The sequence below is a fragment of the Neobacillus sp. BP17 genome (assembly GCF_059579525.1).
In genome coordinates this window covers 3,463,410-3,578,752 of record NZ_CM184198.1, presented here as the reverse complement: position 1 = coordinate 3,578,752, position 115,343 = coordinate 3,463,410, and the positions used below count along the sequence as shown (strand labels likewise).

General features: G+C 39.6%; 92 protein-coding genes, 21 tRNA genes, 3 rRNA genes, 3 pseudogenes and 1 riboswitch (2 of these 120 cut by a window edge). Of the genes and pseudogenes, 104 read left to right on the top strand and 15 right to left on the bottom strand.

What is annotated here, in order from left to right:
- Window positions 1–901 carry the 5' portion of a cupin domain-containing protein gene (locus AC4QJR_RS17285; RefSeq protein WP_375376416.1) on the bottom strand. 68 nt of this gene lie to the left of the window's left edge, so only the first 901 of its 969 coding nucleotides appear in the window; its start codon is at window positions 899–901; its stop codon lies off the left edge, out of view.
- Window positions 902–1,112: 211 nt separating this feature from the next.
- Between AC4QJR_RS17285 and phaP the strand changes: the two genes are divergently transcribed.
- Window positions 1,113–1,625 (top strand): polyhydroxyalkanoic acid inclusion protein PhaP, encoded by a 513-nt coding sequence (gene phaP, locus AC4QJR_RS17280; protein WP_496523664.1) that lies wholly within the window; start codon window positions 1,113–1,115, stop codon window positions 1,623–1,625.
- Between the two features lie 257 nt (window positions 1,626–1,882).
- On the opposite strand, the gene AC4QJR_RS17275 is transcribed toward phaP, so the two are convergent.
- Window positions 1,883–2,776, bottom strand: a complete 894-nt coding sequence (locus AC4QJR_RS17275; protein ID WP_496523663.1) for a TauD/TfdA dioxygenase family protein — start codon at window positions 2,774–2,776, stop codon at window positions 1,883–1,885.
- 614 nt (window positions 2,777–3,390) lie between these two features.
- On the opposite strand from AC4QJR_RS17275, the gene AC4QJR_RS17270 reads away from it, so the two are divergent.
- From AC4QJR_RS17270 to menC, 23 genes are all read left to right on the top strand, one after another.
- Window positions 3,391–4,434, top strand: a complete 1,044-nt coding sequence (locus AC4QJR_RS17270; RefSeq protein ID WP_496523662.1) for an ABC transporter substrate-binding protein — start codon at window positions 3,391–3,393, stop codon at window positions 4,432–4,434.
- Window positions 4,435–4,446: 12 nt separating this feature from the next.
- Window positions 4,447–5,274, top strand: a complete 828-nt coding sequence (locus tag AC4QJR_RS17265; RefSeq protein ID WP_496523661.1) for an ABC transporter ATP-binding protein — start codon at window positions 4,447–4,449, stop codon at window positions 5,272–5,274.
- A gap of 34 nt (window positions 5,275–5,308) precedes the next feature.
- Entirely contained in the window at window positions 5,309–6,139 is an 831-nt protein-coding gene (locus AC4QJR_RS17260; protein WP_496523660.1) for an ABC transporter permease, read from the top strand.
- Window positions 6,140–6,158: 19 nt separating this feature from the next.
- A complete protein-coding gene (locus AC4QJR_RS17255; RefSeq protein WP_496523659.1) occupies window positions 6,159–7,523 on the top strand; it encodes an LLM class flavin-dependent oxidoreductase in 1,365 nt (454 codons plus the stop codon).
- Between the two features lie 270 nt (window positions 7,524–7,793).
- Window positions 7,794–8,558: an ABC transporter ATP-binding protein gene (locus AC4QJR_RS17250; protein WP_496523658.1), complete on the top strand. Its 765-nt coding sequence runs from the start codon at window positions 7,794–7,796 to the stop codon at window positions 8,556–8,558.
- A 63-nt stretch (window positions 8,559–8,621) separates the two neighbouring features.
- Window positions 8,622–9,413: an ABC transporter permease gene (locus tag AC4QJR_RS17245; protein WP_496526705.1), complete on the top strand. Its 792-nt coding sequence runs from the start codon at window positions 8,622–8,624 to the stop codon at window positions 9,411–9,413.
- A gap of 77 nt (window positions 9,414–9,490) precedes the next feature.
- On the top strand, window positions 9,491–10,822 hold the full coding sequence (locus AC4QJR_RS17240; protein ID WP_496526704.1) for an LLM class flavin-dependent oxidoreductase: 1,332 nt from the start codon (window positions 9,491–9,493) through the stop codon (window positions 10,820–10,822).
- 32 nt (window positions 10,823–10,854) lie between these two features.
- Window positions 10,855–11,865, top strand: coding sequence for an aliphatic sulfonate ABC transporter substrate-binding protein (locus AC4QJR_RS17235; RefSeq protein ID WP_496523657.1), 1,011 nt, complete (start codon window positions 10,855–10,857; stop codon window positions 11,863–11,865).
- A gap of 496 nt (window positions 11,866–12,361) precedes the next feature.
- Entirely contained in the window at window positions 12,362–13,345 is a 984-nt protein-coding gene (locus AC4QJR_RS17230; protein WP_496523656.1) for a sulfonate ABC transporter substrate-binding protein, read from the top strand.
- Window positions 13,346–13,362: 17 nt separating this feature from the next.
- The gene (gene ssuD / locus AC4QJR_RS17225; protein WP_496523655.1) at window positions 13,363–14,502 is read left to right on the top strand and encodes an FMNH2-dependent alkanesulfonate monooxygenase; all 1,140 of its coding nucleotides are present in this window, start codon (window positions 13,363–13,365) and stop codon (window positions 14,500–14,502) included.
- A gap of 13 nt (window positions 14,503–14,515) precedes the next feature.
- On the top strand, window positions 14,516–15,274 hold the full coding sequence (ssuC, locus tag AC4QJR_RS17220) for an aliphatic sulfonate ABC transporter permease SsuC (protein ID WP_496523654.1): 759 nt from the start codon (window positions 14,516–14,518) through the stop codon (window positions 15,272–15,274).
- A 15-nt stretch (window positions 15,275–15,289) separates the two neighbouring features.
- Complete coding sequence (locus AC4QJR_RS17215; RefSeq protein ID WP_496523653.1) at window positions 15,290–16,066, top strand: ATP-binding cassette domain-containing protein; 777 nt, start codon at window positions 15,290–15,292, stop codon at window positions 16,064–16,066.
- Window positions 16,067–16,145: 79 nt separating this feature from the next.
- Window positions 16,146–16,304 carry a YezD family protein gene (locus tag AC4QJR_RS17210; protein ID WP_496523652.1) on the top strand — a complete coding sequence of 53 codons (159 nt, stop codon included), beginning with the start codon at window positions 16,146–16,148 and terminating at the stop codon, window positions 16,302–16,304.
- Between the two features lie 59 nt (window positions 16,305–16,363).
- Entirely contained in the window at window positions 16,364–16,711 is a 348-nt protein-coding gene (locus AC4QJR_RS17205; RefSeq protein WP_496523651.1) for a hypothetical protein, read from the top strand.
- A 35-nt stretch (window positions 16,712–16,746) separates the two neighbouring features.
- Window positions 16,747–17,307 carry an NADPH-dependent FMN reductase gene (ssuE, locus tag AC4QJR_RS17200; protein ID WP_496523650.1) on the top strand — a complete coding sequence of 187 codons (561 nt, stop codon included), beginning with the start codon at window positions 16,747–16,749 and terminating at the stop codon, window positions 17,305–17,307.
- Window positions 17,308–17,524: 217 nt separating this feature from the next.
- Window positions 17,525–17,929, top strand: coding sequence for a hypothetical protein (locus AC4QJR_RS17195; protein WP_496523649.1), 405 nt, complete (start codon window positions 17,525–17,527; stop codon window positions 17,927–17,929).
- Window positions 17,930–18,268: 339 nt separating this feature from the next.
- Entirely contained in the window at window positions 18,269–19,120 is an 852-nt protein-coding gene (locus AC4QJR_RS17190) for a MurR/RpiR family transcriptional regulator (RefSeq protein WP_496523648.1), read from the top strand.
- Window positions 19,121–19,146: 26 nt separating this feature from the next.
- Window positions 19,147–20,298: an amidohydrolase gene (locus AC4QJR_RS17185; protein ID WP_496523647.1), complete on the top strand. Its 1,152-nt coding sequence runs from the start codon at window positions 19,147–19,149 to the stop codon at window positions 20,296–20,298.
- Between the two features lie 9 nt (window positions 20,299–20,307).
- Window positions 20,308–21,099: a transporter substrate-binding domain-containing protein gene (locus AC4QJR_RS17180; RefSeq protein WP_496523646.1), complete on the top strand. Its 792-nt coding sequence runs from the start codon at window positions 20,308–20,310 to the stop codon at window positions 21,097–21,099.
- 12 nt (window positions 21,100–21,111) lie between these two features.
- Window positions 21,112–21,768 carry an amino acid ABC transporter permease gene (locus tag AC4QJR_RS17175; protein ID WP_496523645.1) on the top strand — a complete coding sequence of 219 codons (657 nt, stop codon included), beginning with the start codon at window positions 21,112–21,114 and terminating at the stop codon, window positions 21,766–21,768.
- A gap of 50 nt (window positions 21,769–21,818) precedes the next feature.
- Complete coding sequence (locus AC4QJR_RS17170) at window positions 21,819–22,541, top strand: amino acid ABC transporter ATP-binding protein (RefSeq protein WP_496526703.1); 723 nt, start codon at window positions 21,819–21,821, stop codon at window positions 22,539–22,541.
- Window positions 22,542–22,568: 27 nt separating this feature from the next.
- Complete coding sequence (locus AC4QJR_RS17165; protein WP_496523644.1) at window positions 22,569–23,381, top strand: GNAT family N-acetyltransferase; 813 nt, start codon at window positions 22,569–22,571, stop codon at window positions 23,379–23,381.
- 30 nt (window positions 23,382–23,411) lie between these two features.
- The gene (gene menC / locus AC4QJR_RS17160) at window positions 23,412–24,521 is read left to right on the top strand and encodes an o-succinylbenzoate synthase (protein ID WP_496523643.1); all 1,110 of its coding nucleotides are present in this window, start codon (window positions 23,412–23,414) and stop codon (window positions 24,519–24,521) included.
- An 82-nt stretch (window positions 24,522–24,603) separates the two neighbouring features.
- On the opposite strand, the gene guaC is transcribed toward menC, so the two are convergent.
- From guaC to AC4QJR_RS17140, 4 genes are all read right to left on the bottom strand, one after another.
- On the bottom strand, window positions 24,604–25,587 hold the full coding sequence (gene guaC / locus AC4QJR_RS17155) for a GMP reductase (protein WP_375376371.1): 984 nt from the start codon (window positions 25,585–25,587) through the stop codon (window positions 24,604–24,606).
- A gap of 187 nt (window positions 25,588–25,774) precedes the next feature.
- A complete protein-coding gene (locus AC4QJR_RS17150; RefSeq protein WP_496523642.1) occupies window positions 25,775–26,866 on the bottom strand; it encodes a DUF1648 domain-containing protein in 1,092 nt (363 codons plus the stop codon).
- A gap of 17 nt (window positions 26,867–26,883) precedes the next feature.
- Entirely contained in the window at window positions 26,884–27,276 is a 393-nt protein-coding gene (locus AC4QJR_RS17145) for a GntR family transcriptional regulator (RefSeq protein ID WP_496523641.1), read from the bottom strand.
- Window positions 27,277–27,599: 323 nt separating this feature from the next.
- Window positions 27,600–27,839 (bottom strand): spore germination protein, encoded by a 240-nt coding sequence (locus AC4QJR_RS17140; protein ID WP_098573310.1) that lies wholly within the window; start codon window positions 27,837–27,839, stop codon window positions 27,600–27,602.
- Between the two features lie 478 nt (window positions 27,840–28,317).
- Between AC4QJR_RS17140 and AC4QJR_RS17135 the strand changes: the two genes are divergently transcribed.
- From AC4QJR_RS17135 to AC4QJR_RS17015, 25 genes are all read left to right on the top strand, one after another.
- Window positions 28,318–29,855, top strand: a 16S ribosomal RNA gene (locus AC4QJR_RS17135).
- Between the two features lie 318 nt (window positions 29,856–30,173).
- Window positions 30,174–33,110: ribosomal RNA gene (locus tag AC4QJR_RS17130) — 23S ribosomal RNA — on the top strand.
- A gap of 78 nt (window positions 33,111–33,188) precedes the next feature.
- A 5S ribosomal RNA gene (gene rrf, locus AC4QJR_RS17125) occupies window positions 33,189–33,305 on the top strand.
- Together the 16S, 23S and 5S rRNA genes with 21 tRNA genes alongside form the textbook arrangement of a ribosomal RNA operon.
- A gap of 39 nt (window positions 33,306–33,344) precedes the next feature.
- Window positions 33,345–33,419, top strand: a tRNA-Glu gene (locus tag AC4QJR_RS17120).
- A gap of 39 nt (window positions 33,420–33,458) precedes the next feature.
- Window positions 33,459–33,534 (top strand) — tRNA-Val (locus AC4QJR_RS17115).
- A 174-nt stretch (window positions 33,535–33,708) separates the two neighbouring features.
- Window positions 33,709–33,784: transfer RNA gene (locus AC4QJR_RS17110), tRNA-Thr, on the top strand.
- 21 nt (window positions 33,785–33,805) lie between these two features.
- Window positions 33,806–33,878 (top strand) — tRNA-Lys (locus AC4QJR_RS17105).
- A gap of 38 nt (window positions 33,879–33,916) precedes the next feature.
- A tRNA-Leu gene (locus tag AC4QJR_RS17100) sits at window positions 33,917–33,998 on the top strand.
- A gap of 39 nt (window positions 33,999–34,037) precedes the next feature.
- Window positions 34,038–34,112, top strand: a tRNA-Gly gene (locus AC4QJR_RS17095).
- 6 nt (window positions 34,113–34,118) lie between these two features.
- A tRNA-Leu gene (locus tag AC4QJR_RS17090) sits at window positions 34,119–34,207 on the top strand.
- A 17-nt stretch (window positions 34,208–34,224) separates the two neighbouring features.
- Window positions 34,225–34,298 (top strand) — tRNA-Arg (locus AC4QJR_RS17085).
- A gap of 6 nt (window positions 34,299–34,304) precedes the next feature.
- Window positions 34,305–34,381: transfer RNA gene (locus AC4QJR_RS17080), tRNA-Pro, on the top strand.
- 17 nt (window positions 34,382–34,398) lie between these two features.
- Window positions 34,399–34,471, top strand: a tRNA-Ala gene (locus AC4QJR_RS17075).
- 7 nt (window positions 34,472–34,478) lie between these two features.
- Window positions 34,479–34,571 (top strand) — tRNA-Ser (locus AC4QJR_RS17070).
- Between the two features lie 159 nt (window positions 34,572–34,730).
- Window positions 34,731–34,804: transfer RNA gene (locus AC4QJR_RS17065), tRNA-Asp, on the top strand.
- A 46-nt stretch (window positions 34,805–34,850) separates the two neighbouring features.
- Window positions 34,851–34,923: transfer RNA gene (locus AC4QJR_RS17060), tRNA-Phe, on the top strand.
- A 13-nt stretch (window positions 34,924–34,936) separates the two neighbouring features.
- A tRNA-Trp gene (locus tag AC4QJR_RS17055) sits at window positions 34,937–35,010 on the top strand.
- A gap of 15 nt (window positions 35,011–35,025) precedes the next feature.
- Window positions 35,026–35,101 (top strand) — tRNA-His (locus AC4QJR_RS17050).
- A gap of 17 nt (window positions 35,102–35,118) precedes the next feature.
- Window positions 35,119–35,193, top strand: a tRNA-Gln gene (locus AC4QJR_RS17045).
- Window positions 35,194–35,201: 8 nt separating this feature from the next.
- Window positions 35,202–35,275: transfer RNA gene (locus AC4QJR_RS17040), tRNA-Cys, on the top strand.
- An 11-nt stretch (window positions 35,276–35,286) separates the two neighbouring features.
- Window positions 35,287–35,360, top strand: a tRNA-Gly gene (locus AC4QJR_RS17035).
- A gap of 9 nt (window positions 35,361–35,369) precedes the next feature.
- Window positions 35,370–35,443 (top strand) — tRNA-Ile (locus AC4QJR_RS17030).
- A 9-nt stretch (window positions 35,444–35,452) separates the two neighbouring features.
- A tRNA-Asn gene (locus AC4QJR_RS17025) sits at window positions 35,453–35,527 on the top strand.
- Between the two features lie 5 nt (window positions 35,528–35,532).
- Window positions 35,533–35,606: transfer RNA gene (locus AC4QJR_RS17020), tRNA-Arg, on the top strand.
- Window positions 35,607–35,829: 223 nt separating this feature from the next.
- Window positions 35,830–37,479: a catalase gene (locus tag AC4QJR_RS17015; protein WP_496523640.1), complete on the top strand. Its 1,650-nt coding sequence runs from the start codon at window positions 35,830–35,832 to the stop codon at window positions 37,477–37,479.
- A gap of 321 nt (window positions 37,480–37,800) precedes the next feature.
- Here the strand turns inward: AC4QJR_RS17015 and katG are convergent, their stop codons facing one another.
- On the bottom strand, window positions 37,801–40,017 hold the full coding sequence (gene katG, locus AC4QJR_RS17010; RefSeq protein ID WP_496523639.1) for a catalase/peroxidase HPI: 2,217 nt from the start codon (window positions 40,015–40,017) through the stop codon (window positions 37,801–37,803).
- A 980-nt stretch (window positions 40,018–40,997) separates the two neighbouring features.
- Between katG and AC4QJR_RS17005 the strand changes: the two genes are divergently transcribed.
- The 3 genes from AC4QJR_RS17005 (at window position 40,998) to AC4QJR_RS16995 (ending at window position 47,339) form a co-directional block, all read left to right on the top strand.
- Window positions 40,998–43,742, top strand: coding sequence for a PD-(D/E)XK nuclease family protein (locus AC4QJR_RS17005; RefSeq protein WP_496523638.1), 2,745 nt, complete (start codon window positions 40,998–41,000; stop codon window positions 43,740–43,742).
- Window positions 43,739–46,984: a UvrD-helicase domain-containing protein gene (locus tag AC4QJR_RS17000; protein ID WP_496523637.1), complete on the top strand. Its 3,246-nt coding sequence runs from the start codon at window positions 43,739–43,741 to the stop codon at window positions 46,982–46,984. Before AC4QJR_RS17005 ends, AC4QJR_RS17000 begins: the two co-directional genes overlap by 4 nt.
- 82 nt (window positions 46,985–47,066) lie before the next feature.
- A complete protein-coding gene (locus tag AC4QJR_RS16995) occupies window positions 47,067–47,339 on the top strand; it encodes a hypothetical protein (protein ID WP_496523636.1) in 273 nt (90 codons plus the stop codon).
- 37 nt (window positions 47,340–47,376) lie between these two features.
- Here AC4QJR_RS16995 and AC4QJR_RS16990 read toward each other — a convergent pair whose 3' ends face one another.
- Together AC4QJR_RS16990 and AC4QJR_RS16985 are read right to left on the bottom strand one after the other, a co-directional pair.
- Entirely contained in the window at window positions 47,377–47,520 is a 144-nt protein-coding gene (locus AC4QJR_RS16990) for a hypothetical protein (RefSeq protein WP_496523635.1), read from the bottom strand.
- A 136-nt stretch (window positions 47,521–47,656) separates the two neighbouring features.
- A complete protein-coding gene (locus AC4QJR_RS16985; RefSeq protein WP_496523634.1) occupies window positions 47,657–48,106 on the bottom strand; it encodes a hypothetical protein in 450 nt (149 codons plus the stop codon).
- 564 nt (window positions 48,107–48,670) lie between these two features.
- Between AC4QJR_RS16985 and AC4QJR_RS16980 the strand changes: the two genes are divergently transcribed.
- The 15 genes from AC4QJR_RS16980 to AC4QJR_RS16910 all read left to right on the top strand — a co-directional run bounded on the left by AC4QJR_RS16980 (window position 48,671) and on the right by AC4QJR_RS16910 (window position 66,760).
- Complete coding sequence (locus AC4QJR_RS16980; RefSeq protein ID WP_496523633.1) at window positions 48,671–49,408, top strand: DUF4230 domain-containing protein; 738 nt, start codon at window positions 48,671–48,673, stop codon at window positions 49,406–49,408.
- A gap of 227 nt (window positions 49,409–49,635) precedes the next feature.
- A complete protein-coding gene (locus tag AC4QJR_RS16975; protein WP_496523632.1) occupies window positions 49,636–50,607 on the top strand; it encodes an SHOCT domain-containing protein in 972 nt (323 codons plus the stop codon).
- A gap of 1,316 nt (window positions 50,608–51,923) precedes the next feature.
- The gene (locus AC4QJR_RS16970) at window positions 51,924–52,961 is read left to right on the top strand and encodes a LacI family DNA-binding transcriptional regulator (RefSeq protein ID WP_496523631.1); all 1,038 of its coding nucleotides are present in this window, start codon (window positions 51,924–51,926) and stop codon (window positions 52,959–52,961) included.
- Between the two features lie 158 nt (window positions 52,962–53,119).
- A complete protein-coding gene (locus AC4QJR_RS16965) occupies window positions 53,120–54,313 on the top strand; it encodes an ABC transporter substrate-binding protein (RefSeq protein WP_496523630.1) in 1,194 nt (397 codons plus the stop codon).
- Between the two features lie 45 nt (window positions 54,314–54,358).
- Window positions 54,359–55,243 carry a branched-chain amino acid ABC transporter permease gene (locus tag AC4QJR_RS16960; RefSeq protein ID WP_496523629.1) on the top strand — a complete coding sequence of 295 codons (885 nt, stop codon included), beginning with the start codon at window positions 54,359–54,361 and terminating at the stop codon, window positions 55,241–55,243.
- On the top strand, window positions 55,243–57,081 hold the full coding sequence (locus AC4QJR_RS16955) for a branched-chain amino acid ABC transporter ATP-binding protein/permease (protein ID WP_496523628.1): 1,839 nt from the start codon (window positions 55,243–55,245) through the stop codon (window positions 57,079–57,081). The genes AC4QJR_RS16960 and AC4QJR_RS16955 overlap by 1 nt, the downstream gene beginning before the upstream one ends.
- Window positions 57,053–57,763 (top strand): ABC transporter ATP-binding protein, encoded by a 711-nt coding sequence (locus tag AC4QJR_RS16950; RefSeq protein ID WP_496523627.1) that lies wholly within the window; start codon window positions 57,053–57,055, stop codon window positions 57,761–57,763. The genes AC4QJR_RS16955 and AC4QJR_RS16950 overlap by 29 nt, the downstream gene beginning before the upstream one ends.
- A 25-nt stretch (window positions 57,764–57,788) precedes the next feature.
- On the top strand, window positions 57,789–58,970 hold the full coding sequence (locus tag AC4QJR_RS16945) for an iron-containing alcohol dehydrogenase family protein (protein WP_496523626.1): 1,182 nt from the start codon (window positions 57,789–57,791) through the stop codon (window positions 58,968–58,970).
- Window position 58,971: 1 nt separating this feature from the next.
- Window positions 58,972–60,429: an aldehyde dehydrogenase family protein gene (locus tag AC4QJR_RS16940; RefSeq protein ID WP_496523625.1), complete on the top strand. Its 1,458-nt coding sequence runs from the start codon at window positions 58,972–58,974 to the stop codon at window positions 60,427–60,429.
- Window positions 60,430–60,451: 22 nt separating this feature from the next.
- Window positions 60,452–61,690: a CaiB/BaiF CoA transferase family protein gene (locus AC4QJR_RS16935; protein ID WP_496523624.1), complete on the top strand. Its 1,239-nt coding sequence runs from the start codon at window positions 60,452–60,454 to the stop codon at window positions 61,688–61,690.
- A gap of 17 nt (window positions 61,691–61,707) precedes the next feature.
- The gene (locus tag AC4QJR_RS16930) at window positions 61,708–62,616 is read left to right on the top strand and encodes a hydroxymethylglutaryl-CoA lyase (RefSeq protein ID WP_496523623.1); all 909 of its coding nucleotides are present in this window, start codon (window positions 61,708–61,710) and stop codon (window positions 62,614–62,616) included.
- A gap of 125 nt (window positions 62,617–62,741) precedes the next feature.
- Window positions 62,742–63,689, top strand: coding sequence for a thiamine pyrophosphate-dependent dehydrogenase E1 component subunit alpha (locus AC4QJR_RS16925; RefSeq protein ID WP_496523622.1), 948 nt, complete (start codon window positions 62,742–62,744; stop codon window positions 63,687–63,689).
- Window positions 63,690–63,705: 16 nt separating this feature from the next.
- A complete protein-coding gene (locus tag AC4QJR_RS16920) occupies window positions 63,706–64,698 on the top strand; it encodes an alpha-ketoacid dehydrogenase subunit beta (RefSeq protein WP_496523621.1) in 993 nt (330 codons plus the stop codon).
- Between the two features lie 5 nt (window positions 64,699–64,703).
- Complete coding sequence (locus AC4QJR_RS16915; RefSeq protein WP_496523620.1) at window positions 64,704–65,939, top strand: dihydrolipoamide acetyltransferase family protein; 1,236 nt, start codon at window positions 64,704–64,706, stop codon at window positions 65,937–65,939.
- Between the two features lie 71 nt (window positions 65,940–66,010).
- Entirely contained in the window at window positions 66,011–66,760 is a 750-nt protein-coding gene (locus tag AC4QJR_RS16910; RefSeq protein WP_496523619.1) for an SDR family NAD(P)-dependent oxidoreductase, read from the top strand.
- Between the two features lie 313 nt (window positions 66,761–67,073).
- On the opposite strand, the gene AC4QJR_RS16905 is transcribed toward AC4QJR_RS16910, so the two are convergent.
- The gene (locus AC4QJR_RS16905) at window positions 67,074–68,228 is read right to left on the bottom strand and encodes an HIRAN domain-containing protein (RefSeq protein ID WP_496523618.1); all 1,155 of its coding nucleotides are present in this window, start codon (window positions 68,226–68,228) and stop codon (window positions 67,074–67,076) included.
- A 323-nt stretch (window positions 68,229–68,551) separates the two neighbouring features.
- On the opposite strand from AC4QJR_RS16905, the gene AC4QJR_RS16900 reads away from it, so the two are divergent.
- The 9 genes and pseudogenes from AC4QJR_RS16900 (at window position 68,552) to AC4QJR_RS16860 (ending at window position 78,696) form a co-directional block, all read left to right on the top strand.
- Window positions 68,552–71,311, top strand: a complete 2,760-nt coding sequence (locus tag AC4QJR_RS16900; RefSeq protein WP_496523617.1) for an AAA domain-containing protein — start codon at window positions 68,552–68,554, stop codon at window positions 71,309–71,311.
- A gap of 287 nt (window positions 71,312–71,598) precedes the next feature.
- Complete coding sequence (locus tag AC4QJR_RS16895) at window positions 71,599–72,579, top strand: hypothetical protein (RefSeq protein ID WP_496523616.1); 981 nt, start codon at window positions 71,599–71,601, stop codon at window positions 72,577–72,579.
- A 429-nt stretch (window positions 72,580–73,008) separates the two neighbouring features.
- A complete protein-coding gene (locus tag AC4QJR_RS16890) occupies window positions 73,009–73,764 on the top strand; it encodes a DUF4011 domain-containing protein (protein WP_496523615.1) in 756 nt (251 codons plus the stop codon).
- Window positions 73,715–73,822, top strand: a pseudogene (locus tag AC4QJR_RS16885) (AAA domain-containing protein); the annotation flags it as partial. The gene AC4QJR_RS16890 and the pseudogene AC4QJR_RS16885, both read left to right, overlap by 50 nt.
- A 6-nt stretch (window positions 73,823–73,828) precedes the next feature.
- The gene (locus AC4QJR_RS16880) at window positions 73,829–74,074 is read left to right on the top strand and encodes a hypothetical protein (RefSeq protein ID WP_496523614.1); all 246 of its coding nucleotides are present in this window, start codon (window positions 73,829–73,831) and stop codon (window positions 74,072–74,074) included.
- Window positions 74,037–74,639 (top strand): hypothetical protein, encoded by a 603-nt coding sequence (locus tag AC4QJR_RS16875; RefSeq protein ID WP_496523613.1) that lies wholly within the window; start codon window positions 74,037–74,039, stop codon window positions 74,637–74,639. Before AC4QJR_RS16880 ends, AC4QJR_RS16875 begins: the two co-directional genes overlap by 38 nt.
- A gap of 82 nt (window positions 74,640–74,721) precedes the next feature.
- Window positions 74,722–75,093, top strand: a pseudogene (tnpA, locus tag AC4QJR_RS16870) (IS200/IS605 family transposase).
- Window positions 75,094–75,097: 4 nt separating this feature from the next.
- Window positions 75,098–76,513 carry a nuclease/transposase family protein gene (locus AC4QJR_RS16865; RefSeq protein WP_496523612.1) on the top strand — a complete coding sequence of 472 codons (1,416 nt, stop codon included), beginning with the start codon at window positions 75,098–75,100 and terminating at the stop codon, window positions 76,511–76,513.
- 257 nt (window positions 76,514–76,770) lie between these two features.
- The gene (locus AC4QJR_RS16860; protein ID WP_496523611.1) at window positions 76,771–78,696 is read left to right on the top strand and encodes a PDDEXK-like endonuclease domain-containing protein; all 1,926 of its coding nucleotides are present in this window, start codon (window positions 76,771–76,773) and stop codon (window positions 78,694–78,696) included.
- 66 nt (window positions 78,697–78,762) lie between these two features.
- Here the strand turns inward: AC4QJR_RS16860 and AC4QJR_RS16855 are convergent, their stop codons facing one another.
- Window positions 78,763–80,025 (bottom strand): MFS transporter, encoded by a 1,263-nt coding sequence (locus AC4QJR_RS16855; protein ID WP_496523610.1) that lies wholly within the window; start codon window positions 80,023–80,025, stop codon window positions 78,763–78,765.
- An 84-nt stretch (window positions 80,026–80,109) separates the two neighbouring features.
- Window positions 80,110–80,847 (bottom strand): SDR family NAD(P)-dependent oxidoreductase, encoded by a 738-nt coding sequence (locus AC4QJR_RS16850; protein WP_496523609.1) that lies wholly within the window; start codon window positions 80,845–80,847, stop codon window positions 80,110–80,112.
- A gap of 126 nt (window positions 80,848–80,973) precedes the next feature.
- Here AC4QJR_RS16850 and AC4QJR_RS16845 point away from each other — a divergent pair, with 126 nt between their 5' ends.
- The 9 genes from AC4QJR_RS16845 (at window position 80,974) to pqqE (ending at window position 89,897) form a co-directional block, all read left to right on the top strand.
- Complete coding sequence (locus AC4QJR_RS16845) at window positions 80,974–81,861, top strand: LysR family transcriptional regulator (RefSeq protein ID WP_496523608.1); 888 nt, start codon at window positions 80,974–80,976, stop codon at window positions 81,859–81,861.
- Window positions 81,862–82,075: 214 nt separating this feature from the next.
- The gene (locus AC4QJR_RS16840) at window positions 82,076–83,257 is read left to right on the top strand and encodes a methyltransferase domain-containing protein (RefSeq protein ID WP_496523607.1); all 1,182 of its coding nucleotides are present in this window, start codon (window positions 82,076–82,078) and stop codon (window positions 83,255–83,257) included.
- A gap of 289 nt (window positions 83,258–83,546) precedes the next feature.
- Complete coding sequence (locus AC4QJR_RS16835) at window positions 83,547–85,475, top strand: outer membrane protein assembly factor BamB family protein (protein ID WP_496526702.1); 1,929 nt, start codon at window positions 83,547–83,549, stop codon at window positions 85,473–85,475.
- 120 nt (window positions 85,476–85,595) lie between these two features.
- Complete coding sequence (locus tag AC4QJR_RS16830) at window positions 85,596–86,060, top strand: hypothetical protein (RefSeq protein ID WP_251458390.1); 465 nt, start codon at window positions 85,596–85,598, stop codon at window positions 86,058–86,060.
- A gap of 417 nt (window positions 86,061–86,477) precedes the next feature.
- Window positions 86,478–86,732, top strand: a complete 255-nt coding sequence (locus AC4QJR_RS16825) for a hypothetical protein (protein ID WP_496523606.1) — start codon at window positions 86,478–86,480, stop codon at window positions 86,730–86,732.
- Window positions 86,714–87,646, top strand: coding sequence for a pyrroloquinoline quinone biosynthesis protein PqqB (gene pqqB, locus AC4QJR_RS16820; protein WP_496526701.1), 933 nt, complete (start codon window positions 86,714–86,716; stop codon window positions 87,644–87,646). Before AC4QJR_RS16825 ends, pqqB begins: the two co-directional genes overlap by 19 nt.
- 5 nt (window positions 87,647–87,651) lie before the next feature.
- The gene (gene pqqC / locus AC4QJR_RS16815) at window positions 87,652–88,392 is read left to right on the top strand and encodes a pyrroloquinoline-quinone synthase PqqC (RefSeq protein WP_496523605.1); all 741 of its coding nucleotides are present in this window, start codon (window positions 87,652–87,654) and stop codon (window positions 88,390–88,392) included.
- A 43-nt stretch (window positions 88,393–88,435) separates the two neighbouring features.
- Complete coding sequence (pqqD, locus tag AC4QJR_RS16810; RefSeq protein WP_496523604.1) at window positions 88,436–88,780, top strand: pyrroloquinoline quinone biosynthesis peptide chaperone PqqD; 345 nt, start codon at window positions 88,436–88,438, stop codon at window positions 88,778–88,780.
- On the top strand, window positions 88,755–89,897 hold the full coding sequence (gene pqqE / locus AC4QJR_RS16805; RefSeq protein ID WP_496523603.1) for a pyrroloquinoline quinone biosynthesis protein PqqE: 1,143 nt from the start codon (window positions 88,755–88,757) through the stop codon (window positions 89,895–89,897). Before pqqD ends, pqqE begins: the two co-directional genes overlap by 26 nt.
- Window positions 89,898–89,965: 68 nt before the next feature.
- On the opposite strand, the gene AC4QJR_RS16800 is transcribed toward pqqE, so the two are convergent.
- Window positions 89,966–90,346, bottom strand: coding sequence for a YkvA family protein (locus tag AC4QJR_RS16800; protein ID WP_496523602.1), 381 nt, complete (start codon window positions 90,344–90,346; stop codon window positions 89,966–89,968).
- Window positions 90,347–90,662: 316 nt separating this feature from the next.
- Here AC4QJR_RS16800 and AC4QJR_RS16795 point away from each other — a divergent pair, with 316 nt between their 5' ends.
- Together AC4QJR_RS16795 and AC4QJR_RS16790 are read left to right on the top strand one after the other, a co-directional pair.
- A complete protein-coding gene (locus AC4QJR_RS16795; RefSeq protein WP_496526700.1) occupies window positions 90,663–91,928 on the top strand; it encodes an MFS transporter in 1,266 nt (421 codons plus the stop codon).
- Window positions 91,929–92,043: 115 nt separating this feature from the next.
- On the top strand, window positions 92,044–93,168 hold the full coding sequence (locus AC4QJR_RS16790; RefSeq protein ID WP_496523601.1) for an NADH:flavin oxidoreductase: 1,125 nt from the start codon (window positions 92,044–92,046) through the stop codon (window positions 93,166–93,168).
- A 204-nt stretch (window positions 93,169–93,372) separates the two neighbouring features.
- On the opposite strand, the gene AC4QJR_RS16785 is transcribed toward AC4QJR_RS16790, so the two are convergent.
- Complete coding sequence (locus tag AC4QJR_RS16785) at window positions 93,373–94,335, bottom strand: helix-turn-helix transcriptional regulator (protein ID WP_496523600.1); 963 nt, start codon at window positions 94,333–94,335, stop codon at window positions 93,373–93,375.
- 111 nt (window positions 94,336–94,446) lie between these two features.
- Between AC4QJR_RS16785 and AC4QJR_RS16780 the strand changes: the two genes are divergently transcribed.
- The 4 genes from AC4QJR_RS16780 to AC4QJR_RS16765 all read left to right on the top strand — a co-directional run bounded on the left by AC4QJR_RS16780 (window position 94,447) and on the right by AC4QJR_RS16765 (window position 96,806).
- The gene (locus AC4QJR_RS16780) at window positions 94,447–94,926 is read left to right on the top strand and encodes a GyrI-like domain-containing protein (RefSeq protein WP_496523599.1); all 480 of its coding nucleotides are present in this window, start codon (window positions 94,447–94,449) and stop codon (window positions 94,924–94,926) included.
- A gap of 12 nt (window positions 94,927–94,938) precedes the next feature.
- Window positions 94,939–95,400 (top strand): DUF8821 family protein, encoded by a 462-nt coding sequence (locus AC4QJR_RS16775; protein ID WP_496523598.1) that lies wholly within the window; start codon window positions 94,939–94,941, stop codon window positions 95,398–95,400.
- A 383-nt stretch (window positions 95,401–95,783) separates the two neighbouring features.
- Entirely contained in the window at window positions 95,784–95,981 is a 198-nt protein-coding gene (locus tag AC4QJR_RS16770) for a hypothetical protein (protein ID WP_098571780.1), read from the top strand.
- A 279-nt stretch (window positions 95,982–96,260) separates the two neighbouring features.
- Window positions 96,261–96,806, top strand: a complete 546-nt coding sequence (locus AC4QJR_RS16765) for an HD domain-containing protein (RefSeq protein WP_251458446.1) — start codon at window positions 96,261–96,263, stop codon at window positions 96,804–96,806.
- Window positions 96,807–96,938: 132 nt separating this feature from the next.
- Here AC4QJR_RS16765 and AC4QJR_RS16760 read toward each other — a convergent pair whose 3' ends face one another.
- Window positions 96,939–97,319, bottom strand: coding sequence for a hypothetical protein (locus AC4QJR_RS16760; RefSeq protein WP_496523597.1), 381 nt, complete (start codon window positions 97,317–97,319; stop codon window positions 96,939–96,941).
- Between the two features lie 233 nt (window positions 97,320–97,552).
- Here AC4QJR_RS16760 and AC4QJR_RS16755 point away from each other — a divergent pair, with 233 nt between their 5' ends.
- The 13 genes and pseudogenes from AC4QJR_RS16755 to thiC all read left to right on the top strand — a co-directional run.
- Complete coding sequence (locus AC4QJR_RS16755) at window positions 97,553–97,870, top strand: hypothetical protein (RefSeq protein WP_496523596.1); 318 nt, start codon at window positions 97,553–97,555, stop codon at window positions 97,868–97,870.
- A 224-nt stretch (window positions 97,871–98,094) separates the two neighbouring features.
- Window positions 98,095–98,550 (top strand): CBS domain-containing protein, encoded by a 456-nt coding sequence (locus AC4QJR_RS16750; protein WP_496523595.1) that lies wholly within the window; start codon window positions 98,095–98,097, stop codon window positions 98,548–98,550.
- 98 nt (window positions 98,551–98,648) lie between these two features.
- Window positions 98,649–99,389, top strand: coding sequence for a GTP pyrophosphokinase (locus tag AC4QJR_RS16745; RefSeq protein WP_496523594.1), 741 nt, complete (start codon window positions 98,649–98,651; stop codon window positions 99,387–99,389).
- A 264-nt stretch (window positions 99,390–99,653) separates the two neighbouring features.
- Window positions 99,654–100,646 carry a thiamine pyrophosphate-dependent dehydrogenase E1 component subunit alpha gene (locus AC4QJR_RS16740; protein ID WP_251458453.1) on the top strand — a complete coding sequence of 331 codons (993 nt, stop codon included), beginning with the start codon at window positions 99,654–99,656 and terminating at the stop codon, window positions 100,644–100,646.
- 116 nt (window positions 100,647–100,762) lie between these two features.
- On the top strand, window positions 100,763–101,791 hold the full coding sequence (locus AC4QJR_RS16735) for an alpha-ketoacid dehydrogenase subunit beta (protein WP_375375524.1): 1,029 nt from the start codon (window positions 100,763–100,765) through the stop codon (window positions 101,789–101,791).
- 27 nt (window positions 101,792–101,818) lie between these two features.
- Window positions 101,819–103,051, top strand: a complete 1,233-nt coding sequence (locus AC4QJR_RS16730) for a dihydrolipoamide acetyltransferase family protein (RefSeq protein WP_496523593.1) — start codon at window positions 101,819–101,821, stop codon at window positions 103,049–103,051.
- A 16-nt stretch (window positions 103,052–103,067) separates the two neighbouring features.
- Entirely contained in the window at window positions 103,068–104,447 is a 1,380-nt protein-coding gene (gene lpdA, locus AC4QJR_RS16725) for a dihydrolipoyl dehydrogenase (protein WP_496523592.1), read from the top strand.
- A gap of 300 nt (window positions 104,448–104,747) precedes the next feature.
- Window positions 104,748–106,631: a sigma-54-dependent Fis family transcriptional regulator gene (locus tag AC4QJR_RS16720; RefSeq protein WP_496526699.1), complete on the top strand. Its 1,884-nt coding sequence runs from the start codon at window positions 104,748–104,750 to the stop codon at window positions 106,629–106,631.
- A gap of 427 nt (window positions 106,632–107,058) precedes the next feature.
- Window positions 107,059–108,744, top strand: a pseudogene (locus AC4QJR_RS16715) (serine hydrolase domain-containing protein).
- 27 nt (window positions 108,745–108,771) lie between these two features.
- Window positions 108,772–110,844: a beta-N-acetylhexosaminidase gene (gene nagZ, locus AC4QJR_RS16710; protein WP_496523591.1), complete on the top strand. Its 2,073-nt coding sequence runs from the start codon at window positions 108,772–108,774 to the stop codon at window positions 110,842–110,844.
- A 97-nt stretch (window positions 110,845–110,941) separates the two neighbouring features.
- A complete protein-coding gene (locus AC4QJR_RS16705; RefSeq protein ID WP_496523590.1) occupies window positions 110,942–112,192 on the top strand; it encodes an exo-beta-N-acetylmuramidase NamZ family protein in 1,251 nt (416 codons plus the stop codon).
- 337 nt (window positions 112,193–112,529) lie between these two features.
- Entirely contained in the window at window positions 112,530–113,810 is a 1,281-nt protein-coding gene (locus AC4QJR_RS16700; protein WP_496523589.1) for an efflux RND transporter periplasmic adaptor subunit, read from the top strand.
- A 121-nt stretch (window positions 113,811–113,931) separates the two neighbouring features.
- Window positions 113,932–114,046, top strand: a riboswitch (TPP riboswitch).
- Window positions 114,047–114,191: 145 nt separating this feature from the next.
- Window positions 114,192–115,343 carry the 5' portion of a phosphomethylpyrimidine synthase ThiC gene (thiC, locus tag AC4QJR_RS16695; RefSeq protein ID WP_251458469.1) on the top strand. 633 nt of this gene lie beyond the right edge of the window, so only the first 1,152 of its 1,785 coding nucleotides appear in the window; its start codon is at window positions 114,192–114,194; its stop codon lies off the right edge, out of view.

The window sequence follows — 115,343 nt, the reverse complement described above, 5'->3', positions numbered from 1 at the left end:
GGATTGGGATGATGAATGCTGGTTCCCCTGATTCATTATGATGAGAGTGCCACAGCCCTGGCGGGGTTACGAAGGCTTTTCCTGTTACCCAGTCAATTCGAATTGGATCAATAATTTGTTTTGTAAGAGGGTCTACCTTATCCCCCACTAATGTATAGGTCCCAGGTGCAGCATAAGCAACAAAGTCAAGGGCAACGGATTTATGACTGTGAGGCGCTTGGTTTGAGCCTACAGGAACAATACCGAACATAGCCCATAAAACATGTGTAATGGTTAAAGTCTGTTCGAAATTTTGATTATTTAATAGAATGGAGATACGATTTTTTAAATGGGCATCGGGTGCATTAGCTACCTCATCTAATTTTGCCTTCGCCTGTTCCGCCGTATAAAGTGTCGGCTTAAAACGTGCTTCCGTCGCTTTAGCTCCCAAGTAATCAAGGAGTGGAGTGTCCAAAATATAATAAATGGTGGAATCCTCAGACGCAAAATGACGACTACTTGATCCGGCTGGAAGTGTTAAAAAGTCACCTTTTTTCCAACTGATGGTTTGTCCATTGACCTCGGTTGTACCAGCCCCGGAAATAATATAGTATAATTCACTGGTTGCGTTTGGTTGCGTCTGAATCGAATCTCCTGCATTAATTCGGATAAAATGTGCAAGCAGGGACGGACTTGTTGCAGGATATTTGGTTTTCAACTCGTTCGATAAATCCAATGATATAATACGAGTTTCTCCTGAATTATATAGTTCAGGTGCAAATTCTTTAGGAGGAATCGGACTAATAATCCCACTGCCAATTGGATCAGCAGCCGTACTATACTCGTAAAAAAGGGCATCCTCGGTCCAGTTTTCGCTTACAGTTCCAATATGAAATTCCCCAGGTTGAACATTTTTTGACATATGTAATCCTCCTTTGATATGAAAAATATTTTTGTTCTAATCATTTATATTATAATACCAATTTAGGTATAATGGTAAATTTTTCTTCTGTATTTAATATATGAAGAAAAAAGAAAACAATTTAAACAATATAAAGAATATTCATTTGACAAATCTCTCTTATAAGTGTAATTTACATATATGGTTATAAATTAATTGGAGGTTTTATATAATGGAATTTAACAATGAGTTCGTAACAAATTTTGGTGAATCTCTTTACAACATTTGGACTAACAGCTTGGATAAGGTGACTGATTCTCAAAAAGAAATAGAAAATCTTTTGCTTCAAGCATTCGCAACACAAAAAGAATCATTGGAGAAAATTACTGGTGACATGAATTCCATCCAGGAACAACAGAAAAACCTAATTGCTGAAGTTCGCGATTACATAAAGGAAAATATTGAAACAGTTTACGGTGAAGAAACAAGCCAAACTTTTGAAAAGTGGAATGATGAACTGGATGAATTAAACACCCGTGTTCAACAGTTGACCTCATCTCCATATAAAGAAAGTTTAAATTTATTAAATCAGGCACAAGAGCAGTTCCAACAATCGATTAAAAATAGTATCGAACTGCAAAAAAAGACTAGTGAAGAAGCTTTAAATCAATTTAAAATTGCACAAAAAGGATTTATGGATTTATTTGAATCCAACACAAAAATGGCATTTAATTTATTTAAGTAGAAGATCACTTCTCCACTTTTATTTCCAGATTGCCTACAAAAAAATACGATGCAAAAAAGAAATAAACTTCTTTCCACATCGTATTAACTATCTAACTAAGCCTAATTTCTCAGTATATTAAGGAGAAATTAGGCTTTTTACTTTAGGACACCATTAACTTTGTCATTATGATTTAATACTGCCAATTTTTGGGATAAATATCGCCTAACTTTACCTTATCTTAATGGAAAGAAGATTACCTATTGAATCTTTTTTACTTATGTTTTAGTAACACTACCGCGACCATCTAAACTAATAGGTACGTCTCCATCAATGGTAATTCTACGGACAACTCTTTGTGCATTACCATAGTCATTCACTGCATAATGTTGGGTTGCGCGGTTATCCCAAATGATGACATCGCCCGCTTTCCATTTCCAACGGACTGTATTTTCGAGTTGTGTTACATGTCCTTGTAGGATGGAGAATAAATGAGCCGAATCAGTGGAAGAAAGCCCGATAAAGTTTTTCACAAAATGACCGAGTAGAAGATGGCGCTCTCCTGTTTCAGGATGTACATGGACTACGGGATGTTCGGTTTCATAGATGGTAGACGTAAAGATTTGCTCATGTCGTTTTTTCGCTTCAGTGGAAACATTCGTGTGCTTGGCTGCATAATCATAAGCATTGGTATGGACTGCCCATAATTGATCTGCTAGATTTTGTAATTCTGTTGGTAGGTTTTCATAGGCAGTAGCTGTGTTTGCCCAAACAGTATCTCCTCCTGCCTCTGGTATCACTACTCCGCGTAGAATGGAGAATTTAGGGTACGCTGCTTCAAACGTTACATCCGTATGCCATGAATTGGCACGGCCCCCATGATCAGAATGAAGTTCTAATATATAGTTTGTTCCATCTTTTGCTGGAACCGTTGGATGAACAACTGGGTTACCAAGTAGTTGTGCAAAAGCTTCTTGTCCTTGATCGTCAAGATGATTCTGATCACGGAAGAAAACAACCTTATACTTTAATAGTGCTTCACGGATAGATTTAACTGTATTGGGGTCGAGGTCACCGGAAAGTTTTACGCCTGATATTTCTGCTCCAATACGTCCAGCCACTGGTGTTACTACGATTGCTGCTCCATTTTGCACTTCTTTAACATTACTCATTTTATTTCCTCCTTGTTTTAAGCCGCAAAAGCGACGCTTTGTAATGTACCGATAAGACAAAAGAAAGCCAGAGCATATGGCTCTGGCTTCCAGGTGACTGGTCAGCATTCATTTGAATTTTAATTAGGTAATTCCTATCGGTTTAATGAGATTTTAAATTGCTAGAATACTTCTGTCAACATTTAATTTGAATTTTGAGGAAAGAAAAAATATTCTTTCGCTTACATAAAAATAATCATAGATTGGCTGTTTAATTCAAAAGGCACGTAAGCCCCTAAGAATTCCAGATCATTGTTTCCCTTATTTACCGAATTTGTATTAGAGATAGTAAAATATAAAAACAAAAGAAAAAGGATTTAGATAGTTGTAAATTTTCTGTTGACGAATAAAAATAGAACTGTTAGGATAGTAAAAACCAAGTAATCCAATGGGAAAACGATATTATCCACCGGTCGACCGGAGACTTTTCTTTAAAAAGAGATGTCTCCGGTTTTTTTATTGAGAAATATGCTTACAAATAAGAATGTGCAGTGACTAAGCGTGTTTCTCGTTGCCAGTGATTGATATCCGATTGGATGAATTGGTATAAATCTAAGGAGAAAGAAGGAACTGTTATGAAGTTTTGGGGAAGAAAAGCGCTTTTTTTTTTAGTTGTATTATCAATCGTCATATCTGCTGGGTGCCAGGAGAAAAAGACTGGAGCCACAGGGGATAAAGGAGAAGGCGGGTATGAAACTCTGAAAATAAAATATGAGGGGTCAGTTGGTTCAGTTAATTATCCCGAGTTAGCAGAGGATTTAGGCTATCTTGGTCCGATTAAACTTGAATGGATTGGAAATCAAACAAGCGGGCCTGCGTCTATTCAAAACGCAGCCACCGGTCAAACCGATTTTGGCGGGGCCTTTAACGGGGCCGTTGCCAAATTAATAGCGAGCGGTGCACCTTTAAAGTCGGTCATTGGTTATTACGGCAGTGATAAGGATACATACACCGGCTATTATGTTTTAAATGAAAGCTCGATAAAAGATGCTCGAGATCTAATTGGTAAAAAGGTTGGAATGAACACAATGGGAGCTCATGCTGAATTCGTTTTAAAAGAATATTTAAAACAAAATGGATTAACAGATGAGGAAATTAAGAAAGTAACTTTAGTTGTTCTACCACCTGTAAGTACAGAGCAAGCACTTCGTCAAAAACAAATTGATGTGGCTGTTTTAACTGGGATGTTAGGCGATCTGGCTGTAAAAAATGGGGGGCTTAGAAAGCTTTTTAGTGATTATGAATTACTGGGTCCCTTTACAGCCGGCAGCTATGTGTTTACTGAAAAATTCATCAAACAAAATCCACATACGGTGAAAAAGTTTGTTGAGGCTACAGCAAAAGCGATTGAGTGGGCACAAACCCATTCACGAGAAGAAGTGATAGCGCGTTATGAATCCATTATTAAGAAACGGGGGCGCAAGGAAGATACAAACACATTGCAATATTGGAAAAGTACTGGTATTGCAGAGAAAGGTGGAGTTATTCAGGAAAAGGAATTTAAAATTTGGGTCGATTGGCTGAAGAAAAATGGTGAGTTCAAAGATGGCCAAGTGAAACTAAGTGATTTATATACTAATGAATTTAATCCTTATAAGGGTGAAATTGAAAAAAAGTAATGAGGTGAGAGGATGACGGCAAAAATTGAGTTTAAACATGTCAGTAAGGTCTTTAAAGTAAGGGATTTAAATCAGGGAAGGGGAGCGCTTAAAGAATTTACAGCCATTAAAAATGTTCATTTTTCGGTGAACAGTGGAGAGTTTCTTTCATTAGTAGGCCCATCTGGATGCGGAAAATCAACATTGCTGGATCTTTTAGGCGGGTTGACGAAACCAACCTCCGGACAGATATTATTGGATGGAAAACCGATTGAGGGACCCGGTTTAGATCGGGGGATTGTTTTTCAACAGTATGCGCTATTGCCCTGGAAGACAGCCAAAGGAAACATTGAATTTGGCTTAGAGTCAAAAGGTGTTCCCAAAAAGGAGCGGGCTGAAATTTCACAGTACTTTTTGTCACTGGTTGGATTATCGGGTTTCGAGGATCGTTATCCTCACGAACTCTCAGGTGGAATGAAGCAGCGTGTGGCCATTGCCAGAAGTTTAGCGTTTGACCCTGAAGTGCTGTTAATGGATGAACCGTTCGCTGCCCTCGATGCACAGACGCGTGAAACCTTGCAAACAGAATTACTTCGAATCTGGGAACATACCAAAAAGACGATTGTTTTCATTACCCATGGGATTGATGAGGCGGTGTATCTAGGACAGCGTGTTGCAGTAATGACTTCCCGCCCGGGAACGGTTAAACAAATTATTGATAACCCGCTTCATTTAACCAGTCACGAAGAAGATTTACGTTCGACAACAGCCTTTGCAAATGCGCGTCACCAAATTTGGGAGTTGCTTCGAGAAGAAGTAAACAAAGCACAATCAGTTGAGAATAAGGATCAATCAGCTTAACAAAGTTCAATTAATTTACAGAAGAGGTGAGGAAATGTCTGATTTTGGTAAATCGTTCACAGCGCCAATGCAAGCATCCCATCGGATTCGTTTTTCTTTTCATTGGGTGCAAAGTCTTGTCAAACAATCTATTGTCATTTTACTTTTACTAAGTCTATGGGAGATTGCTCCCCGAATAGGGTTAGTGGATCCCACATTCTTTCCGCCTTTTTCAACAGTAGCTGAGAGCTGGTGGGGGTTAGTGATTTCGGGTGATCTATATGCCCATTTTCAGGCCAGTATTCTCCGATCGCTTTTCGGATTTGGGTTGGCGATCCTTGTGTCCATTCCTTTGGGGCTGATCATTGGGTGGTATCCATTGGCAAGTGAATTGTTAAATCCGGTGCTGGAGGTGTTTCGCAATACAGCTGCCTTAGCTTTATTACCTGTCTTTATTTTGTTGCTTGGGATTGGTGAGACATCTAAAGTTTCAATCGTCTTTTTTGCTTGTACGTTTCCGATTCTTTTAAATACGATCAATGCTGTTCGAAATGTCGATCCATTACTCATTAAGGCCGCCAAATCTATGGCACTTCCGTCCTATAGATTGTTTTACAAAGTCATTTTGCCTGCTTCCATTCCGACTATTTTTACCGGAATACGAATGGCTGGATCATCATCCATTCTTGTATTGATAGCTGCCGAAATGGTTGGTGCGAAGGAAGGTTTGGGATATCTCATTAATTATTCGCAACAGAACTTCCAAATCCCGCAAATGTATGCCGGTATAATTACGATTTCATTGCTTGGTGTGGCCATAAATTATCTATTAATCTCATTAGAAAGAAAATTTTCAAGCTGGAAAACCAATTCAAATCAACAATAAAAGAAAGAAGGAATGAAACATGACTCAAAAAAATCGGGAAATGAAACTAGGCGCATTTTTTATGATTCCTGGACATCATGTCGCAGCTTGGCGCCATCCAAAAGCGGAATCTAATCAAACAATGAGTTTTGATTTTATTAAAAGACTAGCCCAAACAGCAGAGCGTGGAAAGTTTGATATGGTTTTTCTTGCAGATAGCTATGCAGTGAGAGGGAAAAATCAAAAGGTACTCAGCCAAACCGTGAATACGTTATTTGAACCCTTTACCCTTTTATCCGCTCTTTCTGCTGTAACAAATAATATCGGATTTGTCGGAACTGTATCAACTACTTTTAATGAGCCATTTAATGTTGCCCGCAGGTTCGCCTCTCTTGATCATTTGAGCGGCGGCCGTGCAGGATGGAATGTTGTCACATCAAGCACTGACGTAGAAGCCCAAAATTTTAATTTAGAACAGCAGCTCCTTCATGAAAAACGTTATGAGAGGGCCGAAGAGTTTGTCGATGTGGTAACGAAACTATGGGATAGTTGGGAGGATGATGCCTTAATTATTGATAAAGAGGCAGCCCAATTTGCGGATTCTTCCAAAATACACTCTATTAATCATAAAGGAGAATGGTTTTCTGTTGCGGGTCCATTAAATATTTCTCGTCCAGTGCAAGGGCATCCGGTTGTGATCCAGGCTGGTTCTTCTGAAGCAGGGAAGGAGCTTGCGGCGCGGACTGCAGAGGTTATTTTCACAGCATGGCAAACCCTAGAAGAAGCTCAAAGCTTTTATGCGGATGTAAAAGGAAGAATGGCGAAATACGGCCGCTCACCAGAGGATCTAAAAATTATGCCTGGGATTTTCCCTGTTATTGGCAGAACCGAGGAAGAAGCGGAAGAAATTAAGAGGCAACTTGAGGATCTTATACCGGAGGAAGCGGGGATATCTCTTTTGTCTGGCATGATAAGTGTAGATTTATCAGGAAATCCGGTTGATGGACCACTCCCTGATTTGCCTGAATTGAATCAGATAAATGGTGGGAAAAGTCGGTTCCAATTATTAAAGGATCTTGCCGATCGTGAGGGATTGACGATTCGCCAGTTGTATCAACGGATAGCTGGTGCCCGCGGACATCGGGAAATCAAAGGTACACCTGAACAAATTGCGGATCAAATGCAAGAATGGTTTGAAAATGGCGCAGCAGATGGATTCAATGTGATGCCTCCATATTTGCCTGGTGGTCTGGATAATTTCGTTAATCTGGTTATTCCAGTACTACAAGAACGCGGATTGTTCCGAAAAGAATATACAGGTAACACATTAAGGGAGAATCTCGGATTAAAACGGCCAGTTAATACACTTATTGAGTCGGTAAAAGAAACAATTAAATCTCGTTAATTTTTTTAAAATAAAATCCCACTTAATTTATAGGATTAATAAGTTTTATAATATTAATCATTAAATGGAAAATCCAGTAAAAGCTTCCTGGTCTACCAGAGTCATGGGGAAACTAATATACGAGAAGGATGATTTGTTTTATATTACAAATGGGTAATGTATAAGAGTATGATTTTTGCCGACCAGATCACAGGAGGCTCCTAGACTTGTTTATCAAGGATAGGAGCCTTTCGTTTTAAAAAGGAATTCTGAAGGAGTGATGATTGACTAATGTTAGAAATTCGTAATTTGCAAAAGACATTTGTTACAGAAAAAGGGAAAGTCCAAGTATTACATAATATAAATTTTCAATGTAAAGAGGGGGAATTGGTTACTATTATTGGTCCAAGTGGGTGTGGCAAAAGTACCTTACTTAAAGCAATAGCTGGACTAGACTCCGATTACGTTGGAGAAATTTTTCTAGACGGTAGTGAGGTAAAAGCACCATCGATTGATAAAGGATTTATTTTTCAAGAGCCGCGGCTGTTTCCTTGGATGACAGTAGAAAAAAATATAGCTTCAGACCTTCCATTACATAAGGAAGAAATCAAAAAAGGAGTGGAGCGGTTAATTAAACTGATTCGGCTGGAGGGATTCGAAGCATCTTATCCAAAAGAACTTTCAGGCGGAATGGCACAAAGAGTAGCAATTGCAAGAGCATTGCTGAGAAATCCAAAGGTATTGTTATTGGATGAGCCCTTCGGAGCGTTAGACGCCTTTACTCGTTCCCATATGCAAGAAGTCCTCCTTGAAATTTGGAACGCAAACCGTACTACTATGTTATTTGTTACTCATGATATCGATGAAGCAATATACCTTGCCAATAAAGTGATTATTATGGGTTCCAAGCCTGGAACGATCAAAGATATTTTCTCTGTGGACCTGCCATTTCCCAGAAAGAAATCATCATCTTCTTTTCAAGAAATAAGATACTTACTCTTAAATAAATTTGAAAAGGTAGATGAGCTGGAGTTAGTAAATAGTGCTGGAATTTAGGAGGAGATTGACTTGAGTAGAATAAAAGAGGAATTGCTGCCTGTACATTTTCAATCACAAAAATTGGTTAGCTTTGGACAAGGGAAAAAGCAAGAAAAATTCATGCGATTTCTTCGGAAAATTATACTACCAATAATTATTCTATTAGTTTGGGAGATTTCGGGGCTCCTTGGAATAGTATCTGAGACTTTATTTCCGCGACCAGATACGGTTTTTCAAAGATTTATTGAACTATCAACAAATGGAGAATTATTCCGGCATTTTATCGTCAGTCTTCGCCGTTCTCTAAGTGGGTTTTTAGTGGGAGGATTTTTGGCACTGGGTGCCGGAATTCTTGTAGGCTTTTTTGGTAAAGTGGAACAAACATTGGATCCAACTTTGCAAATGATTAGAACTATACCAACCCTGGCTGTACTGCCGTTGTTTATTTTATGGTTTGGATTTGGAGAATTTTCTAAAACACTCTTAATTGCGAAAGCAGCTTTCTTTCCTATCTACGTAAATACATTTTTAGGGATAAGGGGTGTAGATTCTAAACTTTTAGATGTAGCCAAAGTTCTTGAATTTAGTAAATGGCAACAAATTACAAAATTAGTTATTCCATCAGCAATGCCCAATATATTGCTGGGAATTCGTCTTTCTTTAGGTGCAGCATGGGTAGCCCTTGTAGGAGCTGAACTAATGGGCTCCAGTGAAGGGGTCGGATATATGATCGTGGATGCGAGGACATTTTCAAGAACTGATGTTATTTTTGTTGGGATCATTATTTTTGCATTATTCGGAAAGATTACCGACTCTTTGATTCGCCATTTAGAAAAACGATTATTGAAATGGCGTGATAATTTTCAAGGATAGTTGTAACAATTAGCTCTCAATACAAGGTGTCCTTAAGTGGTGATAAAAAATTATATAACAATTGGAGGAACTTAATGATGAGTAACAAAGGTCGCAAAATGAATCTGAATTTATTTTTAAGTATTTTGGGTCATCACGAAGCATCTTGGCGCTATCCAGATGCCCCAACGGAAAAAGCACTTGATTTTTCGTATTATGCAAAAATAGCAAAAAAGGCTGAAAATGCAAAAATAGATGCTATTTTTTTAGCAGATCGCACGTCAACTTCAACAAAGTCAGTAAAAAATGGCCCAGCGGTTTCCTATGAACCTACAACACTATTATCAGGGTTGGCCGCAGTAACGGAGAAGATAGGATTAATTGGAACTGTATCAACTAGTTTTAATGAACCATACAATGTTGCTAGAAGATTTTCGTCACTAGATTTTTTAAGTAATGGAAGAGCTGGTTGGAATATTATTACTTCAGGAACGGATGAAGAAGCTCAGAATTTTAACTTAAATAAGATTCCGGATCATGCAAGTCGATATAAAAGGGCAAAAGAATTCTTGAGTGTGACTACTAAGCTCTGGGATAGCTGGGAAGATGATGCAATTGTTGAAAAAAAAGAGGCTGGAATTTATGCTGACAGCCAAAAAGTACATGAAATCAATCATAAAGGAGAATTCTTTCAAGTCCGTGGGCCTTTAAATCTACCAAGTTCACCACAAAAACGACCGGTACTTGTACAAGCCGGAACCTCAGAGGACGGCAAAGAATTTGCTTCCAATTTTGCAGAAGTGATTTTTACTGCGCATCAAACATTTGAGGACGCTGCTGCCTTCTATCAAGATGTAAAGCAAAGAGTCGTTAAGCATGGAAGAAATCCGGAGCAAGTAAAAATTTTACCTGGAATTTGCCCTATTATTGGAGAAACAAAAGAAGAAGCATTTGAGAGAGAGAATAAGTTACAAGAATTAATAAATTTTGATCATAGCTTACTTAAGTTATCCAATCGCGTAGGAATAGATTTAACTTCTGCACCACTTGATGAGCCGTTTCCAGAAATTCCGAATCTTGAAGAAATTCAAGGTCATAAGAGCCGTACACAACTTATCGTTGAATTGGCGCAAAGAGAGAATCTTACACTCAGACAGGTGTTGATCCGCTTAGGAGGTGGCAGAGGTCACTTCACGATTGCCGGTACTCCGCAAAAAATTGCAGACGTACTAGAATATTGGTTTTTAAATGGAGCGGCTGACGGTTTTAACATTATGCCACAAGTGATGAATCATGACTTAGATAGATTTATTCGGCTAGTAATTCCTGAACTACAAAAAAGAGAGCTGTTTAAAACCGAATATACTGGAAATACGTTAAGAGAGCATTATGGATTAAAAGTACCGGACAATCAATACCTGTCTATATAAATCTTTTGAAAAGTTAACGAGGGGGAATAACAATGAGTAGAAAGAATAAAAATTGGTTTAAAAGTTTTTTTGGAGTTTTATTACTACTAACAGTCTTTTCATTAAGTGCCTGCAATGTTGATCGGACATCTAGCAGCGCTAAAGTATCTAAGGATAAAACCATTATAAACATTGGGATCCAAGGGAAAATAGGTGTATTGCAATATGCAAGAGAAAAGAAAATTTTTGAGAAAGCATTCGAAAAAGACAATGTTGAGATAAAGTGGAACGAATTTACGAGTGGCCCTCCAGAGTTTGAGGCAATTGCATCAGGAAGACTTGACTTCGGTACAACTGGTGCCCCCCCTCTTATTTCAGGGCAGGCAGGAGGAATTGATTTTCGTGCCATTGGGGTAACAGGTGATGGAAGGAAAAATTATGGGATATTAGTACAAAAAGGGGCAAAATATAAGAGTTTGAAGGATTTAAAGGGTAAGAAAATAGCCGTCGCACCAGGAAGTGGAGCATATAATTTTTTATATACGGCACTGGACAGAAATGGGCTTACGGATAAAGATGTAGAAATCGTTCCTTTACAGCCTGACGAAGCAAGACCTGCACTTGAAAATGGTTCGGTGGATGCTTGGTCAATATGGGAATCCTATTTAACTACAGCGATTTATCAAATCGGAGCAGTACCAATTCTTTCTTCAGAAGATTTAAATGTCTTATCTCCGGGATTTATTGTTGCAAGAACAAAATTCACCAAAGAACATCCTGATTATACAGAACTTTTCCTAAAGGCATATAATGAGGCAAATCAATCGTATGTAGCAAATATTGATACCGTTTCAAAAGAAGTTGCTGCTTCTCAAGGCGTTGACGAAAAGATCATTCATAAAGTAATTGAAAAATCAACTCCAATTCTTTCCCCAATAACCGAGGAGTTTGCTAAAGCACATCAAGAACAAGCAGACTTTTTATACAAGGAAAAGGTTATTGATAAGAAAGTAGATACCTCAAAGATAATTGATAATACATTTATAGATAAAATTATAAAATAAATTTCTGGTCAATAATTTATTTACAGACTGGTAAAATAGAGGCTCTCAATTCAAGGTAAGATTATCTTGAATTGAGGGCCTCTTATTTTAAATCACACAAAAAAAATTTTGAAATATTTTAAAAAATCAATTGACAAATAGTGCATGAAAATATAAAGTTTAATCATAGTTTTAAAACCAAGTAAACAAGTTGGTTAAGTTGGTTAATTGTTTTTTGTTGAATAAATTCGATGTAAAAAAACTTAAATCTTATGCTGATCGGACTACCGAAGGCTCCTTTTCTCGTTTTGATGAGATCTGGGGCCTTTTTTATTTACCTTATTCCGACTAAATAAATAGGTTTAATGTAGTTAATTCTGATTAAGCGTATATACTTATCAGTCAACTGAAAGGAAGTGATTCATTGTGTGTAAAAGTAACAAAAATATCCTTATTTGAGAATTGTAGAGTTTCAGAATCTGTAAATGAGTATTTGAAGAAATGGGAGGAGTCAATTGTGGTAAAAAAATATAAGAATCATTGGTGGGTCGCATTCATCTTGGTTTTGTCTTTTCTAGTAAGTGGATGCAGTTCTTCCGCTACAGGAGAAAAAACTGCAGCAAGTAGTAAGGAATCAAAGATCATTAATATTGGTTATCAAAAGTTCGGTACCTTAAACATCTTAAAGGCAAAAGGAACCTTGGATAAAGATCTAAAATCACTTGGATATACGGTAAAATGGACCGAGTTTCCTGGAGGACCTCAGTTACTTGAGGCATTAAATGTAGGCAGTTTAGACTTTGGTCATACAGGAGAAGCGCCTCCAATTTTTGCTCAAGCCGCAGGAGCTCCACTCGTGTATTATGCCAATGCAACCGCAAATCCAAAAGGAGAAGCGATATTAGTACCTGAAAATTCTCCAATTAAAACGCTGAAAGACTTAAAAGGAAAAAAAATCGCGTTAAATAAAGGTTCAAATGTCCATTTTTTATTAGTTAAAGCATTGGAAAAAGCAGGTATTCCCTACAGTGATATTAAAACAATTTTTCTACCTCCTGCAGATGCGCGAGCAGCTTTTGAAAAAGGAGATGTAGATGCCTGGGTGATTTGGGATCCCTTCTTAGCAGATGCCCAGAATGCTACGAAAGCAAGGGTCCTAGCAGATGGAGAAGGATTAGTAAACAACCGCGAATTCTTCTTAGCTACAAATAAATTCGCAAAGGACAATTCTAAAGTATTAGACGTCATTTATAAAGAACTGGAAACGACAGATAAATGGGTTGAAGAGAATCCAAAAGAAGCAGCCAAATTCCTTGCACCTCAAATTGGAATGAGTGTGGATACATTAGAATTAACACTCAATCGAAGATCTTTTGGATTAGAAAAAGTAAGTGACCAAACGGCAGAAGATCAGCAACAAATCGCTGATGCATTTTACAAGCTTAAATTAATTCCAGAAGCTATTGAAGTACAAGAAGCACTTTTAAAAACTAATCATTAAAAAAGGGGACTTAAAAAATGAACGTATTCTGGTTTATTCCAACACATGGTGATTCAAGATATTTAGGAGTTACAACAGGAGGCAGAGCTGTTACCTTGCCTTACTTAAAACAGGTGGCTCAAGCAGTTGATGAGTTAGGGTTTACTGGGGCTTTGCTTCCAACAGGTAGATCTTGCGAAGATTCATGGGTGGTAGCTTCGAGTTTAATTTCCGTTACCTCACGTATGAAATTTCTAGTTGCTGTACGGCCTGGTTTAAGTTCACCATCACAAGCCGCCAGAATGGCAGCCACATTTGATCGCTTATCAAATGGCCGGCTATTAATCAATGTGGTAACCGGCGGAGATCCTGTGGAACTTGCAGGAGATGGTCTTCATTTAAATCATACGGAACGCTATGAATTAACGGATGAATTTTTAACAATATGGAGGGACTTGTTGGAAAAAGGAGAGGCCAACTTTACTGGAGACTACTTAACTATCGATAATGGAAAATTATTATATCCACCTGTACAACAACCTTATCCGCCTCTTTATTTCGGAGGATCTTCTGAAATTGGGCAAGAAATAGCTGCGAAGCATGTGGATTACTATTTAACATGGGGTGAACCGCCTGCAAAAGTGGCAGAAAAAATAAACGAGGTAAAAAAATTAGCGGCTCAGCAGGGCCGGACCGTTCGTTTTGGGATTCGATTGCATGTCATTGTGAGAGAAACAGAGCAGGAAGCATGGGCGGCAGCGAATGATTTGATTAAATATGTAGATGATGATTTAATTGCCTCCTCTCAAAAGATCTTTTCGCGGTTTGATTCGGTTGGACAGCAGAGAATGTCGGAATTACACAATGGAAGTAAGGACCAATTAGAAATCAGTCCGAATTTATGGGCAGGAGTAGGCCTTGTTAGAGGGGGAGCAGGGACAGCTTTAGTAGGAGATCCTGAAACGGTAGCACAAAGAATGAAGGAATATGCTGACCTTGGAATCGAAACCTTTATCCTATCAGGATATCCACACTTAGAAGAAGCGTACCGTGTATCTGAGTTATTATTCCCGCATCTTCAATTAGCAAAGGCTGATCCTCAATCGGGTTCAACGAATATCATCAGTCCATTTGGAGAAATTGTTGCAAACAACGAATTGCCGAAAGTCTTAAAGTGAAGGGTGAATGAACATGAATAAAAAACAGATTGTTCCGTGGGTTGTCCCCATTTTATTACTTGCTGCCTGGCAGCTTACAAGCCAATTGGGACTATTATCTTCACGCGTGCTGCCAAACCCTGTCGATGTATTCAAGTCAGCGGTTGAACTAACCCGATCTGGTCAGCTTTTTGAATACATCGGCGCAAGTAGTAAACGAGCTATCATCGGTTTTTTAATCGGCGGGGGAATCGGATTTGCGTTAGGTCTGTTGAACGGCCTGTCGAGAATTTCAGAAAGTTTGTTGGATAGTTCTTTACAGATGATTCGGAATATTCCGCATCTTGCGTTAATTCCCATTGTGATTTTATGGTTCGGAATTGAAGAAGAGGCAAAGCTTTTCCTAGTAGCATTAGGTACTTTTTTTCCGATATACTTAAACACCTTTCACGGAATACGTTCTATAGACAGATCTCTTATTGAAATGGGCAATGTTTACGGTCTTAAGGGATTTTCGTTATTCTGGAACATTATTTTGCCCGGCGCTCTTCCTTCTATTTTAGTTGGGGTTCGTTACGCAATAGGAATTACCTGGGTCACCCTTATTGTCGCTGAAACGATTGCATCAAATTCAGGTATAGGGTATATGGCCATGAACGCTAGAGAATTTATGAGACTGGATATCGTCGTATTAAGTATTATTCTTTATGCACTTCTCGGAAAACTATCTGACCTTTTAGCGAAAATAGCTGAGAAGAGATTCTTACAATGGAATCCGTCTTATCGAAAATAGGGAGGAGGGTCATCAATGACTGAAAAAAAAGAACGTGAAACAACTATAATAGAAATTACTAACCTACAAAAATCATTTGGCAATCATAAAGTACTTCGAAACATTAATCTTAAGGTTCAAAAAGGAGAATTTATTGCGATTGTAGGAAAAAGCGGATGTGGGAAAAGTACGTTATTACGCTTACTTGCTGGATTAGAGACGGCTAGTGATGGAGAAATCTATACTGATGGTGAACGTTTAGAGGGTAGAAATCAATTAGCAAAAATCATGTTTCAGGATGGCAGACTCCTTCCTTGGAAAAGAGTGGTCCAAAACGTCGGTTTGGGATTAAAAACAGACTGGCGGCAGCGGGCTGAAAAGGTATTGGAACAAGTCGGATTAGCTGACCGCGGAAATGATTGGCCATCCGTATTATCAGGGGGACAACGCCAGAGAGTCGCACTTGCAAGAGCATTAGTTCATGAACCAAATATACTTTTATTAGATGAACCACTTGGGGCTCTCGATGCATTGACACGGATCGAAATGCATCAGCTCATTGAAGATTTATGGATGGATAAAAAGTTTACGGCCGTGTTGGTGACGCATGATGTAGAAGAAGCGGTAGCTCTCGCGAATAGAGTCATCTTAATTGAAGATGGGGAAATTGTGATGAACCAGCCTATTAAACTACCTTTTCCAAGGCAGAGAGAACATCCATTATTTGCACCAACTGTGAGCCATATATTGAACCGAATTTTGAAAAAAGACAAAATGTCTACTAGTGATTTAAGACTTACGAAAATTGAGTAATGGGTTTCATTCGACTTAAAACACAGTATTCAAATAGGAATTCTCGTCTTTATTGGTAAAACTGAGAGGTGATAACAAAATGGCAGTAGTTGATAAAGAAAAAATTGATAATATTTTAGTCATGCTTAAAAACTTAGAGTACGGTTCTTTGGTCATAACCATCCATGCGGGTTACATTACACAAATTGATTGTACAGAAAAAAATAGATTTGCAACGCAAAAATCCGTAAATAAATAAAAGTGATTTTCAAGGAATCAAACACAAAACATCGAAGGATTTTCAGGAGGAGAAAAAACATGTCAGAAGGAGTGAAGAGGTCTTTAAAACAAAATGAATACCTAAACTTACCTGATTTACAATTTTTCAATTGGTGTAATCAACAATACAGAATAAACAGGGGCGTATATAACACCATCGATCAATGGTTTTATGCTTATGGCTTCAAGGAAATTCTGCCACGTCGACTCTATCTTTTATCATTTTTAAGATTTGTTTTGGATAAAAAACAACAGTCTGACCAACAAAAATTTATTCGGTTTGGAAACGGGGGACTGACCAAACAGATTTCAGAGTTTTTAACGATAATAGATAAAGAAAGTGAAAAGCCTAGTTTATTTTTATATGAAACATATAAAAGCTTGTGAATATACAGAGATTCCACTTAAGAAAGGGAGTTTAAATGATGAGTAAAATTACAATTATTTCTGGTAGTCCTTCTGAACAAACAAGATTAAATGGGGTGTTGGCTGAAGTTGTGAGGCATTTAGAAGGGGTGGATATCTTTCCAGAAATCATCCATGTACGAAATCTACCTGCCCAGGATTTAATTCAAGCGAAATTTAATAGTGAAGAAATTGTTAGAGCCAATAAAAAGGTTGAGGATTCATCAATAATTGTCATTCTGACACCTGTTTATAAAGCTTCATTTACTGGAGTTTTAAAAACCTATCTGGATCTCTTACCGCAAAATGGTCTTGAAGGTAAGACCGTTTTACCTATTGCAATAGGAGGAACCTTTGGACATCTATTAATGGTTGATTATGCATTGAAGCCGGTACTAGCTGCTCTGGGAGCAACTCATATTTTAAAAGGTGCCTTTATTTTGGATAATCAAATAAAAAAAATAGAAAATAATCAATATGAAATTGATGAAGAAGCTAAAAATCGATTAGAAACTTCTTTGAATTTCTTAAAAAATTCTTTATCTCCAGAAAAGAATGTGACCAGATCTATAGTTTAGCAAGGGTAAATGAAAAAAAGTACTTAAGTAGATGATGTAGATCAAGAATTATTAAAAAGTCATCAAAATGGTACAACAAAAAAGCAGCTCAATAGCTGCTTTTTTGTTGTACCATCATTTTTTATAGCTTTCCGAATTTGATTGGAATTGTTGTTTGTCCTCGACAAATATCTACATTAACCTGCTATAATAAAAGCTATAAAAGCGGGGGGTGAGAATGATGGAAAAAATACTCAAGTTGATATTGGACAAACTTGATTCTTTGGACCGAAAAGTAAACACGATTGACCAAAGAATCACTGGCATGGATCAAAAGATCACGGACATGGATCAAAGAATCACTGGCATAGGCCAAAAAATAACTGACATGGATCAAAGATTAACGACGGAACAAAAAAGACAAGGGGATTTATTAGAACAATTAATTAATTCAGTAGCAGGCACGAATGTAAAGCTTTCCGAAACAAACGAAAGAATGAATGCAATGGAAGCGAAAGTAGACATTGTTATAGATGATGTGAAAGTTATCAAAAATTCCATGGCCACAAAACTAGACCTTGAATATTATGACCAGATGATTTCTGAACACTCCAGGGAAATTCACAAGTTAAAAAATAGGTAAACTCTCCAAAATGAATCCTCCATAATAACTTTTTTCAATAAATGAACACCTCGATCCTACTTAGACTTTGGGGTATGTCCCCAGTATGCTAATGCTTTAACGTGCCGGGGGATGACCCGGATTCTCCATAATATATAAGACACTCACAAATGCGTTTAATCAACGTTTGTGGGTGTTTTTTTATTACAAATTCATTTTTCCGAACATGCTCAAAAAATGTAGTTTTTAATAAAAAAATCTTTCTAAATATTCAAGAAATGAAGTATAATAAAAAACAATAAAGAAGTTCCTGCAACATTTATTAAAAATGAAGTATTGACTGCACAGTATGGAGGGCTTATGAAAAGTTTTGAAACGATTATTAAAGAAAAGTATAATACCTTATCACCTGGGCAAAAGAAAGTTGCCAAACATTTGATAGAGAAACTGGATGAATCCGCTTTTAGCACAGCGATGATGATTGGACGAAAGGTAGAAGTTAGTGAAACCACCGTCATTCGTCTTTCCTACGCATTGGGATTTAATGGTTTCAGTGAAATGCAGAATTACATTCAACAGCAGATCGTAAACAAAAGTTTGCATCCATTTAGTTCAGATCCGCAAGTGGAAAGGAAAGAGGAAGAGCACACGTCTCTCTTTACAGAGATCCTGGAAAAGGAAATTCTTTCCCAACGGCAAACCAATCACCAACTGAATGAAACAGAATTATGGAAGGTCGTTAATGAATTAATCAATGCCGATCGAATCTTCATTTTAGGAATGGGTGCTTCATATGCGCCGGCACACTGGTTTTCATTTCAGCTCCATTCTCTTCGGGATCAAGTCACACTCTGCCCATCAACTGGAGAAATCTACGAAGGGTTGGGAGATTTAAGTGAGCGTTCTGTTTTATTTATTATCTCGTTTCCGCGTTATTCAAAGGAGACTCTGCATATTGCAGAGTGTGCCAAAAATCAGGGGATTCCATTAATTTGCGTGACCGATCGCTTATTGTCTCCCATTGGTCGAATCGCTGACCTTACATTAACCACGGAGGAAGATTCAGAGTCGGCCGCCCATTCCATCACACCAGCCATCCTATTGTTGGATTTTATCATTGCCGGAATGAAGGTGAAAGATTCTCATCAGATTCAAGCAAGACAGGAGAAATTAGAAAAGCTTTACACGAATTACCATGTTTTTATTGAATGAGCACCTTTGAGGAGAGGAGAAATTTCATGAGCCAGCTTATTCATTATATAGATGAACAGGAGCAAACCATTTTAAAGACTTATGCTGACCTGCACCAATTGGCTGAACCCAGCTGGCAGGAACAAAAGACGTCCCATTATATTCAGGAAGAGTTAGCAAAAGGGGGGATATCCTTTAAGACCTTCCCTGGTCATTATGGGATTATTGCCGATATACCAGGTGAAGGTGACGAAATCGTTGCTTTACGCGCGGATTTGGATGCCTTATTACAAGAAGTGAAAGGAAAGGTCCAACCCAATCATTCCTGTGGGCATGATGCCCACAGCACGATGGTACTACATACTGCCTTGGCTTTTGCAGCTTGTAAACCAGATCGTTCAAAGCCGGTTCGTTTCATTTTCCAACCAGCAGAAGAAAAAGGCGAAGGTGCCCTACAAATGATCCGAGATGGAGCATTGGAAGGTGTCCATTACCTATTTGGTGTCCATCTTCGACCCTGGATGGAAGTTCCCCTGGGGAAAGCCGCTCCTGCCATTGTTCATAGTTCCTGTGCCACCATATACGGTGTTATTAAGGGAAAACAAGCCCATGCATCGCGGCCCCAGGATGGTAACAATTCGATCGAAGCGGCATCTTTCGTAATCCAGGCCTTGCAAAACATTCGACTAAGAAGCCCTGATTCTTTTTCGATAAAAATGACGGGCTTACACGCTGGAGGAAATTCCTCCAATGTCATTCCTGAAACGGCAAATTTTATCTTAGATTTACGGGCAGCAACTAATGAAGCGATGGAAGAGCTGCAGTCCAGAGCATTCGATTTGCTAGAGAAAGTAGGTGCTCTTACTGGGACAAGAATAAACGCCACCGTTGAAGAATTTGTTCCAGCCGCAAGATTAAACAATGATGCGATTAAGATGGCAAAGGAGGCTGCGGCCACTGTCATGGGAGAAGAAAATGTGGTGGACAATTGTATTTCACAAGGGGGTGAAGATTTTCATTTCTATACCCTTCAAAATCCGGAAATAAAGGCGACCATGATTGGACTTGGCTGTGACTTGCGTCCTGGTCTTCATCACCCGGAGATGGAATTTAATCAGGAAGCACTCCTCTATGGAACGAAAATATTATCAAGTCTAGTATATAAGGCTGCTTTAAATAATCATAAAAATAAATGGTAATGGGGGATTATGATGAAAAAGTTTATGGTTGGTTTGGGTATAGCGTGTCTAGTCCTGATCATGGCTGCGTGCGGTGGGAGCAAGGATGCTAGCGGTTCAGTAAAAGGAGATACACTTAAGTCGATTAAGGATCAGGGAGAAATGAAGATTGCTCTTGAAGGAGCGTACCCTCCATATAACTACATTAATAAAAGCAATGCGTTAGAAGGATTTGACGTGGATATTGCTCAAGAAGTGGCAAGAAGACTTGGTGTGGAAGCGATTTTAGTTTCAAACCCATGGGATAGTATGATCCCTGCATTAACGGGGAAAAAGTTTGATATTATCATTTCAGATATGGCGATTACCGAGGAAAGAAAGAAGAAAGTATCGTTTAGCGACCCTTATTTTACCACTGGTAATCAGTTGTTTGTTCCAAAAGATTCTTCGATAAAAGACCCAAAAGGCATGAAAGGGAAAAAGATTGGGGTAACGATCTCAACTACAGCAGCAGAAGAGGTAACCAAGCTTGGGGCCGATGTGAAACTGTATAAGAATGATTTTCTTGCTTTTGAAGATTTAGTAAATGGCCGTCTTGATGGTGTTTCAACAGACCAAGGCGTCGGTGCCAAAATTATCCTCGATCAAAATTATAGTTTAGTAGCAATTGATGGACTATTAAATACTGAATTAGCGGGCATGACGATCCGTAAAGAAGATAATGATTTCCGTAAAGAAATCAATAAGGTGATCGCCGAAATGCAAAAAGACGGTAAATATGAAGAAATCAGTAAAAAATGGTTTGGAAAAGACATCCGATAAGGAGCGAAAGATATGTTAGATTTTTCTCTTGTAACTGAATACATTCCATTTTTACTCAAGGCATCGATCATAACCCTTGAAATCTCGATTCTTTCCTTAATACTTGGGTTAGTGATGGGAATTATCATTGTAATCCTGAAAATTTCAAAGTTTAAGATTTTGTCATTGTTCGCCGACTTTTATATTTGGGTCCTGAGGGGGACCCCGTTGTTGGTGCAACTATTTCTTGTTTACTTCGGCCTTCCGCAACTCGGGATTGAACTAGATCCCTTTACCGCGTCAGTGCTGGCGTTAGGAATAAATGCCGGTGCCTATATTGCTGAAATTCTTAGAGGAGGGATCTTGTCCATCCCAAAAGGGCAGATGGAAGCAGCTCAGTCACTTGGACTGGGTTATCCCACAATTATGAGAAGAATTATTCTCCCGCAGGCGCTAAGAGTAAGCATCCCTGCGATTGGAAATGAATCTATCACACTATTAAAAGATTCATCGCTTGCGTCGCTTGTTACCGTATCAGAATTGATGATGACTTCACAAAGATTTGCGTCAACGAATTATGCATTTATTGAATTCTATATTACAGCAGCCGTTCTTTACTTAGTGATGACCACGATATTCTCGTTTTTCTTAAGAAAAGTAGAATTTAAGTTGTCGATCAGCGAACGATAGTGAAAGGAGGACCTAATGTGTCAAATCATGTGAAAGATCATCTTCATCCTATTATTGAAATTGAAAAAGTCCATAAAAGTTTCCATCAGCTGGAAGTCTTAAAAGGGATTAATTTACAGGTGTATCCTGGCGAGGTTGTTGCTCTGATTGGGTCAAGCGGTTCGGGTAAAAGTACGCTCCTCCGCTGTCTGAACGGGCTTGAGACCCTATCTTCTGGTCGAATTACGATTGATGGAATGGAATTAAACTATTCGCCGCGAAGTATTCAACAAATTAGACGAGAAGTGGGCATGGTATTTCAACAATTTAACCTATTCCCGCACCTTACCGTCTTACAAAATATTATAGAGGCACCTATTCAGGCGTTAAAGAAGTCTAAAGCAGAAGCCGTCGAACAGGCTTTAGTCCTCCTCGAAAGAGTCGGTCTTAAAGATAAAAAGGATGTATACCCAAGGAAGCTTTCCGGAGGTCAGCAGCAGCGGGTCGCGATTGCACGGGCGATGGCGATGAATACGAAAATTATGCTCTTTGATGAACCGACTTCTGCGTTAGACCCAGAACTAGTTAGTGAGGTACTTAATGTTATGAAGGGGTTAGCTGAAGAAGGAATGACGATGCTGATCGTGACTCACGAGATGAAATTTGCTAGAGAAGTAGCTGATCGAGTGATTTATATGTGTGACGGTGTCATCGAGGAACAAGGACCGCCACTTCAACTATTCAGCAATCCAAATAGTGATCGTTTAAAAAGTTTTCTTAAAAGTGTCATCTAATCAAGTGCAGGAGGTGCGTTATTCAAGATGGATTTATTAGAACCGATTACGATACGTATGTTACATACGGCAGAGGAATTGACAGCCGTGAGAGATTTAGAAAGTCTTATTTGGGCGGATGAAGATCCAGTCCCGGTGAATCATAGCATTGCCGTTGTAAAAAGTGGCGGGCTGGTGATTGGCGCTTTTTCTGGCGCACGATTAATTGGATTTCAATATAGCTTTCCTGGATTTGATGGGACAACCATCTATCTTTGCTCACACAGTATGGGCATTCACCCAGATTTTCAAAAAATGGGCATCGGTGAAAAATTAAAATTAAGGCAGCGAGAAGAAGCTCGAAATAAGGGCTACCGATTAATTGTGTGGACATATGATCCATTAGAAACGGTTAATGGATATCTTAATTTAAGCAAATTAGGTGGAGTTTGTACGCAGTATATTGAAAATTGTTACGGTGAAATGCCTGACGTTCTGAATGCAGGTTTACCATCTGATCGTTTTTTAGTGGAATGGGACATTGCTGGGGAAACGTCGAAGCCAACGGAAGATTCTGCTAAAGGCGAAGAAGTGCCCCTTTTGATTCAAGTGGAAGTGGATGCTCAGGGCTTCCCGGTTCCAAAAGCTGTTTTACTTGATCACCAATGGAATGTGAATGTTCTGTATGTACCTGTTCCGAATCAATTCCAAACCATTAAAGCGAATGATTTAGAAACTGCATTGGATTGGCGAATGAAAACGCGCGAGGTTTTTAGCTATTATTTAAGCAACGGATGGACGGTAACGGCATTACGAAAGAGTAATCTTCCTTACCTCCATCACTATGTATTAACTAAGTAACGTACTTAAACGAAGTGGGGGATAGATAGAATGGAAATACAACGAATCGTTTTACGACATATGAAAATGGATCTTTTACACCCTTTTACAACAGCGGTTGGAACGGAATATGATAAAGATTTTATTTTAGTGGAAGTCCTAACGAAGGATGGCATTTCGGGATGGGCGGAATCCGTTGCTGCGATCGATGCCACATATAAGGAAGAGACCGTCAAAACCAATTGGCATATGATGGAGGATTTTTTGATTCCCCTTCTTCTGAAAGAGCCAATTTCACATCCGGATGAGGTTTCCGAACGGTTCCATCATATTAGAGGAAATTACATGGCGAAGGCTGCTCTGGAAGGGGCAATCTGGGATGCATATGCTAAACAGCAGGGAGTAAGTCTTGCTTCCGCTCTTGGAGGAAAGTTAGAAAAGATTGAAGTTGGTGTCAGTATTGGGATTCAGGATACGGTCGAAGAACTATTGAGTTTAATAGAAGCTAGTCTGCAAGAGGGATATAAGCGCATCAAGGTAAAAATTCAACCAGGCTGGGATGTAAATATTTTAGCAGAGATACGTAAACGGTACCCAGATATTCCATTGATGGCTGACGCAAACACCGCTTATACACTAGATGATCTCGATACTCTTAAGGCAATGGACCAATTTAACTTAACCATGATTGAGCAGCCATTAGGCTTTGATGATATCATCGACCACGCGCAGCTGCAAGCGCAAATAGAGACTCCGATTTGTCTGGATGAAAGTATCCATAGTGTCGAAGATGTAAGAAAGGCGATTCAACTGGGAAGTTGTAAAATAATAAACATAAAGATCGGCCGTGTCGGAGGCCTAACTGAGTCCAAACGGATCCATGATTTATGCGAGGCAAATGGAATTCCCGTCTGGTGTGGAGGAATGCTAGAGTCTGGAGTGGGCAGGGCACATAATATTGCGATCACAAGCTTGTCTAATTTCACACTTCCAGGTGATACAGCGGCCTCAGCCCATTACTGGAAGGAAGATATTATCGATCCCGAGGTAATCGTTGAAGATGGGATGATTACCATTCCTAAACTTCCGGGTATCGGGTATGAACCTAATCGCGACAGGATTGAAAAGTACACCCTGTATAGCCGTATTTTCCGTTCATAGCTTTGGTTTAAAAAATGAAAAATAACAAAAATGCCAGTTCCCCTCATTTGGTAACCAAGCTAGGGGAACTGGCATTTACTTTTTAATACACTTTATCACCGTTAAAGATGGAGTTCTTAACAACAACATAGTCAACCGTCCGGATGTCTTTTAACTTGTTGCCTCCGGCATAGGAAATAGCGGACTGAAGATCTTGTTCCATTTCGATCAATGTATCGATTAAACGGCCTTTGTGTTCGACGTACATTTTTTTACCTTCAACATTTTTACGTTCGCCTTTTTGGAATTCTGAAGCGGAACCGAAGTATTCTTTCACACACTTTCCGTCCTTCTCAATCGTTTCCCCAGGAGATTCTTCATGACCAGCAAATAAAGAACCAATCATGACCATGGAGGCTCCAAATCGAACAGATTTCGCGATATCACCGTGTGTACGAATGCCGCCGTCAGCGATTATTGGTTTGCTTGCCGCTTTAGCACACCATCTTAGAGCAGCTAATTGCCAGCCGCCTGTTCCAAAACCAGTCTTTATTTTCGTGATACAAACCTTACCAGGTCCAATTCCAACTTTCGTCGCATCTGCACCGGCATGCTCTAATTCTCTAACAGCTTCAGGAGTTCCGACATTTCCGGCAATGACAAAGCTAGTAGGTAAATGTTTCTTAATATGCTTAATCATTTTAATCACGGAGTTGGAATGGCCATGGGCGATATCAATGGTAATAAATTCAGGGGTTAGCTTTTCATCGGCCAGCTGGTTGATGAAATCGTATTCTCCCTCTTTTACACCGACACTAATGGAGGCGATCAGTCCACGTCCTTGCATGTCTTTGATGAAGGAAATCCGCTTTTCAGGCTGGAAACGGTGCATAATATAGAAGTAACCATTTTCCGCAAAGAAAATAGCAAGCTTTTCATCTATAATCGTCTGCATATTTGCAGGTACAACTGGCAATTTAAATGTATGTCCACCAAATGTGACACTCGTATCACACTCAGATCGACTGTTAACGATAGATTTAGCAGGAATCAGTTGAATATCTTCATAATCAAATACATTATCCATTTATTACACTCCCAAACACGAATATTCTAGTAAAATTAAATCCTATTGTTCGTACATATGTTAATTTACAGTATATTTGTTATTTTGTCAAAACAAATAAGAATTATGTGGAAAAAAATAAAGTGCCATGTCGGCCACTACTTTATTGCTCTAAAGTAATGGGGGACAGGCACTAAATGGACCGTTCCTACAAAAAAGATATCGCTAAGATGATCACCAACGGTACTAAGACAATAAGATAACCAATCGGGTTGCCAAAATTGAGTGTCCAGCCAACACCAAATCGTTTTTCAACAAAGATCGAAGGATCCTTTCGGTTGAAATAAAGGAGGCCGCCTTTCCAATGGGCATCTTCGTCGAAATCGGTTATTCCCAGTTCAGATTCATCATTGGTAAGTTTATCTGATCGTCCTACTTTTACAGCAAAGGCAATGGTTCCCGCTAAGGCAATGACAAGGAAAAGGATCGGCGTTGCTGCCATGGTAATTCCGGCAAATAAATCAGGATGAATCGTTTTTAATTGAAAGAAACTAAACATAACCGTCAGTAAGAAACTAATGATAAACATAAACCAGCTTGAATTTTTCCGTAAAGTGAGTTGACGCATGCGCGAAGCGCTGGTATTAGTGGCGCTTAATTTAATGCCGGATTTCTTCGTCCCAATTTGAATGCCTAAAAACATGAACTGCATAATTAAAAATGTTAGCGGCATTAAGATTGCGGACATAGGCGTTTTTTCTGTAAAGGCATCAGCTTCACCGTTTATTCCCCAGTGAGTTGGAATCTGCTTCGGCAGCAAGTCGTATTGGAGAATAGTGTATCCGATGACCCCGACTGTAATTACGATTGGCAGTAAATATACATACCAAGGAAGCATTTCATCCTGGGAACGAACGGATAAATCAGTGATTTTTACTTGTTTTAGACCCTCACCCCAGTTGTTGTTCCTTTTTAATTGAAGCGTTTTTCCATGATAGAAAAAATAGAGGGTAAGACTGTAAAGGATGATGCCAAATTGGATGACCGTCCCGACAAGCACAGTTTGTTGTTCAGAAGGGTTATTAATTAGTGCCCAAAGAAGATAGCCAGCTAAAACCAATAATGAAAGAAGGGAAAGTAGTAATGCATATCCCTTTTTATAAGAGGTAAGCTTTTCGTTCTTTAGGTATTTTTCTGGGACGGTGACCCCAAATATAACGGTCCGTTTTACTAAAAACGGAACGGCGGTTTGGATTCCTACTAAAATAATCGCAATGATAAGAAATATGGCCAAAGTCATAGATTTTCTCCTCCTTGTTAGATGAGATTTTTATTGTTCATTCTTAAATCTTCAATTATAGAAGTGACAAGTTCCTGAATTTGCGCATGGGACATTCCGACCACAAGAGATTCTGCGATAAGAGGTTTAAATGCCTCTTTCAATTTATCTCTTGAGGATGCGTTTAAATCTTGTGGAGACGAGATCACTGCTCCAGATTTAGGAGCAATGCGGATAATTCCTTTTTTCTCTAATTGGTGATAGCTTTTATTAACAGTATGCATATTGACGCCAAGGTCAGCTGCAAATGCCCTCACAGACGGCAGGGAGTCACCTGGCTGTATGGATCCTCTAGCGATTCCTTCAATTATTTGATTGGTGATTTGTTGGTAAATGGGAATATCGGAATCAGGTTCAATTCGAATAATCATGTTCTTTCCCTCCAATCTGTTCTATATATATTATAACACATCTGTTCTATTATATCTATAACAATGTGCATTGTCGTCTGAAAAGGAGCTCTGGCTCCCTGTCACCATACGCTTAATAGTGAGATATCCTGGATTTAGCTAGTACTTATTAATAGAATAATGGCGAAAGATATAAAAATGCACAGGGCTCAATTATGCTCTGTGCTTCTTTAACATTCTTTCCTGTTAAACTATTAAAAAAAGTCCACCAGGCGAACAATAACAGTCACTGTTCGCAAAAGGAATCTGCAAAGGAGTTATTACAAAATCTCGGACTATAACCATCATTGACTTTTGCTTGATGAAGATGGATTTTCATTTTGACCTTGATCACTTATATCGGAATCTTGAATCACCGTAATAATCAGGGAATGACTAGGTGAAAAATCGCCCATTGAAAAATTAGCACCAAATAATTTTAAGTTTGCAGTATGGCTATTGTGTAAGGTTCTTCCTATATTAATGCTTGCATTTTGTGCCATCCCGTTTACGTGCAGATTGAAAATATTAATTTGATTAGACATAAGAGCCTCCAATTAAATGTAGGTTAAGAGTGTTATATAAAGTATGTTAAAAAAGCATTAAAGAAATGGACAAACATGGAATTTAAAATATAAAGTGTTTATCTTATCTCTTCAAATCAATTCTATTGGGCGTATATACAGGACTTATCTATGGAAAATAATTTTCACTAAAGTTATTAGAGTATGATACTTTTAAAAACTTCTTTTATATTTAAACTTTTTTGCGAAAAGAAGTTGACTTACCTGCCGGTTATTTGTTATATTATTATTCGTCGCTGAGGCGGTTAAGTCAATTTTAAAAAGAAGTTGACTTCTGCGAGTCGAAGTGTTAAGATTGATTCCGCTGTCGCTAATTAAAGTGATATATTGTTCTTTGAAAACTAAACAAATAAAATCGTGCAAACAAACAATATTAATCGTGTTTCTTCTATTAATATAGGAAGAACATGAGCCAACGTAACAAATGAGCTAATCAACTTTCTTGGAGAGTTTGATCCTGGCTCAGGACGAACGCTGGCGGCGTGCCTAATACATGCAAGTCGAGCGAGACTTTTCGGAGTCTAGCGGCGGACGGGTGAGTAACACGTGGGCAACCTGCCTGTAAGACTGGGATAACACCGGGAAACCGGTGCTAATACCGGATAATCCTTTTCCTCTCATGAGGGAAAGCTGAAAGACGGTTTCGGCTGTCACTTACAGATGGGCCCGCGGCGCATTAGCTAGTTGGTGAGGTAACGGCTCACCAAGGCGACGATGCGTAGCCGACCTGAGAGGGTGATCGGCCACACTGGGACTGAGACACGGCCCAGACTCCTACGGGAGGCAGCAGTAGGGAATCTTCCACAATGGACGAAAGTCTGATGGAGCAACGCCGCGTGAGCGATGAAGGCCTTCGGGTCGTAAAGCTCTGTTGTTAGGGAAGAACAAGTACCGGAGTAACTGCCGGTACCTTGACGGTACCTAACCAGAAAGCCACGGCTAACTACGTGCCAGCAGCCGCGGTAATACGTAGGTGGCAAGCGTTGTCCGGAATTATTGGGCGTAAAGCGCGCGCAGGCGGTCCTTTAAGTCTGATGTGAAAGCCCACGGCTCAACCGTGGAGGGTCATTGGAAACTGGGGGACTTGAGTGCAGAAGAGGAAAGCGGAATTCCACGTGTAGCGGTGAAATGCGTAGAGATGTGGAGGAACACCAGTGGCGAAGGCGGCTTTCTGGTCTGTAACTGACGCTGAGGCGCGAAAGCGTGGGGAGCAAACAGGATTAGATACCCTGGTAGTCCACGCCGTAAACGATGAGTGCTAAGTGTTAGAGGGTTTCCGCCCTTTAGTGCTGCAGCTAACGCATTAAGCACTCCGCCTGGGGAGTACGGCCGCAAGGCTGAAACTCAAAGGAATTGACGGGGGCCCGCACAAGCGGTGGAGCATGTGGTTTAATTCGAAGCAACGCGAAGAACCTTACCAGGTCTTGACATCCTCTGACACTCCTAGAGATAGGATTTTCCCCTTCGGGGGACAGAGTGACAGGTGGTGCATGGTTGTCGTCAGCTCGTGTCGTGAGATGTTGGGTTAAGTCCCGCAACGAGCGCAACCCTTGATCTTAGTTGCCAGCATTTAGTTGGGCACTCTAAGGTGACTGCCGGTGACAAACCGGAGGAAGGTGGGGATGACGTCAAATCATCATGCCCCTTATGACCTGGGCTACACACGTGCTACAATGGATGGTACAAAGGGCTGCAAGACCGCGAGGTTTAGCCAATCCCATAAAACCATTCTCAGTTCGGATTGCAGGCTGCAACTCGCCTGCATGAAGCCGGAATCGCTAGTAATCGCGGATCAGCATGCCGCGGTGAATACGTTCCCGGGCCTTGTACACACCGCCCGTCACACCACGAGAGTTTGTAACACCCGAAGTCGGTGGGGTAACCGTAAGGAGCCAGCCGCCTAAGGTGGGACAGATGATTGGGGTGAAGTCGTAACAAGGTAGCCGTATCGGAAGGTGCGGCTGGATCACCTCCTTTCTAAGGATAATAGGAAAAGCGGAGGCGACTGTTCAACTTCGACAGACGTTGGAGAGCCGGCACTGCAAATCCCGGTTTTGGATTTGCGGGGACGGATCGAAACGGCCGAGAAGTTAGGAGCCGAAGCTAGACAAGCTGGACCTGTGAGCCAGACAAAACAGTTTGTACACGATCTTTGTTTGTTTAGTTTTGAGAGTACAATTCTCTCAAACTAATCGTTCTTTGAAAACTAGATAATCGTAATGAAGAAGCAAAGTAAACATCGAGTAATCGCCATTTTAGTTTTCTCTCTTATGAAGTTAAGAGAATAACCTTTTAGGTTAAGTTAGAAAGGGCGCACGGTGAATGCCTTGGCACTAGGAGCCGATGAAGGACGGGACTAACACCGATATGCTTCGGGGAGCTGTAAGTAAGCTTTGATCCGGAGATTTCCGAATGGGGGAACCCACTGTTCGTAATGGAACAGTATCTTTACCTGAATACATAGGGTATGGAAGGCATACCCGGGGAACTGAAACATCTAAGTACCCGGAGGAAGAGAAAGCAAACGCGATTCCCTGAGTAGCGGCGAGCGAAACGGGACATAGCCCAAACCAAGAGGCTTGCCTCTTGGGGTTGTAGGACACTCAACATGGAGTTACAAAGGAACGGGGTAGATGAAGCGACCTGGAAAGGTCCGTCAGAGAAGGTAAAAACCCTGTAGTCGAAACTTCGTTCCCTCCTGAGTGGATCCTGAGTACGGCCGGACACGTGAAATCCGGTCGGAAGCAGGGAGGACCATCTCCCAAGGCTAAATACTCCCTAGTGACCGATAGTGAACCAGTACCGTGAGGGAAAGGTGAAAAGCACCCCGGAAGGGGAGTGAAATAGTTCCTGAAACCGTGTGCCTACAAGTAGTCAGAGCCCGTTCATGGGTGATGGCGTGCCTTTTGTAGAATGAACCGGCGAGTTACGATCCCATGCAAGGTTAAGTTGAAGAGACGGAGCCGCAGCGAAAGCGAGTCTGAATAGGGCGAATTGAGTATGTGGTCGTAGACCCGAAACCAGGTGATCTACCCATGTCCAGGGTGAAGTCTAGGTAACACTGGATGGAGGCCCGAACCCACGCACGTTGAAAAGTGCGGGGATGAGGTGTGGGTAGCGGAGAAATTCCAATCGAACTTGGAGATAGCTGGTTCTCTCCGAAATAGCTTTAGGGCTAGCCTCACGTAGTAAGAGTCTTGGAGGTAGAGCACTGTTTGGACTAGGGGCCCTCATCGGGTTACCGAATTCAGACAAACTCCGAATGCCAAAGACTTATCCGTGGGAGTCAGACTGCGAGTGATAAGATCCGTAGTCAAAAGGGAAACAGCCCAGACCACCAGCTAAGGTCCCAAAGTATACGTTAAGTGGAAAAGGATGTGGAGTTGCTTAGACAACCAGGATGTTGGCTTAGAAGCAGCCACCATTTAAAGAGTGCGTAATAGCTCACTGGTCGAGTGACTCTGCGCCGAAAATGTACCGGGGCTAAACGTATCACCGAAGCTGTGGATTGACACCGTTGGTGTCAGTGGTAGGAGAGCGTTCTAAGGGCGTTGAAGCTAGACCGTAAGGACTGGTGGAGCGCTTAGAAGTGAGAATGCCGGTATGAGTAGCGAAAGATGAGTGAGAATCTCATCCACCGAATGCCTAAGGTTTCCTGAGGAAGGCTCGTCCGCTCAGGGTTAGTCGGGACCTAAGCCGAGGCCGAAAGGCGTAGGCGATGGATAACAGGTTGATATTCCTGTACCACCTCTTTATCGTTTGAGCAATGGGGGGACGCAGGAGGATAGGGTAAGCGCGCTGTTGGATATGCGCGTCTAAGCAGTTAGGCTGAGAGGTAGGCAAATCCGCCTCTCACATAAGGCTGAGCTGTGATAGCGAGGGAAATTTAGTACCGAAGTTCCTGATTCCACACTGCCAAGAAAAGCCTCTAGCGAGATAAAAGGTGCCCGTACCGCAAACCGACACAGGTAGGCGAGGAGAGAATCCTAAGGTGAGCGAGAGAACTCTCGTTAAGGAACTCGGCAAAATGACCCCGTAACTTCGGGAGAAGGGGTGCTTTTTGAGGTGAATAGCCTCGAAGAGCCGCAGTGAATAGGCCCAGGCGACTGTTTAGCAAAAACACAGGTCTCTGCGAAGCCGCAAGGCGAAGTATAGGGGCTGACGCCTGCCCGGTGCTGGAAGGTTAAGAGGAGGGGTTAGCGCAAGCGAAGCTCTGAATCGAAGCCCCAGTAAACGGCGGCCGTAACTATAACGGTCCTAAGGTAGCGAAATTCCTTGTCGGGTAAGTTCCGACCCGCACGAAAGGCGTAACGATCTGGGCACTGTCTCAACGAGAGACTCGGTGAAATTATAGTACCTGTGAAGATGCAGGTTACCCGCGACAGGACGGAAAGACCCCGTGGAGCTTTACTGTAGCCTGATATTGAATTTTGGTACAGCTTGCACAGGATAGGTAGGAGCCTGAGAAGCCGGAGCGCTAGCTTCGGTGGAGGCGTCGGTGGGATACTACCCTGGCTGTATTGAAATTCTAACCCGCATCCCTGATCGGGGTGGGAGACAGTGTCAGGTGGGCAGTTTGACTGGGGCGGTCGCCTCCTAAAAAGTAACGGAGGCGCCCAAAGGTTCCCTCAGAATGGTTGGAAATCATTCGCAGAGTGTAAAGGCACAAGGGAGCTTGACTGCGAGACCTACAAGTCGAGCAGGGACGAAAGTCGGGCTTAGTGATCCGGTGGTTCCGCATGGAAGGGCCATCGCTCAACGGATAAAAGCTACCCCGGGGATAACAGGCTTATCTCCCCCAAGAGTCCACATCGACGGGGAGGTTTGGCACCTCGATGTCGGCTCATCGCATCCTGGGGCTGTAGTCGGTCCCAAGGGTTGGGCTGTTCGCCCATTAAAGCGGTACGCGAGCTGGGTTCAGAACGTCGTGAGACAGTTCGGTCCCTATCCGTCGTGGGCGCAGGAAATTTGAGAGGAGCTGTCCTTAGTACGAGAGGACCGGGATGGACGCACCGCTGGTGTACCAGTTGTTCTGCCAAGAGCATCGCTGGGTAGCTATGTGCGGACGGGATAAGTGCTGAAAGCATCTAAGCATGAAACCCCCCTCAAGATGAGATTTCCCATAGCGCAAGCTAGTAAGAACCCTGAAAGATGATCAGGTTGATAGGTCAGAGGTGGAAGCGTGGTAACATGTGGAGCTGACTGATACTAATCGTTCGAGGACTTATCCTAATTTTAAGGTGAACTCTGAGTTTACAAACTTCTTCAGCATTATCTAGTTTTGAGGGAATGATACCTCACACAAAATAGTCTGGCAGCAATGGCGAGAAGGTCACACCCGTTCCCATACCGAACACGGAAGTTAAGCTTCTCAGCGCCGATGGTAGTTGGGAAACGCGTCCCTGTGAGAGTAGGACGTTGCCAGGCTAACCCTTTTGGGTTATTTTTTTCGTCAATATTTAATATGGCCCCTTGGTCAAGTGGTTAAGACACCTCCCTTTCACGGAGGTAACACGGGTTCGAATCCCGTAGGGGTCACCAAAGTTTTTTCATGCTAGTGAAAATAACTTTCATTATTTTGGAGGATTAGCTCAGCTGGGAGAGCATCTGCCTTACAAGCAGAGGGTCGGCGGTTCGATCCCGTCATCCTCCACCATATTTATCTTTCAAAGATTATGCCGGGGTAGCTCAATTGGTAGAGCACGACCGAATATGCTTCCTGAATGAACTTCAGCATACTGACCGAGCTGCTGCTTGGACAAGCTTTTTGAGGTCAGGATGACGGTAACAATACCAGCGTGTTCAAACTAAATATTTTTTCAAATTTTACGCCGGGGTAGCTCAATTGGTAGAGCAACTGACTTGTAATCAGTAGGTTGGGGGTTCAAGTCCTCTCGCCGGCACCATTTATTTTTTTTGCTTTTTTTGAGCCATTAGCTCAGTTGGTAGAGCATCTGACTTTTAATCAGAGGGTCGAAGGTTCGAGTCCTTCATGGCTCACTAGAGTTTTTTGCGAAAGCAAAATAACTATTAATATTGCGGGTGTGGCGGAATTGGCAGACGCACCAGACTTAGGATCTGGCGCCGCAAGGCGTGGGGGTTCGACTCCCTTCACCCGCATCAAAGTTTTTTGCAAGAGCAATATAACTTACAACCTTTGCGGAAGTAGTTCAGTGGTAGAACACCACCTTGCCAAGGTGGGGGTCGCGGGTTCGAATCCCGTCTTCCGCTCCAACTTACGCCGGTTTGGCGGAACTGGCAGACGCACAGGACTTAAAATCCTGCGGTAGGTGACTACCTTACTGGTTCGATTCCGGTCCTCGGCACCATTTAAATTAAATCATATGCGCCCTTAGCTCAGCTGGATAGAGTGTTTGACTACGAATCAAAAGGTCGGGAGTTCGAATCTCTCAGGGCGCACTTTAACGGGAAGTAGCTCAGCTTGGTAGAGCACTTGGTTTGGGACCAAGGGGTCGCAGGTTCGAATCCTGTCTTCCCGACCATGCTTCTAATAATATATGGGGTCTTAGCTCAGCTGGGAGAGCGCCTGCTTTGCACGCAGGAGGTCAGGGGTTCGATCCCCCTAGACTCCACTTATTCGGAGGAATACCCAAGTTTGGCTGAAGGGATCGGTCTTGAAAACCGACAGGCGGGTCATACCGCGCGGGGGTTCGAATCCCTCTTCCTCCTCCATAACTCGTAATCTATTCTTATTGTCGCGGGGTGGAGCACGTTCGAATATGCTTCTTCGAATGATCTACAGCGCAACGATTGAGCCGCTGCTTGAATATGCTTTCTGAAATCAGGGCGGTCAGTATCAAATCGTGGAGCATGCTCCAAATAGAAAACTCTGGTCCGGTAGTTCAGTTGGTTAGAATGCCTGCCTGTCACGCAGGAGGTCGCGGGTTCGAGTCCCGTCCGGACCGTACTTTTATCCCCAGTAGGTAACTACTGTTGATAAAGATTTTGTGTGGCTCAGTAGCTCAGTTGGTAGAGCAAAGGACTGAAAATCCTTGTGTCGGCGGTTCGATTCCGTCCTGAGCCACCTTTTTATATGGAGGGGTATAGTTTAAAGGTAGAACGAAGGTCTCCAAAACCTTTGGTGTGGGTTCAATTCCTACTACCCCTGCCAAATGATTCTATAATGGCGGTTGTGGCGAAGTGGTTAACGCATCGGATTGTGGTTCCGACATTCGTGGGTTCGATTCCCATCAGCCGCCCCATATATTGTATAAACCATTGGGCTATAGCCAAGCGGTAAGGCATCGCACTTTGACTGCGACATGCGTTGGTTCAAATCCAGCTAGCCCAGCCATACATAAAGGCAGCATAGCCAAGTGGTAAGGCCGAGGTCTGCAAAACCTCTATCCCCGGTTCAAATCCGGGTGTTGCCTCCAATTTAATAAATGCGGGTGTAGTTTAGTGGTAAAACCTCAGCCTTCCAAGCTGATGTTGTGAGTTCGATTCTCATCACCCGCTCCACATAAATATGGGCCTATAGCTCAGCTGGTTAGAGCGCACGCCTGATAAGCGTGAGGTCGATGGTTCGAGTCCATTTAGGCCCATCATATTGTTCCGCAGTAGCTCAGTGGTAGAGCTATCGGCTGTTAACCGATCGGTCGTAGGTTCGAGTCCTACCTGCGGAGCCATAAATGCGCCTTTAGCTCAGCTGGATAGAGCATACGCCTTCTAAGCGTAGGGTCAGAGGTTCGAATCCTCTAAGGCGCGTAAAAAAACAAAGTGAAAAACGCTTATCTAAGCGTTTTTTTTGTGCACATTTTTAGCAACCCCCACAATCATTTATGAAGAAATCCGGGGTATTTTGCTGGAAATGACTCGAACAATTACCTTTTGTAGGTGTTTTTTACCTGCTTTTCCAGCTTATTCTAACGCTGAATAAATTCACTTTTAAGAGGAAAAATAAGGATAACTTTTTTAGGGAGGACTTATTTTGACAGAGAACAAAAATGTGAATGCTTCAAATGAACAGGATGTAAATCGGGAGACGTTGACGACGCGCCAGGGCCATCCCGTGATAGATAACCAAAATATCCGTACTATTGGGAATCGTGGCCCAGCGACACTTGAGAATTACCATTTTATTGAGAAGATTTCCCATTTTGATCGGGAAGAGGTCCCAGAACGTGTGGTCCATGCACGAGGATCGGGAGCATTTGGTTATTTTGAAACCTACGGAAAAGTGGGCGATGAGCCGGTAGAGAAGTATACACGCGCGAAAGTGTTCTCTGGAGCAGGGAAAAAAACTCCGTTAATGGTGCGTTTCTCCACAGTGGCAGGTGGGAAAGATTCGCCGGAAACTGCACGTGATCCACGTGGTTTTGCGGTGAAAATGTATACGGAAGATGGGAACTGGGACCTGGTTGGGAATAATTTAAAAATTTTCTTTATCCGTGATGCGATGAAATTCCCTGATATGATTCACGCATTTAAAGCGGATCCAGCATCGAACGTCCCGAATCCACAGCGGATGTTTGACTTCGTTTCTCGTACACCTGAAGCAACGCATATGATTACATTCCTATTTTCTCCATGGGGGATTCCAGCAACATACCGCCATATGCAGGGCTCTGGTGTAAACACGTATAAATGGGTAAATGAAAAAGGCGAGGCGGTGTTGGTGAAGTATCACTGGGAGCCGAAGCAAGGAATTCGTAACCTAACACAAGAAGAGGCAAACTCGATTCAAGCAAAGAACGTTGGTCATGCGACACAAGATTTATATGAAGCGATTGAACGAGGAGAGTATCCAGAATGGGAGCTTTATGTTCAGATCATGTCTGATGATTACCATCCAGAACTGGATTTTGACCCACTCGATGATACAAAGCTTTGGCCAGAGGATCAGTTCCCATGGTTACCGGTAGGCCGCATGGTCCTTGATCGGAATCCTGTTGATTTTCACGCGGAAATTGAGCAAGCTGCCTTTGGTACAGGGGTGCTGGTGGATGGAATGGATTTCTCTGACGATAAAATGCTTCAAGGGCGTACGTTCTCTTACTCGGATACGCAGCGCTATCGGGTAGGTGCGAACTATCTGAGTCTGCCGGTGAACGCACCGAAAGCACCTGTTCGCACAAATCAGCATCGCGGCCAAATGGATATTCGTAACCCGAAAGAATCGGGAGAAAACCCACATATTAACTATGAGCCATCGATGCTCGGCGGATATACGGAAACAAATAGTGATAACCGTGCACCTCACCAGCCAGTATATAACGCAGCAGCCATGAGTGCGCCGATTGATCGTCCAAACAACTACGGACAAGCGGGCCATACGTATCGAAGCTTGGACGATTGGGAGCGCGATGAATTAATCAAAAACCTGTCTGAAGCACTGGCAATATGCGACAAACGAATTCAAGATGCCATGATCCATCATTTCACCCAAGCCGATGAAGACTATGGCCGCCGTGTGAAGGAAGGGATGGAGAAGGTAATGAAAGATATCCAAGAAATGAAGACGGAAAATCAAGTTCCAGGCCGTGAAGCGGGTAAATCGAAATTTAGTCAGGGAACCATTGCTGCCAACGAAGCAACAAAAGAGGCTGTACAGAAAGGGCATGAAGCGGGACCTTATTAATAATGATATTTCTGGTACTAATGATAAAAACCGCCGTCAAATCGACGGCGGTTTCTTCTATTTAATATAACGAACGGAATATTGATTTCCAAATATAAGAGAAGAAATTCCGGCTAATTTGGAAAATACCACTATTTCCTTAAAAATAAGGGGAGTATTTCCGCTTATATGATTCAAATCGTTGGGTTTTGCGTATATTTAAAGCTGTTAAGCGGAATATCTCCTGCTATTTTAGCTTTTTAGCCCTCATTTTTAAAATTAACCGGAAATCCTCCGCTTATGACTTCTTCTATCTACGCCAAATTCAACATAGCCTCTGGCTTACTTACCAGCAAATTGAGCTTTTTTCTGTTCAACGGCTTTCAAATCAAAACGGTCAGCATTCATCACCTTCATCCAGGCAGCGATAAAGTCACGGACAAACTTCTCTTTGTTATCATCTTGAGCATACACTTCTGCAATGGAACGGAGAACGGAGTTGGAACCAAACACGAGGTCCACTCGAGTCGCTGTCCGTTTCACTTCACCTGTTTTGCGATCGCGTCCTTCATAAACGTTTGCTCCGACAGGCTTCCACGCCACACCCATATCAAGCAAGTTCACAAAGAAATCATTGGTGAGTTGGCCAACAGAATGGGTGAATACGCCATGTGCCGTGCCGCCATAGTTGGTACCTAGTACACGCAGACCACCAATAAGAACGGTCATTTCCGGTGCAGTCAGGTTTAAAAGTTGTGCTTTATCAATGAGCAGCTCTTCCGGACTTACACTGAACTGCTGCTTTTGGTAGTTGCGGAAACCATCAGCGACAGGCTCGAGCACGTCAAAGCTTTCTGCATCTGTTTGTTCTTGGGTCGCATCACCGCGTCCAGGAGCAAACGGAACATTTACATTGAAGCCTGCCTCTTTGGCTGCCTTCTCGATGGCGGCACTACCGCCAAGGACAATTAAATCGGCCAAGCTGACTTCTTTTTCGAATTCCTTTTGAATGCCTTCCAGTACCTGAAGCACTTGTGCTAGTTGTTCCGGTTGATTCACTTCCCAATCCTTTTGTGGAGCAAGGCGGATGCGGGCACCATTGGCACCACCGCGATGGTCAGAGCCGCGATAGGTACTGGCAGAAGCCCAAGCCGTAGTTACTAGCTTGCTAACAGTTAATCCCGAGTCTAAGATTTTTGCTTTCAGCTCGGCAATATCCGCAGCTGTTATCTCATAATTACCAGCTGGTACTGGATCCTGCCAGATGAAATCTTCTTCTGGAACTTCCGGACCGAGATATCTTGCTTTTGGACCCATATCACGATGTAACAATTTGAACCAAGCGCGGGCAAATGCATCAGCAAATTCATTCGGGTTCTCGTAGAAACGACGACCAATTTTCTCATAGATCGGATCATGACGCAACGCCATATCAGCCGTGGTCATCATTGTTGGCACTTTAATCGATGCATCTTCGGCATCCGGAGCAAGATGCTCCTCAGCAGGGTCGACAATCAGCCACTGCCATGCCCCTGCAGGACTCTTTGTCAGCCACCATTCATAGCCATATAATAGCTCAAAATAACCATTATCCCACTGTGTTGGGTTCGCGGTCCATGCACCTTCAATACCGCTCGTGATTGTGTCACGGCCTTTACCGGAACCGTAGGAATTGATCCAGCCTAAGCCTTGTGCTTCAATAGGAGCCGCTTCTGGCTCTCGACCAACATGAGAGGCATCACCTGCACCATGGGCCTTACCGAATGTGTGACCGCCGGCAATCAGGGCAACGGTTTCTTCATCGTTCATTCCCATACGGGCAAAGGTTTCACGAATGTCCTTGGCACTAGCCACCGGATCTGGTTTACCGTTTGGACCTTCCGGGTTTACATAGATAAGCCCCATTTGAACGGCTGCAAGTGGATTCTCCAGGTTACGATCACCTGTATAACGATTATCCCCGAGCCATTCCGTTTCCGTACCCCAATAAATATCTTCTTCCGGATGCCAAATGTCTGCACGTCCTGCTCCAAAGCCAACTGTCGGGCCACCCATGTCTTCAATCGCGACATTACCGGCTAGTACAAGCAAGTCGGCCCATGAAATCTTGTTCCCATACTTTTGCTTGATTGGCCAAAGGAGTCGTCGGGCCTTATCCAGGCTTGCATTGTCAGGCCAACTATTAAGCGGTGCAAAACGCTGGTTGCCAGTTCCGCCGCCGCCTCGTCCATCCCCAGAACGGTAGGTACCGGCCGCGTGCCATGACATACGGATAAAGAAAGGACCATAATGGCCATAGTCAGCAGGCCACCAATCTTGACTGGTTGTCATGAGATCACGAAGATCTTGCTTCAGCGCAGGATAGTCTAACTTTTTAAATTCCTCTGTATAATCAAAGTCTTCACCCATTGGGTTTGATTTTCTGTCATGCTGACGGAGTATATTCAGGTTTAACGCGTTAGGCCACCATTCCCGGTTGGTCGTACCACTTGATTTGACACTAGTCGCACCGCCGTGAAACGGGCAGCCCTGGATGTTTCCATTTTGTTTACCATCCATATTTCTTATCTCTCCTTTTATGTAAATTTATTTATATATAATTATGTTTCTAGTAAAAAACTTAGACACATTAATTATAATAATTATTAAATAGTATTTATAATAATTATTATCTAGTTGTTATAATAAATTAGTGAAAATAAAAAGTCCAGAAAAATGTGGCTTAAAAAAAATTACAGTAACAAGAAGGTGGATCATGCTGTTGAAATGGAATACAGAATTTTGAAGTTTCATAGATGGATAGTGAGTAAAAAATAAGAAGAATCATTGGAAGATAGAATAGAAATGGATGAAAAAGATGTTTTCAGAATTTACTTATATTCTCATTATAATGAAGTATATTGTAAGTGGGCAAGTTATATGAGTACTTAAAGAGAAATCATCTTGGTGATATGTTCACAAAATTTAAATATTTATCAAGTGCCAGCATCCTATGTCCTTTGAAAAAAGTCATATAATGGCATTAATAGGTATTCGATATTCTCATAGAAATGGAGTTGGTAAGTTATGAAGGATATTGTCCAGAACAGGCAGTACATGAGGAATTGGCTATGGGTTCGCCCGGGAATTTTACGGGCAGGCAGTAAAGTTTCGGATCAATGGGCAATCTTAGAAAATTGATCTAAGCGACTTGTGTGGAGGAAAGAAAGTAGAGGGACAGTCTCCTATTGTTATTTTATATAACCATAGAACTGTCTCTTTTTGTTTTTCTTTTATCGAGAAACAAACTAGAAATCTATTTTTTAATGTGTTAATTCTTATGCCTTAAAATGAAACCTACATAAATGTAAGTATTTTATTATGGTTCAGATTAAAGCTATTAACATGTTATTAAAAGGGTGGACTATTTTTGGTATACCTTTTTGTGTAAAATAAAGGAAGTAAATAACAAGTTATTCTTTCTATTTTTTATCCCACAAAAACCTGATGACTTAAAAGAGAAAAAGATTATGAACATAAAATACGAGGAGGGTACCATTTTGAAGATTACGCTAGGCTATTGGCTAGATTCGACCACGTATCCGGATGCACTCGGAGATCAAGAGGCATCAGTAGGTACCGTAGTAACAGGCTTTAACGGCTTAATCGGCATTCTAGAAACACAGTTAGGTCTAACCGTACCGAATGTATCGGAAAACCTACGGATTGCAGAGTGGCAGGAACTTATTCGTAAACAGGATTCTGGTAAAAAGCTATTCTCAAAATCTTTTGAGACTGATTCTTGGAACACAGCGAAGGAATTGTTACGTCGCCGGGATGAGTTAGTGTTAGCTGGATGGAACCCTTTAGTACATGTTGGCGGGAGTGCATGGATCGATACACTGGCAGAGCTGGAGCTTGCTAATTCTAACCGTTTATGTGGTTTTCCTGATCGAGTCCGAGGTTTAATCTCAAGGTTACAAGAGCAAGTGCAAGTACAAATAGAGAAAATCAATATTGTTGATGAAGATAAAACACTATGGGATCCCTGGTGCATTCAATTAATCGATTTATTAAAGGAAATAGGGGTAGAAACTCAGAATGTATCAACCATGTTTGAAAAAGAAATACAAAAGGATTCATATACTGACTTATCCCTTCTACAAAAGGTTATGGCAGGGGAAAAATCGTCCGAAGTGGCGAAAGGGGATGGGAGCTTGCTCCTTATTCGTTCCGAACAGGAATGGGATGCTGCAGACTTTTTGATCAGCTGGCTGCAGCAAAACACCTCGGAAGATACGGTATTAATTAAAGGGGACGGGTCATTATTCCTTGATGAGCTTCTCAATAGGCGGGGAGTACCGGCAGCAGGAGTGGACGCTCTTTCAAAATGGCGTGCAGTTCTTCAAGTTTTACCGCTTACCATCGATACTTACTGGGAACCGTTAAGGGTGGATAGGATGCTCGAATTATTAACAATTCCAACCTCTCCTGTACCAGGAAAGATCAGGTATAAATTAGCCAAAGTATTAGCCGCAAATCCAGGAATTGGCGGGCCACTATGGGTGCAGGCAATTCAAGATGGAATAAATGCCTACGAGGAATTATGGACCGCAGAAGGTTTGGACGAACAGGAAGTGAAGAAACGGAGAAAAAACCTTGAAGCAAGGCTTGATTTGTGGGTGAATCATGACTATTATGACCCAACCGAAGGCATTCCCTTTGAACAACTAAGGAATATTTGCCAAAAAGTTAGTCAATGGGCGGCATTGAACTATCAAACAACAAACGACCTTATGTTTGTACAAGCCACACAATATGCCCAAGAGGTAATGGAAGGACTAAAATCCCTTGGGACAAAAAGGGTGACACGTTTGCAAGTAGGGCGCATCCTAGAATCTGTTTTAGGTGAAGGAGCCAAATTGTCCGGTTACACACAGGAAGCAGCCCAATGGCAAGTCGTCAATCATCCAGGGCAAATCTGGGGTAAGGCAGAAAACATCATTTGGTGGGGTTTTCATAAAAACATGTCAGGACCTAGTGTCAGAACTTGGACATCGAAAGAACGGGGATGGTTAAGGGAACATGGAGTCCTCCTCCTTGAAGAGGACGTGCGGCGTCGAAGAGAAGCAGCTGCTTGGCAGCGGGCGGCACGTTTGTCTGACAAAAGGCTGATTCTTTTTGCTCCTGCAAAAGTGAAAGGCAAAGAAATTTCTATTCACCCATTATGGGACGAAATACGCTATGCCATTGCAAAAGATCATAATACCGAGAAAAAAATTACCATTGAAGCGGCTGATATACGGAAACAATCAAGTTTCTCAATTCCGGGAATGGAATTTGAAAGAACTCCATTACAAACAACCAAGATCCCAGAACCAATAAGAACTTGGAGGGTTCCTGAAAATATCGTCGTGCCTCGGGAAGTTGAATCTGCAACCAGTTTCGAAGGGTTAATCGGTTGTCCTTTAAAATGGACCTTTACATATGTTGCGAATGTGAAACCTGGTAAGATACTTTCTTTACCGCATGAATCCATTATGCTTGGAAATCTAGGACATGTGATATTGGAAAACCTTATTACTGAAAAAACCGATTGGAACGAGGAAGAAGTACGTATCCGAACGGGGGACTTGTTTGATCAGTTGACACCGAGGCTGGCTACGACACTACTAGAGCCGCAAAATGGAATTCTTCGCAGTGAAACTCGATTTAAACTGCAGAAATCCTTGCAGAAATTTTTTAAAGTGTTGAATCATGCTGGGATTACCATCCAAGATACCGAAATAGAATTACAGAAAACATGGAGTGACGGAGTTGAGTTCAACGGCAGATTGGACCTTATCGGAGAAACCGCATCAGGAAACAAGATTTTGTTTGATGCGAAATGGTCGAGAAAACCAAGTAATTACAAAGTTCGCTTGGAAAACTTATCAGTACAATTAACTCTTTATCATTGGCTCTTAGCCGAAGATGACAATCAAGAACTTCCTGTTGCCTACTTTATGCTGCGCAGCGGTGATTTCTTCAGTTTGCCGCATGGGGATTTCCCTTCTGACCATCACGTAGCGGGTCCATCACTTTTGGAGTCTCATCAAGTGTTACGTCAATCTGTGCAAGATATTTGGTCACAGCTCTTAAAAGGGACGATTATCGCCCCAGGTGTTCCATCCAAAGGGAATACGGACAAGAGAACGGAAGATGGCCAAGAGTTGAGTGAAGATACATTTGTATCAACGATAGACCCGCCATGTGCCTATTGCGAATATCAGAATCTTTGTGGTTTTAGGAGGGTGAGGAAATGAGCGGAAAGTTAAAGCTGTTAAGTGCTGGTGCTGGTGCGGGCAAGACCTCCCGTTTATCTGACGAAATTTTAAAATCCATTCAAAATGGAGTGCCGGCAGAAAATATTATGGCCACCACATTTACAACGAAAGCAGCGGAAGAACTCATTGAGCGTGTTCGTCTCAAGTTGCTAGAATCGGGCGATAGCACATCTGCTGCAAGAATTCTGGATGGTTATGTTGGTACTATGAATAGTGTATTTGGACGGCTGTTACGGGAATTTGCCCTTGAAATGGGGTTATCACCTGTACAAAAAGTGTTGGCAGAATCAGAAGCTAGCTCACTTTTTCACACCATTGCAGCAGAAGTCATTGATAAATTCTACCGGGACTATCGCCAGGTTTTCATTCGTCTCGGGTTAGAGGATTGGCGTGATCATGTACTTAAGATCTTATCACTAGCTCGTGAGAATGGATTGGAACCAGAAGATGTTCAAAACTGTGCCGTCTATTCATGGGAAATCATGTCTGCATGGCTGCCTGGGACATTGTCCAATCCTGATCAGCTGGAGGAAGATTTAAAGGCAGCCTTACGGGTTGCAAAATCAGAACTGCCTGGTGGAGATCCAACGAAGGCTACTGCACAGGTTGTTGAAGATATTGATTCGGCGCTCAAGGAATGGGAACACAATGGCTTCATTTCTTGGCAGCTATGGGCAAAATTAAGCAAGTTAAAACCTGGAGCGAAAAGCCGAGATGCCGTCTCACCGATTCATGCAGCTTCTTCCGTGCATGATCGTCATCCAAGGCTTCATCAAGACATGAAAGACGCAATGGATGCCCTTTTTTCTTGTGCGGCAGAGGCAATGGAAACCTATGCGGTGGAAAAGAGCAAACGCGGATTAATCGATTTTACTGACCAAGAGGCATTAGCCCTTACTTTATTGAAAAACCAACAACATGCAGAAGTGTTAAAAGACCGGATCTCCGATGTATTCGTCGATGAGTTCCAGGACTCGAGCCCATTACAAATCGCTTTAAACATGCAGCTTCGTGGGATTGCCCAAAGAGCAACATGGGTAGGAGATGTAAAACAGGCAATCTATGGCTTTCGAGGAACAGACCCCGAGTTGATGCAGACGGCAATGACAAGCATTCCTGATTTGGCAATTGAAGTATTGGATGCCTCCTATCGTTCTCGCCAATCATTAGTTGAATTCGTCAATGCGATTTTTGTTCCAGTTTTTGAAGCTAGAGGTATGACAGCGGAGCTAATTGCATTAGATCCAAAGCGGGCTGACAGACAAGAGCAGGCCATGGCAGTTGAAACCTGGACTTACTTGAATTCGAAAAATCAGCTCACCGATGCTGCACATATCGCAAAAGGAGTAAAAACGGTTTTAGCTCAAAAAGATAAATATATCATAGTGGATAAAATATCCCGTGAACCACGACCTTTAAAAGCAGGAGATATCGCGATTCTTTGCAGAGCGAACGATGAGTGCGTGAGGGTAGCAGAAGCACTCTCCAAGTTGGGTATTGCCGCAACCGTAGGTGAAAGTGGATTACTAGCTACTCCAGAAGTGGTGTTCGCCGCGGCCGCACTACGTTATTTAGTCGACCCTAACGATACATTGGCGCTTGCAGAATTAATCCACTTTTCTTCAGACACTTGGGGTGAAGGGCGCTGGTTATCCGGCTGGCTTGATCACGAGAAGCGAGAAGAAATCATGGCTGCGGAGCCATTTATCCAAGCCTTAGACCATGCAAGAGGAAAAATGGTCCAAATGAGTCCTTCTGAAGTATTGGATTTAGCATTAGTAACGGCAAAAGTGGATGAAGTCGTATTAAGATGGGGACAAGGTGATCAACGTCTAGCGAACTTAGATGCCCTTCGGAAAATTGCGGTAAAGTATGAGGAGACGGCCGCAACCAATGGAAGCGCGGCCACAACAAGTGGATTTCTTTTATTCTTAAGTACTGTCGAAAAGGACAAAGAATTAAACCTTGTGGCAGAATCGACTGATGATCAGGCAGTTCGGGTATTAACCTATCATAAGGCAAAAGGATTAGAGTGGCCTTTTGTCATCCTGAATTCATTAGAAAGATCGGCTGTGGGGAAGAAAAAACCGCCTGTATTTGACCGGGTGACAGCCGTTAGTACAACGGGCTTTAATGTAGAAAATCCACTTCATGGACGCAGGCTTTATTATTGGCCTTGGCCATATGGAGCACAATCAAGTAATGTCAGTTTAGATACTTATGTACAAGCTGCAACTGAACTTCAACAGAGGGTCCAGCAACTAACCGATGAAAATCAAAGGTTGATGTATGTAGGAATGACAAGGGCCAGAGATTACCTTGTGCTAACAGCTCGTGATTTTTCAAAGGTAGGTTGGATGGATGAATTGACCGATGAGGCTGGTAACCAGGTCATCCAGAACCTTGGGATTGCAGAAGCTGATCAAGAGGATGCTTCCCTAGATAATCAAGTGGGGAAAATCGTAGTTAAAGGTAAGCCATTTGCTTGTAAGGTACGAGTGTTATCAATTGATGAGGATACAGAACTAACCGCTGAATCTGAATCAACTGGACATTCTGAAATTGTCTATGTCGGAAAAAAGGTAGAAACTTCGTCATTTGTTCCTGCACGCTTTAGCCCAAGCGGACAAAAGAGTGAGGAAGAAATAAACTACCAACAGCAGCCTGAACTGGAATCTAGTGGTTCAAAACTTCATCGCATTGGCAATCGTCTTCCGCTTTCAGGAAACCCGGATATGACCGTGCTTGGAGAAATGGTCCACGCCTTTTTAGCTTCTGATAACCATGGCAATTCCAACGAAAATAGATTCCGAATGGCACAAGCCATGAGAACCAGGTATGACATTCACGCACTTACAGAAGATGCCATGCTTGAGGCATCGGACCGGTTGGAGCTATTTATTACACAACAATACCCTAATCTTCTTTCTAGACACAACGAGTGGCCAATTCACTTGCGGAAAGGACAGCAGAAGGCTTCCGGCTGGATTGATTTGTTGATCCTTACACCACAGGGTTGGGTCATTATCGACCACAAATCATTTCCTGGAAAAGAAGCAGACTGGCTTTCACGTGCTGCAAGTTACCTGCCTCAGCTTCAAACGTATGCAGAGGCATTATATAAAGCAACTGGAAGTCCCGTTGTAGAAGCATGGATCCATATGCCGGTAGTAGGGGCGATGGTTCACTTTAAGGAAGAAGAATTGAAATCAAAAGCATAAAAATTGTAGAAAAGCAGCCTTTCCCCATCCAAATTTTGATGGGGAAAGATTGGTTTTCAAGTAAAATATCGGAGGAAAGAAAGTGAGTGAAAATAATACAGGAGTACGGTTATTAGCGTTAAAAGACATCTTTCGTAAAGAAACGGATGAAAATCATGAATTATCGATAAAAGAGCTTGTTGATAAGTTAAAAATCGAACTGCCAGGAAGTACAGCTGATCAAAAAGCGGTGAAAAGATACATTCAAACCCTTCAGGCTTCAGGGTTTGATATCATTGAAAACGAAGATAAATATGGGAAAAAATTTTACAGTCGTCTGTTAGCATATAATCACCTTCCAATTAGTTTTAATTAATTGATAAGTTAGATTTACAATTTAGGCAATTCCTTTTTTATATATACAGCTGCAACGCGTACAAGGAGATCCAAATTTCAGCCGCCTTATGCATCAGATTTTTTCTTTGGACAAGTGAGTATCCACCCAGATTTGCCACCTGGATATCGTCTCCGCTTTGTCCACTTGCGCCAGAGTCCATATCCACCCCCTGTTTTTTTATGGAAAGTAATATAAGTAACATTTTTAGATTCCGTTTAACATGAAGGACTCTTCACCTTAGCATATTGAAATAAGAAAAGGATGTCTCTCAGGAGAAACATCCTTTTATAATCAGCTTATCTGAAGGTTCTTGCAAGATCTTTTAATGTTGCAATTAATTCATCGACCTGTGATAGCCACTCATATGCTTCGATATGCTCTAACACGTCAGAAGAATCAATTTCTTCATTTAAAAGATCACTTGCAGTATCATTCGGGTGAAGCTCCGATGCCAAAAACAAAACGTTCTTTTTGCTATCTGAATAGTTTTTAATACCGTTTCTGTATCCTTCAATAAACTTGTTTACTTGTTTCCGGTTGATCAAGAATTCCCAATTTGAGCTTATTTTTTGCCCTAAAATACTTTCTACAAATGGTTTTTCAACGCCATTTCGAAGGGATGAAACAAGAATAAAAACGTGATCAGCTTCTACATCAAAATTTCTTTTGCTTGTTTCTACGATTGCATCAATTGCTCCATAAAATGCCTCGCCTCGACTATATCCTAAATCTGTAAGATACTTCATTGTGGCGAATACCTTTCCATTTAAAGAAAAAACTAAAAGGAGAGCAGAGAAAAATAATCAGTGGAATCAATGGCGAGTAGGTGGGTTTCTTAATACTTAGGTTCAACAAACGGGCGCGATTGTTGAATAATTCTTAAAAGGTAAACACTACTACATCAAAAGTGTCTGAGACCAACACCCAAGCCATTGTGAAGCTGTTGCTAAAATCGAATTAAGAAATGATCGAAAATAGTTAATCATTTCAGTAGACCCATTTTATAAGGTGTCTTTTTTTTATTAATATATTGTTCAGTATATGAATCCAATTGAGAAAAAAATATTTTAACTTTAAGTGTAGTGAAATGTATCATAAGTATTAGTGCATTTACAAAATATATTTTCCTAAAATAAGGAGAAAATTTATGTAATAGACATAAATCTGCTCTTTGTGAATTGTTTGGTAAAATTTGAATAAATATTACAAAAATTGTCGAATTATAGTATAATAGAATTATGAAAAAATCATTAGTTCGTGTGGTTACAGAATCTCATTTTACAAATTGAGGGTAGTATAGGGGGAAACGTATGAACGAAGAAAGCAAATTTTCCAAAAGTGATCTAGATTATATTATTAATGAGCTGAAACAAACTAAAAAGGAAACAGCTTCTACTTTAGCTGTACAACCAGCTAGACCTATTGATCTGCGTCAAAAATTACAATGGTTTAAATCTAGGACTTTGGTAATTGTAATAGGGGTTATCGTTATTTTAAGCATTTTATTTGCAGGGACTGTTTTTTTACAAAAAGGAACATTAAAAAGTGCATCAGCCGTTGAGAGCATCCGAAAATTAGCTACATTGGCCACGGCACAAGCACATATCAAAACGATTGTATCTGAAAAAGATAATAAATTATTTGGTAAAAGCATCCCATTTGATATTTATGTTCCTGGGTCAAAAAGGGTATTATTTTTGGCCGTTCCTGGAGAAGTGACTGCTGGTGTTGACTTGAAAAAAATGACTAAAAAGGACATCACTTTGGATTCCACCATGAAGACGATTCATATCACTTTGCCGCATGCCACCATTGTCCAAGAACCATCTCTCGACTTAAAAAAGATTCAAATCTTTTCAAGTGAAGGCCTGTTTCGAAGTAAACCCAATGGGGAAGAATGGTTCAAACAAGCAGATATTGCTCAACAAAAAATAAAAAAGGAAGCCATTCAGTTTGGTCTTTTAAAAACTGCTGAAGATAATGCCCGGATTGCTCTAAAGGATTTTTTTAAAAATCTAGATTATACCGTAACGGTTACTTTCAAATAATCGGACGCAGCGGCACCTGTTTTAATAATTGGTTTATAAGATTTCCCTCAAACTAATGGTTTGGGGGAATTTTTTGGGGAATCCAACAAATGGTTCTTAAAAAAATAATGACATTTGGAGGGAAATGTAAGATATTTATCGAAATATGTAATGTAGAGATTAGTAAATTTATAGGAAGATCATCCTATATGGTTAGGATAGAATCTTTGTGAAAGGAAGTCATTGTATTGAGCAATACAGAAAAAGGTAGTTCCTTAGAGTTAATTTTAACAAATGCATTAAAAGTGCCAGGAGTTAAGGTAAATCGGACGGAATTCCTATCAAAAGCCTTAGCAGACCACGTAGGATACAATGATCTTGTAGTTGTATTGGAAAAAGGTACAATTGAAGCTGGTGTTAACATTAATACACTAGATAAATTGGCTAAATCTCTAATTGAGAAAAGAACCCTTCAAAGTACGGGGGCATCATTTGCAGCTGGAATACCTGGAGGTTTTGCTATGGCAGCCACTATTCCAGCAGATACTCTTCAATTTTATGGAGTTTCCTTGCGTTTAGCTCAAGAATTAGCCTACCTATTCGGGTATAAAGATTTGTGGGAAGATGATCAAGATGATGCAGAAAGAGTAAGAGGAGAACTTACTTTATTTTTAGGAGTCATGTTTGGTGTTGGCGGTACTGCTTCAGCATTAAAGGTATTGTCTTCCAAAATAGCACAACAGGTGTTAAAAAAACTCCCTCAAAAAGCATTAATGAAAACAATCTATTACCCAATCATAAAAAAGGTGGCCGCCACCATAGGAGTAAAGGTGACGAAAAAAACTTTCGCCCAAGGCGTATCGAAGGCCATTCCATTATTGGGTGGTGTTATTTCAGGCGGTTTAACCTATGCTTCAATGAAACCAATGGGATCCCGATTAAGAACGACATTATATGAGTCGGTAAATAATTATTCCAAGGATGATTTAGACAGAGATGTACAAAATATGAAAAGAGAAATGCCTGATTTTATTGATGCAGAGTTTACGGATGTAGAAGATGACCGCTCAAAAAATAATGAGGAGATTAAGGAACAAAAGGTGGTTTTTAGTGCTGCTGATGAAATACTAAAATATAAACAATTGTTAGATTTGGGAGTCCTAACCCAGGAAGAATTTGATAGAAAGAAAGAAGAATTATTATTCAATTCTACTCTATAGCTTTGAGTGTAAGTTAAGCCTCCCGTAGTTCATTGAAGCTTATTTGCAATATATTTTCGAGATGAATCATTGAGAATCCTTGTTTTAAAGCGATGTGGCAAATTAAACTGGTCAATATTCAATCGAGTGACAATATGTTGATTGGTTAAATCTTAGCTCATGAAAGTCCAAAGACAATAATTAAATACATGAATAAGGTACTGCCAGCTAAGCGTGAATTTGTGAATGCTGCCATTTTCTTATCCGCAAGTAAACAGAACAGCACATATTTTAACAATTTCTTCGAACTGCACCTTAAACGGAATAATAGAAAAACGAAAACCGCAACTAATTTGCTGCTGTTTTATAAATAACCTGCTTAGTCGCCTATTTATCTAATATTAGTATAAATAAGGAATAACTATCTACTAGATATTTAGAAGGAAATCGAAATAGAATTTTTACAGAATAGCTTTATAAGGATCCTATTGCTTCCAATTCATGATAAATCCCATTTGAAACGTGAAGTAGAGAATGTTCTTGCGCTCATCGAAGTTAAATATAAGAATGATGGTAACGCTTTTACCACAAATCATTAGTAAAGGTTACAAATAGCAAAATCATTTTAAGATGCCTGAAACCATTGGAAATCTAGGATTCCGATGACTACGTAAAAAAAACTGGGAATAACACCCTCCCTCCTAAGCCAGAACATATCCCTTTTGGGATGTTCTGGCTTTTATTAATTATGGAATCATTCTGTCAAATGTATTGTAATAGTAGAATGGAAGCGCAACGAGGCTCCAATGGATTATCCTAGCTCCATCAGAATTGATGTTCAAACTTGATTATCAGTTATTAGCGAATCTCTATTATATTTTATTAACTATCTCAATCTATTTCCTATTTATTGATATAATAATTTCGAAATAATATTTTCAATCTGATACCTAAAACTTTACTCTTCAAAACAAGAATAACCATCTCATTTTACAGATGGAAAAGGTGCAAGTGTTCCGATTCATATTAAAGCTAGAGGTAAGCACCAGCCAAAAAATAATAAGAAAATCTAATGCAAGAGAGGTGAATGAAAATCAATGTTGTGAAAGATTGCTACAAGTTTATTAGATAAATCATTTATTAATATTATAGTAAGAACTTTTTTTCAGGTATCACAATATTCCTATTTCTGAAGGAATAATGTTTAGGAATCATAAATTGAATATTTCAAAAATTAATAATAAAAATAATATTGACAATATTAAAGGCGATTGATAATATGAAAGCGTATTCAGAATACGTATTCTGAATACGTATTCTGAATAGGAGGAAAACAGATGAAAGTCACAGTTTTTGATATCGCAAAAAAAGCTGGAGTATCTCAATCGACTGTTTCCAAAGTCTTGAATAATTACTCTCAAATTAAAGAAGCTACACGAGATAGGGTAATGGAAGCTATTAAAGAATTAGAATTTACACCTGATCTTGTGGCAAGAAGCATGGCTACAAATAAGACACATACGGTAGGTTTAATTTTAGGAGATATTTCGAATCCATTTTATTCTGAAACAGCTAAGGTGATTATTAGTGAGGCTAGGGAAAAAGGGTATGATGTCATTGTTAGTGACACCAATTACGATTCTTTTAATCTAGAAAAATCCATAAAAAATCTTATGGCAAGACGTGTAGACGGCATTTTGATTGCCTCATTAAATCGAGAAGATACTATGGCTGTGAATATTTATAACACAGGCTTCCCTATTATGATATATAATCGAAAACCAAATGAGGATAGCATCAACTATGTTGTTCTAAATAATAAAAAGGGTTCACAGTTGGCTGTAAACCATTTAGTAGAACTTGGACATCAAAGAATTTCATTTATTTCGGGATCCACAAGATACTCTACATTTCATGAACGATTTGAGGGGTACAAACAGGCACTTATAGATAATGGTATTACATATGATGAAACCCTTGTTTACAATAGAGAGTTAGTTTATGAGAACATCTACGAATTTACTAGCCATATTTTAGAAAAAGAAATGAGACCAACCTGTTTCTTTGCAGCTACCGACTCATTAGCTATCAACGTTATGGATGCATTAATTCGAATGAATGTAAAGATTCCAAAAGATATTTCAGTGATTGGCTTCGATAATATTAATATTTCTTCTAGCCCGCTTATTAACCTTACAACCATCTCACAACACAAAAGTACCATGGCGAAATTAGCCTTAGAAAACCTTTTAAAATTAATTAACAATGAAAACACTTATGAAAAACCACTACAAATAACAGTCGAGCCGGAACTGATTATTCGTCAAACAACTGGTCCTGTCCTGCCCTGCTCAAATCCTAAACTAAACACCTAAAGCTATGAAATGACAATAATAGTTATATTTGGTTGATATATTGATCAATCAATTATTAATAGAATTGAAACTATTATGGAGGTGGATGGATCCGTAAACGAATGGAAAGATTAGCAGTTGCACTTGAAAATTAATAATGATCAAAGGGGGAAAATGATATGAAAAAAGTGTGTCTTTACTTGGTGATGGGATTATTTAGTCTAATGTTAATAACTGCTTGTGGACCTTCTCTTGAAAAATCTTCTTCAGAGGGCGACAAAAACTCTTCTGATTCTAAAGAATACTTTGTCATTGGTCAAGCAACCTCATTAAGCGGAGGAACTGCTTCTTATGGTGAAGGGGCTAAAAGGGGTATTGAATTAGCGGTTAAAGAGTTTAACGAGGCAGGCGGTTACAACGGAGTTAAAGCAAAATATGTAGCCTATGACGATGAAACGAAGCCTGAAAAAAACATGGAATTAATTCAGCGTTTAGTATCTCAAGACAAAGCAGTCGCATTATTAGGAAGTGCAAATAGTGGAAACGGTCTAGCACATATTGAATATCTACAAAACAATAAAGTCTCAGAGGTTTTCCCATATGGTACCGCAACAGCTATCACTACTAAGTTTAAAGATGCGCCAAAGAATTATGTGTTTAGAATCGCACCTTTTGACAAAGGTCAAGTAACAACCATTTTAGATTGGCTATATAAGAAAAATGATTTTAAAAATGTTGGTTTAATGCACGATACAAGTGGATATGGCCAAGGTGGAAAAACAGATGTCATGGAACAATTTAAAGAGCGCAATATTGAGCCAACTGCTATCGAATCCTTCCAAATTGGTGACAATAATATGGAAAGTCAATTAAGCAAAATGAAAAAGGCTAATGTAGAAGCACTCATTGTCTATGGACTTGCTCCAGAAATGGCTCAAATCTTAAGAAGTGCTGAAAAAATTAATTACAAACCGAAATTTATTGGTTCTTGGGCCTTTGGAGACCCAGCCTTCAAAAATATTGCTGGTGAGCTAGTGAATAATGATGTCTACTTTGTCCAATCCTTTACAATTGATCAAAATGATAAAACAAAACAATTCCACGATAAAATTGTAAATGAATACAAGGAAGATATGTATCCAATTGCATCTGCACAGGGATATGATGCGGCAAATATCGTTCTATCCGCCGTAAAGAAAGTTGGGTACCAGGATACTGAAAAATTACGCGATGCTATTGAAGAATTACAGGATTTTAAAGCTGTCACAACGGCCCCTGTTAATCCATTCACAAAAGAGAATCATGAAGCCCTGCAGCCAGAGCATATGTTTATAGCCACTTATAAAGATGGAGAAATTGTAATAGCAGAATAAATTTTAGGGGATAGATTTCTTATCCCCTAAAAAAGGAGGATTTCAATGATACAAGCAATTTTAAGCGGCTTAATTATCGGAAGTATATATGCTCTTATTGCATTGGGATACTACATCACGCATCTTGCCACCAAAACCTTAAACTTTGGCCAAGGTGATACGCTCATGATTGGCGCAATTATTGGATTGTCTGTTTTTACTTCTTTAAAAACCATCGGTATGACCACACTATGGGCTTTCCTGCTGACCGTTCTTGCTGTAATCGTTGCTCAAGTAGTAATAGGATATCTTATTGAGCGAATTGCCATCAAACCATTAAAAAATTTCGATTCGATTAGCTGGATTCTAAGTACCGTTGCATTAGCAATTATTGGCCGAAACATCGTCGAGGTAACGTGGGGAAAAACAGTTCAGCCGTTTCCTTCACCATTCGGTTCATCAATTATTCGTTTTGGTGACCTATCCATATATCCCCATGAAATATTTATACTCATCACAACATTTGTAATTATTTCGACTTTGTTCTTAATGCTTAGAAAATCAGTATTTGGTAAAGCGCTTCAAGCCGTAGCCTTTAATCGAGATGCAGCGTCATTAATGGGAATAAATCCAAGGTTTATCGCCGTTATTGCTTTTGTTATTTCAACTGTATTAGCAGGAATTGGGGGAATTATGATCGGTCCTATAACAAATGTTGCTCCATTTTTAGGTTTAGCATTGGGATTAAAAGCCTTTGCGGCAGCGATCATAGGAGGATTAGACAATCCAATGGGAATATTAGTTGGCGGTTTAACCATTGGAGTGATTGAACAGGTAGTTGCTCTGCAAAATTCTGCTTTAAAAGATTTTAGTGTTTATTTCTTAATTCTCGTAGTCTTAATTTTTCTACCACAAGGCTTGATGGGTAAAAAAGTAAAGGAGAAATATTAATGAAAATAACTCCTAAACGCATTATTCAAATAGGATTCATACTATTATTGATTTGGTTAATCCCGTGGGTTTATCCGAATGAGTTCTTTATCAGTTTGATGCACAGATTTCTAGCGATATATGTTGTCGTAGTTGGATTAAATATTTTAATAGGCTTATCAGGTCAAATGTCGTTGGGACACGCAGGATTTTATGCGCTAGGCGCATATGGATCTGGCCTGCTAGCGAATAATCTAGGTCTTCCTTTTTGGGTAACGATGTGGGGCGGGCTGATTCTTGCTGGTATTGCAGGAGGACTCATTGCCTTAATTGCACTACGCGCAAAAGGACCTTACCTAGCAATGGTTACCATCGGATTTGGTATGTTAATAGAAATTGGCGCCAATCGCTGGATATCTTTAACCAATGGTCCTGCTGGCGTGTTTTTAGAAAAAGCCAGCATATTTGGTAAAGAACTAAATATCGTTGAATACTTTTATTTTGCTGCATTCATTGCCTTAATGTGTCACTTCCTTGCTCGAAACTTATTCCAAACTCGTTTTGGAAGGACCATGAATGCTGTTGGAAATAGTGAAATAGCTTCAGAGACAATTGGGGTATTTGTTCGAAATTGGAAGGTATTAGCTTTTGCTATTAGTGCTATGTTTGCAGGGCTTGGCGGAGCATTATTTGTTCACGCAGGAAGCTATTTTAATAGTGACTCGTTCACCATTGATACCTCCATCATGTTTTTAGTAGCAGTTATCGTAGGTGGGAATAAGACAATTGTAGGACCACTTGTTGGTACAGCCGTTGCAGTCCTCATCCCGCAGCTATTTGCGTCTATTTATGAATATCACCTTCTTATTTATGGAGGAATCCTCTTAGTTTGTCTACTAGTATTACCAGATGGTGTTATTGGTTCTTTAAAAGAGACATCACTGATTCGGAAATTGCAAGGATCATGGGAAAAGGGTCTAACTAAAAAGCGTGACATTAAACTAAGTGAAGATGAAGGTTTCTTTAAGGAACTTCAAGAGAAAATTAACGATTTAAAAACAAAGCCAGAAATGAAAGTATCGGATTTAACCATTGATTTTGGGGGATTACGAGCTGTCGACCAAGTTAATTTCACGATTCCTTGGGGAACAGTCAAAGGACTAATTGGGCCAAATGGATCGGGGAAAAGTACGGTAGTAAACATGCTGAGTGGCGTTTATTCTCCTACATCAGGAACTATTTCCTTTTTAGGAAAGGATGTGTCCTTGTATTCTCCTCATAAAATGGCAAACTCAGGTATTACCAGGACGTTTCAGAATCTCCAAATATTCAAGGATTTGTCTGTTATACAAAATGTATTAATGGGATTCCATCAGTCCTATCAAACTTCAATTGCTCAAAGTGCTCTATCAACACCTAAAGCGGTTCGTGAGGAAACAAAATATGAACAACAAGCAGAACAAATTCTAAAATTTGTTGGCTTGGGATCAAGGATACAAGAAATTGCTGAAAATTTATCCTATGGTGAACAGCGGTTATTGGAAATTGGCAGGGCTTTAGCTATGAAGCCAGCACTTTTAATCCTTGATGAACCTGCGGCAGGAGCTTCACCAAATGAAGTTGATCTAATTTTTAACGTTATACGGCGATTACGTGAACTTGGTATGACGATTCTTATTATTGAACATCATATGGAAATTGTCATGAGTATCTGCGATGAAATTATTGTTTTAGACTTTGGCCAGAAAATTGCTGAAGGGACACCAAAAGTAGTTGAGAATAATCCAAGAGTTATTGAAGCATATTTGGGTGGTGAGGAGGTAATGGAACTTGTTAGAGGTAAAAGATCTGTCAGTTAGCTATGGACTGGCGAATGTGGTGCGGAACGTAAATATTAATGTGAATTCAGGGGAAGTTGTTGCACTTATTGGAAAAAACGGAGCAGGGAAAACATCCACTCTTAATGCCATTTCAGGTCTTGTTCGTCCGATTAAAGGTGAAGTAAAATTCAAGGAAAGAAACATCACAACGGTTCCAGCCCATAAAATCGTTCATTTAAAGCTTGCGCATATTCCTCAAGGCCGGCAAATATTTGGAGACCAAACTGTAGAAGACAATTTGATTTTAGGAACGTATCAAAATGGTAGAAAGAATAAACATGAGCTTAAGAATTTATTAGAACGAGAGTATAACAGATTTCCGAGATTGAAAGAAAGACGTCTTCAACAGGCTGGAACTCTTAGTGGCGGTGAGCAGCAAATGCTTGCCATGTCTAGAAGTTTAATGTCAAATCCTGATTTTATCATTATGGATGAACCCACCATGGGCTTAGCTCCCATTTTTGTAAAACAAATCTTTGATACCATCATCGACTTGAAAAATGAAAATAAGACTATTTTATTAGTTGATCAAATGGCTACAGCTGCGTTAACCGTCTCGGATCGAGCTTATATCCTACAAACAGGAGAAATTGTAGCGAGTGGATATTCGAATGATTTGCTTGAAGATCTTGAATTAATCACAAAATATATTGGTGCTTAATAACAAACTAAAGGAGGAATTTTTGATGAGCTATACTATTTATTCACCCACACGAATTTTATTTGGAGAAGGATCTATTGGGAAGTTAAGTGAAGTGGTAAAGGGCTACGAGGCTAAAAAAGTATTTTTAATAACAGATCAAGGACTTAAAAAAGCAGGTATTGTCGATCAAGTTTTACAAATATTAGAGGAAAAGGATTTAGATGTTGTCGTATTTGATAAAACAAAACCAGAGCCTACTGTTAAGAATTATGAGGATGCATTAGAAATAGGAAAATCAGAAAATATTGAATTAGTTATTGGGCTCGGAGGAGGCAGTTCACTAGATTTGGCAAAAGCGGTTGCACTTTCTATGATCCATCCAGAATCTATTTTAGATTTTGTAGGGATTGATAAAGTTCCTTCTCCTGGTCTTCCAACAATAATGATATCAACCACATCTGGAACAGGATCAGAGGTTTCAAAATTTGCTGTTTTGACTGATGAAAAAACTAATCTAAAAAGTGTCATATGCAGCCCTCACATTTTAGCATCTGTTGCAATCGTTGATCCTAATCTCACATACACTCTCCCACCTGTAATAACAGCTCATACAGGTATTGATGCTTTAGTTCATGCAATAGAAGGTTATCTTGCCGTTCGCTCTTCACCTTACACAGATCAATTAGCTTTAATCGCATTCGAGAAAATTTGGAATCATCTTAGCACTGCTTATGAAAATGGAAAAGATATTGAAGCTAGGACTGAAATGTCAATGGGCAGCATGCTTGGTGGTCTGATATTAAATACAACTGATGGCGCTGCAATGGTTCACGGTCTAGCCTTTTCCTTAGGAGTTTATTGTCATTTATCCCATGGTCTTTCAAATAGTCTAGTACTTCCATATGTACTTGAAACGATTGCCCCTTTCCGTGAAGAGAAAATACTGAATCTTGCAAAATTAGCAGGGGTTAAACGAGATAGTGTTCAAGAAACTATTCATGCGTTTATCGAAAGCATTGTGGAATTACAACAGCGAATTGATTTACCGACAACATTAGAAGAATTAAATATACCTCAAGAGTTGCTACCAGTATTAGCTAAAAGTTCATATGGAATGGAAAGATTACAGAGTAACTCACCAAAGCGTCTGAGTGAGCAAGAGATATTAGATATCTTCCAACGAGCTCTTACAGGTGAACGATTTTTAAAAAAGGTGGAACAATAAAATGTCTAATACAACCCAGTCTCCTATAAAATCCGAATCCGTGACGCCGATTTCTATTGGCGGAGAATGGAGAACTTTAGTTGAAACCTATCCTATCGAATTTCCATACACTGGCGAAATCATTGCACAGGTTTCACTTACATCTCTAAAGGTAGCGGAAGAAGCGGTCATGACTGCTGTAGCCGCAAAAAAAGTGATGTCAGAATTACCTTTATGGAAACGAGCAGAAATTTTATATAAGGCTGCAGATTTATTGTCACAGCGAGAAGAAGAAATTGCGACTTTAATCGTCTATGAAAATGGAAAAACGTTACGTGATGCAAAAGGTGAGGTTAAAAGAACTGTGTCCACATTACGTTTCTCTGCTGAAGCGGCAAAGGCTTTACATGGTGAAATGATTCCCATTGATGCCATGCAGGGGGGAGAAGGAAGAATTGCTTTTACAATTCGTGAACCAATCGGTGTAGTAGCGGGTATTACTGGATTTAACTTCCCATTATTGCTTGCAGCACATAAGGTTGGTCCGGCAATTGCTGGAGGAAACCCAGTTATTCTAAAGCCAGCTCCGCAAACACCTTTATCTAGTTTTGAATTCGCAAAGATTCTAGCAGAAGCAGGACTTCCTGATGGTGGCCTTAGCGTAATTACTGGGGACGTAGAGGTTGGTGAATACTTGGTTAAACATCCTGAGGTTAATCTTATTACATTTACGGGAAGTTCACAGGTAGGAAAAAAAATTAGTGAAATAGCAAAATATAAAAAAGTATTGCTAGAGTTAGGTTCTAATGCAGCTACCATTGTGGATTCGGATGCAGATATCCATTCAGCAGTCAATCGTTGTTTTACAGGTGGATTTGGAACAGTTGGCCAATCCTGTATATCCGTACAAAGGGTCTACGTTCATAATGACAGCTATGCGGAATTTATTGAAAGGCTGGCTACAAAAATATCAAGCTTAAAAACAGGCAATCCTTTTGAGGAAGATACTGATATTCCTACTTTAATATCGGTTGATGCTACTAATCGAATCTCAGCATGGATTGATGAAGCAAAATCAGGAGGAGCTCGCTTAATTACTGGAGGCCATATCATTGGTAGAATTCTTGAGCCGACTCTTTTAGCGGATGTAACGCCGGAAATGAAAGTAAGTTGTGAAGAGATTTTTGGCCCTGTTATTGTGGTTGCGCCTTTTAACGACTTTAAAGAGGCTGTTGAATTAGTTAACCAATCTCGTTATGGGCTACAAGCAGGAGTATTTACGAATAAAATGGATCATGCCTTTTACGCGATAAAGAATATAGAAGCGGGAGGTATTCAGGTTAACGAGGTGTCTAATTTCCGCGCAGACCATATGCCTTATGGCGGAGTAAAGGATAGTGGATTGGGTAAAGAAGGTCCGAAATACACATTAGAAGAAATGACGGTACCAAAACTAGTGTGCTTCCGGATGAATAATTAACCCATACAGAGGGGTGACTAAAATGAAAGAAAAAGCATTGGCAGGATTAAAGGTGCTGGAGATGGGCCAGTTAATAGCAGGTCCTTCTGCCGGAAGATTGTTTGCAGAATTCGGAGCAGAAGTCATCAAAATAGAGAATCCCCAAAGCGGCGATCCAATTAGAAAATGGAGAGTTGTAGAAAATGGAACAAGCCTATGGTGGTATGTTCAATCGCGAAATAAAAAGTCAGTAGCGATTGATTTAAATGATTCTGACGGCCAGGAACTGATAAGAGGATTGGCCAAAGAAGTGGATATTATCATAGAAAATTTTAAACCCGGCACCTTGGAAAAATGGGGAATCGGTTATGAGCAATTAAAAGACATCAATCCGAGACTTATTATGGTAAGGGTATCCGGATATGGTCAAGATGGACCATATCGAAATAGACCAGGTTTTGGATCCATTGGTGAAGCAACGGGCGGGCTGCGCTATTTGACAGGTTATCCTGACAGACCACCAACCAGGGTTGGAATAAGTATTGGAGATTCCATTTCATCCTTGTATGCCGTAATTGGCGCTATGTTTGCACTTTATCATCGGGATGTGAAAGGGACTGGACAAGGACAGATTATAGATGTTGCATTATATGAATCTATTTTTAGTCTAATGGAAAGTATGCTCCCAGAGTATGATCGAAAGGGAATTATTAGAGAACGGACTGGTAGTACCTTACCAGGAATAACTCCATCTAATACATATCTTTGTCAAGATGGAAAATATGTTGTAATTGGTGCGAATGGAGATGGAATCTTTAAACGTTTAATGGCAGTGATCGGCTATCCTGAATATGCGGAAGATTCACGATTTGAAAATAACTCAGTACGCTCGGACCATGCAGAATTTTTAGATGAAATTATAGGAAACTGGATCAAAGGGTTGCCGATTTCTGAAGTGTTAAATATTTTAAATGATGCAAAAGTACCAGCAGGATCAATCTATTCAATCGAGGATATCGTGTCAGATCCGCATTATTTAGCCAGACAAATGATTCAGGAAGTGGAAGTAGATGGTATTGGTAAACTGAAGGTACCAGGTATCGTTCCAAAACTCAGTGAAACTCCAGGAGAGATTCAATGGGCTGGACCAAATCTTGGACAGCATACAAGGCAAATATTGAACCAAGCATTAAATATGAGTGACGAAAACATAGTGGAGCTCCTTGAAAAAGGAGTCATTAAGGAAGCTGAAGACTCTGTAAAAGGACATGTAAATTCCTAGTAAAGAAGGTAATCAAGGTGAAGTTTCCTCAGTTCGTAGAAATTGTTGAGGTAGGACCGCGAGATGGCCTGCAGAATGAAGCTGCATTTATCCCAACCGAGAATAAAATAGAGCTGATTCATGCATTAAATAAAACGGGTATCAGGAGAATGGAGGCAACATCCTTCGTGCATCCTGTCCTTGTCCCACAAATGAAAGATTCAACCGAAGTTTTCACACAACTGAATCATGAAGACGATGTTCAGTATATGGTTTTAATCCCAAATCATAAAGGCTATGAAAGGGCAACTCAAGCAGGTGCTAGAGATTTTACGTTAGTTGCTGGTGCAAGTAATGAGTTTAACTTAAAAAATGTAAAAATGACCAGGGATGAATCATTAACTCAACTTGAAAATGTTATCTATAAAATCAAAGAAAATAAAGGCTATATCCGTTTTGACATTGCTACCTCTTTTTGGTGCCCTTTTGAAGGTAAGGTGGATGAACGCGTTGTTCTCAGTATGGTCGATCAACTTGCAGAATGGCAGGTTGATGAAATTGTGTTATGTGATACCATCGGCAGAGCCACTCCTAAAGAAGTTTACGAACTATTTTCCAAGGTCTTTGATAAGGCAGCAAATGTAAAAATTGCCGCCCATTTCCATGATACCTACGGATTTGCTCAGTCAAACGTATTAGCTGCTTTACAAGCAGGGGTAACTGTATTTGACAGCTCGATTGGCGGCTTAGGTGGATGTCCTTTTGCTCCAGGTGCTGCTGGTAATAGTTCAACTGAAGATCTTGTTATGTTGTTGCATGAAATGGGTATTGAGACAAACATTGACTTGAATAAGCTTTTACAATGTGTGGATATGATAGAAATGTATACTCAAAGGGAATTATCAGGACATTTACACAAAGTTAAAAGACCTCTTCAATTATCTTAATATAAACACTAGTAGTAAACAGTTGAATAGGTAATCTAGTTTGGCAATTGATTGCATAATCAATTGCCAAAAGTTCATTTTAGTAGTTTTATTGGCAAGTATAGTTTTTAAAATGAGGTGTTTAGATGGATATAAATATTCAATATTATCGGGAGATGCTGCGAATTCGGCATTTTGAACAAAAAGCAATTACTCTTTTTGAGCAAGGGGAATTACCCGGATTTCTACATTCATGTATCGGACAAGAAGCTATTGCTGTAGGTGTTTGTTCCGTTTTAAACAAGGAAGACTATATTTTCACAACACATAGAGGTCATGGTCATGTTTTAGCTAAAGGAATGAGCATGAAAAAAATGTTTGCCGAATTATATGCTAAGGCAACCGGTTCAAATAAAGGAAAAGGGGGTTCCATGCATATAATGGATACCTCTGTTGGAGTGTTAGGCGCCAACGGTGTGGTTGGAGCTGGAATCCCAATCGCTGCCGGGACCGCACTTTCATCACAATTGCAGGAAGATGGTCGAATAACTGTCGTTTTTTTCGGTGATGGCGCTTCAAACACGGGGGCCTTTCATGAAGGAATTAATCTTGCAGCAGTCTGGAATCTCCCTATTATATTTGTTTGTGAAAATAATAAATTTTCTGAGTCAACACCGATAAAAAATCATCAACGAGTTGATCTGATTTCAAAAAGAGCTGAGGGATATGGAATACCTGGAATCTATGTTAATGGAATGGATGTAAATGAAATCGTAAAAATCACTTCTGAAGCTGTGGCGAATGCGCGTAATGGAAGAGGTCCTACATTAATTGAAGCGGATACCTATAGATTTTTAGGACATTACGTTGGCGATCAAGTGGAATACAGAAATGAATCAGAGTATGCTGAATGGCTTGAAAAGGATCCAATTGTTCAGATGGAAATAAACCTGAAAAAACAAGGTGTATTAACAAAAGATATCCAAGAAAGCATATTGATTGAAATTGATAGAGAAATCAATGATGCAATAGAGTTTTCTAAAAATAGCCCCAATCCCACTCCAGAAGATGCACTAAGTCATATTTATTTATAAGGATGGTGAAGAAGACGTGAAAAGGGTTAGTTATCGAGATGCACTACGACTTGCAATTAAAGAAGAAATGGCTAGAGACTCTCGTGTGTTTATTATGGGTGAAGATATTGAAGATCCGTTCGGGGGATCCTATAAAGTAACTAAAGGCCTTTCCTCTGAATTCGGAAATAAAAGAGTAAGAAATACACCTATTTCCGAATTAGCAATAGCAGGTGCAGCTGTTGGCGCAGCATTAACGGGAATGCGTCCAATTGCCGAAATTATGTACTTAGATTTTATGACCTTGAGCATGGATCAAATTGTTAATCAAGCTGCTAAAATGCGTTATATGTCCGGTGGCAGCGTAAGTGTTCCATTGGTCATTCGAACCCAAGAGGGTTCTGGAAATTCTTCTGGAGCGCAGCACGGTCAATGTTTAGAGGCTTGGTTTGCTCATATACCTGGTCTGAAGGTGGTAATGCCTGCAACCCCATACGATGCTAAAGGTCTTCTAAAGGCAGCAATACGTGATGAAAACCCTGTGGTGTTTATTGAAAATAAAATGCTTTACAACATTAAAGACGTAATTCCAGATGAAGATTACATTGTTCCAATAGGGAAGTCAAATGTAATTATAGAAGGAAATGATGTTACGATTGTCTCATATTCCAGGATGGTTCACGAAGCGTTAAAGGCGGCTTCGGAGTTGAAGAAAAAAGGAATCTCCGCAGAAGTAATTGATTTGAGAACGATTTCTCCTTTGGATTTTGATCCAATTTTGAAATCAATTTCTAAAACTCATCGATTAGTAATTGCGCAAGAAGCTGTGGTAAACGGGGGAATTGGCGGTGAAATTGCAGCTAGAGCAATTGAGGAAGGATTTGATGAACTAGATGCTCCAATATTACGAGTGGGATCAAAGGAAGCACCGCTACCATTTTCTCCAATTTTGGAAAAACAAATTGTACCTGACTTCCGAGATATTATTTCAGCGGTAGAAAAAGTTGTACCACAACTAGTAATGGGGTGAATAAATTGACAACACCAATTATCATACAAAAAATGGGCCAACAAATGGAAAGTGGAATCATTAATAAATGGTTCGTAAAAGATGGCGATTATGTTAAGGAAGATGACGCGCTGTTTTCCATGGAAACTGATAAGGTTGACGTCGAAGTTTCTTCGCCTACGACAGGATTTATTAAAATAACGCATAATGAAAGCGAAAATGAGATCCCCGTAGGGGAGGTTGTGGCCTATATTCATAAAGAAGAATGGATTGGTCTAAATACAGTAGATACACCACCAATAACAAATAATAAAAATAACAAACACTCAATACTCCCACAACCAAATACGGTCAACAGTGTCAGTAACTTAAACAACAACAATCAAAGAATCATTGCATCTCCTTATGCAAGAAAATTATCACGAGAACATAATGTAGATTTATCGAATATTAAGGGTTCTGCTTCTAATGGCAGAATTATCGCCCCTGACGTCCTAAATTATTTAAATAGGAAAGATGAAACAAAACCTATTACAAATGAAAAATTACTAGATGACACTTCTGTAGCCTCGAGATCAAATCAAAGTATTGAAATATTATTAACTCCTATGCGGAAAAAAATTGTTAATGTAATAGAACAAAGTGCAAATTCTATTATTCCTGTAACGATCACGAAAACCCTTCGAGTTGATAAATTAGTTCAAATGAGAAACGATTTGAAACAGGAAGGAATTAATATTTCTCCCAATGATTTTATCATTTATTCTGTTTCCAAATCGTTGCAAAATTTCCGTTCCTTTAACTCACATTTTTCAAATAATAAAATAATTGAATATCAAAATATAAATATCAGCTTTGCTGTTGCTGTTAAAAATGGAGTCTTCATGCCAGTAATTCATGATACGGATATGAAATCAATTAATCAAGTAGTTATAGAGAGAAAACAATTAATAGAGGATGTCCGTCAGCATAAAATAAATAAGCAGAATTTAGAAGACGGGACTTTTTCAATCAGCAGTTTAGGTGAATATGGAGTTGATCATTTTTCTCCAGTTGTTTACCCAACACAATCGGCTATTTTAGGAATTGGCGCCATTCAAAAGAAACCTGTTATTGAAGGGGATCAAATACAAATTGGGCATGTTTTATCACTTTCTCTTGTATTTGATCATCGGGTGAATGATGGAGCATTAGGAGCAGAATTTTTACAAGATATTTCTAATAGGTTAGAGAGTCCGCTTAAATTGATTTTTTCAGCATAATGAATTCCCATCAGACATATACAGGATTGGATATATTTTAATTAAAATCAATTCAGGTAGGGAGGATTTCATTGGATAATCAGATTAGTGAAGCCATAAATTTACACGGTCAAACAGCTATTATTACTGGGGGGGCCAGAGGGATTGGTGCGGCTATCGCTCGTACACTAGCGCGGGAGGGAGCAAATGTTGTTGTATGTGACGTTCTTCCTACCAATCCAATCGTTACAGAATTAAAGAATAAGGGACATAAATGTATTGGAATTACTTGTGATGTAACAATGCAAGAACAAATCGATGATTTAATTCATACAACACTTGAACATTTTTCTACCATTGATATTCTGGTAGCTGGAGCTGGGATAGTAGAACGTACGCCGCTGCTACGATTGGATCTTGAAGAATGGAATCGGGTCATCGAAGTGAATTTAACTGGAATGTTTCTTACTGTTCAGGCTGCTTATAGACAAATGGAGAAAAAAGGTTATGGGAAAATTGTTTGTTTAGGTTCCATTTCCGGAAAGGTAGGAGGAATTATTTCAGGTCCCCATTATGTAGCTTCTAAGGGTGGAATACACAGTTTTATAAAAGCTGTTGCAAAGGAAGCTGCTCCAAGGGGAGTATATGTGAATGGAATTGCACCCGGTCCTGTAAAAAGTGAAATGACTGATGGACTACCCTATGATCGAGAAACAATACCGTTAGGAAGATTAGGAGAACCTGAAGATATTGCTGAAGCAGCTCTTTTCCTTGTTTCCCAACAATCAAATTTTATCACTGGACAAGTGCTTAATGTAAATGGTGGATTGTTTATGGAGTAGTTGTTAAAGCTCTCAAAATATATAATAAAGTCTATAGTGGGGAAAAAGTAATGGATGAACAAATGCTTAAAAAAAAAAGCCATTATAAAGACACGACGAACCATTATCATAGGACGGTCAACTATTATATTGAGTATAAAAGAGGCTGACAGTTTTCAACCCTAAAGGGGCTTGGTTTCTTCAGCCTTTTTATTGTGCTGCAATTAGCAGGGATGTCTCTCACCACAAGTTTTTTATTGATGGCTCGTTATATATACAACTTAAGTGCTCCTCCTAAATAGATAAGATTAAGAAAGGGGTGTATATAAGAATATTAAAATTTCCCTTTTAAAATCTTTTTGACAAAATGGAACAGCTTTTTTATAACATCCACCATAACCGAATTCATATAGGATGATCCCATTTCGATAGTAATTTGGATATTACATCCTCTTGTAGGTTTATATTCAGTTCCTCCAGTTAGCTCTGAAATAACGGCTGTTACTTTTCTTCTTCTTTTGAGCAAAGGACTTATTTCTTCGGCAACATCAGATTTTAACCAGCCCAATTGCTCATTATTCCTGCGGCAAACCTTGATAGCATTAGGATATTCTTGATTTGGTGCAGGAATTAAAAGTAAACTCTCTTGTGGTTGACAATGTTTAAGTATTTCTTGTCGATCTGAACCATCATCATTACTGAAAGTTACCCCTGCAACTTTCGAATAAAATGTTTCAGTCAAGTTTTGGGGTGCATGTCTTTGGGAAAACTTAAATTTATCGAATAAATTGTCAACTGCCTCGTCCCTTGTCTTTCCAGTAACACTTAATACACCTTTTCTATCAGTCGCAATCCATTCATTCTTATACCTTTGAACTCTTCCAATCCAGCGATCGACGGCAGGAGGCATATTTGCCACAGGCATTGATATTGCTTCCAATTTTCCACTTTTGATTATTTCGTACCCATCTTTCCATTTTGAATACAATAGGTTCGCATACTGAATACCTTTGAAGCTATTATTAAACTCATCCCTAGACTCGAATCCAATCTGCTTCCAGATTGGATCGTCCATTCTTGCCTTACGTTCTTCCCATTTTCTAGCAGATTCCTCCCTGCATTCTTTACAAGTAAAACCATATCCACTAATATTTTCAGGGACAACAAACGATTCAAGAGCCTTTACAGTATTGCATGTTCTGCAAGTTCTGGTTCTCTTTTTCTGGTGATTTTCATGCTCTTTCCCTAAGGGCTTAACCACTTTAATATTCTTTTGATTTTGTTCATTTACAACTTCAATAAGGACCTGAAATTCAGTATCTGATAATTGAAGTATGCTTTCCCTTTCAAATCCCTTGTTAATATAATGAACTTTCACGTGGGTATAGCTACCAACTCTTTCCATAAACTCATACTTAATGATATTTCGTATATTTAAAAGATCAGCTGATCCATGCTCAATCTTTAGGCTTTTTTTATTTGCTTTCACCGTTCTTCCACTGAAAACTCCTGATATAACTTTACCCATGAAACATCCCTCCCGCTCTGATTAGTTTGTCTGTTTTTACACTCTAATATTGATTGTTGGTTATATCCATGAAGGGGAGGTTTTAAAAATACTTACAGGTTTGTTCATACAGAAATAAAAAGTCATAGTAGTTTATCAGCACACTTGGAGTAGGGACGAATTACGGGAGAAATTCTCCGGTGCAGAAAATTTATTCAAGAATAACAATATCCCTTAAGATGAAATATTTATGGTATTATTTAGTAGGAAAATAGTCGCTATGTATGGAATGGAGGGCACTCCGCATGAACGAGGATAATAATCTTATTCTTGCTAATGGAAAAGATAAAACTCGAGAAATTGACTTTTGTAAAAATTATAAGGACAAATGGCATGTAAAATTCCTGGGTGGTAATACAGTTTATCAATATAATCAAGGGAATATAGTTTGGCTTAAGGACCCAAAGGTGATAGATCATTCGACTGTTTTGATTTACGAAGATAATCACCCCATTACAGGAATAACAAAAATCCTTGATTTTGGTAACGATATCAAAATATTTAAAAACGGATATAAAAAGGTGTACAAACGGTCAAGTTTAGTTATAGAAGAAACTTGTTTAACTAATAATGAAACACACGGGACATTTGAGTATCTGAAAACATTAGCCAAGTACGTGAGTGTAAAGGATGAGCGAGACAAAAGTTTTCTAAGTATGCAGTATGAAAAGCTTTCCATGATTAGTCCCCGCAGTGTTTTAGCTGCTTATTTATCTGGGAACTCTTTTGAAGGTGAAAATAAACAAACTAAGACTTTTTATCCTTTTGGATTTAATATCAGCCAAAAATCAGCAACAACAAAGGCATTAATCAATCAGGTTAGTGTCATTGAGGGACCTCCGGGGACTGGTAAAACACAAACAATCCTGAACATCATTGCAAATGCGGTGATGAATGATCAGACTGTAGCGGTTGTCAGCAATAATAATTCTGCTACGACTAATGTCCTTGAAAAACTCCAAAAGTATGGCGTGGATTTCATTGCGGCTTCACTTGGCAACAATCAAAACAAGGCAAATTTCTTTGCTAATCAGAAAAATACATATCCAAATATGAGTACTTGGACTTTAGCATCTTCTGATCTTAAATCGATTCAATCAGAATTAATAGACTCTCAAAGAAAATTGGATGAAATGCTCGAGTATCAAAATAAGCTGGCGATTCTTAAGCAGGAACTTTCAAATTTTCAAACTGAATATGAATATTTTATGCAATATTATGAGCAAACCAAATTTAAGACTTTAAATCTTAAGTCATTCTTAAAATTAAGTTCCGATAAGATTTTAAGGATTCTATTAGAATTCAAACAAAATCTTAACAAAGGTAAGATCACGTTTAAGGATAAAATTTATAATTTATTTGTTTATGGAATCTATAACCTAACGTTATATAAATTTCCTTCAGAACAAGTGGTTTCTTTTTTACAAAAGTCTTTTTATGAAAAGAAAATGGACGAGCTTAACTCGCAAATCGAATCAATTTCAAAAAGGCTTGAAAACTACAACTTTGAACAGGAAATGAATGAATTTAGCCGGCGTTCAATGGACTTATTTAAGGCAAAACTGGCGGAAAAGTACAAGGGGGAAAGCAGGCAAATATTTTCTATTGATGCTATATGGAAGGAAGCCCTTCATAAGTCTTTTATTAATGAGTATCCGGTTACTTTAAGTACGACTCATTCTTTGCGAAACAGTGCAGCCAGAAACTTTCTCTTTGATTATGTCATTATTGATGAGGCATCGCAGGTTGATATAGTTACAGGTGCATTAGCCTTATCTTGTGCCAAAAATGCAGTCATTGTTGGTGATGTAAAACAGCTCCCAAATGTTGTTTCAATCGAAATTGCGAATCATACCAGGAGAATTTTAAAGTCTTTTGGTCTGGCTGGTCCCTACAACTTTGCAGACCATAGCTTATTGTCCTCTTTCTTGAGCTTATATAAGAATATCCCTAAAACACTTTTAAAAGAGCATTATCGATGTCATCCAAAAATCATCGGATTTTGTAATCAAAAATTTTATAATAATGAGCTGATTATTTTAACAAATGAACAGGAAGATGATCAATCGCTTGTCTTATACAAGACTGCCAAAGGGAACCATGCGAGGGGAAGGCTGAATCAACGGCAGATTGACGTGGTTTTTAACGAAATTATTCCCGACCAAAAAATAGATGAAGATAATGAAACGGTAGGAATTATCGCACCATACCGATTACAAGCGGAAGAGCTCCAAAAGATGATTGGAACTCGAAAAATAGATGCAGATACTGTTCATAAATTTCAGGGTAGAGAAAGAGATGTCATAATCCTTACCACCGTAGTTAATCATAATGAGCCCAATGACTTTGCTGACAATTCAAATTTAATCAATGTGGCTGTTTCACGGGCGGTCAGGAGATTGATTGTGGTTGTATCCGAGGGCAGCGATAAATGGAAAGGAACGAATATTGGCGATTTGGTGAGATATATTCAATATAATAATTTTGAAACCATCGAGAGCCAAATCTATTCCGTTTTTGATCTGCTTTACAACAGCTATTCTGATAAATTATTAGACATGTTGAAAAAGAGCAAAAAGGTTTCGGTATTCAAATCAGAAAATCTCATGAATACAGTAATTGAAAAGGTGTTGAGTTCACCAGAATTTCAAAGTCTTGACTGGGTATTGCATCAACCATTACGGATGCTGATAAAGGATCCGGTAAAGCTAACAGAGGACGAAAAACGATATGCCATGAATATATTAACTCATACAGATTTTGTGATTTTTAATAAACTGGACAAAATGCCCGTCATGGTAGTCGAAGTAGATGGACATGCATACCATGCCGACAATCCTGTCCAGCTAAAGCGAGACAAAATGAAGGATGACATTTTACTGAAATATGGGATTCCTATTATCAGAATGAAAACTACAGAAAGTAGGGAAGAGGATCGTTTGAGGGAAACGTTGAATGACCTATTTAAGATAAAGTCAGATTTTGTAGAACCAATGGGTTCATAGAAAAAATAATAATACAAAAGTACATACATTTTTTTAACAATCTGTCGGATTTTTTGTTTTAGTATAAATATCTAATTTTAAAATTTTCTTAATAGCATATATTGATTAGATGCAGAGGCCATATTTGAATGAGAATCAGGCTGTTTTACTTTATGGAATGACGATGGAACATGAAGTTTTGAGAGTGAAGAAGGAAAGAAGGAAATCCCTATTTAGTTTTATTCTAGGTGTATTAATAATAGAAACTACATAAAAAAAGAACAAAAATATATCTTGCGGGGTCTATCATGTACAAAATACAGGCGAACAAAGCAATAAAAGTGGATGAGGTTACTTTTTCTGAACTACAAATGTTAGAAAGCGATATAGAAGAATTACTAAGATCCAATATAGATATGGTTTGTGATGAAGAAGAATCGATGTTAATCGTTGGGAGGCAAGTTAGGAATGTCCAACATGGAAGTAGTGACCTTACTGCGGTTGACAATAACGGTAATATTGTCTTGATTGAAATCAAAAGAGATCGAAAGGATATTGAATCACGGAAAGAAGCGTTTGAATTTCAAGCAATCAGGTATGCAGCAAGTTATGCAAAAATTGCAGACCCAGAAGATTTGGTCAATAAAATATATGCTCCATATATTGAAAAATATCGAACCGAATTTGAGTATCCATCTCTAACTAGTTTTGAACTAGGGAACAGAAAACTTAATGAATTTCTGCAAGTAAATGGGTCGGAAAATAGCTTTAACAAAAATCAAAAGGTGGTTTTAGTAGCATCTGAATTTGATGAGCAAACATTATCAGCAGTAGCTTGGTTAAATAGCAATGGTGTAAATATTAGTTGTTTTAAGTTAATCCCATTTAAAATTCAGGATGACGTATATATCAACGTGGAAAAACTGTTACCTTTAGCTGATTATGAGGACTATTATGTAAATTTCTTAGAGAAATCTTCATCTTCAATAAAGAAAACCGGAAAAAAATTATCGCGTCAAAGATTACCTAAAATTGATTCTTTGCTTGAATGGGGTGTAGTTCAAACGGGGGATATTATCATGGCAAAAGATCGAGGTGATGAAGCAACACTACTTAGTAATGGTAATGTAGAGGTGAATGGTGTCGAGCTATCCATGCAAAAATGGTTGAAGGATATTTATGGTTGGTCTAGTGTTCAAACCTATGTTTTTGCTATACATAAACAGACCGGTAAGTCCTTATCTAAAATCCGTGAAGAGTATATGGACAATTTAGCGGAAGAAATATAACAAGTACTACAGCATAACATACTTTTAATGAGAGTTTAAATGCTTGACGATACATTTGAAAAGAGTAAAGCATTTAATCTTTATAAGGTAATTGCATTACTTTTTTTGTTGCAAAAATCACAACATAGATCTTCTATAAGATATTCAATAAGATATCAATTAGTTGAACTGATACTTTCAAATTAAACCAGTATCTCTAATAAGTTTCTAAATTTTGCTCTTCAATTAATCAATTATCTTTTCCAAACAAGAATAACCATTATATTTGTATGTATAATGATTATTAAATGGATACTGAACATTGGAAAGAGGTCTTGGAATGAAAGACAAGTTAATACGTATGAGGGACAAGCTCAATGACATTAGTCGACGGAATCGTTCAATTCGATTAATGAAGTACTAAAGCCAACAATTAATAATGAACTTTCAATGAGTCTTTCAAGAAAACTCACTGATTTATATCGAAATATTAAGGGAATTGAAGAGGAAACAGGTATTCATGATTTTTTCCTGGGTTTTCCGTTTTTGTCAGGCACGTTGTCCGATGGAACGTTTTTTCAAGCGCCATTATTTTTATATCCGATAAGGCTTGAAAAGAACAATGTGAACGCTCAAAAATGGGTGGTTAAAATAGATGAAGGTGGTCCTCAAATCAATCGGACGTTGTTCTTAGCATTTAAAAAGCTAAATAACCAAACATATACAGAAGATTTCTTTGATCAAGCTGCGGAACTAGCAACGAAGTATAACTATGAAGAGTGGCTCCAATTTTTAAAAAATCATGAAATGAATGTGTCATTTATACCTAGGGGTATTAGCAAACTGAAAGAATATAGAAAAGAAGAGGTTCCGGAAAAGGCAGGTTTCACTTTGTTGGAGAATGCGGTCATCGGGAATTTCCCACAAGGCGGGTCTTCGCTTGTTAAAGATTATGAGGAACTTATTGTCCGATCAGAAGAAAGTGATCTATCCTTAGCTGGGGAACTAATCGAACCGCAGGATAAGGATTTTGAGACTGATGGGGAACCGAGCGAAACAGAAAAAGCGAGTAATAATACCCCCGACATTTTAAACCTATTACAAGCGGACGGGTCACAAGAAGAGATTATTCAAGAAGCTCGATATAAAAAAGGGGATTGTTGTTCATGGACCGCCTGGAACAGGCAAATCTCAAGTCATTGTTAATCTCATTACCGATGCGCTTCAACAAGAGAAGAAGGTACTCGTTGTTTGTCAGAAGCGTGCGGCTTTGGATGGCGTTTGTCTGGATGGATTGGGCTTAAGTAATCATGTTGCACTTGTCCATGATGAAAAGAATGATCGCAAAAAGCTTTATGCAAAAGTGGGAGCGGTTCTAGAGAAAAATCAGGTGTCTTTTGAAAATGCGATGAATCAGTTATTTTCTACTTCCAATAAATTATCCACACAAGAAGAGTTACTGAACAGTTGCTTCTGCCTTGTACAGTTATCAGGAATTTGGACTACGATTATATGATTTGTATGGATTAGCGAAGCCAATCGTGGAAACCACGCAAATTGTTGATCTTCATGAGGTGCTGTCATCTATAAATAAAGATTTGTTAGTGGATATCTCTGAAAAAGTGTACACCTATGCGGAATGGTATGATCGTTTTGGTGATGAGGATTTCCCGCTTAAAGAGCGTAAAACATTCGCAAATTTTAATATGAAAGAAAAATTGGAAGCAATCGAGCTATTGAATGATGTGGTCGATAAAGCGAAACAAGCGGTAGAATACATTGACTCCCTAGATCATGAAAAAATTACGCCAGCCTACACTTGGCTTATCGAAAATAAGTTGGAGAAGATTTATCCCGATTTAGAGGATGGCACGAAAAGAACCTTACAAGGATTAAGACTTTGGTGGTGGACCTCCGTTTCGGGTAAGAACATTATTGAAGAATTACTCGATGGGAAAAAAATTAAAGGAACAAGTTCGTCAGAATGGCTTAAGATCAAGAAATCTTTAGTTATGATGCATCAGTTGGGCAAAGTGACAAAAAGAAACAACCGCAAGCCCCTGCATTCATGTATGGAGTAAGTTTGTTTATTTATTTATTTATTTTTAGAACAAACGTTCCTTTTCTATTGGTATTAGATAGAATAATTGATATAATAATGATATGAAAAATCTAATTCAATATAAAAGTAATAATAATGTAGTGTATTCTTGTAAATATCATGTGGTTTGGTGTCCTAAATTATAGAAGGAATGTATTGGTAGATGGAGTAGTTGAAAGGCTTAAATCTATTCTATTAGAGGTTGCAATATGCCAGATCATGTTCATTTACTTGTTGAATGCAATCCGCAATTTGGAATTAATAAACTTATAAGAATGATGAAAGGAAGAAGTTCTCGATACCTACGTAACGAATTCCCATGGTTAAAAAGTAGAATTCCTTCTATATGGACGAATAGCTATTTTGTTTCTACTGTTGGCGGAACACCCTTAGATGTTGTAAAACAGTACATAGAAAATCAAGGAGGAGTGTAAAACCATGGTAGCATCTACCGAAAGAACGCCTTCTTTTATCGCAACGATTCGATTAAGAACGAATGCACAGGAAGAAAAGGTGATTTTGATGTTATCTGATTGTGGTAGACAGCTTTATAATGCTTGTTTAGGAGAAGGTTTGAAGCGGATTAAGGCTATTCAAAACACCAAATTATATAAGGAGACTGTCCGATTATCTAAAACTTCGGAAATAGATATAGAAAAGCGTAGAGCTAATTTTAAACATCTTAATGCGACGTTTAGTTTTACAGATTATTCGATCCAATCCTTCGGGACAAAAACAAAGAATTCATCGAAGTTTATTGCGGAACATTTAGGGACCCACGTATGTCAAAAACTCTCAACTAGAGCTTTTAAGGCTGTGCAAAAATTTGCTTTTAAGAAAGCGAAAAAGGTAAGGTTTAAACGAAAGGGGGAATTTGTCTCCTTAGAAGGCAAAAACAACAAAACTTTTCTAACTTACTCGAATGGGTATGTTTTTATCGGGAAAACACTTTCGTTAAAATGCCTCATCGACCCCAACGATCAATGGATGCAACATGCCCTAAACCATAGAATAAAGTATTGTCGACTCATTAAAAAAGAAGTGAAGGGGAAAAATCGTTTTTATGTTCAATTGATTCTTGAAGGCTCCCCCCATCGTAAATATGAATTAGGTAAGGAAGAGGTTGGACTAGACATTGGTCCTTCCACGATTGCAATTGTAGGGGAATCGAAAGCCGAATTAAAGGAATTTTGTGAAGAAGTGGTAGTAATCGATAAGGAAAATAAACGAATCAATCGGAAAATGGATCGGCAACGACGAGCCAATAACCCCAATCACTATCAAAGCAATGGCGTGATGAAAAAAGGTAAAAAGAAGTGGATCACCTCCAAAAGATACATAAAAACGCGTGCAGAACACAGAGAATTGGAACGTAAAATTAAAGAAGTAAGAAAACAGCTCCATGGTCGAGATACCAATCAAATCCTACAACTAGCGTCCTCCATTCAAACAGAGAAACTCTCCTATAAAGCTTTTCAAAAAATGTTCGGAAAAAGTATCGGTAGAAAAGCACCAAGTATGTTTTTGAAAATGTTAAAACGAAAAGTGGAAGCACAGGGTGGCAATTTTCGAGAGTTTCTGACTTACTCCACAAGATTATCGCAGACCTGTCATTATGGAGCTATTAAGAAAAAAAGACTCAAGGAACGCTGGCATATCTGTGAATGCGGGGTCGTGGCACAACGTGATTTATACAGTGCATTTTTAGCTAGATATGTAACAAAATCAAATCAAGTAGTTCTTCAACAGGCTGAAAAAGAGTGGTTTCAACTTTCCAATGTTTTAAATGATTGCATTACCAATTTAAAAAACATGAAAGTAGAAAGAAAATTGATCTCAACATTTGGTGTATAAATTCCTAAGAGATTAATAGGTTAAATCTCTCGGTGCAGACATACCCCGAAACAGTCAATAAGTTGTGAGTGGCAAGGGAATCCGAGCCCATGTAAATAATCTTGTTTTGATTATTTGCATTAGAACGATTTCGGCTGTCGAAGCCTTTTAGACCAAAGTGAAGTCCATCTTTTATAGTAAATATAGAATTTGGAAGAGCCACGGTTGTTTAAAGGTGGAACCCCCTTCATTTATGATGGGTAAGTGTCAGAAAAGCAATGGCGGAAGAGGTAGACAAGCTAAAAAAATATCTCCAGGATTCAAAAGTAAACAGTTTAAAAACGAGAATATCAGAAGGTGATATCCCGTTAAATGAACTAGATAAAATGGTTGAATACATCCATCGTGATTTTGAAGAACTGCAGCTAATGGATGTATACTGGAATCAATGTTCTGAGGTAGAGAAGAAAGTGCTGCTGCTTCTTCAACAGAAAACGGCAAAGAACGAATTAACGCTTTCTGATTACTGGGTGGATTTATTCAAAAACTCCGCCTACGTCCAATGGATTGATCAAACGGAAAGGAAACATCCGCAGGTCCAGAAAATTTCAACGAATGAATTTTCAAGAATTAGAGAATCCTTTGCGGGGCTTATTGAGGAAAAAAGGAAGGTTGGGACACAGTTTTTAATTCATAACCTTACCAAAAAAGTGGATACCGTTCAGACTACTCATCCAAGGAATATAAGAGAGCTGAAACATCAGGTTGGTAAGAAGCGGCAAGTTTGGCCTCTACGGAGATTAGTGAATGAATTTGCCGGCAATGGTCTTGTCGATATTATGCCTGTGTGGCTCGCTTCACCGGAGATTGTTTCGTCTATTTTTCCATTACAAGAAGGATTATTTGATTTAGTTATTTTCGATGAAGCGTCCCAGTGTACGGTGGAAAGTGGGATTCCGGCAGTTTACCGGGCTAAACAAGTCATTATTGCTGGTGATGAGAAACAATTGCCACCGTCTAATCTTTTTCAGTCCTCGTTTGTTAATGATGACGATGAGGAAGAAGAATACGATACGGATGATTCCATTAGTTTGCTAAATTTAGCGAAAAGAAGGTTTTCTGAAAGGCTGCTTCAGTGGCATTATCGCTCTAAATATGAAGAGTTAATCAATTATTCCAATCATGCATTTTACAACGGGCATGTACAAATAGCACCCAATGTGATTCCATTTAAAAATCCACCAGCGATAAAATGGAAAAAAGTCGAAGGAAGATGGGTTAACCAGTCCAATGAAGTGGAAGCGATTGAAGTCGTCAACATTCTTAAAGATATATTAATCCATCAGCCTGGAAAAACCGTAGGGATTATCACTTTTAACTCCAAGCAGCAATCGAAAATTCAAGATCAGATTGATAAACTAGTGAGTGAAGATGAGGAATTTAGCTCTGTTTATAATCAAATGTTAACCAGGGATCTCGATGAACGCGTCTTCGTAAAAAATATTGAAAATGTGCAAGGGGATGAAAGGGATATGATCCTCTTCTCGATCGCTTATGCGAAAAACGAGGAAGGAAAGGTGTATAACCGCTTTGGGATGCTGAATCAAAAGGGCGGCGAAAACCGTCTGAACGTTGCGGTTACACGGGCTAAAGAAGGAATCACGGTGGTTTCAAGTATTGAGCCAGAAGAACTGAATGTGGCAAACACTTCGCAAATAGGTCCGAAATTGCTGAAGGCCTATTTAAAATATGTAAGGGCTGTTTCCAATTCACAAGTGGAGCAAATCAATGCTGTTGTCCAAGAAGTCAATGAAAATGTAAGTACTCATGTTCAGGAAAAAGAATTACACTTCGACTCCCCGTTTGAAGAGCAAGTGTATCATCAACTACAAAACCTCGGCTATGAGGTTACCACTCAGGTGGGGATGTCAGGATACCGAATTGACATGGCTATTGTTCACCCACAGGATTCTTCCCGATATATATTGGGAATCGAGTGCGATGGAGCCATGTATCACAGCTCCGCAAATGCGAAGGAAAGAGACGTTTACCGCCAGCGGTTCCTAGAAAGCAGAGGCTGGACCATCGAACGGATTTGGAGTCGAAACTGGTGGAAGAACTTATCAGCAGAGGTTGAGAGAATTGATCAGAAGGTGAAGGAACTGTTGAAGAAGGAGACTGTTAAAGAGAAAGTTAGCAATTAAATATTATATTATTTACGGAGTGCAAGGTAAGTGCCATTAATATGGGATTACCTTGCACTCTCTTTTTTAGGTGTTTAAAGGTTTAGTATTAAATTTTTTCTTCCAGTTTAGAGAGAATAGACTAGAAGAAATAGTAATAATAAAGAGTGCGATTACAATAATGAATACAATATAGTAAGAACCAGTTGAATCATAAAGATAACTGAATAATGTTGTACCGATTGCCACACCTAACGTAGAAGCTGACATAATGGTTGTATAAATTGATGCATAATCACGTCCACCAAATACCTCTCGAATTACTACTGGAGGAAGTAAGGTAGATCCAGAGAACCCAATACCAAATAGTAATGCACCAGCATAAAGAATACCAATTCCGAATGAATCAGATATTAGTAATGCAACTACACCAATCATTCCACCACCAATCCCAATAAATAGGGCTGCTCTAATACCGAATTTATCATTAATTGCTCCAAGTAAGAATTTACCACCTGTTTGTCCAATCGTTACACAAGTTACTCCTGTAGCTGCCATTGCAGCAGTAAATCCTACCGATTGTACAAAGTTTGGTACGTGGAAGCTAACTGTTGAAGCCAAACCAAATAATCCCGTAAATAACAGCACTAGATAAAATGCTGGTGATTTTATTGCTACACTTTTTAAGACACCCGTTTCAGGAGCTTTTTTTACATTAGTAACATTAGCATCCACTTCATCTGCACCATAAGGAGTCATATTTAGTTGTTCTGGTTTTGAGCGAATAACAAAAATTGTGAATGGTAAGATTAATATTGCGACAATAACACCCAATGCGATGTAGGTTGAACGCCAACCAATAGATTCAATCAAGACACCTGTAATTTGAGCGAAGATTGCACCACCGATACCCATAAATGCCATCGCGATTCCTAAAGAAGTACCAACTTTTGCTTTAAACCAGTTGTTCATGATTAAGGGAATAGATCCGTAAATTAAGAATGTACTACCAATCCCTAACGCAATTCCCGAAATATAAAATGGGAAAACTGAATGATAAGTACCCATTAAACCAAATGCTAAAGCGTTAATAATTCCAGCAACAGTTAAAATATAACGTATATCATACTTGTTCAATATTTTCCCGGCAAAAGGTAATAAAATCGTGATTGTTAAATACATTAACGAAGTATATAAACTAATTTCAGAAACACCAACTTTTAAGTCAACTGCTACTGCACGATATAAGATTGGCGCACAGCTAACGATAATACCTACACTAGCTGCGTAAATAGCGGCACTTGCTACCATTATCCACCAAGCATAATGTATTTTTCCTTGGCTTTTCATATGTTCACCTCATAAAAATAGAGAAGCACTAACTTCTGCTTCTCTATTTGTAATTTTTGATCAGTAAAAGAGAGTCTTTCATTATTATTGAATAGTGAATCCGCCATCAATTGGAACAATTGCTCCACTCATAAATTTTGCTTCATCAGATGCTAAAAATACTGCTAAATCTGCTACCTCATCTACTTGTCCAAATGTACGAGTTGGTACTAAATCTTTAGGAATGCCAGCTAAAACATCTTTAACTAAAGGTGTTTCAATTGTACCAGGGCAAATTGCGTTAATTTTAATACCGTAGCGAGCATATTCAGAGGACAAGTGTTTTGTATATCCAATTACACCATGTTTCGTAGCAGTATAAGCAGCGCCACCTTTTCCTGCAACAAGTCCTGCAACTGAAGCAATATTAACGATTGAACCAGTACCACGTTCAATCATGCTTGGTAATACAGCATTCGAGAATTCAAATACACTTGTTAAATTAATATTTAATAGGAAATTCCATTGTTCTAACGTTGTATCTAAAGACTTCGCATATTTGTCAAATACACCAGCATTATTTACTAATACATCAACTGGGCCAAATGTTTCTTCTGTTACTTTGACGCAGTTTAAAATATCTTCAGTTTTCATAACATTTACCGATAAAGCAATCGCTTCTCCACCGAATGCTTTAATTTCTTCGGCTACTGCTTGGGCACCTTCTAAATTTAAGTCAGCCACAACCACCTTTGCGCCTTCTTTAGCAAAGCGGATTGCTTCACCTTGTCCCATACCAGATGCAGCACCTGTAATAATTGCAACTTTGTCTTTTAATCTCATCTATGACATCTCCTAAAATTTATTTTCGATAACGTTTACGTTCACATTTTATACACAATTAGTTATAATGAAAAATACTAAAAAGTTATTTATATATAACCTTAAGTTATATAGAGTGAGGGAAGAATGGACCTAATAAAATTGAGATACTTTTATACAACAGCAAAATTGGAAAATATATCGCTTGCTGCTAAGGTACTTTTAATTTCTCAACCAGCTTTAAGTAAGGCAATAACGAACTTAGAATCTGAATTACAAATGGATCTATTTTTCCGTAATGGAAAGAGGATCTCACTAAACGATAATGGGAGATTTTTATTTCAACGAGCAGAGCGGATTTTTTCGGAAGTCACCAATCTAGAGCATTCATTAAACGAGAGAAGAAAGGAAGGAAGCGGAAACTTATCAATCGTTACAACACTTCCATATACTTTTACCAATCTTATCGATTTATTTTTTAATGACTATCCCAATGTAAGATGTCAGCAAGTTCCATTATCGAAAGAAAACCTGCAGCAGTTTATTGAAAATGGAAAATATGATGTGTGTATTACAACAGAAAATATTAATCATTCGAATGTTGAGTGGGTGCCATTATTTGAAGAAGAAATATATTTAACTGTGCCAAAATCATTCAAAGAAGCAAATGCACAGACAATTAACCTAATCGATTTAGAAGATAATCTTCCATTTATTGGTCTGAGAAAGCAATACAGTTTTCGTCAATTTACTGACCAATTTTGCAAATCGGTAGGATATACACCTTTCTATCAAGTAGAAGTAGAAGAAGCTACTACCATATTACAACTTGTTAAAAATGGTCGAGGGGCTGCATTTACACCCGAAACATCGGTTCATTTATATGAAGATAAAATCAAGCATCTAAAAATTGAAAACGGAAATTTTAAACGTACAATTGGTTTATTAAAGCATAAATATTTATATCCGACAAAAATATCACAAGCTTTCATTGAGCATTGTATTAACTATTTTCAGGAATATAAAAATCTATAAATAATATATTTTAATTAAGATATTCAACAACCGGTTGCTTTTCATGAATAAGAAGGTATATTTTTGGATTGTGAAGAATTCTATTTAACTATTTCTTTACTCCACTAAGGAGTAAAGCTTTTTTTATGGTATAATTAGTACCAGATAATAATACCAACCAATAGGCGCTGGCCCTGTTAAACAAACTAAATACGCCTAAACTGGAGATAATACTATGTTTATAGATAACAAATTAAAGTCACAAAGTGTTTCTGCCTATTTTAAGTCACTGGGTATCAAAAACTGCTTTACCAAAGAAGACTTTTGGAGGCATGTAACCGAGGTTGACTCCTTCTTGGCTAAGGAACTCCAACCCATTATGGAGCGCAAACTAAAAGGGAATCTATATGAAGTGAAAAACCGAACACTGGCCTTCAGTTTGGCGGTAGAATCATGGACGATGAATTTCCATCAGTCCTTGCTCAACTGGATCAATCAGCAAACTCATTTAAAGCCGAAGCGGATTTTGGAAATTGGGTGTGATAATGGGTTGCTGTCTTGTTGGTACGCCTCGATTTTTCCAGATGCGGAGATCGTTGGCATTGAACAGTGTCGAAATGGAATTCATTGTGCACAGCAGTTGGCCATAAAGCAAGGGCTTAATAACGTGAGTTTTTACCAAATGGATTTTACGGAGGTAACTGAGCACTTTTCCCTGAATTCTTTTGATTTAATCATTTCATCACGGACCTTTCATGAGATTATGGGGCCTATCATGATTTCAAACTATTGGTCACTTCAAGAGTACATGAAGGAGAATCCAACTTATGGTGACACTCGTTATTTAGAAATCGTCCATCGATTGTTAACGGAGGATGGATTGTTTCTCTCTTGCGAACAATTGAAAAATTCCGCAGATCTCGGAAGGTGGGCAAATGTGCTTCAGGATGCGGATTTACATATTCAGTGGGATGACAGTGGTACCATCGAATACCATGAAATAGGAGTAGATAGGCTGTCTCCTGTGATTGTGGCCACAAAAAGGGAAACCAGTCTTGAAACCTTGAAAGGTATGGAACACCTATATACGAAAGGTTACCCGCTTGTATTTGAGGAGGGTAGGTCCTATAAAGGAGGGACAGCGGAATTTGCTTATCAACAGCTGGGGGAGAAAACATTCTACACAGGGATTCAATTGAAAGTGAGGAACCATTGGCATGTGTTTCGACTTGAGCTTTGGGAGACAGATAGGTTTTTGCTTGTCTATAACTATGGAAATATGGGGTATCATGAATTGGATATTTTACCTGCCGGCGCATATGAAGAGGCACACCGGTTGATGGAGGAGGCGGTTGGGGAGTTCGGTCACCTTGGTCCGTTTGTTCGGTATCACACCTTGGATGAACGACCAGAATAGCAGCAGCTACAATCCCCATGCTATTTTAACTATAACCCGAACAATGGACATTTTAAAACAAGTCCATTGTTCGGGTTTTTGTATGTAATGGGTCATCCAACAGTACAATTAAACTAAAAGAGGGAAGGAAGAATTAGTCACTATTTGCATAATTTTTGTGCCTTAGGTAATTATACCAATGTTCTTATAAAAATTTGAATAACTTAAGGAGGTTTAAAGTCTGAAAGTGGAAAAATTCATCATCAAAAATCGATGTATTATTTCATAATGTCAGGAGGGTATTTTCGTGATGCGATATTTAAAGTCATTAGGTTTAGTTTTGCTAGCGAGTATGGTTATAGTTGGCTGTCAGTCGAATAATGACAAGAATAATGCAAAAAACAAAAAAGAGGAAACCAAGGAATCCAACCAGGCAAATCAGGAAGATGTGACAGGATTCCCAAATTGGGGGTATGACCTTCAACATACCCGACATGTGCCCTATAAAGAGATTACAAAAGATAATGTGAAAAAAATGGGGATTGCATGGCAGCAGGATATCTTAGATTGGAATAAGGATGTTCCAAATTTACAAGAAGATTTCCCTGTCGTCCACGACGGGGTCATGTATGTGACTAGTTCGAAAAATCATGTGTTTGCAATCGATGCCGCAAGTGGAAAGAAGCTTTGGGCATGGACACCGCCCAAGGACATACTTGATCATATTAATGGTTTGCCATGGCAGTCCAATGTGGCAAGCAGGGGTGTCGCAGTGGCCAATGGGAATGTATTTGTCTTGATGATCGATAATCGGCTGGCCAAACTGGATGCGAAGAACGGAAAACTGTTAAAAATGGTTAACTTTTGGGATCATGAACCTACTATCAAATTAGAAAACCGATACTATGAATCTTCAGCTCCGATGTATTATGATGGCAACGTTTACGTTGGAAGCAGCGGCGGTGATAATGGTACACGAGGTTTTGTTTGGGCGTTTAAAGCAGATACCCTGGAACCGCTATGGAAAGAGCCGTTTTGGACCGTTCCTAAAAGAGGAACGGGCTGGGCGAAAGGTAAATTTACGGGGGGTGGTTCCGTATGGACACCGATGTCGTTTGACCCAGAAACTGATATGATGTATTTTGCAGTAGGGAATCCAGCTCCGGACTTTTACGATGCAGATAGAAAAGGAAAAAATCCATATACCGATTCTATCACCGCTTTAGATAGTAAAACAGGGAAGTTGAAGTGGTATTCTACTCAAGTTGATCATGATATATGGGATTATGACGCTGCGGCAACACCGATGATTCTCAATGCAAAGGTCGACGGGAAAAAGCAAAAGGTTGTGGTTGAAGGCGGTAAGAATGGAAAGTGGTATGCGTGGGACGCAAAAACAGGGAAGACTATTTATGATGGGGTACCATTTGTAAAAATCCAGAATTCGGACGTACCAAGCGATGAGAGTAAAGCTGTACTTCAATGGCCAGGGACTCCAGGTGGAGAAAGCTATGCTCCACAGACATATGACCCTGACACCAACTATGTGCTTATTCCAGGTATTAATAGTCCTAATTTAATGGTAGCCGCTAAAGATGCAGAAGAGATTGCAAAAGATAATAATACCTTCCCAGGTACAAAGATCCTTCCTTTACCAAAGGATGTGGAAGTTTCTGGTACTATTACAGCAATTGATATGAATACAGGGAAAAAGGTATATCAAAATAAAACAAAGGATCCGATGTATGGCGGATTCACAAGTACGGCTGCCGGTCTTGCCTTCTACGGAGAATTGGATGGAAAGGTAAATGCTCTTGATATTAAGACAGGTAAAGTATTATGGAGCATGCAAAGTGGAGGAAAACAAATCAAAATGGCACCTTCCATATATACTGTTGACGGCAAAGAATATGTTGCAGTCATTACTGGTGGTACGAAAGTTGTTGTTTATGGTCTCGGAGGTAAGTTAAAACCTGGAGCTATAAATAAAAATGCAAAATTACAAGGGGAAGCAGACGTTGTTATCGATCCGGAAAAGGTTTACAAAAAAAGTTGTATTTCCTGTCACGGGGATAATCTTCAAGGCGCAACAGCACCAAATCTTCAACACATAGGTAAAACGATGTCTAAAGAGGACATTTTGAATAAAATTCTTAATGGCGGCGACCGCATGCCAGCAGGTATGGCCAAAGGTGCAGAGGCTGAAGCACTAGCGGAATGGCTATCCAAAAAGAAATGATTTTTACTCCTGAAACAATCCGAGTCTGATTCTCTTATTCGGACTCAGATTGTTTCTTAAAAGGATAATTATAAATTGGCGAAACATCAGATATTCACGAAAAATAAGGATGGTGTTAAAATGAGGAAATTACCGATTTATACCGTGCGATTCATTGGTGCCGCCTTATGCATTTCCTTACTCTTTGGATTTGCCTATCCAACATTGACCAATGCTCAGTCAAGTAATGGCTTAGGTTCATCCGAGGATAACGGAATCAGGTTAACTATCAATGATTATTCGATCATAAACCACGGCCAAGACATTCAGTTGCATTATACGATAACCACAAATTCAAATATTCCAGTTAGTCCGGATACTAAAAGTTTGATTGGGAACCCGTATATTTGGATTGGGAATACGTTAGTTCGTGAGGAATCAGAATCGTTTCAGAAAATAAGTGATAATGAGTATAAAGGAACGATCATAGCACAGCTGCAACATTACAGATCAGATAATTCTGAATTGTCATTTCACACACATGGAATAATGAATCAAAATGGACAATGGACAGTTAATTTTCATTTAAGGAGCAGTCAGTACTGAGATAAAACAACGTGAGTTAGATCATTTAATAAATCATTATATTAGTAAGTAGATAATCATAACGTAATCAACCTGAGTTCAATCATCATCCGGACTCAGGTTGTTTCTTTTTTTGTTCTTGTCCCTTTTTGCAATATATTGCAAAAACCAATGCCATATAAGGACAACTTCATGTCAAAATAAAGGTTATTTTGAGATATTTCTCTACATATGATTATTTTGAAAGGGTAAATCAGACACTCCCGCGCAGGTTTCAATGTGGGTGTCATGAAAGGGGGTAGCAAATATGTGGGTGAAGCCTGAGTATGAAGTGATCAATACATCTCCTGAGGTGACAATGTATGCCTATATTGACTAGCAGCACAGCCTGCTTGCGCATGCATTTAATAGTTTTATAAATCAATGGAGGTAGGGCATATGAAAATAAAGGGTTACCTAAAATCAATAATTGGCGTGATTATTGGTTGTGCAATAGCAGGAGGATGGCTGGTCGTCGATCTCCTGCTCCCAGAACCATTGGGTGACTATCTCCTGTATCCCCTCATGGCTGTAGTGAATATGGCGATTGGGTGGCAAGTTGGAAGGGCATTAGGTAAACGTAGGGATATTGGCAAAGAAGGTATTCAAGTCTCTAGTGAAAGGACTGAAGCCAAATTCGAATTAAAGTCTTAGGAGCAGCGGCTGGTGGCGGCTTTCCACAATGGAACTGTGCATGTCCAAATTGCCATAGTGTCCGCGAAGGAAACGATTCGCACCAGCCGTTATTACAATCATCGCTTGCTGTAAGTGCGAATGAAATGGATTGGTATCTCATAAATGCGGGACCGGATGTTCACAAACAGATTGAATCGTTTACTGCCCTGCATCCGGGTCCAGGTATAAGAGAGACTCCGCTGGCTGGTGTTATTTTAACCGATGCCGAGTTTGACCATACGATTGGGTTATTGTCATTACGGGAGGGTTCTTGTTTAACCATCTATGGAACTGAGACTGTACGAAAGAGTTTGCAGTCATTTTTTCCGGTGTTACCCCTACTGGAAAACTATTGTTCATGGGATTGGCAGTCTCTTCACCCTGATCATCGCAAGCGAATAGGACCTACGGGTGTAGGAAAAGAAGAAACCATCGTCATCGAGACGGTCCCCGTTTCTAAAAAACCACCGCTTTATACCCGGTCAAATAAGGAGGAGAATGACACCGGAGATTGTTGGGAGGTCGGGCTAGTTCTTCATAATGAGAGTACCGGCAGATGCCTTGCTTACTTTCCTACTTTAGAAAGGATCACCCCTGCTATAGAAGCTTGCTTTCAGAAGGCGGATATCTTGATGGTTGACGGAACCTTTTGGTCAGAAACTGAATTGGTTGAGATGGGTGCAACTAAGCGCGATGCAAGAAATATGGGACATTTACCAATTAGCGGGCCATCGGGCATTGCTGAAAAGCTAGCCAAATACTCAGCCAAGCGGAAAATTTTGATTCACATTAACAACAGCAACCCGATTCTAAATAAGGACTCAATAGAAAGGCATACATTGGAACGGCTTGGTTTTGAGATTGCCTATGACGGTATGGAAGTGGAGGTGTGAACATTTTGGATCAAGGTGATTTCGTTAGCCTAGAAAAGGTGTTAAATGAAACAAAGGAAGAATTATGGACGAGGGATGAATTCACAGAGCAATTAAAAGCTGTTGGAAGTTCCTTTTATCATGACAAACATCCATTTAATGTAGCGATGCATGAAGGAAAATTAAGCAGAGAACAGATCCGCGGTTGGGTGGCTAACCGGTACTATTATCAAAAATCAGTTCCGATTAAAGATGCAGCTATTCTTTCTAGGCTGCCATCAAGGGATATGCGCCGTGAATGGATTGGGCGAATTATTGACCATGACGGAACGCAAGGGGAAGAAGGTGGAATTGAAGCATGGCTTCGGCTTGGTGAAGCTGTGGGGTTATCCCGGGAAGAAGTTGCACAGGAAGTCAGAGTCGTTCCGGGTGTTCGATTTGCCGTGGATGCTTATGTAAACTTCGCGAGGACAAAACCATGGATCGAAGCCGTCGCTTCCTCCCTAACCGAATTGTTTTCGCCTGATTTAATGTCAAAGAGAATGAAGGTTATTGAGCGCCTTTATCCGTGGATTGACCGTGCAGGACTGGAATATTTTCAAAATCGCCTTTCACAGGCACCGCGCGATGCCGATACAGCCCTTAAACTTGTGATTACCTATTGCCAAACTCCGAAAGATCAAAGGAAGGCTGTTGCCGCACTGCGTTTCAAGTGTGATGTGTTGTGGACACAACTTGATGCCATCGAAAACGCATATCCCCTATAAGAGTGAACGATGATTTTATCACTCACCGAAGAATAAATGAAAGGTGGTGGAGTCAATTTTAGCTGACAGTATTCCAAGACTCGCAGCAAAGGCACGATTAAAATTTGATAAGGTGAGGGAGAAGAATCTTCTTTTGTTACCGGAAAAGGTCGTGGTCTTGAACGAAACGGCTGCAACTATTCTTACATTATGTGACGGAAGACAAACCGTGAACACCATCACTGAAAAAATAAGGGCTTCCCTACTGGCAGACACAGAAACTGCAGATACAAGTGCTCTGCCTGATTTGAAAACGATGAAGGCAGATATTTCTGAGTTTCTCCGGGAAATGGAGGATCAGGGTTGGGTGGTGATCCATAAACATGGTTCAGTCGATAACAAAGAATAATAAGGGGGCTCCCCCTCCATATTCCTTGGTCGCGGAGTTAACTCATCGCTGTCCTTTGCATTGTCCATATTGTTCGAACCCTTTAGAAATGATTTCAAAGGCAATGGAAATATCGACCGCGGAGTGGTGCCGTGTTTTGTCTGAGGCGGCTGATCTGGGAGTTGTAGAAGTTCATTTTTCCGGTGGAGAACCTCTTTTACGAGACGATTTGGAAGTTTTTATCCGCCATGCAAATAAATTAGAAATGTATACCAATCTCATAACCAGCGGCATGGGATTAACAACTGAAAAGGCTGCCCGGCTCTGTGATGCCGGACTGGAAAATGTGCAGGTGAGCTTTCAGGCAGGCGATGCAAAGCTTTCAGACATCATCGGCGGTTTTAAAGCTTTTGACAAGAAAAGGGAAGCGTGCAAAGCGGTAAAAGAAGCCGGATTGTATTTATCATTAAATGTCGTGTTGCACCGAATGAATATTGATCATTTGGATGAGATTATTAAACTCGCCGAGGAGGTGGGGGCTGAACGTCTGGAACTGGCGAATACACAGTATTATAACTGGGCATTGCTGAATCGGGAGCAGCTGTTGCCAAGCCGTGTTCAGATTGAGCGTGCCCGTGAAATCTATGACGCCGCAAAAGCGCGCATTGGGAAAAAAATCGAAATCATTTGGGTTATTCCTGATTATTATGCTCAGGCACCTAAGCCTTGTATGGGGGGATGGGGGACGATTGGCTTAACGGTAGCACCAAATGGGGCAGTCCTTCCTTGCCCGACAGCCGGGATGATTGAGGGTTTTTCCTTTGAAAATGTTCTTGATTCGTCTCTAAGTCATATTTGGTATGAATCAGAGTCTTTTAACCATTTCCGCGGTGAAGAATGGATGCCAGAACCCTGCCTTTCGTGTGAACTAAGACACCAAGACGGAGGTGGGTGCCGTTGCCAGGCTTTTGCTTTAACTGGGGACGCTTATGCGACGGATCCAGTCTGCCAATGGGCTCCAAAACATTATCTGATTGAAAAAGCTGTACAAGACGCTAATTGCACCCCCATTATACAGTCATCACCTATCATCTATCGGAGATTTCAGCTAGACAAACCCGCATCAAAAAAAACATAAAACTCTAATAAAATATATGATTGCAAATTTGGTGCTAAGGGACTGCGTACATAACCTTTGCACCTTTTTTAAATGACCCATTTGAAAAGAACCGTGGTGGCGAGACTGATCCAAACGAGGAGAATAACAATCGCTGCTGCCCAATTTTTCCGCAGCATTATAGGCGTTCGGGAGGCCATCACCCTGCATTCTTGCAATACTTGATTCGGTATCAGGGTGAACACTCCTAATATCCCCAAGGGAAGTAGAATAACTTCATCCAAATAACCTAATACGGGAATAAAATCTGGAATAAGGTCTATGGGGCTTAACGCATAGGCAACAATCAATAATGAAAATGCTTTAGCATACCATGGTGTTTTCGGATGACGGTATGCGAGATACACAATATAGATATTTTGTTTAATATTTTGTATGAATTCCTTCAATTTATTTGGATGCTTAATCATGTCGCTTCCTTCCCTCTCTAATAAACTATCCTCGTTTTTCATCGATCAGCCAGATCCTTTCGGATTATTTTGCATCGACCATCACCATTTTAAACCACTTATGCTGTATCCGCTATTTGGGTTTCTGTTTTCTAAAGACATAATGCACCCATTGAGATGTTTCCTTTATAGGTAAACCGTAATGGATGTGAATAAATGACAGGAGAATTTGGAACTCTTTTAAATAGAGTAAATCACCAATGGTTTATCGATATCTCCCCATAATTATTTAAAATGATGTAAGAAAAATAGAAAAGAAGTGATAAATTTGAAGTTTGTGTTTGGCAAGAACGATGAAGATGGAGCCGGACATATTCATCCGGCGGCCAAAAAACTTATGCTGGTCAATGCTATTCGAAGTATTGGACAAGGTATGTTAGTTGTTGATTTGTCACTATACCTCGCTGCACTGGGTTGGAGCACAGCGGCGATTGGAAGTGTGCTTGCTGCCGGAGGTTTGCTTGGTGTAGGACTAGCCCCAGTCATAGGTATTTATAGCGATCGACTGGGGAGAAAACCCTTTATCTTTTTTTCTGAACTATTAACAGCCGGATGTGCGTTGATTGGGATATTATCTACAAATACTATTTTGTTATTTATGGCAATCACACTTTCAGGTTTTGGGAAAGCGGACGCCGGTTCTCCCAGTCCTTGTGCCCCGGCGGAGCAGGCTTGGCTGGCGGCCTTTATCCCAAAAAAAGAGCGTGGAAAGGTATATAGTCTGAATAATGCTCTTAGCTTTTTCGGAATGGCGGCAGGTGCATTGCTGGCGGGGATTACGGCCTTATGGAATCATAATCTTAATGGAGATACTTCCTATCGCCCTATATTCTTCTTTATCTTCGTTTTATCCTTTGTGACAGCGTCAATCATTTTAACCATTCAGGAAGGAAAAATTGATAAACAACCAGGATATATAAAAGAGGAGTCAGGGAATCAAGAAAAGAGAATCCTGCGCGAAGAAAATTCTGCGGTCTTTAAGCTCGCAGCCATTAACATCCTTAACGGGATTGCCATTGGGCTTACGGGACCCATGATGTCGTATTGGTTTTCGGCTAAATTCGGGGTAAGCAGTATACAGATTGGAGGCACATTGGCTGTCACTTTTTTTGCGACAGGTGTTACCTCGGTCTTACAAGCAAGATTATCCAACAAACACGGGACAATAAGGTCCATTGTGCTGGTTCGTTTCATTGCAAGCCTGCTTTTGATTTTGATGCCCTTATTATCATCCTATGCACTTGTTTCTGTCTTGTATATCATACGAACGGCTTTAAACAGAGGTACACAAGGGGCACAGCAAGCGTTGAGTGTGAGTTTGACTCGTGACATGCGCCGTGGTTTCGCATCAAGCATCAATATCTTTTCAATCAGGCTGCCCATCTCGATTGGACCGTATTTTACCGGCTATCTTTTTGGATTTGGTTCACTGGCCCTGCCTTTCTACATAGCTTCTGGTTTACAATTCAGTTTTGCTTATTTATATGGAAAAGTCTTCAGCTCCTACGAAATTCGAATGAAATCCCATGCTTCATCGGGGTAATCAGAGCGTTGAACTAATTAGTATAAACATAGAACTTATCAGTTTATATTTATAAATTAGAATTATAGAATAAAGGGAGCAGGATCAAACGAATAAATAAAAGGAAGTGCTCGCCTTGGATCAAAAGTTTGCAGGTCATACTTTGTTACAATCTGTCCCATTTGGAAATGAAAGGTTAGCTAGCCGGTTAGTGATGGCTCCAATGACAAGAATGTTTTCGCCGGAAGGGATCCCGGGAGAAAATGTTGCACAATATTACCGAAAACGTGCCGAGAATGGGATTGGGCTCATCATTACGGAAGGGACAGCGATTAATCATCCAGCTGCAGTTATGAGCCCCAATATTCCCCGATTTTATGGGGAGGAAGCCTTAAATGGCTGGGCAAATGTAGTGAAGGAAGTCCATCAAGCAGGCGGCAAAATCATTCCACAATTATGGCATGTAGGTGCTGCCCGAAAAGCAGGAAGTGAACCAAATATTGACGCACCCCCAGTCAGTCCGTCTGGATTTACGTTAAAAGGCCAGAGAAATGAGAAAATAAAGGCTTTAACGAAAGACGAAGTGGCTGAAATGATTGATGCCTACGCTGAAGCGGCCGCAAATGCAAAGCGTATCGGCTTTGATGGAATTGAGTTGCATGGTGCACACGGATACTTAATTGATCAATTTTTTTGGGAACTAACGAACAAACGTACAGATGAGTATGGCGGGGATATAGAAGAGCGATCAAAATTCGCAGCCGATATTGTTCGGGCTTGCCGGAGAGAAGTCGGGCCTGATTTTCCAATTGTCTTTCGTTATTCACAATGGAAAGGAACCGACTATCAAGCTAAATTAGCAAAGAACTCTAAGGAGCTGGAACAATTGCTTACCCCATTGGTAGAAGCTGGTGTAGATATTTTCCACTGCTCAACAAGACGTATATGGAAACCTGAATTTAAAGAGGAAGATCCTTCATTAACTTTAGCCGGCTGGACGAAAAGAATTACCAATAAACCAACAATTGCGGTCGGTTCTATCGGAATTAACCGTGCCTTTCTGAGTAATCAGGATAATGATCATGTATCAATAGAAGACAATCTTAAAATTGTCGATGAAAAAATCAAAGCAGGCGAATTTGACTATGTAGCCGTTGGCCGTGCCATACTAGCGGATCCAGAATGGGCAGTAAAACTCAAAAATGGCCATCTTAATCAAGTCGTGCATTATACGAAGGAATCTGAGAAATATCTGATTTAATTACATATAGTTTTGATAGAATAGTGTCCCTCATAGAAAGGGAAGTCCTGTTCCGATCTTTTTGCTTGAGGAAATGTTCCTCTATTGTAAACAGCACCATCCACACTAATTGGAATGGTGCTGTTTCTATTTAAAGAGATTACCTCACTTGATTTTGTCACGGTTCACCGTAACGCATCATTAAGTGGTTTTAACTAGTGGTGATTATGGGGAATATAGGAATAATCTCTCTTTTATACAATCCAAGACTTCTTCCGGCATTTCCCTGACCTTGATATCCCCACCTAGGAAAAGCAGCCAATTGGTTATTTCGGCCATTTCTTCTGTGTTATTAACATTGATAAACGTCTTTAGAACCGCCGTGGTTTGGTAAGGATCCGTATAGGAAATGGAAACTTTTAAAGGATGGTATTTTTTGAACTGGGCAATCGCCCTTGGACCCAATTCAAGGACCAGATTGATTATTTTTTCCTGCTTGTTGAGTCTTTCCAAAATCCTTTTCTCACTTAGTCTTTGCTTTGTAGTGTAAAGTTCTACATTGGTGAGATTGTCGACAGGAAAAATTCGTTGCTTCTCTTCCATTAAGTCAAAGCCTTCAATTAGCCAAAAGCTTTTTTCACGGTACAGGTGTAAGAGATATATGGGGTAAGATTTAATTATTTTCTCTTCTTCAATCGTAATTAATAAATAACGATCCACCAGCAGGAGTTGGATTAGTTTTTCTAACATCGGATGGGGAAGGTCTGATAGATCAAGCAGGTCGGGATTATGGGGGTTCGTCCCTTCAAAAAGCAAGATTTGATTTAACAGTACAAGGTCTTCTTGCTGGTTTTCTGAGATGAGGCCAAGTAATTTTTCAGCTAATGACTGTCGACTCTTTAAATAGGGGAGTTGTTGATTTCTTGTGGCCATAAAGGCGATAAATAGAGCTCTAATTTCATTATCCGTAAAGCGAACGGTGGGCAGGACAGAGTTGTTCATGACAAAATAACCCCCATCCCTTCCAACTTCAGCGACTAGCGGCATCCCCATGGCTTCAATTTCTCTGATATCCCGAATGGCGGTAGAACGAGAGATGTGAAACTCCTGCATAATTTCGGTAATGGTAAAGTGGGCACGGTTGTTGATATACCGCATGATGGTATTAATCCGTTCAACTTTTTTCATCGTGGCCTCCAAAACAGTATCATTTTTTGACATGATTTAACGTTATTATAAACTCATCAGGTGAAAAGAGAAATCATTTGATTCCATTTTAAAAAAAGGAAGGTTTTGAATATGACAAATTATACGATTGAAGAAAAAGACAGCTTTACCGTGTTAGGTTTTGGAACGGAGCTTAAGAGTAATTACACGGACTATGCGGGTATAACCAAAGAAAAATCAGACTTCTGGCATGCCGTCAAACAAGATGGCACGCTTGATACGTTAAAATCTGTTGCGACAAATGACTACGTTTTTGCTGTGAACGAAGCTGTGAATAACAAGATGATGCATTATGTTGGCGTTATGACAGAGACTTCGCTGCCAGAGGCAACTCGAATGATCCAATTTCCTAAAGGTGAATACCTAGTTGTTAAAGGGGAAGGGAACAATGCGGAAGAGTTGAGCAATATGCTTACTGGTATTGCTTTCGGTCAAGCTTTGCCAGAAGCACAGGAATTTGCCTATGTTGGCGGGCCCAATACGTCGGTTGTGATGGGGCAGCGAAACGGTTTAGTATTTGGTGAAATGTGGATTCCTGTTGTCAGGAAATAAGGAGGGATGGAAATGTCCTATCGTGTTGATTTTAAAAATGTATCTACGGTGGGTTTAGAGTCTTCACCAGTCGCAGAAGGGCTTGCTGGTTTACGTGCAAATGAAGCTCGTTACTTTATGAATAAATACAAACATGAATTTACGGTAGAACCAGCTAGTGAAAGCCAAGAAACCCTTGATTATGTGAACCAAATTTTAAAAGAACGTGATATTGAGTTTGCAGCCAAACCTTTGGAAACGTCGCTTTTTCAAGTGGAAAATATCAAAATGGCCTACGTTTTTTATGAGGATGGGCTTAGTGTCAATGCCATGTATACGATTGATAACCCAAAGAAGCGGGCCGTTGGTTTTAAGCTTTCTGAGGGGATGGAGGTACCAAAGGAGTTAGAAGGGAAGTTTAAGTTTGCCAGGCAGAAGTCTAAACTAGCTGGAACGATTCGGGGTTCGTTTTTTGTCATTAAAGGAGAATATTAAAGTAAACAATACAACTATTCATATAGCAGCACTCTCTATCAAATAGAGGGTGGTTCCAATAGTTCCTCTGACATGGAGTTAAACATTGTATGGGGAGTAGATAGACCTGTTCGTTTCTCTTATATCATTGTTTTTGATTTATAAACTATAAAATTATGAGTTCCAGATTCCTTATTTATGGGTTTGGAACTCATTTTTTATCGTTCACTGAAGAAGACTCCTTCATCAATTTTGTAAAGGACGTAGCAGTAAGAAGGTGTGTCTAAATTCAATATATTGACAAATTTTGAAATAATATAAAGCTTTATCCATCGTATAATTAAAGTAAAGAAGGAGGGCAAAGATTCAATTATTTCTCAAAACTATGAAAGAAGGTGCTGGAAATGTCACTCGCTCACTTTGATGATATCATTGAAATCTGTTGTGGAATGATGGAAGAGGAAGAAATGTTAATCAAGTCAAAGCATGTGAATGAAAGGTTAGATCTTTTGAAAAATCGTATTCCAGAGGACCATCGCTGGTGGGAAGAGGCAATTAGAGAGAATTTAAATAAAAAAGAAAGAGAGGTATTTTATGTTTAAAAAGAAAAAAAATATAAGTTAATGATCCCTCGTTTGTTCCGAATCAAGGAAGACGGGGGATTATTTTTTTGTTGTACCAAGTAAGCTGAACGGAACTGAATGACAATCCTATTACCAAACACGTTCAATGTTACGATGAGGTTTTTACCGGTAAGGGGACATCCTAATATTATAACTACAGATATTGGAAGGGTTGCTGCCATTCCAAGTAATTTTTGAGGAATCAGTATAAAATAAACTTTAATATCATCAAATCCGTTATACTGGGGGGAAATAAAGATGAACATCATTCAAAAAGCAATAAATTTTGCAGCAGTAGCCCATCGAAATCAGACGAGAAAAGCAACAGATATCCCATATGTCTCTCATCCTTTTGCCGTGGGGATGCTTTTACAAAAGGAGAACTGTTCGGATTCGGTCATTGCTGCAGGTATTCTTCATGATACCCTTGAAGATACCGATACAAATTATGAAACATTAGTAGAGCAATTTGGTGAGCATATTGCGAATTTGGTCAGAGCAGCTTCGGAACCTGATAAAACCCTCCCTTGGCGTGTAAGAAAACAACATACCATTGATATGTTAAAAAATCTATCTATAGAAGAAATACAAGTCATTACTGCGGATAAATTGCATAATCTACAATCCATTAAGGAAGACCGTAAAATGATTGGCGAGATGGTATGGGAGCGTTTTAACCATGGCATGAAAGATCAGCATTGGTATTATGCAAGTATTGTAAAAGAATTAGCACCTAGAAAAGAAGAATTTACACTGATACGGGAATTGGAGTTGGAAGTAATCCATTTGTTTGGGTCTCTATAGTTCCCATCAAATGATAAAAATACGCTTATTCTATTAAGTGGACAGAGGATTATTCTATATTTAACCGAAAGAAGTCTCTTTCGGTTATTTTTTTGTTTGAATATGCTGGACATTTGTAATAAAGCTACATCTTTACCTTACTAACCCGACATCCTTATTTTTTCGGTTCTTTACTTCATCGATTTTTGAATAAAAGCTCTCTTCTAAATCAATTTCAAAGTAATTTGCCATTTTAATAATATAGGCTAAGCAATCAGCAAATTCTTTACCTAAATCTTCTTTGATTGATTCTTTAGCTAAATCAAATGCCTCTTTTTCATCCCTGCCTTTTGCTATGTGACTATTGGTCAAATTAAAAGCTTTTCGAAGTTCTTCAGCAACTTCCGCCACTTCTGTTGTTAACAGAATATAGTTATTTAAAAGAGAAGCACGAGTTCTCTCATAATTATCTTTATTAATTTCCCAATTCATTTCTTCGTGATAGACTTTTGCGAATTTCTGTAATTCTTTCACTACTCCACCTCATAAAAAGTTAATTTTGGTAAGCTTTCCTAAGTCCTAAGATATATTATTAATTCAGAGTTGGTCAAATTAGAAATCTCTCGATGACATACTACAGGAGGGTTATTATTTAAGAACCCGGTTAAATCCTACATGTTGATGGATTAATTTAGATACAAAAAGTAAACACATATAATATAATTAATGGATGTAAGATCTACTCTATAGCAGGAGAAACCCAATAAATGAAAAAATACGAAAATCAATTACCGACAACTATGACAATGGGATGGAAGTCGATGATCAGCGTGCTGAGAGATTCTGTCACACCAGCTGCGAATCGGAGACCCAAGGCTGTCATCGATGCGGAAACATTCCTGCCATCAGAGACCCCTTCAATCTCTGATACACCTCGGGTCACATTATCGCCCTTATATAGTAACCATGTGACAAAGATTTTCTCAAAGACAACTGAAGAAGAACAACAACTCTTGGTGAATTTGCTAGTAAAAATTAAAGATGGTTTACATGAGGCAAAAAAACACAATATTTTCCCGACATAAGGAATCTCTTGGATACGGGCTGCATGGTAAAAAGTATTATGGGGCCGTCTATTCTGATAGTTAGGTGCCGTAATAATTCTACGGTTCAAACTAATCTCTTTCGGTAGTTTTTTAATATAGGGTATTCTAAAGGAATGAAGGTAATAAATCCACGTTAATGAAAGGCCAACTATTTACGGGTTAATGTGAGATCATTCACTAAACTTTGCATAGGAGATTAAATAATGAAAGCATATGAGATCATGATTCAACAAGTCTATAAAGTAAAGGAAAACGATTCTGTGCGATCGGTCATCGAGAAATTCATTACGTATGGTATCAGCGGACTTCCTGTGGTTAATGACAGAAACGAAATTGTTGGGTATGTAAGTGATGGTGATATCCTGCGATATATTGGAAAGCATGAAGATCGATTTTTTGATCCTTTTTCCTATAGCTTTACGATCCAGGGGGATGATGAGGAATTCTTTGAAAGAGTAAAAAGAGTGCTAAAAAAGAATGTTCTTGATATTGCTAAAAGAAAAGTTCTCAAAGTTTCATGGAATGAAGAAATAGAAAATATTGCAGCCCTCTTAGGAAAAAGGCAAATTAAAAAGCTGCCGGTAGAACGAAACGGAGTGTTAGTTGGGATCATTAGCCGAGGGGATGTCATTCGGCATTCATTTAAAGCTATTATTTAGGATCGTTTTGGCAAAATAAAACAAAGGGTCTAAGATAAGATTGGATCCAAAAATCTATTTACTAATTTATCAGCTTTGCTAAAAGGAGACATATATAAATGGAAGAGTTGGCCCAGCAGCAAATGATTAAGTTAAGGAATATGAAAAACGAATTAATACGGTTTTCATTAATGTATAAATTTGGATTGGATGAAATGAATACAAAAATAAATATTTTAAAAGAAGAATTTATTCACATTCATGAATATAACCCAATTGAACATACAAATTCGAGGCTAAAATCACCGGAGAGTATTCTAAAGAAGATGCATGCGAAAAACCTTAGTTTTTCTTTGGAATCCATTAAAGAGAATATTAAAGACATTGCAGGGATTCGGATTGTTTGCCCCTTTATCACGGATGTCTATAAAATAAGTCAGATCATTGAAAATCAAAAGGATGTAGAGTTAGTTAAAAGGAAGGATTATATAAAGAATCCGAAACCGAACGGTTATCAAAGTCTCCATCTAATTATTAAAATCCCTGTTTTTATGTCAGACCAAGTAGAAATGGTGTTCGTGGAGCTGCAAATACGTACAATTGCCATGGATTTTTGGGCAAGTCTGGAACATAAAATATACTATAAATATGACAAGGAAATACCAGAGAGGATAAAAAATGATTTAAAAGAAGCAGCACTTTCAGCTTCTGAGTTGGATTTCAAAATGGAGAAGATAAATAATGAAGTAACTACCCTCAAAAAGAGGGGAGATGGAGAAGATGTTCCAATTTTTTTCGATGAAACACTGAATATCCCTCAAACTTTAATAAAGTCTATCTTTAAAGAGGAAGAAAACTAAGCGGGCTGCCAGATATGGCAGCCCTTTTCAAGCGAATTAGGTAATTTAAATAAATGAAACAAATTTACTAAACCTTTATGGAAAATTAATTTTAGTAGTCACCTGGAAAGTAATCAAAAAGAGACAAAACGAGACAGTTGTTTCGTTTTGTCTCTTTTTTTGTACCTGAATTTTCGTTAAGGCATTGAGAATATGGCTTCCGTTTTTTGGCACGGTTCTTGCTTTAATAAAGTTGTAATGAATTTTTCCAGGGAGGCTGAAAAAATGAGAACGATGGATAGTAAAGATGTTGCTTTAACAAAGGAAAAAGCACAATGGATGTATCAAAAAATGCTAGAAATCCGAAACTTTGAGGACAGTGTACATGAGTTATTTGCACAGGGAATCTTGCCAGGATTTGTTCATTTATACGCAGGAGAAGAAGCCGTTGCTGTGGGTGTTTGTGCCCATTTAACTGATAAAGATAGTATAACAAGTACCCATCGCGGACATGGTCATTGTATTGCCAAAGGCTGTGATTTAAATGGGATGATGGCGGAAATTTACGGGAAAGTAACTGGTTTATGCAAAGGAAAGGGCGGATCTATGCATATTGCCGACCTTGATAAAGGGATGCTGGGTGCGAATGGAATTGTCGGCGGTGGCTTTCCTCTCGCATGCGGTTCTGCTTTAACAGCTAAGTATAAGAAAACTAAGGATGTAAGCGTTTGTTTCTTTGGAGATGGCGCCCAAAACCACGGGACTTTCCATGAAGGAATTAATCTTGCTGCTATTTGGAATCTTCCAGTCGTTTTTGTTGCCGAAAATAACGGCTATGCTGAGGCTACTCCATTTACCTATGCGTCAAGCTGTAAATCCATTGTTGATCGGGCGATTGGATATAATATCCCAGGTATTAAGGTAGATGGAAAAGATGTTCTCGCAGTCTACCAAGCAGCAGAAGAAGCTGTTGCGAGGGCACGCCGCGGCGAAGGTCCAACACTAATTGAATGTGTGACATATCGAAATTATGGCCATTTCGAAGGAGATGCCCAAAAATACAAAACGGACCAAGAAAAGGTCGAGCATAAAACGGATAAAGATGCCATTCTACTTTTTAGAAATCACTTGCTAAGCCAGGGGCTGTTAGCTGAAAACGAATTAACCAAATTAGAAAACTCAGTTGAAGAAGCGGTAAATCAAGCTGTGAAGTTCAGTGAAGAGAGCCCGTACCCAAGTCCTTCTGAGTTGTTAACTGATGTTTATGTGTCTTATTAAAATGGAGAACGCTGAAATTGGTGATTCAAAATGGACGGCTTATATTAGCAGCCCCGATTAATAAGTTTAGAATTTAGTAATTTTATTGATTGACTATTAAAAGGAGGAATTCGATTATGGCAAGGAAATTGAGTATGTCAGCAGCGATTAATGAGGCTATGAAACTTGCAATGCGTAAGGATGAAAATGTCATTTTATTAGGTGAGGACGTGGCCGGCGGGGCTGAAGTGGATCACTTGCAGGACGAAGATGCATGGGGAGGAGTTCTAGGGGTCACGAAAGGTCTTGTTCAGGAGTTTGGACGGGAAAGAATTTTGGATACCCCAATTACAGAAGCAGGTTATATGGGAGCAGCGATGGCGGCGGCCTCAACCGGTTTAAGGCCAATTGCTGAATTAATGTTTAACGACTTTATTGGAAGCTGTTTAGATGAAGTATTAAATCAAGGGGCTAAGTTTCGCTATATGTTTGGGGGCAAGGCCCAGGTTCCAGTTACCATTCGAACCATGCATGGTGCCGGATTTAGAGCGGCTGCCCAGCACTCCCAAAGTTTATATGCTCTATTTACTGCGATTCCAGGTGTAAAAGTGGTTGTCCCTTCCACACCTTATGAAGCAAAGGGATTATTACTCGCAGCGATCGAAGATAACGATCCTGTCATCTTTTTTGAGGATAAAACACTCTATAATATGACAGGCGATGTTCCAGAAGGTTATTATACGATTCCGATTGGTAAAGCAGATATCAAGCGGGAAGGGTCAGATGTAACCATTGTAGCGGTTGGCAAAATGGTACATACTGCATTGGAAGCTGCTGAGCAACTTTCAGCGAAAGGAATTGAAGTGGAAGTCGTTGATCCACGCAGCCTGTCCCCGATGGATGAAGAAACGATTCTTTCGTCTGTAGCAAAAACCAACCGTTTAATCGTTATTGATGAAGCTAATCCAAGATGCAGTATTGCTACGGATATTGCAGCACTAGTTGCCGATAAAGGGTTCGATACACTTGATGCCCCAATTAAACGAATTACGGCACCGCACACGCCTGTACCTTTCTCACCGGTGCTCGAGGATATTTATCTGCCTAAAGCAGAAACAGTAGTTAAAGTGGCAACAGAACTAGTAGGTGCACCCCTAGAAGTATAAATCAGAGAGCGGGAAGGAGAGATCAACATGGCGGTAGAAGTTGTGATGCCGAAATTGGGAATGGCGATGAAAGAAGGCACTGTATCGATATGGAATAAAGGAGTCGGAGACCCTGTTGAAAAGGGTGAATCGATAGCAAGCGTCAGTTCAGAAAAAATTGAAATTGATGTGGAATCTCCTTCGGAGGGAACAGTATTGAAAATTGCTGTTCCCGAAGGAGAAGGGGTTCCTCCTGGGACTGTGATTTGTTATATCGGAATCCCGGGTGAAGAAGTAGCTGCTGCGTTGGCAGTCGAAGAAGCCCAAACAACTGAAGTGGAAAATGCCACATCTGTAAATGAAAAACAAGAGTCTATCACTTCAGTAAAAGCGGCGCGGAATCGCGTGAAAATTTCCCCAGTCGCAAGGAAAATCGCGGAAGCAGCCAACCTTACTATTGAAAATATCAAAGGAACGGGACCTGGAGGAAGAATAACAAAGGAAGATGTAGAGACAGCCATAAAAAATTCAGCTTCGCCTCAGGCAGAGGAGAAAAAGGAAACTGTTGAAACTCCGGTGAACCCAATAGAGGAGACCCAGCAAATCCCTCTCAGTGGAATCCGAAAAGTGATTGCTGGACGAATGTTTGACAGCCTGCAAAAAACAGCACAACTAACGATTAACATGAAGGCCGATGTGACGGATTTAATGGCTTTACAAAAGCAAATAGCCCAAACTGTTCAAAATCATTATGATCAAAAAATAACGGTGACTGATTTTATTGCTCGTGCCGTTGTGCTCTCACTGCAGAAGCACGGAGAAATGAATAGTGCGTATATGGACGATAAAATTCATTTGTTCAAGAACGTTCATCTTGGCATGGCAGTTGCGCTTGAAAAAGGGTTAGTGGTTCCAGTCATCCCCAATGCTGAAAGTTGTTCACTTATTGATTTATCTCGAAGTATTAAAACCCTGGCACAAAAAGCAAGACAAACTCAGCTTACTCACGAGGAAATGCAAGGTTCCACGTTTACGATTAGTAATCTCGGAGCCTATGGTGTTGAGCATTTCACACCAGTCTTAAATCCACCTGAAACAGGGATTCTTGGTGTCGGTGCTGTTTATGATACCCCAACCTTTATTGGTGAAAATTTAGAAAGAAGAAGCATTCTTCCGCTCAGTTTGACATTTGATCACCGTGTACTTGATGGAGCTCCTGCTGCAGCTTTTTTACAAACGGTCAAGCAGTACTTAGAAGAGCCGATAACTATGCTTTTATAGAAAGAAGGGAACACTTATGACTCTGATCGCAATTATAGGTGGTGGTCCTGCTGGATACGTGGCTGCAATTACTGCAGCCCAGCAGGGTCATGAAGTGTCAATAATAGACCAGGGACCGCTTGGAGGTACATGTTTAAATGAAGGGTGCATGCCTACGAAAGCCCTCTTAGAAAGTGCTGGAGTGTACAATAAACTTCAACATGCGAGTGCGTTTGGGATTCGTCTGCCCTCCGGCAGCATTGAAATTGATTGGAATACCGTCCAGGGTCGTAAAAACAAGATTGTTACGACGCTTGTTCAAGGAATTCAATATTTAATGAGGAAAAATAAAGTAAAGGTAGTCAAGGGATCGGCGTCTTTCCAAACGAGCCAGGTTTTACGGATTGAGCATAATGGGAACCAAGAAGAGATAACTGCAGACAAAATAATTATCTCTGCTGGCTCTGAACCGATCCAGCTGCCATTTGCACCGTTTGACGGAGATTGGATCATTCATAGTGGTCAGGCGATGTCGCTACAGTCCATTCCTTCCTCGTTGCTAATTATCGGCGGAGGTGTAATCGGCTGTGAGTTTGCTAGTATTTATAGCAGATTGGGAACAAAAGTCACCATTGTGGAGATGGCGGATCAGCTGCTGCCGGGAGAAGATAAAGATGTAGCTGCGATCTTACATAAGGAGCTTGAAGCCGACGGTGTTACTATCTTTTCTTCGACTAGACTAAAAGATTTAAACAAGGATCAGAAGAAGGCGTTTATAGAAAACGATAAAGGTCTCCATGAGGTTGAGCCAGATTTGGTCCTCGTTTCGATTGGCCGCAAGCCAAGGGTAAATAGCTTGGGTCTTGAGAACATCGGCATTGATTTTTCAAGACAAGGAATTGTAGTAAATGAGCAAATGCAAACAAACATTCCAAATATCTATGCCTGTGGAGACGTTATCGGCGGAATTCAATTGGCCCATGTGGCATTCCATGAAGGAACAGTTGCCGCTTTAAACGCATGCGGAGTCGATACACAGGTAAATTATCGTGCTGTTCCCCGCTGCATTTATACCTCACCTGAGATTGCCAGTGTAGGTATAACGGAAAAGCTGGCCATCGACCAATATGGTGACATAAGAGTTGGGGAGTTTCCATTCTCCGCAAACGGGAAGGCGTTAATTTCTAATGAACAATCTGGAAAGGTAAAGGTGTTGGTTGAACCAGAGTACGGGGAAATTGTTGGGGTTTCGATTGTCGGACCCCACGCCACCGAACTGATTGGGCAAGGTACCGTCATGCTTCATGCTGAGTTGACAACGGATAGTTTGGAACAATTTATTGCTGCCCATCCAAGTCTTTCTGAGGCAATCCATGAGGCATTACTTAGTGCCGTTGGATATGCGGTTCATGTTTAAGAAAAGGAGAAATGTTTAAGCTCTTTGGTATAACCCAAAAGATATAAGAGTCGATCCTTCGTTATAATTATTCTATAAATTTTCAAGCTATGCGTTTATTGCGCGTGGCTTTTTTGAATTTTCTATATAATGCAATCGTCCGATTGAAAGCGCATACTTAGTTTTGTATAATAAGAACTGTACGTTTACCCACCACGTTTTGACTTTTTTCTTCTAATACTTCTTTTTTCTTCGCAAGATTTACAACAAGTAATCTATCACAAATTAATGTAGAAAATATTTCCTATGATTACAGGAGGGATTATGAATACTACTTTTTATTTTGATGCTTGGAAGCGATTTGTAAAAGAAGGAATTCTGGATCCGGCACGGTTAAACAAACGAATATCGGAATCCTGGCACCGTTGTAAAAAAGAAAGGGTAAACCCTTATTTAAATAAAGGTCTTGATTTATTATCAAAAGAAGAATTGGATGTCAAAAAAGAAAAGAATTCTCTGCTGATCGAAATAGCCTCCCCTTATATAAAAAAGATGGATCAGGCAATAAAAGATTCTGGAATGATGGCACTTTTGGTCGATCCGGATGGATATGTTCTTTCATTAACCGGAAATGAACAAACGTTGTCGGATGCAAGAAAAATCAATTTTGTTGAAGGGGTGCGCTGGACTGAGGCTGAGGTCGGTACAAATGCAATAGGGACAGCGTTACAGACAAAAGAAGCGGTAACTATTAATGGGGCTGAGCATTATTCCGTCGCTTCCCATCAATGGAGCTGTTCCGCCACACCTATTTTTCACGATAATGGAAATCTAATGGGCGTCATTGATGTTTCATGCCCAGTTAATTATTCTCACCCCTTTATGCTTGGAATGGTCACTTCGATTTCTTATGGCATTGAAAAAGAAATCAGCAAGCGGGCCTATTTAGAAGAAATATCACTTTTCCAGCAAGCAAGCCATCTGGCAGAGACCTATCAAAACCAGTTCTTTCTGGTATGTAATCAAAAACAAATGATCATATCCGCGAGTAAACCGCTTCGCGAAAGGTTCCCTCAATCGATTGGAATGAACTTGTACGAACTAATACATAACGGATACCAAATTGATGCCGAAATGCCTTTTCATTCGATGGAAAACAACAGGATCATCGGAAGCTGCTATTTTATTTCAGAAGTGCTTACACATCGTAAAAACGTATCAATTCAAGTACAAAGTCATTCAAAACCCTTTATCTTTAAAGGAGAGTGTGGAACGAGTGAGGTTTTTCAACATACGTTAGCCAAGGTTAAGCTTGTAGCTCCAACAGATACCACCGTGTTTATTTCAGGTGAAACCGGTTCTGGAAAAGAGCTGATTGCTCGGGCAATTCATGACAACAGCCCCCGAAAGGATGGCCCATTTATTTCATTAAACTGCGGAGCGATTCCGAAAGAACTTATGGAAAGTGAGCTTTTTGGCTATGTCGAAGGGGCTTTTACCGGGGCAAGGAGGCAAGGATATAAGGGGAAATTTGAACAGGCTCAGAAGGGGACGATCTTTCTTGATGAGATAGGTGAAATTCCGCATTCCATGCAAGTGGCCTTATTGCGTGTACTTCAGGAAAAGAAAGTTTCCCCGATTGGGAGTACGAAGGAAATCCCATTGGATGTTCGTGTTATTACAGCAACCCACCGTGATATAATGAAACTTGTAGAAGACGGAATTTTTCGGGAAGACCTCTATTATCGTTTGAACGTTTTTCCAATTGAAGTTCCTTCTCTTAGAAAAAGAAAAGAAGATATCCCGCACCTTATCAGGTATTTCTGTAAAAGAAATGGATGGAACATCCCTAATATGGATGAGCTCTCTTATAGATTGAAAGACTATGAATGGGCTGGAAACATAAGAGAATTAATAAACGTTTTAGAGCGGCTGTACATTATGTCTCTTGATGAACAGTCAAGTCAGAATATTTTTGTTAATAGCTTTGATTCTTTAATAATAAGACATCCATCCAGTTCTTCGTCAAATTCTCAAGTAAATAAAGAAGATGCTGAAAAGAAGTTAAATGCCCGAGAAAAAATACAAAAGGACCTAATGGTGGATGCATTAATAAAGACAAAAGGTAATGTAACCGCAGCCGCGAAATTACTAGAAATACCAAGGAGTACTTTTTATAAAAGGCTCCAAAAGTTTGGAATGTAAGGATGACATTTGTTCAAACAATATATGGATATTCAAGTATTAATCAATAAAATTAATTAATTGTTCTCAGACTCCACACGTGTGGAGTGCTGTTCACTACTAGTATTGAAAGAATAAAAAGTATTATGTGGCCGTGTAAAAAAACTATCTAGACCCCCGAATAGATTATCGGGGGTTCTTTTTGTGTATTTCCCAATTTATTAAACAATTGAAATAAAATTTCATATTTTTATAATAAATTTTAAAAAATAATTCCAATGGCGTAATCCTTTTGACCTGTAGAAACGTCTGTTACGGGACTTATGTGGTATAGACTACTGTACACCATTACCTATATGCTTTTACTATAAATTGTAAGCGTCACCATTATCTCGGTATACATAGGGAGACCCGCCTACAATTCATTCAATTGTATAAAGGAGGACGTATGAAAAGAAAAAAGTTTATGATTACAGCAGTTTGTACCATGCTACTAGGCACCTCAACAGTATTTGCCAACAATGACCTTCCTAGTGATCCAACGATTGAAAAGCAAGGGAAACTCACATTCCCATCAAAGCAACCACACCCTGTCTTTACATGGAATTCGACTGTCATCCCTGTTTCGAGCGTACTTCACCCAAGCTCTGCACAAGGAGCCGGAATGGTGGAAGCTCCACTCCAGCAAATCTATCAAATTATGAACCAAGCAATTTCACAAAAATTAATGCCAGGCGCTGTCACATTTGTAGCGAGAGCTGGGAAAATTGTGAAACATGACGCTTATGGCTATTCAGCTCAATACACCGATGGTAAGTTTACCGAAATGGAAAATCCAATTCCAATGGAAAACGACACGATTTTTGACTTAGCGTCTATTAGCAAGATTTTTACTGCTACGGCCGTGATGATTCTTTTTGAAAAAGGATTATTCAATCTTGATGATCCGGTGGCAAAACATATTCCAGAATTTGCTGCAAACGGGAAAGAAAACGTAACGATTCAACAGTTGTTAACCCACACATCCGGTTTTGTCTCCTGGATTCCTCTATATTCAAAAGGGAATTCAAGAGAAGATAGGCTGAAGTTGGTATTAAACCAAACTTTGAAAAATGCACCCGGTACGACTTACGAATACAGTGATTTAAATATGATCACGTTAGGAATGTTAGTTGAACACCTGTCCGGCCAGCGCCAGGATGAATTTGTCTGGGAGCACATCACAGAACCTTTAGGGATGAAGGATACGATGTACAATCCGCCGGCTTCTTTGAAAAATCGCATTGCTGCGACTGAATACCAGTCAACACCAAATCGTGGTCTCGTCTGGGGAGAAGTTCATGATGAGAATGCTTGGTCATTGGATGGGGTTGCCGGACATGCGGGTGTGTTCTCAACAGCAAATGATCTCGCTAAGCTTGCCCATATTTTTATTAATGAAGGCAAGTACGGTGGCAAAAGAATCCTGAAGCCGGAAACGGTACAGTTGCTGCTGCAAAATCAGAACGCCGCATTCCCTGGGAATGACCATGGCCTTGGCTGGGAGCTAGGCCAGGGCTGGTATATGGATGCTTTATCAGAAGGTACCTACTCTTTTGGCCATACGGGGTATACAGGAACTTCGATTGTAGTAAGCCCGAACAATAAAACCGTAGCGATCTTACTGACCAACCGTGTCCATCCGTCAAGAAATATGGGGTCAATGAATCAAACCCGTCGCTTATTTGCTAGAAATGTAGCTGATTCGATTCCTGTCTCGATTCCTGGTAAGAGTGATGCTTGGTTTGCAGGGTACGGCGACAAGTTAAACCGAGTAATCTAAACTGATCTTCAATTATCCAAGGATACCACACTCACGTTCTCCACATGGCACATGATTGAGAATGTATGGGATATCGGATCCGTAGAGATTTATAGAGATGGCAGTTGGCACCAGCTTGCTCAGTTAACAGGCACAAGCAATGGCTGGGAAAAGAAAGAATTGGATATACCTAGTGATTCGACGAAATTACGGTTTTTATATCAAACCGATGGTTCTACAAATTCCCGCGGCTGGTATATTCAGAATCCAAAACTTGATTCAGGAGCTACTCTTTCTTTTGCAAAAAATGAATGGGAGCTAAGGGACTATTAAAAAAAGAATAACTTGAGGAGGAGAAACATGCGAAAATTTTTAAAGACATTTATGACCTCGTTTCTAGCATTTGCACTCGTGTTGACAGGGATTCCGTTTTCAGGAGCAACAGCAGCTTCAGGAATCGCGGATTTAGTGATTGATCTCAATGTTCCACAGGTTACAAGGGAAGTAAAGAATAACAAACTTGATTTAAACGCACTTCATGTTTATGAGGATGGCCACTTTATGCTGGTCTCTGAGAACTTAAAATGGAAGTCTTCAAATAAGAATGTTGCCTCTATATCTGAAGCTGGAGAAGTAACTTTATCCGGTCACAATGGTACAACGTTTATCTCTGTCAGCGATGGCAGCAATACCGACAGAATTTCAATTCAATTCAAGGGAAATCAAGACAAAATCCTTGTTGAAAAAGAAAAAGGCGCACGTTATGACCTTATCGGCAATGCCATCGATCACATGACAATGGAAGAAAAAGTCGGACAAATGCTAATGCCTGACTTTAGAAATTGGAATGGCAAAAATGTCACGGTAATGAACGACGAAATTGCAAAGCTTGTAAAGGATTATCATCTTGGTGGTGTGATTTTATTCCGTGAAAATACGGTGACAGCTGAACAGACGACCAAACTGGTGGATGCTTATCAAGAAGCAGCGGAAAAGTATGGACTGTTGATTTCCATTGACCAGGAAGGTGGAATCGTTACACGTCTGCAAACTGGTACCGATATGCCAGGCAATATGGCATTGGGTGCGACTAAATCTGAAGAGCTAGCTGAAAAAGTCGGCAGGACAATAGGTGAAGAGCTAAACGCACTTGGGATTAACATGAATTTTGGACCAGTGTTGGATGTAAACAATAATCCTGATAATCCTGTTATCGGTGTTCGTTCTTTTGGTGAAGACCCTGAGTTAGTTTCAAAGTTGGGAAATGCTTATATTAAAGGACTTCATGAAACGGGCACTGCGGCCACTGCTAAGCATTTTCCAGGTCATGGAGATACTGCGGTTGATTCACATGTAGGACTTCCATCGGTACCACATGATCTTGATCGATTGAAGAAAGTAGAATTATATCCTTTCCAGCAGGCAATGGATGCTGGTATTGATGCGATTATGTCAGCACACGTAACGTTCCCAAAAATTGATGATACAAAAGCAATTTCAAAAAAGGACGGAACAGAAGTCTCTGTACCAGGTACTCTTTCCCACAAGATATTAACGGGTCTAATGCGCGAAGAAATGGGCTTTAAAGGTGTTATCGTAACTGATGCGATGAATATGGGTGCGATTGCCGATCATTTTGGATCCGTTGATGCAGCTATCCGTGCTGTAAAAGCAGGTGCAGATGTCCTATTAATGCCAGTGGGAATCCAAGCAGTGGCAAATGGACTTTATGATTCAGTCAACGCTGGCGATATCTCAGAAGATAGACTTGAGCAGTCAGTAGAGCGGATATTAACCCTGAAATTAAATAGAAGCATTGTTAAGGCGGAAATGGAAAGGAGTCTTGATGAAAAGGTTGCGAAGGCTATTCAAGTAGTAGGTTCACCTGAACATAAAGCAGTTGAAAAAGAAGCAGCAGAAAAATCAATTACGCTTGTAAAAAATAATGATATACTTCCACTTAATGTTTCTCCTGAAGATAAGATTGTTGTGGTTGGTGGGGCGACTTTCTCTATGAATCTCCTTGCAGCTGAGGTCCAAAAATACCATCCTGGCGCAATTTATATCAATGCTTCAGAATCACTTGATGCTACTCAATTAGCACAAGTGAAGGATGCAAAATACATCATTGCTGGAACCTACACCTCAAGTGTTGGAGGCAGAGCCAACGACGCTAGTCAAATGGTGATGATAAGACAACTCATCGAGACTGGTGTACCTGTCATTGCTGTTGGGGCTAGAAATCCATATGACGTTATGTCCTATACGAATGTAGATGCCTATCTTGTTCAATTTGGCTTTAGACCAACGAGCTTTGAAGCAACAGCAAGTACAATTTTTGGTAAAAATAATCCGACAGGAAAGCTGCCAGTTACGATTTACAACCATGATGGCAGTGTTTTATATGGATTTGGTCACGGGTTAGGATACTAAGTAGGGGAGAGATAGAGGGGAATTTAGTTGTGACTGCTTCAAATAGGGGTAGGGCTTTATCCTTAAACTTTGATAGATCAAAAGAGGAGGGGTACTTTTGAAAAAGGGGCTTATAGGTTTATTGGCTCTCGTTCTACTACTTTCGACCGTTTCAGCAGCTGTTGCAAAGAACGCAAAAGAGAAGAAGAATGAAAAATTCCGTTTGGGCGTTGAGGTTTTGTTGCAGGATAAGATTGATTTGATAAAGGATAAGCGCGTCGGCTTAATCACCAATCCGACGGCGGTTGATCAAAGCGTTACTAGTATCGTAGATTTACTATACAATAACAACAATGTAAATTTAACTGCTCTTTATGGTCCTGAGCATGGTGTCCGTGGAAGTGCACAAGCTGGTCAATATGTTGAACAATATACGGATGAAAAAACAGGACTTCCAGTTTACAGCCTTTATGGGAAGACAAAAAAGCCAACACCTGAAATGCTAAGCAATGTCGATGTATTGTTATTTGATATCCAAGATGTGGGGACACGTTATTACACCTATATTTACACCATGGCACTAGCGATGGAAGCAGCAAAAGAGAACAATATTCCAATTATCGTTCTTGACCGTCCGAATCCAATCAGCGGGACAAAAGTCGAAGGACCTGTGCTCGAGGATAAGTACTCTTCGTTCATCGGTGAATATCCGATTCCTGTTCGCCACGGGATGACCGTCGGGGAATTAGCCAAGCTTTTCAATAGCGAATTTGGTATTGGAGCCGATTTAACGGTAGTGGAAATGGAGGGTTGGAAACGAAACATATATTACGATGAGACACCATTAGAATGGATCCTTCCATCGCCAAACATGCCAACCCTGGAAACTGCGGTTGTCTACCCAGGGGCTGCCCTCATTGAAGGAACCAATGTTTCCGAGGGAAGAGGAACAACAAAGCCATTTGAATTGATTGGAGCACCGTTCATTAATAGCGACAATTTGGCTGCCAAGTTAAACTCTTACAAATTACCTGGTGTCACATTCCGAGCGGCTTCATTTATACCGACCTTCTCGAAGCATGCGAATGTTTTAAGCCATGGAATTCAAATTCATGTCACAGACCGAAATGCCTATAAGCCGTTTGAAACAGGATTGTATATCGTAAAAACAATCCATGATATGTATCCAAACGATTTCCAATTTAGAGCACCGAATGCAGCAGGAATCTCCTTCTTTGATAACCTTGTCGGTAATGGTTCGATCCGTGCTGATATTGAAGCTGGCAAATCTATTGAAGAAATAAAAGCTGCATGGCAGGCGGGTTTAGATGAATTTAACGGGGTTCGTGAGAAGTATTTATTATATTAATAGGTGTGAGTGGGCCTTCTTTTTAGGAGGCCTCTTTTTAATACGATTTATCCTTTAAGAAAAAATCAAATTATATTATGGACTAAACTAGTAAAAAAACTATTACGATCTTCCAGTGATTGACGAAACCATTTTATTATTCTGCCTAGTGGGGGAATTACTGACAAGAACCTAAATTATATCGCAAGTACATTAATTACAAGAGAAGTTCACGGGACAAAAAAAGTAAATTACTCCTTGAACCTTTCTTTAAAAAAATGGACAATAGATATTAGTAGTTGGGTTCAACACTTTATTGCAATATTCGCTATATATCTATTACGTAAGGGGTAGGGTTATGGAAACAGCAAAAGGAATTGGTGTAGAAAATGAACAAGTACGTACCTCGCGTCAGAAGAAATGGATTTTACTTGGGGTCCTTGTTCTTTTATTCATTTCTGTTATGTTAAGCATAGCTGTTATAGAAGTTAAAAAAAGTAAATCTAAGCCGTTAGTGTTAATAAAACCAACAGAAAAAATATTTACTAAAACAAAAACAGTGTCAGGTCGTGTTGTACAAAGTCATGCTGAAACGATTTATTTAAATGTAACAAAAGGATCTATACAGGAAATTTTTGTGAAAGAAGGGGAAACTGTTACAAAAGGACAAAAGCTCTTTTCTTATGAAGGATCAACAGTCGCGGCTGAGCTAGGACAAGCAGAAGTAAATAAAAACCTAGCAGAAACAAGTGTTACTCAGATGAAAGAGCAAATCACTTCATTAGAGCAGGATATACGAGAAGCTGAGTCAACCTCTACAACCACTACAACAGATACAACTGATACAACAGATACAACTGATACAACCAATACCACTGATGCAGTTGATACAGCTAACATAGATACTAAAGCTATCACGATCCAGTCAATTCAAGCTGAACTAAATAAAGTAAAAGCTGAGCTCCGTGCAGCAGATCTAAATGTAGAAAAATATACGTTGCAGGCTGAAAAGCTAAAATCTGAGCTCGAAACATTAACTGTCATCAGCAACACTGCTGGTGTAATATCAAACCTGAACCAAAATGTAGGTCAAGGTTTTCGAGCAAAAGAAAATCAGCAACTAGCAATCATGCAAATCGCTTCAAATGATCCGTTTCAAATTGAAGGAAAGCTAACAGAAGCCGAAAAAGCAAAAATTACATCAGGCCAATCTATTACAGTAACTTCTAATGTAGTAGCCAATAAGAAATGGAAAGGAAAAATTTCGGAGGTTAGTGATTATCCTACATATAAAACAAATGCAAATAAGAATAAAGATATACAACAAGAAACTAATCCATACTATTCCTTTAAAGCAAGTCTAGATTCACAAAAGGGCCTATATCCTGGCTACAATACCATGCTAGACGTAGTAGTGCAGTCAAAGCAGTTGCTAGCAGTTCCTGAAACGAGCATCATGGGCTTTGGAAAATCCACCTATGTATATGTACAAAAAAAAGGAAAGATTCAGAAACAAAAGGTAGAAACTGGTCAAAAAGGAGGCAAATGGGTTGCCATACTTAAGGGTTTAAAGGAAGAAGACAAAATAGAAGAAAACCCATCCTGGATTGTTCGCCTTGGTACATCTCTTTTTGATTAGTATTTTACAGGTAAATTATGGTTCATCCTAAACATAATATCGAAACACGACTATATTACTATAATTAATATTATGTATTTCATTTTAACCGATACTCATATATAATGTAGCTTAATTGAATATAAATAACTAGGGGTGTCCAATAAGTTGGGCTGAGAAAGAAACACGCTGAAGTTTCTTGACTCTTGGGACCTGATCTGGATCATACCAGCGTGGGGAAGTTAGAATAGACAATCTTCAATGCAACTATACTTCTGCATACATTTTAGCCGGGTCCAACCATTTATGGTCCCGGCTTTTTGATGTACTTTTATACGCTTATTTACTTGTTATGTTCTGTATCTCGTCCTTTATATTCAAAAAAAAAAGGAGAGATTTATTATGTCAACGACTGCATTAAACGAACAAAATATTTCCATCATGTCTAGTTTTCCAGGAAGTAAAAAAGTATATGTAACAGGCTCGAGATCCGACATTAAAGTACCAATGCGTGAAATTGAGTTAAGCCCTACTACGGGAACGTTTGGTGAAGAGGAAAACCTTCCTATTCGCGTGTATGATACAAGCGGTCCTTATACGGATCAGAATTATTCTGTTGATATTTCAAAAGGCCTTCCTGCCATTCGAAGCACATGGATCCATGAACGAGCAGATGTTGAAGAATATGAAGGTCGAGAAATTAAGCCTGTAGATAATGGGTATAAGGATGAAAAAGATCCTCGTGCCAATCATAACGTGTTTCCGGGTTTGAAGCGCAAACCATTACGTGCAAAAAAAGGAAAAAATGTTACACAGCTTCACTATGCAAAAAAGGGAATTATTACTCCTGAAATGGAATTCATCGCAATAAGGGAAAATATGAAACCTGAATTTGTGCGTGATGAAGTTGCAAAGGGTCGAGCGATTATTCCTTCTAATATCAATCATCCAGAGTCAGAACCTATGATAATAGGACGTAATTTTCATGTTAAAATTAACGCGAATATCGGTAACTCTGCTGTTTCATCATCCATCGAACAAGAGGTTGAAAAAATGACATGGGCGACACGCTGGGGTGCTGATAATATTATGGACCTATCAACAGGTAAAAACATTCATAAAACAAGAGAATGGATTATTCGAAACTCAGCTGTTCCTGTCGGCACCGTCCCCATTTATCAAGCACTTGAAAAAGTAAATGGTGTTGCTGAAGATCTTACATGGGAGGTTTACCGTGATACCTTGATTGAACAAGCGGAGCAAGGTGTTGATTACTTCACAATTCACGCTGGTGTTCTTTTACGATATGTTCCACTAACGGCAAAACGGTTAACAGGTATTGTATCCCGCGGTGGTTCAATCATGGCACAATGGTGTTTACACCACCATAAAGAAAGCTTTTTATATACTCACTTTGAAGAAATCTGCGAAATAATGAAATCTTATGATGTTGCATTCTCTTTAGGGGATGGTTTACGTCCTGGGTCTATTGCAGATGCGAATGATGAAGCGCAGTTTGCAGAATTAGAGACTCTTGGAGAGCTAACAAAAATT

Coding starts and splice junctions, on each gene's coding strand:
- AC4QJR_RS17185 (WP_496523647.1), top strand. CDS start 19,147: ATGAGCCAGCTTATTCATTATATAGATGAACAGGAGCAAACCATTTTA.
- AC4QJR_RS16970 (WP_496523631.1), top strand. CDS start 51,924: ATGAAAGTCACAGTTTTTGATATCGCAAAAAAAGCTGGAGTATCTCAA.
- AC4QJR_RS16750 (WP_496523595.1), top strand. CDS start 98,095: ATGAAAGCATATGAGATCATGATTCAACAAGTCTATAAAGTAAAGGAA.
- AC4QJR_RS16845 (WP_496523608.1), top strand. CDS start 80,974: ATGGACCTAATAAAATTGAGATACTTTTATACAACAGCAAAATTGGAA.
- AC4QJR_RS16990 (WP_496523635.1), bottom strand. CDS start 47,520: ATGGACTCTGGCGCAAGTGGACAAAGCGGAGACGATATCCAGGTGGCA.
- AC4QJR_RS17140 (WP_098573310.1), bottom strand. CDS start 27,839: ATGTCTAATCAAATTAATATTTTCAATCTGCACGTAAACGGGATGGCA.
- menC (WP_496523643.1), top strand. CDS start 23,412: ATGGAAATACAACGAATCGTTTTACGACATATGAAAATGGATCTTTTA.
- AC4QJR_RS17150 (WP_496523642.1), bottom strand. CDS start 26,866: ATGACTTTGGCCATATTTCTTATCATTGCGATTATTTTAGTAGGAATC.
- AC4QJR_RS16925 (WP_496523622.1), top strand. CDS start 62,742: ATGGATATAAATATTCAATATTATCGGGAGATGCTGCGAATTCGGCAT.
- AC4QJR_RS17270 (WP_496523662.1), top strand. CDS start 3,391: ATGAAGTTTTGGGGAAGAAAAGCGCTTTTTTTTTTAGTTGTATTATCA.
- nagZ (WP_496523591.1), top strand. CDS start 108,772: ATGCGAAAATTTTTAAAGACATTTATGACCTCGTTTCTAGCATTTGCA.
- AC4QJR_RS16935 (WP_496523624.1), top strand. CDS start 60,452: ATGAAAGAAAAAGCATTGGCAGGATTAAAGGTGCTGGAGATGGGCCAG.
- AC4QJR_RS16770 (WP_098571780.1), top strand. CDS start 95,784: ATGTCACTCGCTCACTTTGATGATATCATTGAAATCTGTTGTGGAATG.
- AC4QJR_RS16780 (WP_496523599.1), top strand. CDS start 94,447: ATGACAAATTATACGATTGAAGAAAAAGACAGCTTTACCGTGTTAGGT.
- AC4QJR_RS17240 (WP_496526704.1), top strand. CDS start 9,491: ATGAGTAACAAAGGTCGCAAAATGAATCTGAATTTATTTTTAAGTATT.
- katG (WP_496523639.1), bottom strand. CDS start 40,017: ATGGATGGTAAACAAAATGGAAACATCCAGGGCTGCCCGTTTCACGGC.
- ssuE (WP_496523650.1), top strand. CDS start 16,747: ATGATGAGTAAAATTACAATTATTTCTGGTAGTCCTTCTGAACAAACA.
- AC4QJR_RS16895 (WP_496523616.1), top strand. CDS start 71,599: ATGTACAAAATACAGGCGAACAAAGCAATAAAAGTGGATGAGGTTACT.
- AC4QJR_RS17190 (WP_496523648.1), top strand. CDS start 18,269: ATGAAAAGTTTTGAAACGATTATTAAAGAAAAGTATAATACCTTATCA.
- AC4QJR_RS16785 (WP_496523600.1), bottom strand. CDS start 94,335: ATGAAAAAAGTTGAACGGATTAATACCATCATGCGGTATATCAACAAC.
- AC4QJR_RS16900 (WP_496523617.1), top strand. CDS start 68,552: ATGAACGAGGATAATAATCTTATTCTTGCTAATGGAAAAGATAAAACT.
- AC4QJR_RS16985 (WP_496523634.1), bottom strand. CDS start 48,106: ATGAAGTATCTTACAGATTTAGGATATAGTCGAGGCGAGGCATTTTAT.
- AC4QJR_RS16955 (WP_496523628.1), top strand. CDS start 55,243: ATGAAAATAACTCCTAAACGCATTATTCAAATAGGATTCATACTATTA.
- lpdA (WP_496523592.1), top strand. CDS start 103,068: ATGACTCTGATCGCAATTATAGGTGGTGGTCCTGCTGGATACGTGGCT.
- AC4QJR_RS17165 (WP_496523644.1), top strand. CDS start 22,569: ATGGATTTATTAGAACCGATTACGATACGTATGTTACATACGGCAGAG.
- AC4QJR_RS16830 (WP_251458390.1), top strand. CDS start 85,596: ATGAGGAAATTACCGATTTATACCGTGCGATTCATTGGTGCCGCCTTA.
- AC4QJR_RS17180 (WP_496523646.1), top strand. CDS start 20,308: ATGATGAAAAAGTTTATGGTTGGTTTGGGTATAGCGTGTCTAGTCCTG.
- AC4QJR_RS16860 (WP_496523611.1), top strand. CDS start 76,771: ATGGCGGAAGAGGTAGACAAGCTAAAAAAATATCTCCAGGATTCAAAA.
- AC4QJR_RS17260 (WP_496523660.1), top strand. CDS start 5,309: ATGTCTGATTTTGGTAAATCGTTCACAGCGCCAATGCAAGCATCCCAT.
- AC4QJR_RS17275 (WP_496523663.1), bottom strand. CDS start 2,776: ATGAGTAATGTTAAAGAAGTGCAAAATGGAGCAGCAATCGTAGTAACA.
- AC4QJR_RS16745 (WP_496523594.1), top strand. CDS start 98,649: ATGGAAGAGTTGGCCCAGCAGCAAATGATTAAGTTAAGGAATATGAAA.
- AC4QJR_RS16890 (WP_496523615.1), top strand. CDS start 73,009: ATGAGTCTTTCAAGAAAACTCACTGATTTATATCGAAATATTAAGGGA.
- AC4QJR_RS16800 (WP_496523602.1), bottom strand. CDS start 90,346: ATGATTAAGCATCCAAATAAATTGAAGGAATTCATACAAAATATTAAA.
- AC4QJR_RS16765 (WP_251458446.1), top strand. CDS start 96,261: ATGAACATCATTCAAAAAGCAATAAATTTTGCAGCAGTAGCCCATCGA.
- AC4QJR_RS17175 (WP_496523645.1), top strand. CDS start 21,112: ATGTTAGATTTTTCTCTTGTAACTGAATACATTCCATTTTTACTCAAG.
- AC4QJR_RS16700 (WP_496523589.1), top strand. CDS start 112,530: ATGGAAACAGCAAAAGGAATTGGTGTAGAAAATGAACAAGTACGTACC.
- AC4QJR_RS16865 (WP_496523612.1), top strand. CDS start 75,098: ATGGTAGCATCTACCGAAAGAACGCCTTCTTTTATCGCAACGATTCGA.
- AC4QJR_RS16855 (WP_496523610.1), bottom strand. CDS start 80,025: ATGAAAAGCCAAGGAAAAATACATTATGCTTGGTGGATAATGGTAGCA.
- AC4QJR_RS16755 (WP_496523596.1), top strand. CDS start 97,553: ATGAAAAAATACGAAAATCAATTACCGACAACTATGACAATGGGATGG.
- AC4QJR_RS16940 (WP_496523625.1), top strand. CDS start 58,972: ATGTCTAATACAACCCAGTCTCCTATAAAATCCGAATCCGTGACGCCG.
- AC4QJR_RS17255 (WP_496523659.1), top strand. CDS start 6,159: ATGACTCAAAAAAATCGGGAAATGAAACTAGGCGCATTTTTTATGATT.
- AC4QJR_RS16835 (WP_496526702.1), top strand. CDS start 83,547: ATGCGATATTTAAAGTCATTAGGTTTAGTTTTGCTAGCGAGTATGGTT.
- AC4QJR_RS16730 (WP_496523593.1), top strand. CDS start 101,819: ATGGCGGTAGAAGTTGTGATGCCGAAATTGGGAATGGCGATGAAAGAA.
- guaC (WP_375376371.1), bottom strand. CDS start 25,587: ATGGATAATGTATTTGATTATGAAGATATTCAACTGATTCCTGCTAAA.
- AC4QJR_RS16965 (WP_496523630.1), top strand. CDS start 53,120: ATGAAAAAAGTGTGTCTTTACTTGGTGATGGGATTATTTAGTCTAATG.
- AC4QJR_RS16945 (WP_496523626.1), top strand. CDS start 57,789: ATGAGCTATACTATTTATTCACCCACACGAATTTTATTTGGAGAAGGA.
- AC4QJR_RS17215 (WP_496523653.1), top strand. CDS start 15,290: ATGACTGAAAAAAAAGAACGTGAAACAACTATAATAGAAATTACTAAC.
- AC4QJR_RS17205 (WP_496523651.1), top strand. CDS start 16,364: ATGTCAGAAGGAGTGAAGAGGTCTTTAAAACAAAATGAATACCTAAAC.
- AC4QJR_RS16775 (WP_496523598.1), top strand. CDS start 94,939: ATGTCCTATCGTGTTGATTTTAAAAATGTATCTACGGTGGGTTTAGAG.
- AC4QJR_RS16825 (WP_496523606.1), top strand. CDS start 86,478: ATGAAAATAAAGGGTTACCTAAAATCAATAATTGGCGTGATTATTGGT.
- AC4QJR_RS17000 (WP_496523637.1), top strand. CDS start 43,739: ATGAGCGGAAAGTTAAAGCTGTTAAGTGCTGGTGCTGGTGCGGGCAAG.
- pqqE (WP_496523603.1), top strand. CDS start 88,755: ATGGTTCAGTCGATAACAAAGAATAATAAGGGGGCTCCCCCTCCATAT.
- AC4QJR_RS16840 (WP_496523607.1), top strand. CDS start 82,076: ATGTTTATAGATAACAAATTAAAGTCACAAAGTGTTTCTGCCTATTTT.
- AC4QJR_RS17250 (WP_496523658.1), top strand. CDS start 7,794: ATGTTAGAAATTCGTAATTTGCAAAAGACATTTGTTACAGAAAAAGGG.
- AC4QJR_RS16980 (WP_496523633.1), top strand. CDS start 48,671: ATGAACGAAGAAAGCAAATTTTCCAAAAGTGATCTAGATTATATTATT.
- ssuD (WP_496523655.1), top strand. CDS start 13,363: ATGAACGTATTCTGGTTTATTCCAACACATGGTGATTCAAGATATTTA.
- AC4QJR_RS16735 (WP_375375524.1), top strand. CDS start 100,763: ATGGCAAGGAAATTGAGTATGTCAGCAGCGATTAATGAGGCTATGAAA.
- AC4QJR_RS17265 (WP_496523661.1), top strand. CDS start 4,447: ATGACGGCAAAAATTGAGTTTAAACATGTCAGTAAGGTCTTTAAAGTA.
- phaP (WP_496523664.1), top strand. CDS start 1,113: ATGGAATTTAACAATGAGTTCGTAACAAATTTTGGTGAATCTCTTTAC.
- AC4QJR_RS16740 (WP_251458453.1), top strand. CDS start 99,654: ATGAGAACGATGGATAGTAAAGATGTTGCTTTAACAAAGGAAAAAGCA.
- AC4QJR_RS17145 (WP_496523641.1), bottom strand. CDS start 27,276: ATGATTATTCGAATTGAACCTGATTCCGATATTCCCATTTACCAACAA.
- AC4QJR_RS16960 (WP_496523629.1), top strand. CDS start 54,359: ATGATACAAGCAATTTTAAGCGGCTTAATTATCGGAAGTATATATGCT.
- ssuC (WP_496523654.1), top strand. CDS start 14,516: ATGAATAAAAAACAGATTGTTCCGTGGGTTGTCCCCATTTTATTACTT.
- AC4QJR_RS17235 (WP_496523657.1), top strand. CDS start 10,855: ATGAGTAGAAAGAATAAAAATTGGTTTAAAAGTTTTTTTGGAGTTTTA.
- AC4QJR_RS16850 (WP_496523609.1), bottom strand. CDS start 80,847: ATGAGATTAAAAGACAAAGTTGCAATTATTACAGGTGCTGCATCTGGT.
- AC4QJR_RS17195 (WP_496523649.1), top strand. CDS start 17,525: ATGATGGAAAAAATACTCAAGTTGATATTGGACAAACTTGATTCTTTG.
- AC4QJR_RS17210 (WP_496523652.1), top strand. CDS start 16,146: ATGGCAGTAGTTGATAAAGAAAAAATTGATAATATTTTAGTCATGCTT.